The sequence below is a fragment of the Coleofasciculus sp. G1-WW12-02 genome (assembly GCF_040219735.1).
Classification (GTDB): Bacteria; Cyanobacteriota; Cyanobacteriia; order Cyanobacteriales; family Coleofasciculaceae; genus Coleofasciculus.
Window position 1 is genome coordinate 1 of record NZ_JAVJRX010000145.1, and the last position, 115,343, is coordinate 115,343.

Sequence of the window (115,343 nt, forward strand, 5' to 3'; positions counted from 1 at the left end):
AGTGCCTAAAGGAGACGGGCAAGAAAAAGCTTCGAGAGCGGGTACATAAATGCCAGTATTGCGGGTATACCCAAGACCGCGATATAGCCGCTGCTCAAGTAGTCGAGATTAGAGGACTCGTTGCCGTGGGACACACGGTGGGTAGAGACGCGCCATGGCGCGTCTCTACTGAGGGTAAAGGTTCCGTCCACCGAAGACGTTAAACTCTGCCTCCCTGTGACGGAAGAATCCCCCGCGTTTTAACCGGGGGAGTGTCAATATAGATAAAGTATTCCATGTTAGAGGATAAAGAGTTCTGACAAGTTGTGCTACTAAATAGACAGAAACGGGTGATTTACCATTAGCTTTTAATCTTTCGCCATTTCCTACAGGAAACGGAATTCAATCAAACTATCCCTGATTTACTTTGTTTCGACAGCAGCTTGAACTTGGTGTCCCCCAATCAAGGGAGCCAGGGCGCATCGCTATGCGCCCCTACCCTCAATCGGCTCACAGCCAAACAACATGGAGTATTCAATCCCTTGAATAAGCGAGTAAATCTGCTGGATTACTGAAGGACTGACAATGCCAGATTTGTTACCAGTACTATTGTATATTCCCCACGGTCATTGCTACTTATGGCAAACGAATTTAGTCTCCCTACATGTTATTTCTGACGCCTTAATCGCCCTGGCTTATTTTTCAATTCCGATTACTCTGGTTTACTTTGTTAACCAGCGACAGGATATTCCGTTTCCCAAAGTATTTTTCTTATTTGGTGCTTTTATTATTGCCTGTGGGATGACTCATCTCATGGGAGTCTGGACACTTTGGTTTCCACATTATTGGATCTCGGGGTTGATTAAAGCGTTTACGGCTCTGGTTTCCTGTTACACAGCGTTAGTCCTGATTCCGCTGATTCCCCAAGCCTTAGCGCTACCTAGCCCTGCTCAACTCCAAGCCGCAAATCAGGCGCTGGAAATTGAAATCCATGATCGCAAGCAAGCAGAAGCGGCGGTGCGTACCCTAAATGCTCAACTTGAGGAGCGGGTGAATGAGCGCACTCAGGAATTGACACAGGTAAATGAGAAATTAGAACGGGAAATTAAAGAACGTATTCAAGTCGCCGAAGCCCTGTTTGAAGCCGAAGAAAAATATCGCAGTATCTTTGAAAACGCGGGTTGGGGTATCTTCCAAACTACCCCCGATGGATGTTATCTTAGCGCTAACCCGGCTTTAGCTCGGATTTATGGCTATACCTCCCCCTCCGCCCTGATTAGCCGACTCACCGATTGTGAACATCAACTCTACGTCGATCAAAACCAACGCGCTGAATTTAAACGCCTGATTCATCAACAGGGTGCTGTATCCAGTTTCGAGTCTCAAGTGTATCGCCAAGACGGGAGTATTATCTGGATTAGTGAAAATACTCGTGCGGTGCGGGATGGGAATGGTGTGCTGCTGTACTATGAAGGTTCCGTCGAAGACATTAGCGCACGCAAGCAAGCCGCCGAACAGTTACAAGCCAGTGAGCAAAAGCTGCGTCAAATCATTGACCTTGTCCCTCACTTTATTTTCGCCAAAAATCTAGATGGACAGTTTATCTTAGTTAATCAAGCGATCGCAGATGCTTATGGGACGACGGTAGAACACCTGCTCAACCAGAAAGACGAGGACTTTATTCAATCCCCCGAACAACTGCGCCGCATTCGGGAAGAAGAACAGCAAATTATCCAACATGGACAACCCAAACACATCCCAGAGGAAAGGGTTACCGATGCTCAGGGTAACATTCGCATCGTGCAAACCACCCGCATTCCCTTCTATGTCACCGGCTCAGCAACGCCGGCAATTTTAGGCATTGCCATTGATATTACCCAACGCAAGCACATTGAGCAAGAACTGCGAGAAAATGCGGCGACAATTCGCGCCTTATACGAAGTCACAACTGCACAAAATTCTAACTTCGAGCAAAAGCTACAAAACTTACTGGCAATGGGACGCCGCCAGTTTAATCTGGATGTAGGTATCCTCTCTCATGTAGAAAACATTGACACCGAAAATGGGCGTTATGAAATCATCGCCGCCCAAATGCCCAATAATTTGAAATTTACAGGGGTAACTCTTGAGCTAAAACAAACCTACTGCGCCGAAATCTTACACGCCAAAAAGCCCCTGTGTATCCTCTCGGCTAGCACCAGCCAATGGAACAATCACCCCGGTTACAAGATTTTCCAAGTTGAAGCCTATATTGGTGTCCCGGTGGTTGTCGCTGATCAACTTTATGGTACGCTCTGCTTCGCTAGTCTCACATCCCGACAAAAGCCATTCAAGGACATAGAAATTGAACTTTTAAGACTCATGGCGCAGTGGATTGGTGGAGAAATTGAGCGTCAGCAAGCCTCACAAGAATTGGCACAAGCTCGCGACGCAGCTTTAGCCGCGACTCGTGCCAAAAGTGAGTTCCTCGCCACCATGAGTCATGAAATTCGCACGCCGATGAATGGGGTGATTGGGATGACTGGGCTGCTGTTGGATACGCCGTTAACCCATCAGCAGCAGGAATTTGTCACCACAATTCGCAATAGTGGCGATAGCTTACTCACCATTATTAATGATATTCTCGACTTCTCCAAAATTGAATCCGGCAAACTGGAGTTGGAAAAAGCCTCCTTTGATCTGCAAGTTTGTGTTGAAAATTGTCTGGATCTATTAGCAGCTAAAGCCAGTGATAAGAACCTCGAACTAGCCTATCAAATCACGCCCCAAACCCCCAGAATGGTTGTCGGCGATGTGACCCGCTTACGGCAAATTCTGGTTAACCTCTTAAGTAATGCGGTTAAATTTACCCAATCGGGGGAAGTGATTGTTTCACTCAGCGCCGAGAAACTCGACTATGAGCAATGGGAGCATCGGGAAACAAAGACTAGCACTGATTCTCCAACCCTATCCATTAAACCCTCAGCAGCTACCCCCCATTACCGGATTCAATTTGCCGTTAAGGATACCGGAATTGGCATTCCCCCAGAACGATTAAACCGTTTATTCCAACCCTTCAGTCAAGTAGACTCCTCAACCACCCGTAAGTACGGTGGCACAGGGTTGGGACTCGCCATCTGTAAGCAATTATGTGAAATGATGGGCGGCACAATGTGGGTAGAAAGTCAAGATGGAGTGGGTTCAACCTTTTACTTCACCGTTGTGGTTCCGGCTGAACCTAGCACCCAAGTTAATAGTAATCAGGTTTGTCAGTTGGAACTTGACGGTCAACGCCTGCTGATTGTGGATGATAACGAGACGAATCGCAAGATTTTAATGCGACAAGCTCAAGCTTGGGGGATGGAATGCTATGCGGCGCAATCGGGTATTCAAGCCTTAGACTGGCTGCATCAGGGGGAACGGTTTGACCTTGCCATTTTAGACATGCAGATGCCGGAGATGGATGGGGTGACATTGGCTTTGAAAATTCGTAAACTTCCCGGTTGTCAAAGCCTACCTCTGGTGATGCTGTCGTCTCTGGGTGAGTTGCAAGTCGAGGAACCGGATATGAAGCAGAAGTTTGCTGGGTTTCTGACTAAACCGATTAAACAGTCTCAACTGTGTGATGTGCTGATGCAAGCAATGGCAGGGGTACCGATTAAGGTGAAAGTCCACAGCGTCAAAACGTTAGACATTGACGCCAAGATGGGTGAACGTTTACCCCTACGGATTTTACTGGCAGAAGATAATCAGGTGAATCAGCAGGTGGCGTTGCATCTGCTGCAACGGATGGGGTATCGAGCCGATGTGGCGGGGAATGGTTTAGAAGTTCTAGAAGCGCTACGGCGTCAGCCTTATGATGTGGTATTTATGGACGTTCAGATGCCAGAAATGGATGGGTTAGAAGCATCCCGTCGTATTTGTCAAGAGTGGTTGGATTTAAATGGGGATACTCACTCGAAACGTCCTCGAATAATTGCCATGACTGCGAATGCCATGGTAGGCGATCGCGAAATGTGCATTGAGGCTGGTATGGATGATTATATCAGCAAACCTATCCGCATCGAGGAATTGGTGGAAGCGTTAAAAAAAGCCTGTAGAGATGTGAAGGTGGAACGTCTGGAAGATCGTAAAGAGATTCCGGTGAAACATCTTAATGATACAACCCCATCGGATAGCGCTAAGGCGGTGGGATTGGATGTGTCAAATAAACCTGTGTTTGATCCCGTAATTTTTCAACAATTACGTGAGATGCTTAATCAAGAGGACGTATTAGCCGAAGTGATTAAGCGTTATCTAGAGGATGCCCCGAAACTCTTACAAAACCTGTCTGATGCCGTCACTCAAGGACAAACCGAACTGCTCCAACGGACAGCTCATACGTTGAAGTCCAGCAGTGCTATGGTAGGAGCCACCCGTCTGGCTCATTTGTGTCAGGAATTAGAAGCCAAGGCGGAGAGTAACACCGTTGAGGTGAAAGCGGCGCTAGTGTCCCAGATTAACGCTGAATATGAACCCGTGACAAGGGTTTTAGAGCAACAAAGTTCTTAGTCAGGGCTTTAGCCCTAGATTCTGTTGGGTTTCCTAAGGTCAACCCAACCTACAACTATTCCACTATTTTGGTATAGTCATTTTATGACCACAGACTTAACTGATCCGACACTTGATCACGCGATCGCGTCTTTAACCACGCCTTCTACCAAACCCCCTGCACCAGAGGCTGTGGTTGAGATGCTGTTAACCGCAGAAAAGACAGCAAAACAGACGAAAGTGCGCCATAGCTACTCTCAGTTGCTGGGAACATGGCGATTGGGATTTATCACCGGAACCAAACGCTCTCGTCAACGTGCTGGTGTTGTTTTGGGTGCGGGACGGTTTTTGCCGAAATGGGTGAAGATTCAGTTATCCTACTTTCAGTCACAAGCCAATCCAGAGCAAGGAACTGTAGCCAATTCTGTGGAACTTGGATCTGTGCAACTGGTTGTCACGGGACCCACTCAGTTTTTTTCCAATACAAATATCCTCGCTTTTGATTTTACCCGCATGAAAGTGTCTTTATTTGGTTTAAGGTTATATGAAGGATATATTCGCGGTGGTCAAGAGCGAGAGGCTTCTTTTTATGATAAACCTTTAAAAGATAAGGCATTTTTTACCTATTTTCTCGTCGAAAACCGTGCGATCGCGGCGAGAGGACGCGGTGGTGGATTGGCACTGTGGACAGCATTGTAGAGGCGGGTTTTACTGATCTAGACTAGAAAACAGTGCTGTCCAATCAATTTTCGCGGGTCTTGTGCCTTTATTGACTAACTCAAACACCTTTCCCTCTGTCACCGGATTATCGATACATTCAACGCAGGCGGCGGCTACGTCAATTCGACTGGTTTCACCTTCTAGAGTATCGCCTGTTCCTACCACGACGCCTAATTTTCCGTTTGTTTTGGCTTTCACTAGCGTGTTTAAATCATAAGAGGTGTAAGGACCATCGATTAGCCGTGCTGGGCGAATAATTGTGTAGGGTAACCCAGAATTAATAATAGCTGACTCCCCCTTTTCTTTGGCATCCAATACACCGAAAGCATTTAGAATATTGAAGGGAGGTTTATCTTTTCGCAAAACACCGCAGGAGGAGATAAACACAAATCGGTTTAAATCTTTGGGTGCAGCATTGACTAAATGACTGACCCCTTGAGCATCAACTTGTTCAGGACTATTTCGAGCGTGAGTGCGGCGATAGTCGGTATCAAGATAAATTTTACCCCATTCAATTAAATTTCCTAGACCCTCCGCCTGATCCATGGTGTCGAAATCCCATTTGCTAGAGGGTAAGGCTGTTGTGCCAGTACAACAAATAATGTGAGTAATATTCTGGGTAGCGGTGGGAAGAGTGGCTGGCTGACGGATATCGCCAATGGCAATTTCCACCCGGTTATTAAACATAGTCCGAGCTTTTTCAGCGCTGCGGGTGAGTACGCGCACGGGAAAACCCTTCTCTAGGAGTTTGGCAACGGTTAATTGTCCAACTCCGCCTGTGGCTCCGGCGACGAGTACCCGTTCTTGAGTTCTGGCTGCTGATGAAGTCATGATGCTTTATCCTCTTTGGGTACTTTACCTTAGAACAGGGGGATAGAGCAATGCGATCGCGGTTGACTTGAGCCAAATATTGTGTAGGCTGGGTTGAGGAACGAAACCCTCCCAAAGCTGATGTGACCAATGACAAATGACCAATGACCAAGCTACCCTAGGGAAGCGGGATTTGACTGATTTGGGTTTCAGTTATGGCAGGACATAGTAAATGGGCAAATATTAAGCGCCAGAAGGCGAGAGTGGATGCGGTGAAGGGAAAAACCTTTGCCAAACTCTCACGAGAAATCATTGTAGCTGCCCGTAGCGGCGTTCCTGACCCGAATGGGAATTTTCGCTTACGCACCGCGATTGAGAAGGCAAAGGCGGCGGGTATTCCTAATGATAATATTGACCGGGCGATCGCGAAAGGGTCGGGTCAATTTGATAGTGGTAGCGACAACCTAGAAGAGATTCGCTATGAAGGGTATGGTCCTGGAGGTGTGGCGATTCTAATTGAAGCCCTTACCGATAATCGTAACCGCACGGCAGCAGATTTGCGATCAGCATTTACGAAGAATGGCGGGAATCTAGGGGAAACGGGTTGCGTTAGCTGGATGTTTGACCAAAAAGGTGTGGTGACAGTAGCGGGTGAGGTTCCTGAGGATCAGTTATTGGAAGCGTCACTAGCTGGCGGTGCCCAAACCTATGAATGGATTGAGGATGAGGAGGAACCGGGGGCGGATGTCGTAACCGAGGTGACGAATCTGGAACATTTGAATCAAACCTTACAGGATCAAGGCTTTACCGTGCGCGATGCGGAGTTACGCTGGATACCGGGAAATAGCGTCGAAATTACTGATCCAGATGTGGCGCGATCGCTCCTAAAATTAATGGATGCCCTCGATGAGTTGGATGATGTGCAAAACGTCACCGCTAATTTTGAAATGGCAGATGATTTGGTGTCGTTGACAATGGCTTGAAATAGATTCTACGGTTAAATGGGGCGCACATCGGTGCGCCCTACATTTCTGGTCGTTTAAGCCTTTTCATCGCTTGGTGAATGCTGGGATTGAACTTTTTTAACGGTGGTATCTGCCATGATTAATCTCCTTATTTGATTATCTGTTTGCTAAGCTGATGTGCATTTAAAAGTGGACATTTTCCGTTCCCTGTTCCTCGTTCCCTTAAATTGCCTTACATATAACGTTCTCTCCCCCAGCTTCCCCAGCTTCCCCAGCTTCCCCAGCTTCCCCAGCTCCCCCAGCTTCCCCAGCTCTTCCTATCTACTACGGAAAGAGCGCAACTCGGTATTAACGGATTTTCTGGGTTTCTTTGTTCTTTAACCCCTCTTTTTGGTGATCCAGACGCAGTTCACCAGATGGGGGTTGACGCAGGGATTCGGGGGTTTGTTGACCCACGGCGCCTTTAGCAACCGTCACTCCCCCATCCACGAGCCATAGTGCTCCGGTGACATAGCTGGCTTGCTCAGAAGCTAGAAACGCACAAACATTGGCAATTTCCTCTGGTGTACCCCGTCGTCCCATTGGCGCCGCCATGATCAGGGTTTCCTCCATCTGAGCGTCCATCGGACCCGTTTCTTTGTGAGTCCAGGCGGTATCAATGGCACCTGGACAGTAACAGTTCGCCCGCACTCCATATTTGGCTTGTTCAACGGCTACCCCTTTGACAAAAGCGTGCATCCAGCCTTTGGTTCCGCCGTAGGGAGAATTTTGTGCTACTCCATTAAATCCGGCTTCTGAGCCAGCACAAACTATGTTACCCCGACTTTTTTGCAAATGAGGTAGGGCGTACTTAGTCATCAGGAATGCCGATCGCAGGTTCATCTTCAGGGTTTGATCAAATGCCTCAATCGGATAGTCTTCAGTTTGGGCAGTTGCCAGAAACACACCTGCATTATTGACCAAAATATCCAGTGTCCTGTATTGGTTAATCGTCGCTTCCACACAGGCTTGAGCTTGATTGGTTTCTGAGACATCCCCTCGATCCGCGATCGCTTCCCCGCCAAAGTCGTTGATGGCTTTTGCCACCTCCTCAACTGGATCATCCGGTAGTCCATTGACAACCACCTTAGCGCCTTCTTTGGCAAATTTATGCGCGATCGCTTCCCCGATACCTGTTCCCGCACCCGTTACTATGGCGACTTTTCCTTCTAGGAGTCTACTCATGATCCAAACCTCTTCCCACGACTATTTCTACTCTGTTCTTGTTTTCAACTCATCTCAAATCAATTTTTTCTACATCTATCTTTGGGATGATTTTGCTTGGGGATAATTGGGAAAGTGGGCAACAGTATAGCAATCTGTGTTAATTAATGCTATAAATTTAACTTTTTGATAACCAATACTGATAAATAAATTTCTATCCATCGGTAGACTATTCACAAAAATTAGAGTAAGCTTATATTTATAAAGATTTGTAAAGCACTCACTCAGATAAGGCAAATGGATCGGCGTACATTACTCAAGTATTTGTCAATCGGCGTAGCTGGAACCTCCTTAACCGCTGCCGTACAGTCTCTCGTATCAGCATCTGGTGGGGGAGGTGCTGCATGGGGTTATACTGGATCACTTGGACCTGATGAATGGGGAAATCTTGATCCCGCCTATGCGGTTTGTGGAACGGGAACACGACAATCCCCAATCGCTCTCACAAATCCGGTTAATGTCAATTTTGCCAATGACTTTAGCATTAACTACAACTCGTTTTCCCCAACCATTAGGGATACTGGTAAGACTATCCAGGTTGACTGTCCTCCTGGTAGTACTCTGACCTTGGATGGTAAAACATTTAATTTAATCCAATTTCACTTCCACGCTTCCAGTGAACATACTATAAATAACGAAGTTAAGCCGATGGAAGTTCACCTAGTTCATCAACGTACAGATCCACAGGGAAACGTAGAACTAGCGGTCATTGGCAGGCTCATGGAAGTGGGCAGTTCTGGTACAAACTCTGAGATGGCAAAGATTTTGAACAACCTACCCCCATCAGGTGGAACAACATCACCCTCACTAACCATCAATCCTAAATACTTTCTTCCTAGTGATGGTCTGTTAGGCAGTCTACTGACCGCCCCGCCCCAATATTATCGGTATTCTGGTTCTCTCACCACACCGCCTTGTTCAGAAATTGTGAATTGGATTGTATATAAAGATACGATGAGAATTACATCAGGACAACTCAGCAACTTTACAAACCGATATTCCAATAATTTCAGACCGGTGCAAAACCGGAACGGCCGGCTCGTACTCAAAGATTAATTAAATCCACGTTTACAGAAAAGGGAAACGAGAACGAGTTTAGCGGGTTAGCGTATTTCGGCTAACCCCCAAAAATCAATCCTTAACCCCCAACCGCCGCCAAGGTAGTGGGTTCAGCAGGCGTCGCTTCTTGTTCTCCCAGGCGATTGTGATAAAGGTCAGCTAAACGCTGTTCGTATTCTGCCAACTCCTTTTCAATCTGAGTAAACAGTACGGTTGATGTTGGATCTGTGAATTGTTTCCGCAGATTATAAGCATCGACAACACCCGTTTGGATGTCACCCAAGGCATGGCGTAAAATTGATAAACTGTCGCTCGGTTGCAGCCAATTTTGTAAGGCGGCGTAGGCGTCTGTCGCCACTTCCGGAATGGATTCAAACGCCTGAAAATCTCTCAAACGATTCTCCAGCATAATAATATGATGCTGCTTATTTTCGATGATTTCTTGCAGTAGCGATCGCAACTCGACATCAGGCACTTTTTGGGCATAATACTCAAAGGCTTTTCGCCCATATCGTTCCCCAGCTAAAGCCGTATTCAATCCATTAACAATGTCGCTTTTGCTACTACCCCCCCAAGCTTCTGCCAATTGCCACCATTGAGCGGTCGTATCCTTTTCATCGGGTAACGCTTGATCCGGAATCCCTAAACCCAATCGGGTGAGAATGGCGGTAGTAAAGATTGCCAAATCACCGGGTTGACGAGAGGTAATCAGATTACCATCCACCACTAAGGGTTCATCCACATAGTTAGCACCGGCGTTCGTCATATCCTTGCGAATGGAGAGAAATCCGGTAGCATTTTTGCCCTGAAGTAAATCCCCTTCAATTAATACTTGGGGACCATGGCACACCGCCGCGACGAGCTTATTCAACTCCATGGCTCCTTGCACAAATTGTACGGCATTAGGGTTATTTCGCATCGTATCCGGTGCCATCCCTCCGGGGATAACTACGGCGTCGAAACTTTCTGGACGTGCTTCGGTTACTGTACCATCAGGTTTAATCGAAACCTTCCCTTGTTTTCCCTGATAGGTTTCATTCATGCGCGAACCCAGAACCACAACCTGTGCCCCTGCTTGTTGCAGCGCTTGATAAGGGATTTGAAACTCGGAATCTTCAAAATTCTGATCAATCAGAATGGCAACTTTTTTGGCTCTATTATCGGTTATCATCATCAGAATTGTTAACGACTTGATCGGGTAAAATATTGGACTTGTATTCTTTCAGCCACGAATAATACGACGGGCTAAACAGGTATTATGGATTAAGTATTCTCAGCTTATGAACGGTTCCGGAAAAAGTCATCTCTCAAAAGAAAGAAATAGGGTTCGCTCTGGGGTAATAAACCGATTTACCTGGGAAACGCGAAGCTGTTGGGTGGGAGTAGTAACCTACTGCCGTAGTACAGCTAAAATTGTGGAATAGATTGGGTTCGTAGTAGGGGCTTTAGCCCCTGATTTTATGGGTTTTCTGGTTGTAAGGCTAATCTACCAAATTAGCTTTGCCACACCACTACTGCCGTAGCACAGCTAAAATTGAGGAATAGGTTGTAGGTTGGGAAAACGCAAGGAAACCTAACAAAAGATAGGGCTCGCATCCCTTACTACGAACGAACCCAAGCTAATCTATACAAATTAGCTGTGTCACACCACTACTAAGGAGATATGGATGGAACCTGAAAACATAAACCAATCCCAGTCAAACCCGATATCATTAGACGAAAGTCAGGTTAAAGAATCGACAAACCGTATGGCAAGCGGCGAACCCACCACTACCGATATAGATGCTAACCTCTACCAGGCAAAAGTAAGCGGCGACGAAGCGATTGGGGGTTTAGCATCCACACCGGAGCAAAATGTAACCCAGGAGATAGAGCGAGTAGTTGGTGTAGCTGGCGCTCAAAAAGAACCGGCGCAAGTCACGGATAAGCTAAAACGGCGGGATGAGAAGCGTTGGGAATTAGATCCGAAGTCCTCTGAAGATTATCAAGAACACGGACTATAGAATGTTGGTTGGCGTAATAGCAATTAGCGGCAGATAATACCCAATCCGCCTTTATCAATGGATAATTGATAATTGATAATTGACAATTGATTAATTGGGTCTTAACCCGGATTTGGTATAAGAAGTCAAAAGTTACAAGCAATAATTTTGAGTATTGAAGCCTACACTGAGCTGGCGCTACGGTGTGGGTAATTCACGCGCTAATCGTATGAAGCTTGAGCAAGTTCGTTCCGCCTGGGATTTTTGTCGGAATCCCAGCGATAATCAAAATTTTGTCTCCCGCTACCACTAAATTCCGTTTTAATAACTGAGTTTGGGCTTGATTAACTAGCTCTTCAAAAGACTCAACTTCTTGCTCGATTAACAGGGGTTTAACCCCCCAAACTAAATTCAAGTTGTGGTAAACTTCTAAATTAGGAGTTAGAGCAATAACAGGCACTCCTGGACGCTCGGCGGCGGCTAGTTTGGCGGTGTGTCCTGTACTGGTGAAAGCCGCAATACAGCGCAAATCCATAATCTTATCAATCGTGTTGAGCGCTTCACTCAGAGCATTGGCTTCACTGGTTGCGGCTGGGGGATAGTTAACAAACTTAATTTCGGGTTCCACATCCGTGGCAATACGGGCTAGCATTGTCACGGCTTTAAGTGGATATTTACCCACGGCTGACTCCCCGGAAAGCATAACCGCATCGGTGCCATCAATAATTGCATTAGCCACATCGCTGGCTTCAGCACGAGTTGGACGGGGATTATTAATCATACTGTCGAGCATTTGGGTTGCTGTGATTGCCGGAATCCCCTTTTGGTTACAAATCCGAATAATCTTCTTTTGCAAAAACGGCACTTTTTCCGGACTCATTTCTACACCCAAATCTCCCCGTGCTACCATGATACCGTCGCACTCATTAATAATGGCTTCTAAGTTCGCGATCGCTTGAGGTTTTTCGATTTTGGCAATCACTGGTAGGGAGGAGGCATTGTGCTGCTGGAGAAATCCTTTGAGAGTACGAATATCTTCTGCAGAACGAACAAAGCTTAAGGACACCCAGTCAACCCCTTGAGCAATGCCAAATTCCAAATCTTGTTGGTCTTTGTCTGTCATAGAGGGTAGGCGATTTAGGCTCAATCCGGGCAGATTAACACCTTTACGGCTTTTGAGTATACCCCCTTCGACAACTTGACACTTAACAGTATTGCCCTCAATTTCCTCAACCCGCAGCTCTAAGAGCCCATCATCCAGCAGAATCTGCACTCCGGGTTCCGCTTCTTGAGCCAAGTGGGGATAGTCGATAGAAACTGTTTTGGGTTGATGATTGAATTCCGAAATGGGAACTAAGGAAATGGATTCTCCTTGAACCAGATTAATTCCTTCATCGGAGAGTTTACCGACTCGAATTTTCGGTCCTTGTAGGTCTTGGAGTAAAGTAATCGGTGTATCTAATTCCTCTTCAATAGAGCGTAGCAAAGAAATCGTGTGAGCATGGTCATCGTAGCTACCATGGGAGAAGTTTAACCGTGCCACATTCATTCCCACTTGCACCATTTGCTTGAGGATGTCTGGTGAATTACTTGCAGGACCAATGGTAGCAACGATTTTAGTGCGATTGCTTAGAGGTTTCATTATCAATTAATTATTCCTAAATTGTGGTAGGGGCACGGCATTGCCGTGCCCTATTATCTTATTTATCTCGTCCCGTTATCTCTTCCCGTCTATTTACGCTGGTTTCATCGTCACAATACCATAAGCATCCGTTGCCAGATAATCCTGGGCAGCCTGTTGAATCTGGTGAGCATTGACGGCTTGAATGCGAGCCGGATAATTTAATGCCGGGGTTAAATCACCTAATTGGGAGTGATAATAACCATATAGACTGGTGCGATCGCTCGGTTTCTCATTACTGAAAATGAATCGATTCGCCACTTGGGTGCTAATTCTGGCAATGTCCGCCCCATCGACGCATTCCGTTTGTAACCGACGAATATGCTCCGCAATCGCCGCTTCCACAATTTCTAAGTTCTCTGTGGGAAGCTGGGCGGAAATATAAAATATTCCCTGTAGCTGCTGGGTCATATTACTCACCCCAATATGAGTCACCAGTTGACGGTCTTCGCGCAAATCTCGCACCAACCGCGACATCCGCCCCTGTCCTAAAATAGCGGCTAAAACGTCTAATGGATAGGTACTTTCTAACTGTGTTAGTCCCGGTACTCGCCAAACCATGACCAATCGCGCCTGCTGTAATGTCGAGTCTACATACTCTTGGCGCACAATGTCGGTAAACGGCGCTTCTGGCTTATAGGTAAGACGGGATGATTGGGGATTGGGCGAAGCATTCGCGTTGGGATTTTGACCGACAACCGATAAATCTGGGAGCATAAGCTTCGCCCCTACGTGGGCAAATCCTTGGGCTACTGTTTCAATCAACTCCTCCACAGGTAAATTGCCCACCGCTACGGCTGTCATCGTTTTGGGCTGATACCAGGTGCTGTGAAAGTCTCGCATCTGCTGAGAGGTTAAGGTTTCAATCACAGATGTGGGTCCAAGTACCGGGCGACGGTAGGGGAGGTAGTCAAAGCTGGTTTCTAACGCCCGCCGAAAGGTGCGGCGACGGGGACTATCTTCCGAACGCCGAATTTCTTCTAACACTACTAGCCGTTCCCGTTCAAAGGCGTCATCGGGAATGAGGGGATTTAATACCACATCCAGTTGCAAGGGCGCGAGTTGAGCAAAATCCTTGGGTGCTGTGGTGATGTAGTAATGGGTGTAATCATGACTCGTTGCCGCATTAGTCACTGCACCACGTTCTTCAATCAGCCGCTCAAATTCGCCACTGTTCAGGCGTGGTGTTCCCTTAAAGACCATGTGTTCGAGAAAATGTGCCATACCGTTAATCGGGTCAGATTCAACGGCAGAACCCACATTCACCCAGACATTCAGGTTAACCGCATCGACAGGCATCTGTTCTGCCACAATGGTTAGACCATTCGGTAATGTCTCAAGGGTTGGGGCATTTAGAGGTGGAGTTTTGAGCAGAGTTGAGGTCATCTGTTACTCGCTTGCTTTGCAGTTGTGCCATGTTTCTCTATGTTAATGGGTTTGTCAGATTCCCCCGGCATATCCTAGTGCAGCGCGGCAAAAATACTTGAGCAGCTTTGTAGATACGATGAAGCAGGGGGAGCAGAGGGAGCAGAGGGAGCTGTTAACTGCTCAGTTATTTCTGCATTCTTGCACTAGGGAAAGCTGGTCAAGCTACGGCAGAAGGTCACAAAGCCACAGGGTTAAGCTACTACAAAAAGGCAGAAGGCAAAAGGTTCTAACTGCTTTGTTTTGTACTGTTAACGGGTAACAGGACGGTAAAATAAAACCATATTCTCTGAATTTAGACTGAAGGGGGAACATGAAGTTTATTAGTCCTAAAGTCGATTATGCCTTTAAAAAAATATTTGGCTCTGAACAAAGCCAAGCAATTTTAATCAGCTTTCTCAATGCCATAATCTATGGGGGTAATCAGATTATTCAATCCTTAACGATTGTCAATCCCTATAATCCGGGTCAGGCGATGACGTTAAAAGATACTTACCTAGACGTAAAAGCTGTTTTAGAGGACGGATCTATCGTCATTATTGAAATGCAAGTAGCGCGGGTAAGTGCTTTTAGTAAACGGGTTGTTTATAACCTGGGGAAAGCCTATACCAATCAGTTGGGTATAGGAGAAAATTATCTAACACTCACCCCGGTCATTGCTTTGACAATCACCGACTTTATCCTGTTTAACCAGACGACTGATGTGATCAATCAATTTGTTTTTCAGGAAAAGACGAAAAAATTTGAATATCCCGATGCAGAATTACAACTATTTTTTATAGAATTGCCAAAGTTCAAGAAAACCCTATCTGAATTAAGCAGTTTAAGCGATAAGTGGATTTATTTTATTAAAGAAGCGGCAACCTTAGATACAATACCAGATAAATTAGGGGAAGTCAATGAAATAGAACTCGCTTTAACAATTGCTAATCAAGCGGAAATGACTGTAGAAGAGTTAGAATTCGTCGATCGGCGAGCGATGATGTTCCAAGATGAGAAAGGACGGATCACTTATGCTCAAGAAGAAGGGAGAAAAGAAGGCAGAAAAGAAGGGAGAAAAGAAGGACAAATAACGGAAGCGATCGCGTTAATCTTGCGTCAACTCAAAAAGCGCTTTGGCGAGATTCCCAGGGCGATGACTAGCCAAATTGAGGTGTTATCACTTGAAGACTTGGAAAGTTTAGGAGAAGATTTTTTAGACTTCAATCGTTTGGCAGATTTGGAACATTGGCTGGAAGCAAGGGGCGATTGAAATCGCTGCTACACAAACAAAGTCCGCCTGCGCGGACTGGGTTATAACGGGGGTGGATAACCCGGATTTGGTAGGAATTATTATCGCTGCTTTCTGCATTGGCGCAAATAGTATTTGGCGTTGATTCAGGGGAATTTACGGTTAAATTTGATGGCAATTTGTGAGGAATTTTGGCTTATTGGGTATTCTTCCCTAGGATATTGGAATTACTCTAAGTCAGTCGCTTTATAGGTTTTATGGGTACGGCTTTGAGGGTGCGATCGCGCTGATCAACTCTTTGCGCTTTTATTCCTCAATTTTTATTGATTTTTAATTACTATACTCTTTGCCTCAATCGCTTTTTATATCTCTTTTATTTCAAGAATTCAGGCTATTTATTGCTTGACGAATTATTGGACAATCGCTTGGACAATCGGGACGAATAGTCTAATTCCTAACCTTCTGGTTCTATTGCTGGAGGGTTAGGTTTTCTACATAACTCATGTCTCACAGTTCCCTGTGTGCCTACGTTGGCATTCTTTCTGATTGTCTCCCTTGTTACTCTGCTATACATCCCCAACTCTCGCTTCCACGTAAACGATACATTCTCATCATCCACCTCATCCCCTTCCTGACTAATTCGCTGTTTATGTTCCAACTCCATCTGTCGCATATATTGCCTCAAAACACCACCCACAGCTACACCTCTGGTTTGGTGCAGTTGGCGGGTTAACTCCAGAAACCATTCTCGATTCGCCACTAAGTCTGATTCCTTCACCTGATACTTGAGGATTTCTGGGATAATCACCGTTGGGTCATCACTCTTCGCGATCGCACTCACATGGAGGACAGGTGTATAATCGATTCGCAAACACTGTTGCCATAATTGTCCCCACTTGGCTTTGGCAATATAGCCATGACTAAAATAGGATGGTGGCACCATCGCCAACACATGGAAATGGGGATGTGCTGATTCTCCATCTTTACCTTTAGTCACTTCCACCGATTTAACCCATCCCTTAGCGGACCAAGCTTTTAACTCCGTCAACCGCTTAAATCCTCGATTCATCCAATTTAACGTGGTTCGCAATTCCTCCAAACGACAATTCTGAACCGTCAACGTGATAAACAGCCAACGGGATTTAGGATAATCTGCAACAACTTGAGGAATCACCTTATACGCCCTAGCTTTCCACATCAGACTCCGCCGCCACTGACAAATCGGACAGTGACGCACTCGACAAAATCTGGCGTAAGATAGTTTAAATTCGAGCAAATCCTCCGTTGACTCTGGGACTAGGCAAAACTCCAGGAATTTGGCACAATCACGCATCCGATGGGCATAGCGCTTAAAGCTACCTTGACCTTGCCTGTAAAAACCCGAGATAATATCAGCATTGGCTCGATGCTTTTCCCAAGCTTTATGATGGGGAGACAGGTTCGATAAACTTATCTGCGCCATGAGTTAATCTCTGGATATATAATTTTTGAATTAGTTGTCCTTTTTTAGGATTACATATTATCCTTTCCAATTTCTTAACCCCCCTTAATCCCCCGTGCAAAAAAAGCGAAGCATCCTCTGTTCTCCCCCCTTGCAGGGGGGAACGAGGGGGGTAGGGGGGAAACTAAAGACGGTGTGGTTCCCACCCTAACCCTCCCCTTGATAAGGGGAGGGTTAGGGTGGGGTTGTTTAAGACTCGCGCCCGCCCCGACAAACTCTCACAGGCGCTTCTTTCGCCATTCACCCCAGCGTCAACATTCCAGTTGCAAAATTCACCGCCAGTGGTAGCATCTTCAACCACTGTAAACCGAGTAGCGGTTCGGATATACCTGATCCAGCTAATACTGGAATAATATATTCCCTTTCATCCAGAAAAACCCTGCCTTCATATATATCAAAAAAATCCTCCCCTTGTACCATTCGCATCGCACGTTCACCTTCAATCATCGACCAACCCAAGCTTTGGACATCTTGAGCATCAAGCGCTAAATAACCCGTTGTAAAGCCTGTATCTAATAACACATCAATGGGGTATCGTTCTGCATCAGCGCCAACTAAATCAATTTCAAAGATCAATTCACCAATCTCACCAAACTTGCCTGAAATCATATCTTGCCACAAGTTCCGGTTTCGTTAAGGCGCATAATTCCCACCATACCGCTTGGGTATTTTTGACGCGCTTTTTGCATCGCCACGTCTTCATCCGGATCAATAAAATAATCCCCACTGTTTGGTTCAATAATCATAAACCAGTTGTAATGATCTCGGATGAGTTGAGGGCTGACTTGAGCAAAAATCTCTCGATAGCGCTTTATCCGGGCATTTTTTTCCGCTTCCCGTCTGGCTAACTCCTCTGGGGGTATCGTATATTCCGGAAATAGTCTGCCTTGACGACGAGGACGAACGGATTTGGTGCGAGTCATTGGTTTAATTCTTAGAGAGTAGCGAGGATACAATTATTTTACAAGACTTAAACCAGCAGAATTGACACTTCCCGCTTTAGCACAGCTAGTGCATGACGACTTTTTAAGCAGCGTGCAAACTAGGGTGAATGTCACGCTCCTTAAGGCTGGTGGGCAATGCCCACCCTACTTAGCACAGACAGATAGGATAGAACGATTATCATAGAGGATGGTAACAGGATGGATTGATATCGGTTTCCTCCAGTTAGAGTAAATTCTTATGTCAGTTTTCAGTAAAATTATCAGTGTAATTATTGCCGTAATTATTGGCTGTGGCGGTGTGCTTGGCTTCTTTTATGCCATGAATTATCTAGCCAACACCTTACCTCATAAATGGCAATCGCGAATTCTACCTTGGATTTATCTCGCTCCCGCCCTGCTGGTGCTGACGGCATACTTGATTTTACCCACGCTGAACACAATTTACATCAGTTTTCTGGATCGGCGATCGCAAAATTTTGTCGGACTAGAAAATTATAAGTTTGCTTTCACCAGTGAGGCGATGCTGGTGGCGTTTCGCAATAACCTATTGTGGCTGGTTCTGGTGACGGGGTTTAGTGTCGGGTTTGGCTTGATTCTGGCGGTACTCATGGATAAGGTACGGTATGAACCTATCGCCAAGTCCCTCATCTTTTTACCCATGGCGATTTCTTTTGTCGGCGCGAGTGTGATTTGGCGGTTTGTCTATGCCTTTCGTCCAGCTGGATCAGAGCAAATTGGTTTACTCAATGGTATCATCACCAGCCTGGGATTTGAACCCGTGGGTTGGTTAGTGGAACGCTCGATTAACAATTTTGCCCTAATTGCGATTATGATTTGGCTGCAAACCGGCTTCTGTCTGGTGTTGCTTTCCGCAGCGGTTAAAGGGATTCCCAAAGATATTATCGAAGCCGCCCGGATGGATGGGGCGAGTGAGGTACAAATTTTCTGGCGGATTACTATCCCGATGATTCGTTCCACCTTGGCGGTGGTGACAACCACAGTGGTGATTATGGTACTTAAGGTGTTTGATATTGTATTTGTGATGACGGCGGGGAATCAAGGCACAGAAGTGATTGCTTCGCGGATGATTAAAGAAATGTTTAACTATCGCGACTATGGCAGGGGGAGTGCGATCGCGGTTATCTTATTACTAGCAATTGTACCAATTATGGTCGTGAATATCCGCCGCTTCCGTCAGCAAGAGGCAAGTCGATGAAATCTAAACGTCGCCGTAAATCGAATTCTGTGAAACATCTGTCTCATCAGTTGCGAAATGCCTTCAATAGCCTTCCGGTTCATCTGAGTTTAATCGTCATTTCCTTAATTTGGACATTACCCACCGTTGGCTTGTTGATTAGTTCCCTACGCCCGAAGGATGACTTGTTGGAAAGTGGCTGGTGGATGGTGTTTCAACATCCCTTTGATTTCACCCAATATCAGTTAGGGAATTATATCGATGTTTTGACGGCGGAAGGAATGGGACAAGCGTTTCTGAATAGCTTTGCCATTGCCATTCCCGCGACACTTATTCCCATCGCTATCGCCACATTTGCCGCTTATGCTTTTTCTTGGATGACGTTTCCGGGGCGTCAGTTGTTATTTATTTTAGTCGTGGGGTTGTTGGTTGTCCCCTTACAGATGACGCTGATTCCGGTATTGCGATCTTATAATCATTTGGGATTATCGGGTTCGTTTTTAGGCGTGTGGTTAGCCCATACGGGATATGGTATGCCGTTAGGGATTTATTTACTCAGAAATTATATCGGTTCCCTACCCAAGGATTTAATCGAAGCGGCGGCGGTGGATGGGGCGTCGCACTTAACCACGTTTACTCGCTTAATTGTACCCCTTTCTCTCCCCGCGATCGCATCCTTTGCCGTGTTTCAATTTTTATGGGTATGGAATGATTTATTAGTCGCCTTAGTGTATCTAGGCGGAACACCCGATGTCGCCCCCTTAACCATGCGTTTAACTACGTTGGTAGGTTCTCGTGGCGAAGCTTGGCATTTGCTGACAGCCGGGGCTTTTGTCACCATGATTGTACCCCTGATTGTGTTTTTTGCCCTGCAACGGTATTTTGTCCGGGGGATTTTGGCAGGTTCAGTTAAGGGTTAATGTCTTATGTGTAGGAACAGGAAACAGAGGGGAAAGAATACAGGCTTAATAAGTAATAGTACCTAATATAGCTTTTCTTAAAATCTGGGAACTTCCAGTTTCTCATCCCAGTCTCGGTTAATCATCCTCTAGGAAAAAAACATGCCAAAGACATTTGTTGGAGCCACCTTAATCCTGCTGAGCCTGAGCCTTCCTGCAGTCGCCGCCACCAACCAGAAATACCAAGTCAAAGGACAAACGGCTGATGCCTACTTTTATCAATCTGACGAGTGTAATTACACCAGTGTAGGGATTTTTGCCTCTGATAACGTCAGCAAAAGCGCTCCAGGTGCGCCAACCGCACAGAAGGGTGCCTATATCTATTACTCTACCTATAACTGGTGTACTGGAGAAGGTTCCTATGGCGATGGCTTTGCTACAGACGTAAACTTTACTAGTGATAAGTCTCTCAAATCAGCGGCGTTAAATGGCACATTCGCAGTTAATGATTACTCGTCAGGGGCTACCAAAAACGTGGATGTGGCGGTAATGTGGACGGGTACGGGGGATACGTACCGTGGCAACAGCCATTCTCACTATCAAGGACCTGCCTTCACATCGAATTATCGGTATGTTGGCGCCCATAGTGATGCAATGGTTTCAGGAACTATCACCTCAGAGGGCAAAAACCTGGTTGAAAATCTGTCCAGCTTTGGTTCTCTAAGCTCGTCTAACAGCGGGTCTATTGAGATTATTAGAAAGTAGACAGTCGGTAATAGCCTGTCTGGTCAAACTACCCTTATTATAAAATGTCTTAAACTCTTGCTTTTATCGCCTTGCAAGTAAGGGTAATCGTCAGCAGTTGAACAACCACGTAGGGGCACGACATGTCGTGCCCTTACCCTAAGCAGAATTTCTGTTTAAGTTCTAATTTCTTATTTATCAATTGCGATTAATGATAAAAAATCATGCTTCTAGTTGATGTCTAGCTTTCTGCTGTTGGAGTTTTACCCAAAGAGTTTCTCGCCCTGGTTTTGGCGGCATTGTGGCAACACGAGCAGCATGATCACGATTGCGCTCCTGCCAATACTGTCGATTTTCTTCAGCCTGTTTCAGAGCAATTTGATACTCGGCTTCAACATCAGGGCGATTGGGAGCATGTCAGGGAAAGGACAAACTATTCAAGCTAACTCTGATAGAACCCTAAAACGTTCAAGGGAATTTGGTGGAGCAGATGCTTTGTCGTGGGAGAAAGGTTATGCTGAAGTTAGATTTGGCAACTCGGTATGGATTGGACTATCCCACTGCGCTCACAACAAGCGGACTTCATCCAAAGGCTGAAAGCTGGTCATCTATTGCATTGTGAAGCACAAGGACAGCACAGCGAATTAACGGTTATCTCCGGCAATAAGCTAAAACAACTGCGAGACTTTTGCTGGGAAATGGCTGAAAAGTATAAGCAAAATTCCCGTGTCCGTAATGTCTTTATCAATAATCTGAAAGGAAAGTTGGGAGAGGAAGTTATCAAAGCTCGTTTAGGGGACTTTGTTACTGAAGTTGACTATGAACAACGACTCAGTGGTGATGGTAAGGTTGATTTTAGGTTAACATCTGACCCATCCGTTGGTATCCAGGTTAAAGCACGTCACGGTAGTATTGATTCAGTACGATGGTGGATTAGTCAAGAAGAAATCAATAAAAATGCTGTCTTGGTTTGCATTTTGATCCAAGAAGAAATCAGTGAAGCACAAGCTAAATACAACTTAATATTAGCTGGTTTTATACCAACAACAATGCTACATTGCAGTCAAGGAAAAGCCTCTGTAGGAGTAGATAAATTACTGTACTCTGCTGGTTTGCACAGCTACCTAGAGAGCCAAAAACTTTTAATCAACACTGAAGTTAAACCGGAAAATAACCAAGAACAATATATTCAGCAATTATCACCTAAGCAAGGATTTATAACTCCTGATAATGCAGATCAAAAAACATATATACATCGCCAAATTGTAAATTTAGTTATTGACCATTTCGTTATTAGTATTAGTTGCTATAACAGAGGTGAATATCAGGATGCAATAGCCAACTGTAATAGAATTTTACAACTAAATCCAAGCATTGCTGAAGTTTACGGTTTGCGAGGAAATGCTCGTTCGGCTATTGGAGATAAACTAGGTGCAATAGAGGACTATACCCAGGAAATCTGGATTAATCCCATAGCAGCCACAGCCTACAAAGATAGAGCTAATTTACTTTATGAAATAGGAGACATCCCAAGAGCTCTAGAGGATTTAAACCAAGCAATCAAAATTAATCCAGGCTATATTGCAGCGTACTTGGGTCGAGCTTATACCCGTTATTTTATCGAAGATTATCAAGGTGCAATGGAGGATGTCAATTCAATAATTACAATAGATTCAAATAATGCGTCTGCTTATTTTTTAAGAGCTGAAATTTGTTCGGCTATTGGTGACAAAAACAGAGCCATTGAAAACTATACCCAAATAATTAAAGTTGCTCCAGAGAAGGCTGAAAATTCTTATTTATTGCGAGGTAACATTTATTGTTCATTAGCTAAGCCACAAGAGGCTATCGCCGATTATACTCAGGCACTTGCTCTTAATCCTAGCTTTACCAACGCTTACTTAAACCGGGGTATTACCCGTGCTGAGATAGGAGATAAAAAGGGCGCGATTGAAGACTATACCCAAGCCATTAGGATTAACCCTGATGATAGTACTGCTTATGACTACCGAGGTGTCGTCCTTTTAAATATAGGAGATATTAATAAAGCCATTGAAGATTTTACCAAAGCCATTATAATTAATCCGGAAAATTATATTTTTCATAAAAACCGAGGAGTGGCTTACTATTATAAAGGAGAGCTGAATAAAGCAATTGAGGATTTGAATCAGACACTAAGTCTTAATTCGGATGATACAATTTCTCACTCGTTCCGAGGTTTTGCTCGTTATGCATTAGGAAATAAGCAAGGTGCTATTGAGGATTTCAATCAAGCTATAAAAATTGATCCTAATAATTTCAATGCCTTTTTTCGCCGTGGCTGTGTTTGTTATGATTTAGGAGACAAGCAGGGAGCCATGAAGGATATCACTCAGGCACTGAGAATGAATCCTTACTGGGCTGAAGCTTATTTACAGCGGGGAATTGTTTGTTATGATTTAGGAGATGAACAGGGAGCGATTGATGATTTTACCTTGGCAATAACCAATAATCCCAACTTAGCTGATGCATATTTTGAGCGGGGATATCTCTTTTATATGGGGGGACTTAAAGAACAAGCTATTGAGGATTTTACAGAGGTAATTAGGATTAATCCTAACTTAGCCGAAGCATACTATAATCGAGGGGTTGCTCACTATGCCATGGGAAATAGACAGAAAGCAAGCGAAGATTATTATCAGGCGAAAAAACTAAATCCTAATTTGTCTAAACTACCAAAGAGTTGTATGATTCCCGGCAATTTGAGTTATAATTATCTCCTGAATGAAGAATTTATAGAAGAATATTATTACGATGAAGATGAAAGAAAACTTGATTATACCTTAGAGCAAGACTACTTTCTTAAAAGAGCTGATGACAGATCTATGGATTGGGGATATCTATGTGATATAGATGATTGCGATGATTACTTTAGTGGAATTGATTAATTATTAAATAGTAACATTTGTGGAGTTTTAGATCAACAGTAATTTCCCTTTAAAGTATTGGTAATGAACAAATTCTAAATGTCAACTAGCAAAGCTGGACACTTTATCAAGCAAGTATTAATATTTTATAATAGCATACCATTGGGGCATCTACGTCTAAATTCCCAATTCAGGTTCTAAAATGGCTAGTGTTATTTTTGAAGGCGTCAACAAACAATTTGCTGATTTTATCGCGGTCAATGATTTAAATCTGACTATTGACGATGGTGAATTCCTCGTCTTTGTGGGTCCCTCTGGCTGCGGTAAAACTACCTCCCTACGGATGCTGGCGGGACTTGAAGATATAACCCAAGGTAGTATTTATATTGGCGAGCAGCGAGTCAATGATGTTCCGCCCAAAGAGCGGGATATTGCCATGGTTTTCCAGTCTTACGCCCTGTATCCCCACATGTCTGTCTATGAAAATATGGCATTTAGTCTAGAATTACAAGGGAAGCGTAAAAGCGAAATCAAAGCCCGTGTTGAAAGTGCAGCCAAGCAATTAGGAATTGACCATTTACTGTACCGCAAACCCAAAGAACTTTCCGGAGGACAGCGCCAGCGAGTTGCGGTGGGTCGCGCCATTGTGCGGAATCCGGCTGTATTTTTAATGGATGAACCGTTATCCAATTTAGATGCTAAATTACGGGTACAGGCGCGGGCAGAAATTAGTAAACTGCATCATGAATTAGGCACTACATTTATTTATGTCACCCATGACCAAGTGGAAGCAATGACTATGGGAAGTCGCATTGCGGTGATGAATCAGGGAGTTTTACAGCAAGTTGATACCCCAGAAAAGCTGTATAATTATCCGGATAATGTCTTTGTGGCTGGTTTTATTGGGTCTCCAGCCATGAATTTTTTTGATGCTAAGTTAACCAGTAAAGATGAAAAGTTATATGTAAAAGCAGACTCATTTGAACTTCATATTCCTCCAGAAAAAGCCCTATTTTATCAACATTATTCAGGGGAAGAAGTTATCTTTGGGATTCGCCCAGAAAACATCCATGATCCTGACTATATTCCCCCAGGTATTCGTCCCTCCTCTGTTCAAGCCACAGTATCCGTTACGGAAATGATGGGGAATGAAATCATTGTTTATCTGACGACGCCAACAAATCACGAATTCATCGCCAGAGTTGATCCGCGATCACGCATGAGTGTGGGACAATCGGTTAGTGTGGTGTTTGATCGGTCTCAGTTTCACCTGTTTGACAAGCACAGCCAACAAGCCATTACCTGATTTTCTGTTTCCTTGAACATTGTAGAGACTCCTCCGGTGGAACCTCTCCCGGTGGAAGGTCTATCTGACACTCATTCCCCAGGAGGAAACCATGCTTCGAGTTCTGCGATGAGACGATCCCGAGTGAACTCATCAAGAATTGCCTGACGAAAGGCATTCCGAGTCCAGCGTTTGAGATCAGAGATTTTTGCCTGTCGCGGTGTGATCAACCGCGATAATTCATCGGTGAGGTTACAACCAAAGAAGGTTGGATCGTCGGAATTTACTGTAACTGGGACACCTGCTGCATCAAGGGCAAAAATCGGATGGTCTTGATAAGAAGCGACATTTTGCAGTCGTTCATTTGAAGTAGGACACATCTCCACAGTAACACCGCGATCGCGCAATAGTTCTACTACTTTTGGATTTTGAATCGCTGAAGTGCCATGTCCAATCTGGTCAATGCCTAATTTTTCAACGGCAATTTGGATGTTCTGTGCTCCAGTCATTTCACCGGCATGAACTTTGACTCGTTTGCCTACTTCTGTTGCCAAATCAAGCGCGGGTTTGAACATGTCTGGGGGCCAGCCGACTTCGTTCCCTTGTAGATCAAATCCTGTGACGATGGAAACCAACCGAGTTCTCCGCACCCAGTAAATCGCGTCCTCAACTCCCTGATTCCGGAGCAATCCCACAAATATACGAATCCTGCAATCCTTGGCGCGAGCCCGTTCTATTTCTGCTTCGAGTAATCGGAAAACGTCACTAAGGGAAGCTCCGAGTTGTTCTACCAATGCAGCAGCGACATTGATCTCGGCATAGCGGATATTCTGCTTTAATAAGCCTTCTACCACATCGTGAATCAGTTCTGCATAACCGGAGGGAACCCGTAGCCACGGATAAATGTATTGCTCAAACAGAGTCTGAAACTCTCCAAAATCGCTAAACCGGAAGTCAGGTGCATACCAAGGTGGTACTTTGGGTAACTCCGCGCCATAATGCCGTTTATGTGCCATGCGTAAGGTAGACCAGCTTGGCGCTCCCTCTAAATGAAGATGCAGCTCGGCTTTAGGCATTTTGGATAGTTGACGCTCCTCGCCCTAAAAGTGCGAGGATTCTTGGTTCTTAGACACACCTTACAATTATCTATCCTTGCGGCAATCCTTAAACCAAAAGCCCGTAGAAAACTACCAAGCGTCGAGTTTAAGTTAGATAATCCCAGAGGGCTTGTCTCCCCAAGCGTAATGGTACTTTGTCGAGAGTGTCTGATGCATCCGTTTTCTCTCTTTCGGTGTGTTTCTGTCCGCCCGACAGTACACTTGTTTTTAGTCTCACGACTAACGCATTTTGCACTTTTGGAGGTATCGGCACTCATTTAAGTCCATGCGTTTTTTAAGAGGTTTCTCGCGCCTCACGTACTAGCATCTACTTTACGTGATAATTATCGATTTCTCGATTGGCGATACTCACGACTTTCGCCCGTGCTAGACTACTCTTATAGTGTAGCAGATTAACCACTACAATGTCCAGAAATAAAACATTAAAAGTGGCTAGAAACTTCATCAAAGGCTTGTCGAAAAAGTCCCGATGGCAGGGGGAGGCTTGAGACCCAAGTTTTCGGTCAAACATCTATCTGCCGCTCATGGTGTAGGAACTCCACTAAATCTTAAGTCATTATTCACAAATGACCGATATTAAGACTTCCCACTCCCCATCAGATAAAGTAGCGCCATGCGTACCGCAACACCACTGGTTACCTGTTGAGAAATTAAACTGAATTCCGGATCATCCATTAACTCTGAACTAATTTCCACGCCGCGATTGACGGGTCCGGGGTGTAGGACTTTGACTCCAGGGTGGCAAAGTTTCAAGCGATCGCGCGTTATCCCATAACGCTGATGATATTCTCGCAAACTGGGCAACAGATGCGCTGTCATGCGTTCTTTTTGTAGCCGTAAGGTCATGACAAAATCCGCATCTTTGAGCGCCGGTTCAACATCCCAATGCAAGAATAGCCGACGATTGGGGATTGGGGATTGGGGATTGGGGATTGGGGATTGGGGATTGGGCGAAGCATTCGCGTTTGGATTTGAGTAGAAACCCGATAGATCGGGGCGCGAATGCTTCGCCCCTACAGCCCCGACGACCCCTACCTTCCCATGGACATACTCAGCAAACTCCTGGGGTACTAGGGTTGGTGGACCGGCTAAATGAACCTCAGCACCACTCGCCGTCAGACTCCAAATATTAGAACGGGCAACCCGTGAATGTATGATATCCCCGACAATGGCAATTTTTTTGTCTGCCAAGAGTTTCAGACGAGGATACTCAAAATCCAATAGGGATGTAATTGTAAACAAATCCAGCAACGCCTGGGAGGGATGTTCATGCTGACCATCTCCCGCATTTAGGATACCGACATTCGTATCCAGGCGATCCATTTCAGTCGCGATCGCATGAGGAACTCCAGCTTCTCGATGGCGAATTACCATCATATCCGCACCCATTGCTAAATAGGTTTTTGCTGTATCGAGAATGGTTTCTCCCTTGGTCAAAGAAGAGGTTCCCGGTGCAAAATTCAGTGTATCCGCACTCAACCGTTTTGCTGCAAGTTCAAAACTACTGCGGGTGCGAGTTGAGGATTCAAAAAACATATTCGCCACTACCTGACCTTGCAAAGCCGGGACTTTTTTCGTGCGCCGGGAGAGAATTTCCCGACAGCTAGCGGCTGTTTGTAAGAGGGTGTCGTATTCAGCCGACGTAAAATCTTCCAGGGAAAGGACATGGCGGCGAGTCCAAGTGGCAGTAGCCATAAGAATAAGAACGCGAAATGGATAGAGAAGGGCTAACCGTTACTATAGTCTCCATTCCCCTCTCACGACAAATAAATTTGATCAACTAAACCTTTCTTTTGAGGGACGTTAGCCAGCTTGATTATTTCTAATAATGCTATAAGAAAAGAAAATTATAAATTTAGATGAACCCAGCCGTCGTCGTTTCGTTATCCCCAACTACCTTCTGTCGCAGGTAAACCGGGAATTGATCAGGGTATTGAGTCAGTCTTGTCTACGGTTAAGGTTCATCGCCGTGATAAACAAACAGTGAGGTGTTCTGATGGAAACACTAGCCTATACCCATTTGTCGATCGCCCAAGCCGATAACATGACGTCCCACTCCCAGTCGAGTGCTGATGGGTTTTTCTGGGAGTCACAGTTTGATTGGAAACTACCGAGTTTAGCCTGGATTCAGGGATTAGCGTTGGCGATCGCACTGTCTTCATTAAGCTTAACCAGTAGCGCTTGGGCGGCTGTGGTTGATACTAATAGTAATCCCCTAAATGTGCGATCGGGTCCCGGTGTAGGGTATCGCGTAGTTAGCACTCTCGCTGATGGAACCACAATTAATCTCAGTGGTCGTAATGCCGATGGCTGGTCTCAACTGAGCAATGGCAACTGGGTCGCCTCTCGCTGGATAACAGGTGAAGGTGGCGGTAGTACTGTTCCATCCTCCGGTGTCTTGCGTCCCGGTAGTACGGGGGGAGCCGTAACTAATCTGCAAAATCGGTTGCAAGAGCTTGGGGTCTATAATGGACCGGTCACCGGCTATTATGGTCGCCTCACTGAAACCGCTGTGAGAACGGCTCAGGCGTCCCGGGGATTGACACCGGATGGGATTGCTGGACCGACGACGTTAACCGCCTTATATGGTGAGGATGGGGATGGGGGAGGTGGGACTCCCGTGACGAATACAGCCGTTGTCAATACCAATAACAGTCCCCTCAATGTGCGATCGGGTCCGGGTTTAGGGTATCGTGTGGTGGGTACGGTAGCCGATAACCGAACGGTTAGCCTCAGTGGTCTTAATGCCGATGGCTGGTCTCAACTGAGCAATGGCAACTGGGTCGCCTCTCGCTGGATAGCAGGTGAAGGTGGCGGTGGAGCTCCAGGGACAGATACAGCCATGGTGACGACGAATGGGAGCCCTCTGAATGTGCGATCGGGTCCCGGTTTAGGGTATCGGGTTGTTGATACCGTAGCCGATGGCGTCGCGATCGCCACAACGGGTCAGACGGCGGGTAACTGGATACGGCTTGCTAACGGTGGCTGGGTCTTTTCGGGATGGGTGGCGACATAAGTAAGGGTTTGGTAACCAAACCCCTACGGTCGTCAAATGGGGGTCATTCGTCATTCGTTTTCTTTGTTAAAATCCAATCAGTTGCTGGGTTGGATTGCCATGCTTAATCCTGTTTCTCTATTGCTTGAGTTGTGCCGATCGCGTTTGATATTCGTTCTTTTAGCCTTCCTTGTCGCTAGTGGCGTTCCATCTCAAGCGCAATCTGAACCGGATAATCCATCCCCTGCATCCGAGATGCGATCGCCAACGGATGCTGTTACCCAGCAATTAATTGGCGAATGGCTTGCCACTGATCCGGAATCGGGGGAATCCATCCGGTTAATATTTGCCCCCGATAACCAATTATTTTTTATCTTACCGGCTCAAGATGGGTCGGCTGTGGCAATCGAGGTGGGTTACCAAATTCAGACGGCGACTCAACCGATGCACCTGGATATGGCACTCACACCCGATGAAATCGCCTTGACCATTTTTGAGTTAACCCCAGAGGGGAAGCTACGTTTAGAATTTAAAGATGTTACGCCGGGACAACCTCGACCCACGGCGTTTAGTGATGCGGCGTTACTCTTGGCAAAGATGTCGGATAATACCACAGTATCCGAAGATATTTCTGTAATTGAGTTGGAAACCACCGCCAACCGATCCAGCCAAGGGATTCCGATGCAGTACATCAGCCTCTTAAATCGCGCTCAGCAAGTGTATTATCTAGAAAATCGTCAATTTGCCAATACCCTTGAACAGCTAGAAATCGCCACAAACCTAGAAACCGCCTTGTATACCTACGAAATTGTACCCTCAGGCGATCGCGCTCAGGGTGTAGCGATTACAGCACGTCCCAAAGATGAGGGACTTCCTAGTTATATTGGTGCGGTATTTGTCACCACCGTTGATGGGTTTCAAACAACCGTCTCTGGAATTTGTCAGAGTGATCAACCCGCTACCTCACCGCCGCCAATGCCAATTCCACCTTCAGCCGATTCTACAGAGATTCAATGTCCTGCTGGATCTCGTCTTTTACAGTAAGTAGGGGCTGCTGTAGGGAGTCTTGCGGTGTGGATGTGTCATAGGGAATAGGGAATAGGCAATATAATGCGAGCATCTTGCTCGCTACCCATTCCCAATTTAAATGTGTGACAAGCTTATCGCTCACTCCTGCGTGTGATACCAAATCCGGGTTAGCTACCCCTGTTATAAACCAGTCCGCGCAGGCGGACGAAAGGCAAGTGTAGCAGCGATTTCAATCGCCTCCTCTTGCATGGGGTAATAAAGGCGGATTTAGTATGATAGGCTATCACCTTTAAGCAATCCTCTCAGTGTTTCCCCATCTACCCTATGGTTACCGTTGCTGGCTGTCGGATTCTGGCTCAAATCTATGAAAGTCGTAACTCTCTAGTCTATCGGGGTATCCGAGAATCGGATCAGCAGTCGGTGATCCTCAAAGTTCTCAAACAAGATTATCCTACGCCCACAGAAATTAACCGCTATCAACAAGAATATCAAATTACGCGCTCTCTCAATTTTGGTGGTGTGGTTCAAGCCTATAGCTTAGAACCCTATCAAACCACCTTGGTGATTATCTTTGAAGATTTTGGTGGTTCCTCGTTAAAATTCTTACTCCAGGAACGGGGATTTACGCTCAAAGAATTCTTGAGTATCGCCATTCGCAACGCCGAAAGCTTAGGTAGAATTCATGCTGCCCATATTATTCATAAAGATATCAATCCTGCCAATATTGTTTTCAATCCTGAAACCGGACAACTGAAAATCATTGATTTTGGCATTGCCACGGTTTTATCCCAAGAAAACCCAATTCTGAAAAATCCCTCCGTCTTAGAAGGCACATTAGCCTATATGTCACCGGAACAAACGGGGAGAATGAACCGGGCGCTGGATTATCGGACTGATTTTTATTCGTTAGGAATGACGTTCTATGAATTACTCACCCATCGCCTTCCCTTTGAAACCGATGATCCCCTAGAATTAGTTCATGCTCATCTGGCAAAAGAACCCATTCCGCCTCACCAGATTAATCCAGAGATTTCGCCCGCCCTCTCTGCTATTGTCATGAAATTATTGGCAAAAAATGCTGAAGATCGGTATCAAAGTGCCTGGGGACTGAAATCCGATTTAACGGTTTGCCTGATGCAATTACAGATGAAGGGAACAATCGAACTATTTCCCCTAGGGCGCCAGGATATTTCTGAGCAGTTTCAAATCCCCCAAAAACTGTATGGTCGAGAACGGGAAATTGAAATTCTATTGGACACCTTTATTCGGGTTACTGGACGTAGTTTATTAGAAGACCCAACGCCAAACTCAATAAGGGCGGGTTCTGAAGAAAACTTATCGTCAACGGCGACACAAAATTCCCTAAACCCGTCCCTACAGACTCGAAACTCCCCCAAGGAGATGATGGTTGTATCTGGATATTCCGGTATAGGGAAGTCAGCGCTAGTCCAGGAATTATATAAACCCATTACTCAACGGCGGGGCTATTTTATTCGCGGCAAGTTTGACCAATATCAACGGGATATCCCCTACTCAGCCGTGATTCAGGCGTTTCGAGAATTAATCAAACAGTTGTTAACAGAAACTACCCTGCAACTAACCCAGTGGCGCAACCACCTCTTAGCGGCATTGGGGGGGAATGCTCAAATTATTATTGATGTCATTCCTGAAGTTAAACTGATTGTTGGCAAACCTGTTCCAGTTCCCAAGTTACCTCCCACAGAATCACAAAATCGTTTTAAGTTCGTTCTGCACAACTTTATCCAAGTTTTTACCAAACCTGAACATCCATTAGTGATTTTTCTGGATGATTTGCAGTGGGCGGATAGTGCTTCGTTGAAACTGATCGAATCGTTGATGAACTCCTCAGATCAGGGTGAGGCTGAGTTTCATATCGGCGGGATGTTTCTGATTGGTGCTTATCGGGATAATGAAGTGACAGTTTCCCATCCCTTACGATTCACATTCGAGGCAATTCGCGCCAGCGGAACCATTATTCATGAGATGGTTTTAGCGCCCTTGGAATTAATCAGCATTATTCAATTAGTTGCAGAAACGCTCAAATGTTCCCCTGATCATGCCTACACTTTGGCTGAATTAATCCAGCTTAAAACTGGAGGTAATCCGTTTTTTATTAATGAGTTTATCAAATACTTGTATCAAGAAAAGATGCTCACATTTAATTCTAAACAGGGAGTGTGGGACTGGGATTTAGCCCAGATTCAAGCCCAAAACTTTACCGATAATGTTGTTGCTATTTTGGCAGATAAGATTAAAACATTACCGCCCCAGGTGCAACAGGTTTTACGGTTTGCTGCTTGTTTGGGAAATTCCTTTGAACTGAAACCCTTAGCCCTAGTTTTAGGCGAATCTCTATCCGAAACAGCGGTGCAATTATGGCACGCGATCGTGGAAGGGTTAATTGTTCCTTTGGGGGAAGACTATAAGTTAATCAGTCAAGCGGATATGACTCAAACTTTATTGGATCAACATCAAAGAATCGCCTTGAATTCCCTCTTCTCTAAAACACACAGAGACATTCAAACCTTAACCATTCAATACCAATTTGTCCACGACCGAATTCAACAAGCCGCTTATTCTCTGATTCCTGAAGAAGAATGCCAAGCGGTTCATCGGACTGTCGGTCAATTATTACTGAAAAATACGCCAGCCGACCAGGTATCAGACTCTCTGTTTGATATTGTTAACCATCTGAATATCAGTATTGAGTTAATTGAATCCCCTGAAGAACGGCATGAATTAGCTCAATTGAATCTTTGGGCAGGTCAGAAAGCGAAAGCCGCAACTGCTTATGAACCTGCGAGAAAATACTTAACCATCGGTCGCGAACTGCTGCCGTCAGAGAGTTGGCAGGTGCAGTATGAATTGACCCTCAACTTGTTTCTGGAAGCCATCGAAGTTGCCTATTTATTGACCGATTTTGAAGCCGCCCAAATTTTAACCGATGATGTGCTAAATCGGGCGCAAACTCTGATGGATAAAGTCAAGGTTTATGAACTGCAAATTTTATTTGATAGTTCTCAAAATAAAATGCTGTCCGCCATCCAAACCGCACAGCAGGTGTTAAACCTATTGGACATCCCGCTAACTGAAACACCTCCAGTTTATCAAATGGTTGAGGCGTTAGTGGATTTGCCGGAAATGACTGAACCCACTCAATTAGCGGCGTTGCGAATTTTAATGTCTGTGATGGCACCTGCTTATATTGCCAAACCCTCCCTATTACCGTCGCTGATTTTAACCATGGTCAATCTCTGTATTCGCCATGGAAATTCCTCCCTCGCCGCTTACGCCTATAGCGTTTATAGTTTGCTGTTATGTGGTCAACAAGAAACAATTGATCAAGGCTATCGCTTTGGTCAGTTAGCGTTGAAATTATTAGATCGTTTTCCTGCCAAAGACGTACAAGCCAAAGTCTATCAGCAATTTAATGCGTTTGTCCGACCTTGGAAAGAGCCAGCTATAAAAACATTAAATCCATTACTCGATACGATACAAACGGCAATTGAAAATGGTGATATTGAATATGCTTGTCACTGTACAGTAAACTACTGCACTTATTCATTTTTCGTCGGACTGCCCTTAACTGAGGTTGAATCCAAACAAGCTCAACATCTGGAACTGAATCGGCAGTTTAAACAAGATTATCAGATTGGGTATATCACAATTTGGCGGAATTTATCTTTATGCTTAATCAAGGCTGACCATTATCCGACATTAGACTGGACGGTTTTTGATCGCCTCCTTCCTGATTTATTAGCAGCAAAGAATCAGATTTCAATTTTGTCTGTTTATTGGGCGAAGTTATTCCTGGCTTACTTATTTGGTGATGAACAAGAAGCGGAAAGGCTGGTTGGGTTGGCTGATGAGTATAAGGGAAGCGTGAATGGCTTATTAAATAGTGTTTTAACCAACTTCTATTCCTCTTTAGTCCTGTTATCTCTGTGCCATTCAGCCAGTCCCCGTAAACGCAAACGCTATCTCAACACAATAGCCAGACAACAAAAAATAATGCAAACCTGGGCAGACTATGCCCCTTGTAACTTTCAGCATAAATATGACTTAGTGGAGGCGGAACGGGCGGGATTACGCGGAAAAATCTTGCCAGCAATGGAGTATTATGATCGTGCAATTCAAGGTGCTAAAAAACAGGGTTATCTTCAAGACGAAGCCCTAGCTTATGAACGAGCCAGCAATTTCTATCAACGATTAGGTCGGGAAGAAATTGCCCAAACCTATTTACAAAAAGCTCATTACGTTTATACCCGATGGGGGGCAATGGCGAAAGTTAAACAGTTAGAAGCCACCTATTCCCAATGGCTTTTGACTCGTGTGAATAATAATGAGTCTGGGGGGCTATTAAAAAAAAGTTCAACCCTGACCACAACCACCCAAAATGGCAAAAATTCGTCAGAGTATCTTGACTTAAACAGCGTTATGAAAGCGGCGCAAGCGATTTCCGGTGAGATTGTATTGGATAAATTACTGGCGGCGTTGATGAAGATTTTGATTGAAAATGCGGGGGCGCAAAAAGGATTTCTGATTTTAGAGACGAAAGGAAAACTACGAATTGAAGCCGAGGGACAGGTGAATACGCTGACCCAATCCTGTACAGAGTGCAATCAAATTCAGGTCTTTCAATCGACTGACCTAGAAGAGACGCAAGTGGTATCCGTCGCCGTCATTAACTATGTGGCACGAACTCAGGAGATTGTGGTGTTAAATGATGCCCTAAATGAAGGACAATTTAGGCAAGATTCCTATATTCAAACCAATCAGCCGAAGTCAATTCTCTGTGCGCCGTTGATTAATCAAGGAAAATTGAGCGGAATTGTCTATTTAGAAAATAATTTGACAACGGGAGCATTTACAGCTAGCCGATTGGAACTCTTGCGTCTCCTATCCGCGCAAGCGGCTACCTCGATTGAAAATGCCCGTTTCTATAGCAGTTTGGCTGAATTGAATCAGGCGTATGAACGGTTTGTGCCGCGCCAATTTCTCCATTTTTTGAATAAGGACAGTATTGTTGATGTCCAGTTTGGGGATAATGTTCAAAAAGAAATGTCAATTCTGTTTTCTGATATTCGCTCCTTCACAACCCTATCCGAAACGATGACACCGGAGGAGAATTTTAAGTTTATTAATGCCTATTTGTCGCGCATGGAGCCAGCGATTACTGAGCACCATGGCTTTATTGATAAATATATCGGCGATGCGATTATGGCATTGTTTAGTGGTCAGGCTGATGATGCAGTTAAGGCTGGAATTGCGATGCTACACCAACTGAGGATTTATAATCAACATCGACAGAATTCTGGCTATCCTCCTATCCGGATTGGGATTGGGATTAATACGGGAGGGTTAATGCTAGGAACCATTGGTGGAGTCTCCCGCATGGATAGCACAGTGATTAGTGATGCGGTGAATTTAGCCTCTCGCATTGAAGGGTTAACCAAATATTATCAAGTCCCCTTATTAATCTCTCATCATACTTTTTCCCGTTTATCTAATCCGGGGAATTATGCGATTCGTCTGATTGATAAAGTTCAAGTAAAGGGTAAATCGGAATTAGTCACCGTTTATGAAGTGTTTGATGCCGATTTACCTGAGATTAAAGCGGCTAAATTAGCCACGTTACAAACCTTTACTGAAGCTTGGTCATTTTATAACCTGAAGGCGTTTGCTGAGGCGGAAAAACGCTTTGCTGAGGTGCTCCGGGTGAATCCTCAAGATCAAGTGCCCAACATCTATCTCAACCGTTGTCAACAGCAATAATTCGTCATTTGTCAGGGAACAGGGAACAGGGAACAGGGAAAAGGGTAAGGTAGAGTTTTGAGTTAACTCACGACTTCCCCATATTTCTCATCTCCCCCAGCTCACCTTCTCATCGAGTTGATCTGACACTCTACCGTTGGGACATTGCTGCTGTGGCGCGAATTAAAATATTATACGAATGTTGTAATACAAGTCATACGCTAGTATAACATAATGATGGCTTTGAGCGAGAGAGGCTAAAGGACTGAATTCTTCAGTTCTGTCTAGTACCGCTACCTTGAACGTACAGAGGCGATTAGTCTCTGTACAAAAGTCGAAACTGTTTAGCTGTAAAGCTTTCCGGTGAATGGGATAGGTGGGAAACGTTCACGAGGAGGGTCTAGCTAATGCTTTTCAGACTTTTGGCAAAACCATACTAATTTGATAAAAACGTCTTTTTTTGAGTTTTACCCTAAAACTATTCCAATCATTGATCGATTGAATTTATTGGGTGCATCGCTAATTTGGGTTGAACTGAATAAAAAAAGGATTGAATTCTGCTTTAAAAATGTAGGGTTTATTTCCTTGATTTTAGCGATATTCAAGCGACTTTCCCATGTCAATGCGATCTCTCAAGCGCCTGATTGCCAATGGTTTAACCAACGTTCCTCTACGAACGGTATTCGTAGTCCCTTTCCTGGTACAAATTTTTGCCCTAGTAGGAGTGGTTGGCTGGTTATCCTCTCGCCACGGACAGCAGGCGGTGAATGATGTAGCGACTCAATTACGAGATGAAATTACGCATCATATTGAGGATAGGTTAGAGACATATTTAGCTATTCCCCATCAGATTAATCAAAGTAATCAGGATGCGATTCGTCTGGGAAGTTTGACGCTAGAAAATTTACAACCGTGGGAACAGCATTTGTGGCGACAAGTGCAACGATTTGATTTTGTGAGTTATATTGGTGTGGCGAATGAACAGCGAGGATTGATTGCGGCTGGACGACGAAATCGCGATCAACTGGTGATTATCCAAGCCAATCCCGCGACAGAGTTTAACTTCTATACTTATAGCACTCACAGCGAAGGCGATCGCAACACCCTGATCGAAAGTTATACCAACTACGACCCCCGCCTGCGACCCTGGTATAAAGCCGCCTTGCAAGCCGGTAAACCCACCTGGAGTGACATTTACCCCATTTTTGGCGAAGGCGATCGCACGTTGCTAATCAGCGCCATTCAACCCGTCTACGATAGCAATCATCAGCAGGTTCAAGGTGTCTTAAACACAACCCTACGTCTTTCCACCATTAGCGATTTCCTACAAACGCTAAAAGTCGGTAAATCGGGACGGCTGTTTATTATTGAACGTTCTGGACTATTAGTCGCCACATCCACCCCAGAACCCCCCTTTCAAAATAACCTTGATCAAATTACTCGGTTAAAAGCAACCCAAAGTCGCGATCCATTAATTCAAGCTACCGCCACCTATTTAACTAAAAAATTTGGCGATTTCGATGGAATTCAAAAGTCCCAACACCTTGAATTTAAACGTCAGGGACAGCGGCAATTTTTACAGATAATGCCCTTACAAAATAGCTACGGCTTGGACTGGTTAATTGTCGTGGTTGTCCCCGAAGCTGACTTCATGCAGCACATTCATAATAATACGCGATCGACGATTCTGCTCTGTCTCGTCGCCCTAATCATCGCCACGGGAGTCGGTATTTGCACTGCTCAATGGATTATTCACCCCATCCAGCGCTTAAATCAAGCCGCCAACGCCCTTGCTAACGGTGAATGGGAGCAAAAAATTGAGGTTCCTCGGAACACTGAACTGGGCAATCTCAGCGCCGCCTTTAATCAAATGGCTGAACAATTAAAACAATCCTTTGCCACTCTCAAAGACCAGAATCATCAGATGAACATCTTAAATGAAGTATTGGCTAAAAGTGAGAGACAGTTAGCTCAAATTTTAGAAACTATACCCGTTGGTATCGTTGTGGTTGATACTAAGGGCAAATTCTACTATACCAACGATAAAGCGCAAGACTTCATGAACAAAGCGTTCAGCTTAGACGCTTTCACCGATACCTTTTCAAGAATTCATCACTGGTATATTGCCGAGACTGATCAACTTTATCCTACTGAAAACCTACCGATTTTTCGAGCTTTACAGGGAGAACACCACATTGCTCATGATATTGAAATTCACCAAGACGACCGGATTATTCCGATTGAAAGTTGGAGCCAACCCATTGTTGATGAACAGGGTCAAATTCTTTATGCCATTGCCGTTCTCAATGATATTACAGAGCGAAAAAAAGCGGAAGCGGAACAGATGCGTTTTACCCAAGAACTGGAATTCAAAGATCATCAGAATGCCGCTTGGCAGCGCCTAGACAAGCTCAAAGATGAGTTTCTGGCAAATACATCCCACCAACTCCGTACTCCTCTCCAAGGCATTATCGGCATTACTGAATCCCTAATGGATGGTGCTACCGGAAATTTACCCTTACAAACTCGGATTAACTTAGCCACAGTTGTTGCTACTGGGCGGCGCTTATCCAATTTAGTCAATGACATTCTCGATTTTGCCAAACTCAGACACCAAGACATTAAACTTCAGCGACAGCCAGTGGGTGTGCGAGAAATAGCGGAGGTGGTTCTCAGACTCAGTTACCCACTTATTGGTGATAAAGAATTGCAACTGATTAATACCATTTCTCATGATTTACCCATCGCCTATGCGGATGAAAATCGCGTACAGCAGATCTTGCAAAACTTAGTAGAAAATGCGATTAAGTTTACTGATAAAGGAACGGTCAAAATTTCCGCCCAATTCGTGATATTAAGGCAGAAGGTAGAGGGCACAGGCGCAGAGGCGCAGAGGGGCGAGGGGGAGGAGTTAACTCAACACTCACAAAAAAAAATGCTAGCCATTACCGTCGCTGACACAGGGATTGGTATCCCAAAGTCTGAATTAAACAGTATTTTTGAATCCTTTGAACAAGGGGAGGGTTTCCTGGGGCGTCAGTATGGCTGTACAGGGTTAGGATTAGCCCTGACAAAAAAGCTAGTGGAGTTGCATGGGGGAACCATTGAGGTGCAATCAACCTTAGGAGTCGGCTCTCAGTTTACATTTACCTTGCCCATCTTTGAGGGTCAGATTGAACACTTCATGCCAGATACAGGTGAGGCAATGGCGGCAATGTCTCAGACTGCTTTTAGTACTAATTCGTCTAGGATGCCATATCCCAGTGTCGGTAATTCTTGTCCCCTCTTGCTAACATTGGATCAGACTTCCCTAACTATGCACCAACACCAAGATCTCCAGTATGACGAACCCTTGATCAATCCCTTCAAAATCTTAATTGTCGATGATGAACCAGTGCATCGTCAGATATTGGCAAACTATTTATCGTTGGAGAATTATCAACTTACCCAAGCCGCCAATGGTATAGAAGCCTTAGACATCATTAAAAATGGTTTTCAGCCTGACTTGGTTTTACTAGATGCGATGATGCCGCGCATGACTGGGTATGATGTTTGTAAAAAACTGCGTGAATCCTATCCAGCTACTGAACTGCCTGTGTTGATGTTGACGGCGAATGAAAAAGTGAATGACTTAGTGGCAGGATTTAGTGTGGGCGTGAATGATTATTTAACAAAACCAATTGCCAAAAATAAGCTTTTGGTTAGAATTAAAACTCATCTACGCTTATCAACAATTGCTAAAGAAAATGCCAAACTTTACTCAGCCGTGCGTGAAAGTGAGCGGAGATTGACGCAATTTTTAGACGCCGTACCTGTGGGGATTTTTATCCTTGATGCCAAGGGCAAACCCTACTATGCTAATGAAGCGGCTAAGCAGATTTTAGGTCAAGGAATTGTCGAATCTGTCACTATTGAAGAATTAGCCGAGGTTTACCAAGCCTATCGTGCGGGAACGGATCAACTCTACCCCACTCACCAAATGCCCTTAATGCTGGCATTACAGGGTAAACCTGCCACAATTGATGATATGGAAATTCACCGAGGGGATCAGATTATCCCGATTGAGCTTTGGGGAACTCCGATTTATGAGGAACAGGGGGAGGTTGCTTATGCGATTGTCGCCTTTCAAGATATCCGCGATCGCAAAAAAGCGGAAGCGGAACGGGAAGCTTTTACTCGTGAGCTATTTCAACTCAATCAAGCCTACGAACGGTTTGTTCCTGGTCAATTTCTTCAGTTTTTGCAGAAAAAAAGTATTGTGGATGTGCAACTAGGAGATCATGTCCAACGGGAAATGTCTGTTCTTTTTGCCGATATTCGTAACTTTACGGCTCTATCCGAGCAGATGAATCCTCGTGAAAATTTTAATTTTATTAATGCATTCTTGAGTCGCATGGAACCTGCCATTCGGGAAAATAATGGCTTTGTTGATAAATATATTGGCGATGAAATTATGGCACTGTTCAGTGGCAATGCTGATGAAGCACTGCAAGCGGGAATTTCTATGTTTGATCGGTTGGCTTTATATAATCAACATCGGGCTAATTATAACTATGCATCCATTGAGATTGGTATAGGAATTAATACTGGGGAATTGATGCTTGGAACCGTGGGGGGATTTTCCCGTATGGATAGCACGGTGATTAGTGATGCGGTGAATTTAGCAGCTCGCCTGGAAGAATTAACCAAAATCTATCAAGTTCGACTGTTAATCTCGCACCATACGTTCTTGAAGTTGTCGAATTCCGAGGACTATGGGATGCGCCTCATTGATAAGGTGAATGTGAAAGGGAAAGCGAAAAAAGTGACCGTCTATGAAGTCTTTGAGGCTGATCCGCCCCAGATGCGAAGGGCGAAGCGGACGACGAAAACGGTGTTCGAGCAAGGGCTAATGTTATATTATCGCGATCGCCTCTCAGAAGCAGCTCAACAGTTTAGCGAATGTTTGCAGGTTATTCCAGAGGATAAAGTGGCGCAACATTACCTCAAACGCTGTCAGCATCGGATGCGATGATGTTACAGCAGATTTGGTGGTTGATTCGGAATTTAAACCTTACAGTTATCGGTGGGGAGGGCTGGTTTTGTTGTTCATTGATTGGTGACAAGTTGTTTGAGTGGCTAAACCCGCCCCTACATTTATTAATTTTTTCCATCATTAAAATACTAGATATCGGTAAAAAATCGGTTGATTGATACCTCAATTGTGGGAAATGCTAAGGGGAAAATAGTGCCTTGAGTGATCACGAATGTTTCCAAGTATTCCCCTTGCTGAGGCTGTCGAAAGACGTGGACTTGATGAGCTTTGAGATTCACCACCCAGTATTCTGGAATATCTGCCAAGGCATAGGTTTTCCGTTTATCATTGAGATCATAGTCTAACGTAGACTGAGAGATTTCAATCAGCCAAAAAATATCCTGAGGATAGGGATGATGCTGGAGATATCGTTGTCGAGGCGGTTGGACAATGGCGACATCGGGTTGGGGTTCGGAATCAGCCAAAGTAATCGGATGAGCTTCTCGCACCACGGCTAGTCCCTGTAACAGCGAACGTAGATAGTGGACACCCCCTTCGGTTACATAGCTATGGATTGGTCCTTCTGGAGGCATTTCTACCAGTTCTCCTTGCAAAAGTTCGACCCGACGGTTACTGAGAATACCAGTCTCGATCAGGCGATGATAGTCGGCGACTGTCCATTTGACTAAAGTTGTCATGAGTTGTGTCAATTCAGTAACAATAGACCCTTCCGCTTCCATAGTACGATCGCGAATAAATGGAGATGCGGTACGATCTAGCATTTGCTTGTTAAAATTTCTGTTAATTCTCGTTTTAGAGTGTCATGGCTGATACCGTTCTCGACGTTCGCAACCTGCAAGTCAAATTTAAAACCGATGAAAAGGAAGTCCTGGCTGTTGATGGGATTAGTTTTCAAGTGAAACGGGGGCAAACCCTGGGTATTGTCGGCGAGTCGGGTTCGGGGAAGTCAGTCACCTCATTGGCGGTGATGGGGTTAGTGTCAACGCCGGGTAAGATTACTCAGGGGGAGATTTATTTTACAGCCAAAGCCGATGGCGCTCAACCCAAAGACTTGCTGAAGCTGAACGAGGAACAAAAACGCCGGTTTCGGGGTGGTCAAATTTCGATGATCTTTCAGGAACCGATGAGTTCCCTCAACCCCGTCTACACGATTGGGTTTCAGCTTATCGAGGCTATTTTACAGCATCAGAAGATTGACAAACGCAAGATTAACAAACGCGACGCACGGTATCAGGCGATCGCACGGTTGCAAGAAGTCCGTCTGATTCCTCGTGATGAGGAACTTGAGCAGGAGTATAAGCAAGAAAATCCTGATCACGCCGCCGCTACAAATCGAGCGATTAGCCAGTACCTGAATCAGCGTAAACAGGAAATGCTCAAGCGCTATCCTCACGAACTATCGGGGGGTCAATTGCAACGGGTGATGATTGCTATGGCAATTGCCTGTGATCCTGAAATTCTGATTGCGGATGAACCCAGTACCGCCTTAGATGTCACCGTACAGGCGGAAATTCTGGACTTGCTGCGGGAGTTGCGAGATCAGCGAGGAATGTCGATGATTTTTATCACCCACGACTTAGGCGTGATTGCTGAAATTGCTGATAGTGTGGCGGTGATGTATAAGGGAAAAATTGTCGAAAGTGGCGATGTCTGGCAGATTTTTGCTAATCCTAAACATCCTTACACGAAAGGATTATTAGCCTGTCGTCCGACTTTAGAAAAACATCTAAAATACTTACCCACTGTGGCTGACTTCATGGAGGAGGTGACAACAGAGGAGGGGAAGGTAGAAATTCGCGAAAAATATCCGACGATTGATGAAAATGGGGCAAAGGTTCAGCGAGATAATCTCGCCATTGCTGATGCTTCAGCCTCTCCCCTACTTGCGGTTGAAAATCTCCGGGTGGGGTTTCCTGTATCCAACGTATTTGGCAAGACTAAACGCTATATTATGGCGGTCAATGATGTGTCCTTTAAGGTTTACAAAGGAGAAACATTGGGACTGGTGGGGGAATCAGGCTGTGGTAAATCGACCCTTGCTCGGACATTATTGCGTTTAATTGAACCGATGGAGGGTAAGGTTATATTTGACAATAAAGATATCACCCATCTAAAAGGCAAGCGCTTGCGGCAAATGCGGCAAAAAATGCAAATTATTTTCCAAAATCCTTTTAGTTCCCTAGATCCCCGGATGAAGATTGGGGATGCGGTGATGGAACCGTTGGTAATTCATAAATGGGGGGATAACGCCAAAGCACGTCGCGATCGCGCCGCCTATTTGTTTGATCGGGTGGGTTTAAAGCCAGACTGGATGAAGCGCTATCCCCACGAGTTTTCTGGGGGACAACGCCAACGGGTTTGTATCGCCAGGGCGCTAGCACTTGAGCCTAAGTTTATTATCTGCGATGAATCGGTTTCTGCCTTGGATGTGTCGGTACAGGCGCAGGTACTGAATCTGCTGAAGGAGTTACAGAGTGAGTTAAAGGATGAGTTGAATCTGACGTATATCTTTATCTCCCATGACTTGAGCGTGGTCAAATTTATGAGCGATCGGATCATGGTGATGAATAAGGGCAAAATCGAGGAAATTGATGCGGCTCAAAGCATTTACCGGGAACCGAAAACAGAGTACACGCGCCAGCTTATTGCATCTATTCCCACCGGAAGCTTGGATCGGATTCAGCAACAACAAGCAGGGCGAGGATTGATGCCTTGGTCTGATATTAGCGAGTTGTCTGATGGAAACAAACCCTCGGCTAAACTCCAGTATCAGCTTTTTGACATGGTTCAGGGGGATTGGCAAGTGGCTAAGGGGTTACTGAGTCAGGTGAAAAGCATTAATCCGGGGCATTCTGAGGATTGGTATTGGCAAAAAGTCATTGGGGATTTAGAACGCGATCGCTAATAGATTCGGGGTGGGTTTCATACAGCACGATCCGTAGGGGCGGGTTTTACAGATAACTTATAGCAACAAACCGATAACTTAACTAAACCCGCCCGGTTATCAGGGTTTCCCACGCGATCGCGGCGGGTTTATTTACTTATGGGTCAAACCCAAAGGATAGTTGTAAAACCCGCCCCTACAGATGGTTAGGGTTCCGGTTATCAGGGTTTGTGACGCGATCGCGGCGGGTTTATTTACTTATGGGTCAAACCCAAATGATAGTTGTAAAACCCGCCCCTACAGATGGTTAGGGTTCCGGTTGTCGGGGTTTGTGACGCGATCGCGGCGGGTTTATTTACTTATGGGTCAAACCCAAATGATAGTTGTAAAACCCGCCCCTACAGGTGGTTAGGGTTCCGGTTATCAGGGTTTCCCACGCGATCGCGGCGGGTTTATTTACTTATGGGTCAAACCCAAATGATAGTTGTAAAACCCGCCCCTACAGGTGGTTAGGCTTGGTTTTGAATAAAGGTGATTATTATGGCAACTGCTGAATTTAATTTTCTGGCAGAATTGAATTATTTTTTGCCCTCAAACAAACGTCATGTTAGTTTTCCTCATGAGTTTAAAGGGCGAACCTCGATTAAGGATATGATTGAATCGTTGGGGGTTCCTCATCCAGAAGTAGATGCGATTGTGGTTAATGGAGAATCGGTTGATTTTTCCTATATTGTCCAAGATCGCGATCGCGTCACAGTTTGTCCAATTTCGGTGTTAGATGAAATCAATCCCAGTATCCGGGTGAGTCCCCCTGAACCCCAGGAGTATCAGTTTGTCCTGGATATTCATTTAGGTAAATTAGCCAATGCGTTACGGTTGTTGGGGTTTGATACGCTTTATCGCAATGACTACGCTGATCCAGAGTTAGCGAGAGTTTCTGCGGATGAGCAACGGATTCTGTTAACTCGCGATACCCGATTACTGATGCGTTCTCAGGTGAGTTATGGGTATTATGTGCGCTCCAAAAACCCAGATGAACAAATTATTGAAGTTTTGCGCCGCTTCAATTTATTTGATGCTATTTTACCCTTTCATCGGTGTATCCGCTGTAATGGGGTATTAGTACCTGTTGAAAAAGACGCGATCGCGGATCAGTTACCGGAGCAAACGCGGCAATCTATTGATGAGTTTCATCGCTGTCAAACCTGTCAGCAGATTTATTGGCAAGGGTCACATTTTGAACGGATGCAACAGTTTATTAAACAGGTTATGGCGGCACAACCTCAACCTGATGATTCCTGACAACAGATGAAGCTTAAACTATTACCCCATTATAACCCTTTATTACTATGATTTTTATTAATCCTAAAACTGACTTTGCTTTTAAAAAAATATTTGGCTCTGAGCAAAGCAAAGATATTCTAATCAGTTTTTTAAATGCTCTGCTCTACCAAGGACGAGCCGTTATCCAAGATGTAGAAATTCTCAATCCCTATCTGGCTCCCCAAATTCAGGGGATTAAAGATACGTACTTAGATGTGAAGGCTAGGATAACTGGCGATAAAACGGTGATTATTGAAATGCAAGTTTTGAATGTAGAAGGCTTTGAAAAGCGAATTTTATATAACGCGGCGAAAGCCTATTCCATTCAATTACAACCTGGAGCAGATTACACGATACTGAGTCCAGTGATTGCTTTAACTATTACCGACTTTGAAATGTTTGAGCATCTGAATCAGGTCATTTCTAATTTTATTCTCAAAGAAAAGAGACTCTTGACAGATTATCCAATTAATGATTTAGAGTTAGTGTTTGTAGAGTTACCCAAGTTTAGCAAAAGCTTAGAGGAGTTAGAGACATTAACTGAGCAATGGATTTATTTTATCAAAACAGCTAGAACTCTAGAGACTATCCCCGAAAGTATGGCGCAAGTGCCAGAAATTCGCAAAGCCTTTGAAGTGGCGAATCAAGCGAATCTAACTAGGGAAGAATTAGAAGCTTTAGAACAGCGAGAAATATATATCCACGCTCAACGTAATGCGATTCGACGGGCATTGAGACAGGGGAAAGAAGAAACCCGTCGAGAAATTGCCAAGCAACTTCTGGATGTGTTAGATAAGGAAACAATTAGTCGGAAAACGGGGTTAAGTCTGGAAGAAGTGCGACAGTTCAAAATCGATGAATTAAATGATGAATAATAATTGGGTTTGTAGTAAGGGCTTGACGCTGAGATTGTGTTGGGTAAGAAGCATCAACCTAACTTACTGGTGTGGGTTGAAAAATTGAATTACACCCCATTGTCCATTTATTAACCACTGCGGATCATCCTGATTCAATCGCTTAATCTGATCAGGTTTCAATCCGGCGGCGAGTTCAGCTTTGAAGGTGCGTAAGGCGGCTAATGGTGCGGGAAAATAGCAAACAATGTCTTCCCAAGGCGTAGTATAATCCCATTGGCGATCGCCTAGTAAGCGACGATAATTGGCATCTCCTTTGATAATCACAAGTTGGGATTGATTCAATTCACTGCGCCATCGTTCTGGCATTTCCCAAAAGGCGAGGGGGGCTGTCCAATAGGAATCCTCGCAGCAGATGATGTCCCCGTTTTCAATATAATTCTGGAGACGTTTTCCGAGAAATTGTACCTCCTGATTGCTATGTTTACACAGAACGTTGATGGTGTGGTGAACATCCTTAATCATGGCATCAGAAACAAATACCGGATGATGCTTCAGATGTAAGTAAATCGGTTGAGCGATTCCACTGTTTACTAAAAAGTCAGCTAAACACAAATCACAGAACAACTCAAACCCAGCATTATCCACAATTAAATCAATGCGAACTCCCTTAAGGTGAGCAATGTGATCTGCAATTTGGGGTGTATGATCAACTAACAAATTTGCCTGTTCGCGATAGGCTTCAATATTCATCCGCTGACTTTCCCCAGCGTCAGTGGGGAACAGGCTTAAGTCGATGCGATTTCCCCAAAGGGCAAAATAAAATAGGGCGATTAAATCGATGCGCTTCCATTGTCCTTGAGAATCAACAAAGGTGTTAATTTTTCCACTCATTGTCTCAATGGCGGACATTACCTTTGCTAAACTGCTGTGTTTTTGCGGTTCAAAGGGATCGACTCGGTGCCATTTTCCCGGTTGAAAGTAGTGGGTGGCTTCTAAGATGCGACGGTAGAGATAGACTTCTGCGGGATACCAGGGGATATCAATCCAACGCTTTCCCTGGTAGGGTGCTATATAGGTATTCCAAGCCTCTAAATCGGGTTGAGTTTCATCCTCAAGCGATCGCACGGTTCCATAAGGCAATTCCTGACGCAGATTCTCTAGATTCTGAGTAATCGAGGCGGGATAATTGTTAGATGCGATCGCACGTTCAAGAATCGTCACCCAGCGTTGCGTCAATGTCTGGTGAGCAAAGGAACCCTCCTCAGACATCATCAGGGGTGGAGGGATAGGGATACAGGGTTTAGTGGGGGACATAATTGTGCGATCGCTAATTACTGCTCAAAAGTGCTGTAGGGAACGAAGCCGCGAGGCTAACGAGGCTAAACAAACTACGTGCGGCTCTATCCTGCGGCTCCCCTCTCTAAATTACAACACGCGGGAGTCGGTGCTTAAAGCCACAAAGGATTTCCCAGGATATTGTATTTAAAGAGATTGCCCAGTCATCCGCAGAAATTTGCTGATCTCCGTCTCGTCCAATTAAAGTAACTATTTCACCAACCTGTAAATCGGGAATATTACTCACATCCAGCATCAGTTGATCCATGGTAATTGCCCCAATTTGTGACACCCGTTCACCCCGAATTAATCCGATCATTTTATTCGAGAGGTTCCGGGGAACACCATCGGCGTAACCGATACCAACTACAGCCAACTGTAGCGGTTTCTGGGCGATAAATTTATATCCATAACTAACCCCTGTTCCTGGAGGTATTGTTTTCACTTGGGTAACCCGGCTTTTGACTTGCATGACGGGTTTCAGGTTGACTTTTGGGTGTAAATGTGGTGCGGGATAGAGTCCATAAATCGCTAATCCGACTCGTACCCAATCGTAATGCAAGGCAGAATCAGTTAACGTGGCGGCGGAGTTGGCTAAGTGTAAACAGGGTGGTACGATATTCGCGGCATGAAGTTCAGCAATAGCCGATTCAAATCGCTGATGCTGTAGTCTCATGACTGTGGGATCTGGACTGTCTGCTGTGGCTAAATGAGAATAAACACTGGCTATTTCTAAATGAGATAATCGCTGAACTAATCGCACAAACTCTGTAGCTTGTTGCCAAGGCATTCCTAAGCGAGACATTCCTGTATCAACTTTGAGATGAACCGATAAGGGGGTTTGGCTACGACTGAGGGTATCAGAAAAGACCAAAGCCTGTTGGGGTGTACAGATAGTGGGTTGTAAATGCCAATGGGCGATCGCACGCACTTGTTCGGGGGTATTAGTTGCGCCTAAAATCACGATGGGCGCGTCAATTCCCGCTTCTCGCAGTTGAATGCCTTCTTCTACTGTAGCGACACATAATCCATAAGCACCTGTGGCGAGTGCGGTTTGGGCAACCATGGTGGCACCATGTCCATAAGCATCCGCTTTCACCACCGCCATGAGTTGGGTTTTAGCAGACAAAAGCTGCTTTAATTGGTTCAGGTTATGGGAAAGTGCCGCGCGATCGATTTCTACCCAGGCGCGTTCGGTTAATCCGCCAGAGACTTGCCAGATGTTGGGTATTAACCCACTGGTTGGGATGAGTTCTCGCATTTTCGTCCACTCCTCAATATCACTCTAAAATGCCACACAGCTTAGCATACCCATCTCACCCAAAAATTAACCCTACTACATTAGCAACCTAGCTGAAATTTTGGCTGGTGGGCATTGCCCACCCTACAGAAAACCTAAAATCGTCTTATGGAGTAATGAACGGATTTCCGGTGACTTATCGTTTTGAGTTTTATCCTTACCAGCGACAATTTCGACATCCCCTAACGACTCATCATGGCATCTGGAAAGTACGCGAGGGGATTATTCTGCGTCTTTCTGATGAAAAGGGGCGAGTGGGTTGGGGCGAAATTGCCCCACTTCCTTGGTTTGGTTCTGAAACCTTTGAACAAGCCTTAACCTTTTGTCAGCAGTTCCCGTCTCAGATTACATCAACGGATATTTTTTCGATCCCGGCTGAATTCCCCGCCTGTCAGTTTGGCTTTGAGTCAGCCTGGGAAGAATGTAGAGATGTAGCAGGCTATGTCTGGGAAACTGAAAAAATAAGCCCGTCGTTACTTAATTCCTCATTGAACTATAGCTATCTTTTACCCACAGGGGAAGCGGCGTTAACGTCTTGGCAGCAAGGTTGGCAACAGGGCGATCGCACGTTTAAATGGAAAATTGGTGTAACGTCCATGGAGTCGGAACTGAGGTGGTTTGACCAATTGGTTCAAGCCTTACCCCAATCAGCTCAATTACGCTTAGATGCTAATGGTGGACTCACACAAAATCAAGCACAACAGTGGTTGCAGATGGCGGATCAGGCGGGAATTGTCGAGTTTCTGGAACAACCCTTGCCGCCAGAGGAGTTTGCTGCCATGAGGGCAATGTACGACCAGTATAGGACAGCGATCGCTCTTGATGAATCTGTCGCCACGTTGAACCAACTCAAAACCTGTTATCAGCAGGGATGGCGGGGGATTTTTGTGATTAAAGCTGCGATCGCGGGATCTCCGAAACAACTCCGACAATTTTGTCAAACCCACGATGTAGACGTGGTTTTCTCCTCCGTCTTTGAAACTGCGATCGCCAGACAAGCCGTTCTCAACCTAGCCACAGAATTATCTCATCCCCATCGGGCGGTTGGGTTTGGAGTAAATCACTGGTTTGTGGAATAAGTAGGTAGGGACAATAAAAGTTAACTGTAGAGATGTTCTAATCTTCAACAATTTCAATTAATTTTGTTTTAGCCGACAACCCTGATTTAATTTGAACTTGAGACTTAGTAACATTGAACTTTTCTGCCAGTAGCCCAATTAACTCCTTATTTGCTTTGCCATCCACTGGCGGCGACTTCAGATTCACTTTTAATGTCCCATCCGCCATTTCTGCTATCGATTGCGTTTTAGCATTGGGTTTAACTTTCACTGATTTTTTCATACGTTAACCTCGACCCACTTGCATTAATAAACAACACCAATCTACTCATTGGAGTTGAAGCGCCCTCTCTCCAATACCTTGATTTTACCCCTCCCTAACCCTCCCCTTACCAAGGGGAGGGAACTCGAATCATTTTAGTCGGGAGGTTTGTCCTAATTCCAGCTTACGAATTCGGTGTTTGTTCCGGGAACATACATTTATCCGAATCACAACCAGCGGGTCCTGCTTCGATTAATTCACCCGAATCATATTTCTCCAAAGCGGGATAAAATTCAGGCAGTTTTCGTCGCTGTTGCACCTCTTGCATCAATTGCTCGTAGGTCGCTTTATCAATCGGTTCAAAGGGCAAACGCGGGAACGATTGATGGTCATCAAACCGCGCCAATAGCGCCGCTGAAATATACCCGTCATCATTCTGAATCGCTTGATAAATCTGCTCTCCTAACTGTTCAATTTCATTGACGCGCAATTCCCAGGTTGAAGAGGTGTTATGTGTTACATACCAGCGCTGAACTTGCATGGCAAAATCCATTTGTGCCAATGCAGAAAACTGACTGATATCAATTTCATCGGCACCTGGTAAATCTGCCCACGATACAGCCACCGGAATTTCCACTAACCATTCTGAACAGGCTTCAGCAAACGGATCATTCAATAGATTTCCGTTTTCATCTTTATCCGATTGCGATGGGGTGACATTGTAACCGTAATCGATACAAGCCAAAGCTACCGGATCATTCTTTCTAAACGTAATTCGGCGAAGAAATCGCTGTGCTTTGGGTGGATGCCAACCCGGAGATGCCCCCGTGAGTAGAGATTTTGTCCCAGAAGGTTGAACAGTTGTACAACGATTGGGGCGTTTAATCCCATGCTTATCGCAATACTCCCACACCACCCGATGCACAATATCGCGCCACCGGGTTAAATAGGCTTTTTCTTGTTGCTTGAACTGTACGCCTTCGACGGTATCTGGGCGTCCCTCTGTCCACCAGCGTAACCAGTCTACGCCAAAAGCTTTGACAAAGAAATCGAATAATCCGGTGAAGGATACGCCAACAATTGGGTCTAATTCCCGTGATTTTTGATACCGTTCCTCAACAAATTTATGGTTGAGCAAAATGGCAACGGAAAGCGCCCCAGCACTGAATGCCTCCTCTTGTTCTTTCTGGTTATTCGGATCAATTTGATTCAGGTGAATTTCGGCTAAATTACAATGGAATACTGAGCCAATAATTTCACCGCAGGGATTTAAGCCAAACCGCTGCAAGCGATGCTCAATTTCATCGGGTGTCAAATTCGGATACTTTTCCTTTAACCAGTGACTCGCTTTTCCTTGTTCATAAGCTTGCAAAAACTCTGTTTTCAACGCCGGAGTATCTAGCAAATCACAACTTGCCCTCGCCACGGCTTCTCCCGCCCATTGAATCGCACCTTCACCAGAATAATATTGTTTGCGAACTGCTGCAAGACATTCATCTAAAGTCGGTTTATGGTGAAAAACACGGGAATGATTTGCCATCCTCAATGCATCGCGTTCCGGATCAATGCGCCAGTTTCCATGTTCATCCTGTTGCCAAAGGTTATCCTTCGCATTGACAAACTTTTCATCATCACTAACCCCTTGGCGCATACCGGCACTATTAGACACTAGAATCCCTTCGCAGACAAATTCATGGATAGTTGCCACTTCAATGTCATAGGTTGGTGCGTTGCGGACATTAGTTTCTACAGATTTAACCTTGACGGGAATTAACCCCGTAGACTCCGGAACCAATCGCTTTACGGTTGGTGCAATAACTTGCTTTTGACCTGTTCCATAATGATAGCGATAGGTACTGACCAACGGTTTCACCATGTCTAGGGGAAATCCATGATCGTGAAACGATTTGGGGCGTTGTCGTTGTCGTTCACTAAAGGTACTGGAATCAGTAGACATGAAGGTTTGCACCGCTAAATAAGCCGATTCACCCACAGTGACTAACTCACCTTCCCATTTACCTGTGCGTTTACGAATTGAAGCACACAACCGTGTGGCAATTCCTAAAGAGGCATATAGAGTTTGGATTTGTCGCAAAAAGTCGGGATGAACAGAAGCCACTAAAACCCCTTGAGAATGACATCCATCGGCATCCGCTAAACCCGCTAAATAGGCTTCCCGAATAGCTTGAGTTCCCAATAAGATACATTCAGGTACAGACAGTGAGGTAAACGGCTGCTTAAACTGGGAAAGATACTGATTGAGGGCGGCAGAATTGAGTTGCAATTCAAAGGTCTTTGTTTTCCCCTGTTCTGGTGTTCTTAACGTATGAGTTGGCAAGCCAAACTGTTCAGCCACCGCAATCAAGCATTCTAGAATTTGCGGACTATCTTGGTGAATCCGCAAGCGCACCCGCCAACCATCAGAACTGACTGAACCATCTCCTTGTAAATACCCTAAGAAATACGCCACCTCTGAGGTTAACGCTGGCACGGTGATTGGTTTAGCCTGGGAACTTAGTTTTCCTTTAAATTCAGGCAACTCCGTTGGGGTTCCCATAATTTTCTGGGGAACAAAGACTAAGCGATCGCCTGCTTTCAAGTCTTTGGCTTTAACCATTTTATAGTTGCCATAAATGTCGCTGAGTACAGCAACTTTATGATCAGGGGTACAGTCCAAATAACCATCCTCGGTTTTGATCCGACAGAGGGATTGAACGCCTTGATCAAAGAAATTGGTTACGGGATAAAACCCGTTACTGGTTAAAACGCGATCGCCAATGCGAATTTTTTCAATGGCAACTAATCCAGACTCTGTGTGAACCAATGAACCCGCCGGTAAACAGCGTCTGACATTACCCGCGACAACCACGACAGCGGCTTCATCAATTAAAAGACAGCATTCGACTGAATTTAATTGCCGTCCCAAAGCTTTATTTAAAATCGCCGCACATCGCTGATAAAGTTCCGGTAATTTAATCGGATTTGCTACCCCGCCAAAGCCTTTTAGGGATTCTCCAGCGGGACGGATATCACTCACATTAATGGATACCTGAACTTCCCCAGAAAACTGTTCATCTGTGGATAATTCCAACAGACTTTGATAGGACTTAACCCACCCTTGACGGGAGTCCCCGACATAAATTGTCACCTGATTCCCATCAATTTTTACCTCGGTTTTTTCGCGCCGTTCCTCCGATGGCGTTGTGCCAATTTCACCCTCTAAGATTACATTTAGATGATTGCGAATTGGGGGTAACTGGTTAATGTATTGGGGTTCCAAAACTGCCCCTGTGCCGCAGCCCATCATGGCTAGATCCATCATTAAGCCAAAGGCACGCCAGTCTACTACATTTGTAGAGGTACAATTATAAGCGCCAGAGAAATTCTCCGGATTTTCCAGCCAATCGGTGCCGCCGACCCATAACCAGCGTCCTGAGGGTAAACTTTTAATCTGGTGCATCATCCGTTCCAGCAGGGCAGTTTCTGCTGGAGTCAGCTTACCCAGTTTGTTCAATCCTTGAATTGTGCGATCGCAAACCTCCCTCCACGTCTCTCTACCCTTGGCTGTGCGGCGGCTGTAGGTTCTGAAAAATACCGGATTTGCTGTCGGTGCTGTTTCCGGAAAATCACCATTAAGATGTTTTCGCTCAAGCTCTCTTACCATCGTGATAATCTGCTGTTAATTTTCGCTAAACCTTGACTATAGGTTATGTCAGATATAGCGTCAAAGCTTGAAAAATCTCTAAATTTGCGCTAAGTGTAGAGACGTTCCATGGAACGTCTCTACAAACCACGAGTCACCTGATCCAACTGTTCCACCTCTTCAGGGGTTAAACTCCACCCCAACGCCCCAGCGTTTTGTTGGGCTTGCTGGGCAGTTTTCGCCCCCGGAATCGGCACCACACCTTGAGCAATTAACCAATTTAGCGCCACCTGCGCAGGCGTGCGATCGTATCTTTCCCCCAATTGACGCAACAGTTTGATCACAGAGGCAATCTTCTCTAACCCCCCTTTACTAAAACGCGGATCAAGCTGACGCGCCCCTGTGGGTTTCACATCGCTTTCTGGGGTGTACTTCCCGGTTAATAATCCTTGGGCTAAAGGACTATATGCCAAAATCGTCACCCCCAATTCCCGCGCCGTATCCAAAGTGCCATTCTGCTCAATTTTCCGCGCCAGTAGAGAATATTGCACCTGATTCACCGCCAAAGGAATTCCCCTAGCCGCAAGATAACCGTGCGCCTCCCGCATTTGTTCGGCGGAGTAATTACTCACCCCCACCGTGGCAATTCTCCCCCGTTGCACCTCATCCGCTAGGGCATTCATTAAGGTTTCTTGACTCATGAAGAAGCTAAAGGGAGAATGAACCTGATACAGCGCAACTTGCTCAACCTGTAACCGTTTTAAGCTATCCGTTAAAGCGTCAGACACCGACTGTGATGTAAAGCGCCAGGGGACAGGGAAGTATTTTGTGGCTATCTGGGCTGGACGTCCTAATTCTTTCATAAACCGTCCCAACAGCGACTCGGATTCTCCTAATCCGTACACTTCCGCCGTGTCAAAAAAGCTGACTCCTGCATCTAAGGTAGCGGCAAAGGCGTCTCGTACCTGAGATACCCCATAATCGTTGCCGTAGCCCCAGAACAGCTTATCGCCCCACGCCCAAGTGCCAATGCCTACGCTGGTTACGGTGGGACCATTTTCAGCTAAGGTGGTTGTCTGAATTGTCATTCCCTGCGCTCCCAATTCGTTACATTTCTTAATGTTTATTGTATCGGGTTTTGCTGGTGGCGACTCTTACTGGACTGTAGACTAATTCAACAGAGCCGGAAACAAAAAGTCTCGCGATCGCACTAAAGTAGCGGCAAGGTCGGATGCTCAAACAGCCTAAGTAGACCAAGGATTTATGATCGCGACACCCGTTCCGGCAAAGTCGTTTTCGTTGCGGGTAACCAGATGCAGAGAATGTTGAAGGGCGATCACGGCAATCAAAGAATCCATTACAGGTAGAATTCGTCCTTCGGGTTCGAGCCGTCCCACTAATTCACCCCACAATAGCATTGTTGTGATGTCAATGCCTAAAATTCGTCCGGCAAAGCGAGTTGGAAGGGTTTCGTTAAGCCAGATTGTCAGGGCGTCTTTGCGTTGGGATGCGGTAAGTTTATTGATGCCTTTGGCGATTTCACCGATTGTAATCACGCTAAGGTAGAGTATTTCAGGAGGTTGGGCATCAAGCCAGTCTACAACTCGCTGATTGGGCTGTTTAGCAACCAGTTCGGAAATAAGGCAGGTATCAAGGAGATAGGTCATAGGACAAAACGATCGCCTGGAACAGAGCGATCACGACTGAGGTCGAGTTCTCCAGTCGCAGCGACTTCAGCCAAGGGAGAGCAGCGAAAAAACTCGGAAAGCTGGGTGGAGGGTTCTGGGGAAGGGCTACTCCAAAGATCGTTGAGACTCTGGGCAAGCAGTTGGATAAGGCGAAGTTTATCGCTGGGTGGGAGACGGAGAAGTTGTTGTTCAAGTTCTGGAGATAGGTCAAGGATGAGGGGCGCCATAGTCTTTGCCGAGCCAAAATCTACGTTTATTCTATCTTTCTCTATCCTCACTCGTAGGACTATTGTCAACTAAGGTGGTTGTCTGAATTGTCATTCGCCACGCTCTGATTTAGTTACATTTCTTCATATTTGTTGATTTTATCGGGTTTATTGGTTACAGACTCTCAGGAAACGTATAGTTTTATATGGGTCATTAAGAATAAACTCCAGCAAGCGATCGCGTCTGAACGGCTATGGAAACCAGTGATTTTACTCAGTCCCCACCCACTCCCTCATTCCCGGAGAAACCCCTGCCCAGAATTGGGATTTTGACCATGTTCCGCCTGGGTTTATTCCAGATGGGGTTAGGCATTATGGCGATTCTCACCTTGGGTATCCTCAACCGGGTGATGATTAGCGAACTAGGGATTAATCCGGCTTATGCTACGGGGGTTTTAGCCATGCATCAACTGGTTGCCCCTGCTAGAATTTGGTTTGGTCAGCTATCCGATGCTAAACCCCTCTTTGGATATCACCGCAGTGGTTATGTTTGGCTGGGTACCGCCGGATTTACGATCGCGGCTTTTTTGGCGGTCCAGGTGATGTGGCAACTTGGTGAAGCGGTACAAAGGGCGGGAGGCTGGACGTTAAATACAGAGATATTAGGCTGGACAGGGGTATTGGCATTAATTTTTACCCTCTATGGCTTAGCCCTAAGTGCCAGTTCTACCCCATTTACCGCCATGCTGGTGGATGTTTCTGATGAGGACAACCGCTCGAAGTTAATTGGCACAACCTGGTCAATGCTGATGGTGGGTATTATTATTGGCGGGATTACTGGGGGTATCTTGCTCAAAAACCTTGATCCAGCAGAAACCGCCTCACCGATTGGTGCAGAGGTTCTATCCTCGTCATTAGCGACATTACAGACTCCCCTCAACCGCCTGTTTATTATTGTGCCACTAGTCGTTATGGGATTAGCGATCCTGGCAACTCTGGGAATTGAGAAAAAATACTCCCGCTACGCCTCTCGTTCGAGTTTAGTAGAGCGAGAAGACCAAGTTACGTTGGGTAGGGCACTGAAAGTTTTAACCGCGAGTCGCCAAACGGGTTTATTTTTTACCTTTTTATTGGTGATGACGATTAGCCTGTTTATGCAGGAAGGTGTGTTGGAACCTTATGGCGCTGATGTCTTTGGTATGCCCATTGCTGAAACCACGCGGCTCAACGCCTATTGGGGGTTAGGCACATTAATGGGTGTGAGTACCACAGGCTTTTTAGTCGTACCTCATATCGGTAAGCAGAATACAACGAAATTGGGTTGTATTTCAGTGGCAATTAGCTTCTGTCTGATTATTCTATCGGGATTTACCCAACAGGGGGAGATTTTGAAGCTAGCGATGCTGTTATTTGGTCTAGCGGCGGGAATCACCACGACAGGGGGATTAAGTCTGATGCTGGATCTGACGGCGGCGGAAACAGCGGGAACCTTTATTGGGGCGTGGGGATTAGCTCAAGCGATGGCGCGGGGGTTAGCTACCTTTATCGGCGGTTGGGTGTTGTCCATTGGACAAGCTCTGTTTACTGTACCGGTGTTAGCTTATGGCTTGGTGTTTGCCTTGCAAGCCGTGGGGATGATTGTCGCTATATGGTTTTTGGGACGAGTGGACGTGCAAGAATTCCGGGATAATACCAAGCAAGCGATCGCGACGGTTATGGAAAATGATTTAGACGGGTAATATTGTAGGGGCGGGTTTCACCGTTATCGTTTTGGGTTGACCCAGATGTAACTCGCGCCTGCCCTAACTTAATGCCTGAGGGTGACAATTTCTATCCAGGGACTCTGGATGAGGGATTATATAGATTTTTAACCAATGAAGGAATTTTGGGCGTCTGTACTTGACTTTGCCAAAGAGATTACCAACCATGTCGGTGGCAAACTCCTGCCTGATTTTCGCTGCTGTCAGGCGTCGCAAAAAGCGGATGGGAGTTTGGTGACAAAAGCGGATCATTTGGCAGATGAGACGATTCGTCGTGCGATCGCGTCTCGGTTTCCGAGTCATGGAATCTTAAGTGAGGAAGGGGAACATCAGTTCCCTGATACGGAGTGGTGCTGGATTATCGATCCCTTAGATGGTACGACGAACTTTACCCGAGGTATCCCAATTTGGGGGATTTCTCTGGGTTTGCTGTATCAAGGCACACCTGTGTTTGGTTATGTCCATTTTCCTCCCATTGGACAATCCTTTCATGGCTTTTGGGCGGGAGAATCAGGATTACCTGATATTATCCCTGGGGCATTTATGAATGAGTTTTCTATCCACAGTAGTCCGGATGAACTCAGTAGTAATCACTTTTTTAACCTTTGCTCTCGCAGCACCTCACTCTTACAGCAACCCTTCCCCTGTAAAATTCGTATGTTAGGGGTTGCCAGTTATAACTTCATCACCGTTGCGACTGGAGCCGTTCTCGGTGGGATGGAAGCAACGCCTAAGATTTGGGATATAGCGGGGGCTTGGGTGATTGTGAAAGCAGCGGGTGCGGTTTGGGTGTCGTTGGAGTCAGAGCCGATTTTCCCGTTGCAAGCGGGTCAAGATTACGGCGGGCGATCGTTTCCCACGCTGATTGTCAGCCGTTCTGAATTAGTGGATGTGTTTAAATCCTATATCCAACAGCATTAGCTACCTCAGCTCCCAGACGTGCCATAGCATGTCTCTACCTAAAGGTGGGGGTCTGGGGGAGCTATAGTGCTGCGCCCACAATCTTTGATTTTTTAGGAAGCCCTCGGTATAATCTTTGATTTACCGAGGGAGGATGTCACACCAATCCCCCGCAATCTTGGCTTGAACCTTGATGATCGCTGTGCTGAGAGGTCATGATGGAAGCGGCAATACGTTAGACATAGCGATCGATCCTAACCTTATGCCAACTGTACAGATTAATCCGGGTACAGGGAAAAGGCAGATCGTGATCAGTGGTGACATCGGGAAAGTTGAATCTAACCCAAGGGTGCGACCAAACAGTATTCCAGGTAAACGGGAAGCGGCTTCTCAACCAGTACCAGGGTATCAACGTCCCAAGGCTCACTGATATGAGTGTTTTAGGTAAGCCCCCACGATGGCGATTGCCCTCGTTACAAGAAAAGGTAAGGGCGGGCTAAAGCCGCTTAGTCGGGGTCTACACAATCTGTTTTCCCTTCCCGTTCTTAGCCCGGTTTTTTTGAGAGTATTATGGAGCAATAGAGAATTTACCATGTCTTACGAGCAAGAAAAACAGGTAGCTATTGAGGCGGCGCTGACAGCAGCCAAACTGTGTGAGCAAGTTCGCCAAGAACAGGTGCCTGAAGCGATGGAAAAGAGTGATAAGAGTCCGGTAACGGTGGCGGATTTGGGTTCCCAGGCGGTTATCTGTCGAGCGTTAGGGATGGCGTTTCCTGATGATCTCGTGGTGGGCGAAGAAGATGCATCCCAGTTGCGTCAACCGGAAATGGCTGACCAACTGAATCGGGTGAGTCACTATGTCAAGTCTGTTGTTGGTGATGCGACATCGGATCAGATATTGGACTGGATTGATCGCGGCAATAGTGAGATTGGTGGGCGCTATTGGACATTAGACCCCATCGATGGCACAAAAGGCTTTCTGCGTCAAGATCAATATGCTGTGGCTTTAGCACTGGTGGAACTGGGTGAAGTGAAACTCGGTGTTCTGGCTTGTCCCGCCCTACCAATTTCACCCTACGAACCTGATGGAGAAAAGGGTGTCCTATTCGTAGCGGTACGGGGTCAAGGAGCAACCATGGTTCCCATCTCTGGTGGAAAACCTCAGCCGATTCAGGTGACGAAGGCTGATAGTAACGAGGCGATGCGCTTTGTGGAGAGTGTGGAATCCGGTCATGGTGATCACTCACGACAAGATGCTGTTGCCAAGGCGGTAGGAATTACAGCCCCTTCGTTGCGGATGGACTCTCAAGCCAAGTATGGTGCCGTCGCCTCGGGGCGGGCGTCGCTTTACCTGCGTTTGCCATCACCCAAGTCTCCCGACTATCGGGAAAAGATTTGGGATCATGCGGCGGGAACGATTGTAGTTGAGGAAGCTGGGGGACGAGTGAGCGATATGTACGGCAAACCCCTTAACTTTTCTCTGGGTGCCAAACTTTCTGATAATCAGGGGGTAATTGTCAGCAATGGTGTGATTCACGATACCGTGCTGAAAGCCTTGCGGGAAACAGCTAGCGTTTGACCTATTCCTACCCTCAATTGAAGACTATAGCGTAGTTACCAGTAGAGTAGGGGCTTGGTAACCAAGCCCCTACTTCATCGATGCGGGAAAATAATAGCAGTTATTTGTTGCCACACTCATCCTACTATGCCTGAAATACTAACGGAGATTAATCTACCGCCCCAATTTCCTGTTCGCCGAAACCCTTGATCTACCGTAGGGTGGGCACTGCCCACCCCAATTCCCCTTGTCTTTACAATATTAAAACTTAAACCTCGAACCTAAAAGTTTTATTTATATTAACCCCGATAAGAGACAGTTCCTCAACTTGAGATGAATGTCAGCTTTTAGCTCAAAGGTTTGAGCCTCATCTTATCGTTTCAGGTTGAGGATAACTGACTCCAAAGTATCAGCTTGGGTAAAGTTTCCAGCTTTGAGGTTATTGGAATGGCGTTGCAGTAAATCAATATCCTGGGGTTTCCAAGAAACTAGGGAGGTAACTAGGGCTATCTTTTCGGCTAAATCTTGTTGCACTCGTGGCAAATCTTGAGCGTTTTCCCAGACTTGCAGAAACAGTTCCAGTGTTTTTTTGCCCTCTTCATAGTTGAGTTCTGTCGGAGTTGATTTAGGATAGCCTAGCCATTTCAGCAGCATTTTTACTTCCTCAGTACCCCCACTCAATAAATAGGTGGCAAACCGCCATTGTTCAAAATCTGGTTGATTAGGTTCATAGACATTATTTAGAACAAAAACAATCTCATTTAATTCCAGTTTTCGGATATTAATTAATCCAAGAGCTACCCAGTTACGAATGGATGAGTCAACAGTTTCATCCTGAAGGAAGTTAAGAATTTCCGGGATGTATTGAGCGCCAGCTTTCCCCAGTTTACCTAATGCCTCAACCGCCAAAAAGCGACGAACATCATAATCAACGGTTTCATTCTTGAGGAAATTAAAAATTTCAGGAATGTATTGAGCGCTATCTTCCCCCAGTTTGTCTAATACTTCACCCACCAAGAAGCCACTAAGTCTTGGATCAACGGTGTCATCCTGGAGGAAATTAAAAATTTCAGGAATGTATGAAGCGCCAGCTTCCCCCAGTTTAATTAATGCAACAACTGCCAAGCCACGATGATCTGAAGAAACGGTGTCATCCTGGAGGAAGTTAAGAATTTCCGGGATGTATGGAGTGCTAGCTTCCCCCAGATTTCCTAATGCCTGAGCCGCCGATTTACGAATGTAGGAATCAACAGTTTTATCCTGGATAATGTTAAGAATTTTCGGGATGTATACAGCGCCAGCTTTTCCCAGTTTCCCTAATGCCTCAACCGCCGATTTACGAATCAACGAGTCAATGGTTTCATCCTGGAATATTTGGGCAATCTCAGGGGCGTATTCAGCCCCAGCTTTCCCCAGTTCACCTAATGCATAAGCCGACGATTCGCGAACTTGTGAGTCAATGGTTTCATCTTGGAGGATGTTGACAAGTTCAGGGGCGTAGGCAGCGCCAGCTTCCGCCAATTTGCCTAATACCTCAGCCGCCAAGCCACGAACTTTTACATCAGCGGTTTCATCCGTAAGGATGTTGAAAATATTAGGGGCGTAGGCAGCGCCGATTTCCCCCATATCCTTTAATGCATCAGCCGCCGATTCACGAACTTGTAAATCAACGGTTTCATCCTTGAAGATGTTGAGAATCTCTGGGATGTATACAGCGCCAGTCTCGCCCAGTTTACCTAATTTCTCAACTGCCCAGCTACGAACTAATGAATCAACCGTTTCATTCTTGATGACGTTGAAAATCTCAGGGATGTATACCAGCCCAGCTTCTCCCATATTCCTTAATGCATAAGCCAAGGCATAAGCCAAGGCATAAGTCGTCGAGCTTCGATCTAGTGAATCAACGGTTTCATCCTGGAGGAAGTTAAGAATTTCTGGAATGTATACAACCCCAGCTTCTCCCAGTCTGACTAATGCATTAGCCGCCCGACTACGAACTTCTGAATCAGCGGTTTCATCCTTGAGGATGTTGGCAATCTCAGGAGCATATATAGCCCCAGCTTCCCCCAGATTGCCTAATACATCAGCCGCCGAGCCACGAACCCACCCGTCAACGGTTTCATCCTGAACGATGTTGGCAATCTCAGAAGCGTATATAGCGCCCGCTTCTTTGAATCTAACTAATGCATCAACCGCCGAGCCACGAACCCAGCCGTCAACGGTTTCATCCTGGAGAAAGTTGAGAATATCAGGGATATAGTTGACACCCGCTTTCCCCAGTTTGTCTAATGCATCAGCCGCCGAACGACGAACCCATAAGTCAACGGTTTCATCCTGGAGAAAGTTGAGAATATCAGGGATATAGTTGACACCCGCTTCCCCCAGATTGACTAATGTATAAACCATCAGGTGACGATCTAGTGAATCAACAGTTTTATCCTGAAGGATGTTGGCAGCTTTCTCAGCAATATCCTCATCCTCTGGTTTTTCAATGACAGCTTGTAAGTCCTGTGGATCATATCGAGCTAATTGCCAGAATGCATATTCTTTAACTTTGTCATGCCCATCGTCGATGGCAGCGATTATCCCATCAATATGCCAGGGTTGCGGCTTGGGCTTGGGCGGTTCTTGAGCGCTAACCCAAGGAAGGGCAAGTGAGAGCGTCAGGAATAAGGTAAATAGAAATAGGAAAAAGGGATAAAAGGTTTTGGTTTGATTAAATTTATTGTAAGCTATTCTGGTCAACGTTTTCGGCGGCACGTATTGCCACTGCGATCGCACGCTGCACAGCCACCTCTTTTTGCCCGATAATAACCGCCTCTCCCGCTGTTCGCTGGGCAACAACACCACAGACACAAGCCGCCGCAAATCCATACACTCCTGCCATTTTTAATAATGTGCCACATTCCATCTCATAGTTGAGAATATTCAAACGGCGGTATTCTTGAGTGATGCCTTGAAGCTGACGCATTAAATAAGGATTCGCTGAATCGGTGCGTTCTTGCCCTTCATAAAATGTATCCACCGACGCCGTAATCCCCAGATAATGCTCAATCCCTAACTCCTGCGCCGCCTTAACTAATGCCACCGTCAGAAACGGATCAGCCGCCGCCGGATATTCAATTGGGGCAATATCATTGGCTGCACCTTGGCGACATAATGCCGCACGAGTAATCACAATACTACCCACAGGTATATAGTCTTGAATCGATCCACAAGTCCCCACCCGAATAATTGTCTCAATCCCCAGTTGCACTAACTCATTCACCACAATACTCACAGACGGTGCGCCCATCCCACTCGTCGCCGATAAGATGGGGCGATTATTGGACAGTTTGCCCAGATAACTCTTTAATCCCCGATTCTCCGAGAGCAGACGCCCATCCTGTAAATAGTCTTGAGCAATCTGTTCGGCGCGTTGCGGCTCACCGGATAACAGCGCCAGGGTAGGGGGTGGTGAACCGAGGTCATCTTGCCCGAAGCCAAGGTGATACATTGAGGAACTGGTCATAGCTTGAATGCGCGATCGCCAATTTTTCGGCTACCATTGATGGAATTTTACTTCAGGATAAAGTTCCCGTAAAAGTTAGGTTTTTTAGGGAAATAGTTTTGACTAAAAAATATATTGGCTAGCATGACTATGGTATCAATACCCTTAAACGGGTTGACTAAAATAGGTGAGAATAGCCAGAGCGACAAACAGAGTAAGAAGTAACCATCGACGCCGTTTGAGCATTTGGTCTAGATATCTATTCATAGAACTCCTTTTTTTAGCCTAACGATTAAAAGGAAACGAGGTAAATAGAACTATTATAAATGACAAGTAATATAGCTAACCTCAACAGAAGCGAGCATGAGGAGCCTCACCCCTGTCACCCTACTTACCCGAACAGCAGATGCCAACCCACTATTGCGATCGCTAAATCCGCGAGAATGTGGCTGACGTAACTTGACCATAAGGTACGATAGGTGAGATAACACCATGACCATACTGCCCCAGCGATGAATACGCCCAAGGAACCGAGTAGAACTACACCCCAATCGGCAGTATAAGCGGCTAATGCAATAATGTGATGGAGTGTGAATAGCATAGCACACAAAAATACGGCTCTTGTTCCAGATACCAATACCTCACATTTTTTATACACAAACCAACGCCAGATGTACTCTTCAATCAGGGCATTAATGAAGGTAAAATATAAGGCGCCACTCAGATAAACATTGGGGCTAGTAATCCCGGCTTGTTTTGCCTTAGTCCGCACATCTATAACATCAATCCACTGCTGACCAAACAGCCAATAGGCACTGATAATTATACCAAACATCAACAGTCCCAATCCTGCACCCGCTAACAACTCCTTTTTCTTCGGTAGGGATAGTTTAAATTTGCCATGATCCACCCAAATAAACCAGACTAGCGGTAGTGCAAGTAACCAGACTTTGCACAGGGAAAAGATTGTCTGTCCGAAAGAACCCGGAGCAATATATAATGCCATTGTTATCCCGAAGCTGGCAGCAGATACAAGTAATAACAATGCCAAGAGTGCATTTTTGCGGGGATGAGTTGTTAACATTTGACCTTCTGTCGCCCTAGGTTTAAGTTGTATTTAACCCTAAAGGGTTTAAGGGGAGTCACCCGCAAAGATATGTGCCACTTTTAGAAGTTGTCAATGGCTATTGAATTGACTTATCCTCTCACAGAGGCTGTCTAACCCTAGCCAGAACCGAAGATAGCGGTTACTACAAGCCAGCGCGATCGCACTTCGATTTCTGGTTCCGGTGGCTCTTGAAAACCAGACAGTTTGGTAACTGTCACAACGCTCTGCTGATCCTGATCCTGGTTATGATGACGTGAATAACTGCTATAACTCAAAAGCTTCTGGTGGTTATTCGGACTAGACATTAACCGTTATGATACAAAAAACACGCGGCGCGATCGCGGCTGGACATGAGAAAACGGCTGAGGCGGGTAGGGAAATGTTTCGTCTCGGTGGTAATGCGTTTGATGCGGCGGTTGCAGCGATTCTCGCCTCTTTTGTTACTGAACCGGGACTCACCTCAGCGGCGGGGGGTGGTTTCCTCTTAGCCCATACCCCAACGAATGATAATATTCTCTTTGATTTTTTTTGCCAAACCCCACGTCAAAAACGTCCTGAGAAGGACATTGATTTTTATCCCGTTGATGTTAATTTTGGTGGCGCTATCCAAGAGTTTCATATCGGACTGGGTTCTATGGCGGTTCCGGGAAATATGGCTGGCGTGTTTCATGTTCACCAACGATTGGGTAGCTTACCCTTTCATGTCCTAGCTGAACCCGCGATTCACTATGCAAAAAATGGAATTCAATTAAATCGATTTCAATACTATTGTTTAACTTCAATTTTGACGCCAATTATTATGGCGGAGCGCAACAGACAAAACATATTTATTCTTACCGGGGAACCCATTGAACCCAATGGAATAGTAATCATGCCAGCCTTTGCTGATACGTTAGCGTATTTGGCAAAAAAGGGTGTCCAAGAATTTTATCAAGGAGATATTGCTCATCAGTTGGTCAAAGATTGTCAGGTGTTAGGGGGGTATTTAACCTTAGAGGATTTCAATGATTATCGGGTAATAGAACGGCAACCTTTAACGGTTAATTATCGAGGCAATACCTTATTAACTAACCCACTTCCAAGTTCGGGTGGAACTTTGATTGCTTGGGCATTAAAATTATTATCGACCATTGATTTAGCGAATCTGAGTTTTGGGAGTGCGCGTCATCTAGAAATTCTGGCACAGGTTATGCAGTTGACGAATGCAGCCAGACAGCAGGGATTGAATGATTATCTATATCAAGAGGATATTGCCGATCAATTTTTAGCTGATGATTCTATTGCTCAGTATCAACAAGACTTAGCAGAAACAGTGAATAAATGGGGCAGTACTACCCATATTAGTGTCATTGATGAGGCGGGAAATGCGGCTAGTGTTACCACGTCCAACGGGGAAGGATCGGGTTATGTGATTCCCGGTACAGGCATTATGGTAAATAATATGTTAGGAGAGGCAGATTTAAATCCCCAAGGCTTCCATCAGTGGCAAGAAGATGTGCGGATTTCGTCGATGATGTCTCCTTCTATTGTTTTGCAAAAAAATCAGGCAGAAGTTGTTTTAGGCTCAGGGGGTTCTAATCGGATAAGAACGGCTATTTTACAAGTTATTTCTAATATTTTAGATTTTAATATGTCTATTGAGCAAGCCGTCGATAGTCCGAGAACACATGGAGAAAAGGGTAGATTTCATATCGAACCGGGTTTAACTGAAGCTGAAATTATCAATCCCTTGCTGACAAATCAACAGGTTGTGCGTTGGCGAGAAAAAAATTTGTTTTTTGGTGGCGTTCATACGGTGATGAAAACCGCTGAGGGTTTAGTTGTCGGCGCTGGTGACAGCCGTCGGGATGGTGCGGTGGCTAAGTTGTAGGGGGAATTCATCAAGTTAACTGGCGGTTGAAACCGCAGCTACATTCCCGAAGGGTAACCCGCCTGCGCGGATTTTCACATCCGTAGTTATGTAGGATGGGTAAGAATGATAAAGTGACATCCTCCTACACCGAATCAAAGATTACGGTGTAGGCTTCCTTTGTCGTAGTTTTACGGCTACGCTTCTGGCGTTTTATAGTGGGGAATATTCCCAGCCCCACTCTCTTAATATTAATCGCTGCATTCCAGTCTCTATCTAGGATTAACCCACACAAGCACTCGTGTATTCGTATCGATAAATCTTTTTGAACTAGGCGATTACAACAAGAACATATCTGGCTTGTATCATGGGGTGTACGGGCGAAGCATTTACGAATACAAGTTATGCAATTCATTACTACCTTTTCTCCGTAAATGCTTCGCCCCTACCCACCGACTTACCAGCTTTTGCAGCTTTGTAAGTGAGAATTGATAGGAATTGACCCCAGCCAGCGTCATTAATTGATTTATTTAAGCCTGATTTAGCACTTTGTCCATTAGGTAAATAATTTCCATTTTCATCTTGCTTTGGCTTGTTTTTCCGGGATAAATTCCCCTGTTTAATGTCTTCAACAAAGAACACCTGTTCATCGCGGCTCACCAGTCGCGTTGCTGATTCATAATGAAACTGCTTACGCTTGCGCTGCAATTTGGCGTGGTGCTTAGATATCTTTTTTGCCAATTTCCGCCGTGATGCTGATTTGTGCGGCTTTTTGTCCTTACGATTTTGAAGCTTGGCTAGTTTGTCTTCCGACTTGCGGTAGTGTTGTTGGATGGATTCAACCGTTCCATCTGATGCCGTCCAGAATTTCTCTAGACCAACATCAAGTCCTAGGGAGTTATCTTCAGTTGTCTGCATCTCTGGTGGAGCCAGACTGGGAACGGTTTTGTCTTCCAATGTTAAACACACGTACCAACCATCTGCTTTATGAGAAACCCGTGCCGCCTTAATCATAAACCCTTCTGGGATGGGACGATGATAAATAAGCTTAACTTGACCAATTTTGGGTAGGTTGACATAAGCAATATCTCGCCGTGTGTCGCCGTTTTTGCGCCGATGGGGATTAACTTCAACACTTAGACAATCAGGTTTTAGCTGAGGAATAGAAATTGTCCGGTATCTCTTAACAGATTTAAATCGAGGTTTACCACTTCTTTGCCCCTTAAAATCACCTTTTAAAAAGCGATTAAATGTATCCTCTACTCGCTTAATAGCTTCCTGGATGACTTGAGAATGAACACCATCATATAAATGCTTGTGAGATTCTCTTGACCAATGGGTAGCCCGTTTTTGGCTATAGTAACTTGGCTGGTCTTTTAGTTCTGGTAGATGAGTAATAAAAATTGGGCAAGCATTGACTGGGGAGCGATTACAATCCCACCAGTTAAACCGTTCTTCTATCATCAAATTATGTATCCTGCACAAATTGTACAGCCATTCGTTTAGTTGGTTAGACTGCTGTTTATTCGGTACAATTCGATACTGATAATTCAGTTTAAATGTGTCCTTACTTCGCTTCAATTTTCATCACCTCCTTATATAGTATAATACCACACTTATGACAACCATCAGGATGAAAACAAGTTTCCTTTCACTGGCGATTCATCCCACGCTCTAATCTTTGATTGAGCGTGGGGCTTCTCGCCGAATAAGCTAAAATACCGTAATAGTATCGTTTGTTGTTCTTGTCCACCGCAGGGTAACTTGGGATTTACTATATTACCCGTGGTGCAAGATGTGAGTAAAATGTAGGTGTCGCTATTTTCCCTAATAGGCATCGTCATTCAATTAACCCAATGACTTCACTCCCTCCCAACCGCGCTACCACACTAAAAACAGCTTTTCGGGCTTGTGATGTGGGTCCCCTGCTGGGTCCAGATGTTGAACGATATTATGTGGATTTGTCAGCAGTACGGAATACGGAAGCGATTGAAGGAGTTAGCGCCCGTTTAGACTTTCTTGAACCTGCTGAATTTAGCTCAATTTTATTTACCGGACATCGGGGATGTGGTAAAAGTACCGAACTGCGGCGGATTCAGCACCGATGGGACGCGGAATATCGGGTGATTTATTTAGAAGCGGATGCTGAATTGGATATTAATGATGCCGACTATACGGATTTATACCTGATCATTACTAAAAAGGTGGCTGATGAACTCTATAAATTAGGGGCAAAGTTTGATACGCAATTGCTACATAATTTTGAGTCTTGGTTTAAGCAAATTACCCACGATTTTCGATAATTTAGACCGAGTTCCGCCTAAGGTAGGTAATCATTTATTCTTTGATTATGCGGCGCAACTGCAAGGGTTACATTGTACGATTATCTATACTGTGCCGATTTCGGTCGTCTATTCTCCCCAAAATCTGAGTAATGCCTTCGATAGTCCCAATATTATGCCCATGGTCAATATCTATGACTTAGTACGCGATCGCTGGGATTTGGACTATAATCCACTGGGACTCGCTGGAATTGCTAGTATCGTTGAGCAACGGGTAGATACAGAGGCTGTATTTGACTCCCGCGAACAAGTGCTAAATTTAGCGAAAGCCAGTGGGGGTCATGTGCGTCAATTGATGCAAATGACTGCTAAAGCTTGTCTCACTGCGGCGACTCGTGGTCATCAGAAAGTAACCACCGATGATGTTACCTATGCAGTGAAACAGGAACAGTTTAACTTTGAACGAATTATTCCCCAAAACCATTATCCTGTTTTGGCGCAAGTTTGTTTAACTAAGGATATTGAAAAAGATGAAACTGGACAGTTAATGTTATTCAATACCTCAGTATTGGAGTACAACGGCACAAATCGCTGGAATTATATTAATCCTGTATTAAAGCAAAGTAATGCCTTCCAAGATGCCCTTCAACTCGCCCCAAGAAAGTCTAGCACTCCCTAAAGAGATGTCAGAACGAGAGGTCTTTATTGCCCGGAATCAGCAGTCCTTGGCTGAACTGGTGACGTTTGGGGATTTTGCAGATGAAAAATTAACCATTGGCTTTGTTGAGGTTAATTTTGCTAAAGATAGAGATTGTTTAATTGACATTATCACGACTCATCCTCAATGTCAGGATATTCAGTTTGAGGTAGTGAAATTATCTGATCCCAATTTGCGGTTTGTGCGGGATGCGATTGTTGAGGAATTAAAGAAAATCCAAAGAGATGAGGATAAAAAATTAGTTCTAATTATTATTGGTTTAGAGAAATCAATTGGTATGTCGGGGGATTATCCGCCCGTACTGCAAGACCTGAATTTTGTGCGCGATGCTTTTACCGCTAGTGTCCCTCATCCTATTTTGTTCATTTTACCCGATTATGCGATAACTCAACTGGCAAAGTATGCGCCAGATTTTTGGGCGTGGGGGAGAAAAGTGTTTCATTTTGAAACGGGACAATTAACCAGAGAGGAGGCGATTCAGCAAACTATCGGTTCAGATAGAATGATGGGAAGTTTGGAGTTATCGGAAAAGCAAGAACGGATTGATTTACTCCAGCGTTTGTTAATGGAATACTACCCTTCTGGTCAGTCAGACACAGGTACAAATCTTAAGACACGTATTAATATTTTGATTCAGTTAGGAAAAGCTTATTATAGTCAGGGAAAGTTTGCAAAGGCGAGAGAACATCTGGAACAAGCCTTAGAGTTAGCCAATGATCATGATGATTTGGCATCACTCAAGGCAACAGCATTATATGAATTAGGAATAATTCAGCTTAATCAGGAAAGATTTCAGGAAGCGTTTGCTCTTTTTCAGCAGTCGTTAGAACTCCAACGGCGTCTAGGCGATGTGCAAGCCGAAGCTGCAACATTGAATGGTTTAGCAAATATTCACATCCAACAGGATAAAATAGAAAAAGCGATTACTCTTTTTCAGCAATCGTTAAAACTCCAACAGCGCCTAGGCGATGTCCAAGGAGAAGCGGCAACATTAAGCAATTTAGCAGGTACTTACGTTTATAAGGGAGAAATAGAAAAAGCGATCACCCTTTTTCAGCGAGCATTAAAGCTCCAACAGCGCATAGGCAATGTCCAAGGAGAAGCCGCGATATTAAACAATCTGGCGTATATCCACGCCCATCAGGGGGACATCAAAACAGCGATCGCTCTTTATCAACAATCTTTACACCTTACACGGCGTATAGGCAATGTGCAAGAAGAAGCAATAACGTTACATAATCTGGCAGATATCCACACCCAACAGGGGGATATTGAAGAGGCTATCATCCTTTATCAGCAATCTTTAGACTTGACTCAACGCATTGGTGATGTTCAAAATAAAGCCGCAACCTTGGCAATGCTAGGACAGTTATTCGCGGATAAAAAAGGAGAAGTTGAAACCGCCCTCAACTACTTACAGCAAGCCCTAGACATTTTGCAGCGCCTGCAATCTCCTGAAGCTAAAACAGTCTCTAGAATTCTGGATAGAGTAAAGCGTGATAGTTATCCTGTGGTGGGCAAGAACAACGAACGAGAATAAAAGCTTAAATGTTTATAAGACTTGCCCACCCTACATAAAAATCTGGGTCTATAAAATTTTTGTCTAAATCCTCTAACGTCCTCTGCGTCCCTCTGCGCTAACCTCTGCGTACCTCTGCGTTAAAAAAATACTTCCAATGCCAAAGGATATAATATAATCCCCAATCAAACTACAAAACTTGCCGATATCGCCGCGAACGATTGTTCCTGCCATATAAACGATACCATTGTTGAGAACTGCGAATCGCTAGCCACAATAGAATCAGCGCAATTAATCCACCTTGTTGAGGCGCATCAAAGGCAAAGATAACTAACGCCACACATAAAACATCTTGGCTAAAAACCAGCCATAACGGTAAACCTCGCAAGCGAAAAAACCAGCCAACTTGTACCAATTGCAGGACAAATGCTAATAACCCACTAACTATCCCAGCAATCCAAATAATTTCCACAGGGGCGTTAACAAACTGGGCGACAGCAATACCCATAATCGCCCCAACCCCAGGACTAAACAGGAGTTGGACAATTTGCAAGACTCGCTGTCCCACCAGCTTCTTGGAGGCAAATAATTCAAATAACGAGAAGGTGGTCAAAATACCGACTAAAACCGAGGGATGAATAAGAGACAGCAGAGGAATTTGATTCCAGAGGTTGTCGCTTTGCAACAAACCAATCACCAACAAAGGCAAAGCAATCCTCATTCCTACGGCTGCTGCTACCGAAAGTACGGCTAGGAGTTCAATCATTATTACCTAATGCCTGCAATAGAAATCAACATAGTTATCCCCCTGTCCTCAGTTTAACGTTTGTAGACAATCCCACATCCTTTGATGCCCTTTCTCCGATAGGATTAAAACTGACCTAAAAACTGCAAGCCACCTATGCCAACGGCAGCCTTTTTTCAAGGAATTTTGGGCGCGTCTAGTTTAGCCTTGGGCGCCTGTGTCGGAGTCTTTTGGCAACCGAGTCGCCACTTGTCCGCGACGATTATGGCATTTGGGAGTGGTACGCTATTATCTGCGATCGCGTTTGAAATTACCATTCCTGTTTATCGCCACAGTGGTTTTGCACCTCTGTTAATTGGGTTTATGGCAGGGGGAATGTTATTTGCTTTCCTGACATCCTATATCGACCAACATGGCGGATTCCTGCGTAAACCCGCATCTAGTCGCCGCTACCTGGTTGAACATGGTGCTGATCAGGTGAGTGATGTCCTCAATCGCATCGCCCACATTGAGGTGATGCAAAACCTACCACCCAAGGAACGGCAAAGAGTTGCCCTGTTTCTCAATCCAATTTACGCTAACCCTGGAGACGTACTCTGTGAAGATGGAACCCCTGGTGACTATTTTTATATGATTGTCAACGGCGAAGCCGAAGTGCGAAAGGGTCGAAAAGTTCTGGGTACAATGGGACCTGGAGAAGTCTTTGGTGAGATGGCACTCCTGACTGGAGAACCGCGATCTGCCACTGTGGTTGCTCGCACTCCAATGGAATTGTATCAGTTACACCGGGAACATTTCAATAGTATGCTAACCTGGTCGCCCCATCTGGCTTGGTCACTGAGTCGCGCCTTAGCCCGACGCCTGCAAGTGGCAACAGAGTCACGCCTGGTTGTGGAACACCGTTTAGATCGGTGGCGACAGCAGGTCATGGATCAAGTTGAACTGGATCTATTAATGCGGGACGATCAAATGACCCTGGAAAATTTGGTGAAACAGTCCACACCGTTCGCCATTTTAGTTGGTACATTAATCGATAATATCCCAGAATCGGCTGTTATTGGTATGAATTCTGGAAATAGCGATTTGGGTTGGTCTTTTTTATTAGCGGTATTTATTTCTAACTTTCCAGAAGCCTTATCCAGCGCCACGGGAATGAAACAAGCGGGAACGAAAACGAGTCAGATTTTGGGATTATGGATAGGCATCGTTATGCTCAGTGGTTTATGTGCGATCGCGGGTTTTTATTTACGAAACAATACCTCTGAAGTCGTTGTCGCGATCGCCCAGGCTATTTCTGGCGGCGCAATTTTAGCTATGGTTGCTAGTACCATGATGCCGGAAGCTTACGAATTGGCAGGTAATTCCGTAGTTTTCTCGACAATTTTAGGATTCTTGCTGGGGTTTTTTATCTCATCGAGCCATATAGTATAACTGGCAAGCCGCGATCGCACCTCCGTTATTTGCACTTACCACGCTTAAGTTTTTTTGTCAAATAAGCCCCTGAGCGAGTCCGAGAAATTAGGTAATTAAGTATATTTGTAGTATTTGAGTTTTGTTGTTGTAGAACCTAGCTATTGAATTTATGACATGGGTGGGGCGCAAGGATTGCGCCCCTACAGAATATTGTCGGCAATTTCCGAGAAAATTCGAGAAACTAGCGATTATAGGAAACCGTTGCTACCGATGGTTCCTGAATTTGAGGAACTAAAAATCCTTGGGCATAAATCTGGGGCTTGTCTTGAGCGACTTGGAAATAAGCTTCCCGTAGCTGCGTGTTCACCGCTACTGTCTTGGCATCATAAAGCTGGGTGGCGAGTTTAGGATAGAACCCAATACCCAAAATTAACACTAAAAAGCAAGCGGCAATAAACACTTCCCGTGGTTGAGCATCGGTGTAGACGGCATTAGAAGGCAAAACACAATCCGTACCAAAGCAAACCGCGCCTTCTTCTTCCTTATTCTCGAAGTTGGCATTATCAATATCACAGGTTAGGGCAACGCCTGCTCCGTAAAATACTTGTCTGAGTAGAGAGAGGAGATAGATGGGTGTAAGAATCAATCCCAACGCCGATAGGAAGACAGTCACTGTGCGGAAGGTTGAGCTATAAATATCGCTGGTTGTCACACCGACAAAAACAGAAAGTTCACTAGCAAAACCACTCATTCCCGGAAGGGCAATTGATGCCATCGCGGCGGCGGTAAACAGGGCAAATACTTTGGGCATAACCTGACCAATACCACCCATACTATTTAAGGCTAGGGTATGGGTGCGATCATAAGTAACCCCAGCGAGGAAGAATAGCACGGCGGCAATTAAGCCGTGGGAAATCATTTGCAACATCGCGCCACTGATGCCTAAGTCGGTGAACGAGGCTATCCCAAGTAGGACAAACCCCATGTGAGACACAGAGGAAAAAGCAAGGCGCCGCTTCATATTTGGCTGAGCAAAAGAATTCAATCCGCCATAGATGATATTGATAACCCCCAGCATCGCCAAAATTGGGGCAAAGTAAACATGAGCATCGGAGAGTATCTCTAAATTCAGGCGAATTAATCCATATCCGCCCATTTTCAGGAGTACCCCAGCTAAAATCATTGATACAGGTGCAGAGGCTTCACCATGAGCATCAGGAAGCCAGGTGTGTAAGGGGAAGATTGCTAATTTAACACCAAAGGCGATTAACAATCCGGCATACAGTAGGAGTTCTAAAGCTAAGGGGTAATCTTTGATACCCAGTTCAACCATATCAAAGCTGATTGTACCCTCGCCATAGAGTGCCATGGCTAACCCAGCTACCAAAATAAATATAGACGCGGCGGCAGTATAGAGTAAGAATTTGGTCGCGGCGTATTGACGCTTCTGTCCCCCCCAAATCGAGACGAGGAGATAAACGGGAACGAGTTCCAGTTCCCACATAATAAATAGGAGCAGAATGTCTTGGGCGATGAAGACGCCGATTTGTGCCGAATATAGCACCAGCATTAAAAAATAGAAGAGGCGAGGCTTGTGATCGACTTGCCAAGCGGCGAAAATGGAAAGCGTTGTCACTAATCCAGCCAGAAGCACAAGGGGGAGTGACAGTCCATCCACGGAAACTGCCCAACTCAGACCTAATTGAGGTATCCAGTTATACTTTTCGGTGAGTTGAAATGTGGCATTGCTGGCGTCGTAATGCTGCCAAAAGGTGTACAGCATCAATAGAAAGTCTGCGATCGCAACACCGAGGGCATACCATCGCACCGTTTTACCCCCCTTATCTGGCAGCAGGGGAATCGCAAGAGAGGCAACGAGGGGTAGGAGAGCGATCGCACTCAGCCAGGGAAATGAATTTGCTATCATTGGCGATGAGAAAAAATACTTAGTTAACGGATAATGTTATTTTACTAAGCTTTGTAACATTTTTTTCATAAATATTTATCTTAGATCACCATAAAGCATCTCCCCACCATCACCAGGGTAAAGTGAAAGGGGGGAAAGCCAATGTAAAAAATCTAACCGGTTGCTCAAAGAGTTTTGAACGACTAAGTGCATGTCCCACAACCACCATCACGACCACGAATCCTTCAACTACAATCGCGCTTTTGCCATTGGTTTGATTCTCAATGGTGGGTTTGTCATTGTTGAAGCCGCTTCGGGTATCTTCTACAATTCCCTGGCGTTACTGGCGGATGCAGGTCACAATCTCAGTGATGTCTTAGGCTTGATTCTGGCTTGGGGTGCGAGTCTGCTGTCCCAGCGTTCCCCAACCAAGCGCCATACCTACGGCTTCCGTCGTTCCTCGATTTTGGCGGCTCTTTTAAATGCTACCCTTGTCCTCGTGGCGATGGGTGCAGTGGCGTGGGAAGCGATTAGTAAGTTCTTTAATCCTCAATCTGTACCCGGTGGTGTTGTGATTGGGGTTGCCTTTGTTGGGGTGGTGATTAATACCATTACAGCACTCCTGTTCATGTCAGGTCGCAAAGAGGATATGAACATTCGCGGTGCTTTTTTGCACATGGCGGCGGATGCGCTGGTTTCTGTGGGGGTGGTGCTGGCGGGTATTGCGATTTTGATTACGGGTTGGCTGTGGTTCGACCCGGCTGTCAGTTTAATTATTGTTACGGTTGTGGTAGTGAATACTTGGCAACTGTTTCGGGAGTCGCTGAATTTAGCTCTGGATGCGGTTCCCGAAGGGATTGAACCCCTTGCTATTCGCACTTATCTAACTGAACTCCCTGAGGTGGCTCAAGTCCATGATCTGCACATCTGGGCGATGAGTACCACAGAAATAGCGTTAACGGCTCATCTGGTGATACCGAAAGGATATCCGGGTGATGACTTTTTAGTGAGGGTATCCCAGCATCTGCATGACCAGTTTGGCATTGAACATCCGACGATCCAAATCGAAACGGGTGATCCGAGTCAACCTTGCACTCTGGCTCCAGAAAATCGTGTTTAATTGTTATTTGTCATTTGTCATTTGTCATCAAACTAAGATTTTATTAAATCCTTAGCCACAACAACTATCGCAAAGCGGCGATTCCAGCGATCGCGAAGTTCGGTAATATGTTGACAAACTCCGCTAATTGAATAGGGAATTTCCGGAATCAGGATCACATCAGCACCGCCAGCAATGCCTGCATTCAGGGCTAAATGTCCGGCTTCGCGGCCCATCACCTCAACTACCATGACGCGATCGTGACTGGCGGCTGTATAGCAGAGGCGAGATATCCTTTGTGGCTTTAAGCACCGACTCTCGCGCGTTATAGCGCTACGCATTGAGGTTAAGACAAAAAAAATAGGTGAAAAGGCAACAGGCAACAGGCAACAGGCAACAGATAAATGTCCTAACGTATCCCCGTAGTGCTATATAGTTTAGCCTAGCCTCGTAGCCTCCTTCCCAGGCTCTTGTTCCCAGGTCTGAGAAGGGAATGCACTTTGGGAGGCTTTGCCTCCCGTAATAAACAAGACATAATTGCTTCATTTTTTTCTCAAAAAGTTCTCGCTTAGGCTTGAGGTTTAACGTTTGAGTGAACTATATTGTCCTTATACCCAATCCGGGTTGACTACCCCCTTGATAATCCAGTCCGCGCAGGTGGACTGTGTTTGTGTGGTTCCGTGACTTTCAGTCGCCTGGGCAAAAATGAGGTTACTTATCAACCTGGACTATGCCATTTCTATTAAATTCTCAGAATATTTTTGATTATTTAGTTGAGCATCAACTCGCTCCACAGTCAGACAAAGATTTGAGTCAAGTTGCACCCATTGCGGCTAAAAACTTTAACGTATTAGTCACGTTTCCCAATAGTTATAAGCTTCTAGTTAAACAGGAACGGCATAATCAAGAAGGGAAAGCCGCTGGTGAGTTTTTGGGTGAGTGGCACGTTCAAGCGTTCTTACAGCGATTTCCGCAACTGGACTCCCTGCGCCCATTTCTGCCCCAAGTGCTGCATTTTGATCGGGAAAACTCTATTCTTGTCTGCCGTTACCTGGATGATTACCAGGATTTAATGGAGTTCTACACTAAGGAAAATCGCTTTCCTACAGAAATTGCGACGGCAATTGGTACAATCTTGGCAACTCTCCATCGTCAGACATTTAACCAGCAAGATTATCAGAAGTTCTTTGCTCAAAATTCGGATAACTTAACCCGTGATCAAGTGCCGAAATTCATTCGAGGGTTGGAACGGATTAAACCGGAAGTTTTCGGTTTAGTGCCTGCTGATGGGTTGAAGTTTTTTGCCCTTTATCAGCGCTATGATAGTTTGGGGCAAGCGATAGCCGAATTGGGCAATGCGTTTACTCCCGCATGTCTGACGCACAATGACTTGAAATTGAATAATATTCTCCTGTACAACGATTGGCAACAAGATAGTAATATTATTGTTCGACTAATTGATTGGGAACGGGTTGATTGGGGAGATCCAGCCTTTGACTTGGGAACGCCGATTAGCAGTTATGTACAAATCTGGCTGAGTAGTTTGGTAATAAGTAAGTCTTTGAGTATTGAAGAATCTCTGCGTTTAGCCATGACTCCGTTGGAATGGCTTCAGCCTTCAATTGCCCGATTAACCCAAGCTTATTTAGACACATTTCCGGAAATATTAGAACACCGACCTGATTTTCTGAAGCGAGTGGTGCAGTTTGCGGGTTTTGCATTGATTTATCAGATTCAGGGAATGATTCAGTACGAAAAATCTTTTGGTAACACGGGAATTGCTATGCTTCAGGTAGCGAAAAGCTTATTGTGCCGTCCGGAACTATCAATGGCAACAATTTTTGGTACGGCTGCTACTGAATTAACGGGTTCTCGAAGCCGTTCGTAGTTGCAGTGTCTTCGCCTTAAACGCTGAAGCACTTACTACAAACCTGCAAGTCAATAACATTCCTATTTCAGAGAGTTAGTTACAAACCAAACGATTATGCCATTAATTGATTCCCCTCAAACTCAACCAACAACCAAAGCAACGGAACGATTACTAGATGTTCTCAACGATATCGTCAATAACATTGAAATTCAGCCGAATTTCTCCATTCGCCATCCCCACTATCAACCGTTAGAATTACCGACGGAGGCGGTTGCCCGTTTTCAGAAAATGCCGGGGGATATGCAGCAGAAGTATCTGAGTCTGCAACTTCGGAGTTTTCTCTACGGGATTTATTACAACGGTTCGATGCGAACTGCCCTAGCATTAGATGGGGAAGGAAAGGTTTTGCCCCTAGATTTAGAGAATAATACCTTTTTGGGAGTCGATGTAGGATTTTATGAACGATTGCATGAAAGTAATCGGGGAGACGGATATTTTGACGCCGATTGGTTGGTTTTGAGAGAGGAAAGTGATGGAAGTTTAGCGGTGAGTAAAGGGGGGGTGAGGTTACATATTGAGCGAGATAAGCATCTTCAATATGACCATAGAACTGCTGTAATTGGTGATTTGGTAGCTATTCTGATGCCCAAAAATTTGGTACAAAATGGCTTTTATATGGCGGTTGGGAATCAGGGATTAAATCGGGTTGAAGATGCCCAAGTTCAGTCGGTGACGGTGCGAATTTATTTTAATTTGACTCCTGACGGTGCTGTGGCGGTGATGGCTAGTCTGACGCAGCGGTTGAATGAAATGGGGATTCCGTTTAGTTTTAAGGTTTTGTACAATCCGAAGGACTATGGGCGGTATGATTCAGGGGTGTTGTATTTTGATAAAAGAGATTATCAGAAAGTTAGGCAGGTTTTGCTAGATGTGTATGGGGAGAACAAGTCACAGTTTCAGCCGGAGATTCCCCTATTTACGATGCAGCTAGCACCGGGGTTGGGGTTGGCTGAGGAACCGAATCAAAAGTTTGCTTCTCAGGAAAGTTTTGGTATGAATCGCTGCCAGATTGTGGCGAATGGGTTGCTGGAGGCTTGCTATAACGGGGAGCATTCACCAGAAAGTCGGATGAAGAGTATCCTTGGGCAATTTTCTCTACTGGGGATTGACTTGGACTATGTTCACCTCAATGCCAATTCTGAACATATTTACACGCCTGTAGAAGTAGGCAACTGATATTGAATACTGGCGATAAGCTGTTCAGCATCTAAACTGCCTATGAGTAAAATCTCAAGCCCCTAATACCGACTTCTTTGTCTGGTTAACGGCTAAGCTGTTATGCATTTAAATTGGGAATGGGCAGTGACCAAGATGGTTGCACCACAAAGATTTCGTAGTTTATAACATTATGGTTTAAATGCCAGACAGCTTATTACTGCACCGATAATCTAAAAAATTTTTGTCGCTAAGTATTAATACTTAGGAAAAATTCCTTCGTCAGGAACAGAAATTGATGCCAAAATTGTAGTTATTTTGTCTATTTTATTATCTAAAATTGCTAGACTTAATTTAAATGCAGTAACTATAATGCGGACTCATGAGATTATGGATTACTATGGTAATCCGGATAAACCTAGTCCTCGTTGATTGAATCAGACCAATGATCTCAATAAAATGTCATCAGAAGGTTATCCTGATTTAGCTCTTAGATTAAAATTCAACCAATGTTAATTTCTGATCTTACACAGCCATCTGTCGTCCCCTCAGCTAAAGTTGAAAATCTAATCGCTGAATATCCAGAATCTGATTTGCCTTTCTATCGCAAACTAGGGCGAACTGATTTAACCGTTAGCTGTCTGGGATTAGGTGGTGGTGGTGGTATTTCCAGTGATGATACCCTCTACGCCTTTGACCAAGGTATTAACTACTTTTTTTACTCCAGTGATCTGCACCACTATATTTATAGTTCCATGTCTGGAGCCCTGCGTCAGTTATGTGGGCGTGGTTCTTCAGTGCGAGAGAAGGTGGTGCTAGCAACTGTAACTTACATCAAAAGTCCAGAAGCGGCAATGGCTGCTCTTTTGGATCAGTTCGTGGAATTAGGAATTGACTACATTGATGTGTTATTTTGGGGTTGGATTGGTTCTAACGATGGGGAAGCTTTACAAGCTTGTTTGGAGCTTTCCTCTGATTTAAGAGGTACAAATTCCGTCTATCAGCGTACTATTGAAAGAATGTTTGGCACCTCGGAGCGACTGAAAAAAATGGGAGCTGTTCGTTATATAGGCGCTTCTTTCCACGATGTCAAACTTGCTCGACAGTTGTCTAACAGTCCTTGGTTAGATGTGGTGATGGTCAGGCATAATGTTGCCCATCGCTCTGCTCAAGAACAGGTGTTTAATCCACGGGATGCTCAAGACCCGCAACGACCGGGTATAGTTACTTTTAAGTCTACAGGCTCTCATACCGGAGCGCTATGGGATGCCCCTCCGGGTTTGCCAGAAGGGTGTTGGCAACCTTCTGTTCCTGATTTTTATCGCTACTCTTTGAGCCAGAACTGCGTAGATATTTGCTTAACTGGGTTGCGTGCTCGTGAGGAAGTTGATGCGGCGATCGCTGGTGTGCAGCGAGGGAAGTTGAAACCTAGTGAACTAGATTACCTTAACTTGTATGGCGATTTACATCGCAATAGACTTCAAGTTCTAGATCTTCCAACTGAACGATTACTTTACCGCTCCTAGTTACTGTCCCCCTACCATTAATTACTCATCACCCAAAGTGCAATGCAAGAAACTTTAGAAAAATTGGTGTTACTGTCAAAAATTTCGCCAGCAACAGATGAAGAAATCGTTGCTTATCTACGCCGCTCTTACCAAATAGCTGAAATAGCTGCTTCTGCTGAACAGGAAACTTGGATTTTAGGCGTTTGTGAGCAGTTAGGCATTACTGTTACTGACGAGGAGTTACAAACAGCGGGGGATGCCTTTCGCCAAGAGCATAAGTTGCTAGGAGTATCTGAAACTATGGCTTGGCTGGATAAACAGCGGATTACCGTAAAAGACTGGTCGCAAGGAATTCGCTTATCGCTGCTGAAACAGAAGTTGAAAGAGCATCTTTTCGGGGAGGAAGTAGACAATCACTACCTCAACAACCGAAATGATTATAAGCGCATGGCTTTATCTCAAATCCTTGTTCACGAGCTAACAGAGGCTATGAAAATAGCTCAATCGCTTCGAGAAAAGAGTACCTCTTTTTGTGCTTTGGCTCTAGAATACTCTAAAGGTAAGCAGTCTAAGGAAAATGGTGGTTATGTTGGAATTCGCTTCTTGTCAGAGCTGATGCCTGAGATTGCCCAAGCTCTAAGTGAGGCAAAAGAAGGTGAGGTAGTTGGTCCTCTTCAAACAAGACTTGGTTATCACATAATGAGAATTGAAAAGTGGTTTCCTCCTGAATTAGTCAAGACAAGAGAACAAGTTTTAGAATCACTCTTCCAAGTTTTGCTCAATAAAAAAAACAAGTTTGATTTTAATAGTCACTAGTCTTAATAACTCTAATAACAAACCTGCCATCATAGCTTTACCTTTATCAAAATACATGAGCTTGCTAATACCTATAGCTTACCAGGTTTTCAGTAAGCCAAAATTTTCGCTGTTATCCATTAAAAACTATAACTGAAAAAGAGACATAAAACCTGTTTTTATGTCTAAATTAAATAATAAAAATGCTTGCAATATTCAAGAATAAATTATATCTTAGATGAAGTAAGGCAATAAAAAACTTGGGGGTAATTAATCATGGCTGCAATTGCTATCCATGACCTGCGTCCTGTAGGCTATAATTTGTTATTCGACTCTGAAAGCTACATGACAGATCTTACTGACGATGAACTAGGTATTGTAGCTGGAGGAAAATCAAGCAGTAGTGGTCCTGGGGTTACTTTGGTAGTTACTGTCGTTGTAGGTACTATTGCTGCGGGTTTTGCAGCAGCGGCTTTGTTAGACCGCTATTTCTAGATCATTACAAATGCTAAAATTCAACAATCACAAAACTTGAGGAAGATAGCACGATGGCGAAAATTTATATTGCCGATATAGACGTAGAAAATAGAAGCTTAATGGAAGAATTATCTAGCGATGAACTAGAACTTACTATTGGTGGTTTTATCGTTTCAATAGGTGCACTTGCTGTCGCTTCTTTTTCTGCCGGAGTAGCTTTGTATGCCGCAGTTAAAAATTAGTTGCTGAGGAAAAGGAGGAGGGGTGTACCCAGGGGTAACTTGTTGCAAATTCATCCTAATTTTGCAACAAGTAGTGTAGAAATCTTGTCTACCTACTTCTAGTGATGAATTTCTAAAAACGGGCTGTAGCAACTCCCTTCTCCTTAACAACAAGCTAACTTATCGAGTGGTTTTGTACGAGTAATCCCTGTCAACCAATTTTGTCAACATGCAATGCAATCTTAAACTGATAATAATAGGCGCTTGTAGTTTCTTGCTAGGAGCAGTTCTCTACTTTGGATTATTGAGTGAGTATGGAATTTTCAATAAGAAAACAACAAATTCTGCAATTATACCCATACAATTAGGAAAAAATCTCTGATGTCAAGTTCGGTAGTCTCAGTTGTGCATAGTGGGGAATGGGTAAAAGGGTAAGGTTTTTGCCCTAATAATTACAGGTATAGTAGACGAACTATACAGCATGACATGATATCATTTCCATGCCTGAAAATAGTCAATAGCAGCAACATTATGATGGGGTTTAAACGCCGTCATAAGTCTATATTTTTACTTATAGCAGTCGCCAAGGTCATTAGGACATCAGATGAATGCCGCTTATTGTGTCGATGCATGTTTAGTGTCCTAACTGTTGTGGCGGTTGCTATAATATGAACCTGATGAGGGAATTTCAGTTTTCCTTTTAATCGGTAATGTGCAAAATCAGGAACATTATAATTAGCTTGAAATAAAATTCTAACACTCTGGAGTAATTTTTCTAACTACTTCGACTTCATCAACTTGTTGTTCCAGCCATTTTGTAAACAAACCTGATACGAGTGTTTCACGCAGCAAAGTATCCAATTTTGGTTGAACTATTTCCTCTACAAAAATTAGGTGTATTCCCCTAGATGTAATGATGGGCTTAAGAAGCTGAGGAGGTTCAGAAGAATAGATTACAGCAGAAATCTCTGGCTTAAGTTCCTGACGAGGAACGATCCCTTTGTATCCTCCAGATCGTCTTAATTCTGTATCTTCAACATATTGACGAGCAACTTCAAAGAAACTTACTTCGCCTTCAGTGATCGCGTAAAATAGTTCCATTGCTAAATCTTCATCATCCAAAATGACTTCGTACATGACCACACCACTATAATCAAGTTGGTGTTCGTAGAAAAACGGTTCAACTTGATTGGCAAAGAGATGGTGAGCCAACTTAATAGAAACTAAAGAGTTGTAGACTAATTCTTCAAAATCGTCTAAAGACATAACATTCTGGTTCAACCATTTCCAAGTCTCTTCAGCAGTATTGAGTTTGTTGGTCAGCCGCAAGTAATCAGCAAATTTCTGAAGTTCTTCAGTAGTTACTTCGATTCCTGCTTGAACAGCGGCTGTTTTAATGATATTCAGTTGAACAATCTCTTCTGTGATAGAGGTAATTTTGCCCGATAGCTTAACTTGATGCAGAATATCTTTACTAGTAATAGTAATGGATTGTAGCATGATAAACCTCTAATAATTAAAACCATCCAACACAAGGCACTTACAAAAAACTCTATCCCTACTCGGTACGGCTTAAAGGGATTTGCCAATATCCCCATCATCTGACTAAACCCAACAAACTAACCTGGAGTAATCTTTTTCGCCTACAATTTTAACCCACCTTGCTGTAACTTTTTAAATGGATCAAGAATAAAGTCAATAATCCGACGCTGGCGAACAATAACTTCTGCTGTTGCCGTATCTCCTGGGCGTAAAGGAACACATTTATTGGCTGTGGGCATACAATCTTGTTTGAGTTCAATTTCCAGGTCATAACTCGCCACTTGACCCTGTTCCGTTTCCGTCACCTTAGACGTGGGTGAAATCTCCGTTAACGTTCCTTCCACCACGCCATAATCCTGAAACGGATAGGCATCAAACTTCAACTTCACCGCCAAACCTTCCCGCAACGAACCACTCTCATTTGTCGCCATTTGCGCCCGAACAACTAACGCCGAATCCTCTGGAGCAATCTCGGCAATCGTAGTCCCCTGCTGCACCACAGCCCCCGCTCCTGGAATCGGTAATTCAAACAGCGTACCCTTCAATGGCGCTTCAATAATACGTTGCTCCAACTGAAACTTCAAGGATTCAATTTGACGCTTACTCTGAGCAACCTCCGCCTTCAGAGTCGCCCTTTCTGTTTCCAAATTATTGAGCTGTTCCTCTATTTTTAGCACCGCCAGCTTACCCGAATGAGTCAAACTCTGATAACTCCGCTCCTGTTCTTTTAGTCGTAACTCTGCCTGTTCAATATCCGCTTTAACTTGCTGAATCGTCCGCTGATAACTACTCCGTTGCTCTGCTAAACGTAGCTTACCCTGCTCCATATCCGACTTTGCCTGTTCATACAAACCTTGCCGTTCCTGTACCATATCTTCTCGGTCAACCACCTGAATTTCGGAAACAATTCCTGCCTCCATCGCATCCCGATAACGCTCGACTTCCCGCTGAGCATTAGCTAAACGAGTCTCGATAATTTCCGCAGATGTTTGATTCAGCTTCAGATTCTGCTGAGCCTGTTCTACTTGTGCCAACTTTTCCTGTTTTTGTAAGTCAGAGGAATTCCTCAAGGCATCAATATTCTGCTGCGCTTGGTCAATTTGCACTCGCTTTTCTAAAGCCTGAGCTTGATTTTGTTGGTCTTGAGTGGCTAAAGCGACAACTAACTGTTTCTTCAATAAATCCAACTGGGATAGGCGATTGAGTTGACCCTCTAACTTATCCTGCACCTGTTGCAATTCCGCCGTCACTAAGTCTGATTCCAAAACTAATAAACTCTGTCCAGCGGCAACTTTATCCCCTTCATTAACCTTAATTTCCTTTACCGTCCCAGCGACAGCCGCATCGAGTCGGACTGTTTTCCCTTTAGGTTCCAGCCGCCCTTTGGCTGTTCCGGTTTCATCCACTTTAAACAGGATTGCCCAGGGTAAAACAATAGAGACAAATACGACTAAAAAATACAGCAATCCCCTCGTCCACACTTGGGGCAAAGTATCGAGTAATTCCTTCGTCGCAAACGACCAATCATCGGTGGCTATTGCTGGTGTTGAGGCGGTTAATTCCTCCTCCTGTCGTTGAGTTGGCATCTGTCCATTCAATGAATTTGGCATAATTTTGTCATTCGTCAAAACACTGATTTCACGGATTTATTATCCAGATGGAGGTAGGGGGGTGAGAGCTTAGTCACACTGATGACACTCATAGGTTATTAAAAAAAATCACCCCACACCATCCAACTGTTGCTGATTCAGATAAAAATAATGCCCCCGCTTCTTCATCAACTCCTGATGAGTTCCAGTTTCAATCAACACCCCCCGATCCAACACCAAAATCTGATCCGCATTCCTTACCGTAGAAAGACGATGAGCAATCACCAACGTTGTCCTCCCCTTTAAAATCCCATTCAAATTCTGCTGAATAATCCTTTCCGACTCCGCATCTAAATGAGACGTCGCCTCATCCAAAACCAACAACCGAGGATCACCCAATAAAGCCCGCGCGATCGCAATTCGTTGTCGTTGTCCCCCCGATAACATCCCCCCACCTTCCCCAATCTGAGTTTCATACCCCATCGGTAACCGCTTAATAAACTCATCCGCCCCCGCCAACCGCGCCGCCTCCATAATCTCTTCCAACCTAGCCCCAGGATGTCCTAAACTAATATTTTCCCGAATCGTACCGCCAAATAAAAACGTATCTTGGTCAACCACCCCCACCTGTTGACGTAACGAACGCAACGACAAACTGGTAATATCATGCCCATCAATCAACACCTTCCCCTCCGTCGGCGGATATAATCCCAAAACCAACTTAGACACCGTCGTTTTCCCCGAACCACTGCGCCCCACCAACGCCACCATTTGCCCCGACTTCACCTCAAAGGAGAGATTTTCCAACACATTACTATCACTCTCCGGATGATAGCGAAACGTCACATTGTCAAACCGAACATCACCCCGCATCGGCGGTAACGTCGCCCTCGCTTGTTCCTGTAAATCCTCCTCTGGTGTCGCATCCAAAACATCATTAATTCGTTCTACGGCAATTACCACCTCCTGCAACTGATTCCACAACACCGTCAACCGCTGGAACGGCATAATAATATTCCCCAACAACATATTAAATGCCACCAATTGCCCAATCGTTAACTGATTCTGAATCACCAAATGTGCCCCAAACCACAGCAACGCCGTCGTCGCCACCGCTTCAATGGTGTTGCTAAAGATTTGCAGGCGATTGCCAATTACTTGCCCAGAAAACCCCTTCTTAATCTCCTGATTTAATAACTCCTCCCAATGCCAACGCACCATCTGTTCCACCGCCGTGGCTTTCACCGTTCGCACCCCAGAAAGGGCTTCAATTAGATAACTATTCTCCGTGGCATAAGTATTAAAAATCTCCCGGGAAATCCGCCGTAAGAAAGGCGTCGCGATCAACGCCAATAGAAAAAACGGTGGCACGATCGCTAACGCCAGTAGCGCCATCTTCCAGCTATACCAAACCATCAATCCCACATAGATAAACACCGTAAGTAAATCCAGTAGAATCGATAGCGCCTCACCAGAAAGAAACCGTTCAATCTTGCGATTTTCCTGTACCCGTGAGATAATATCCCCCACATAACGGGACTCAAAGAAACCCAACGGCAAGCGAAACGTATGGCGGATAAACCCGACAATCAGCGCCAAGTCTAACTTATTCGCCGTATGGTCTAGCAGATACTGACGCAACCCCAACATTGCCACCCGAAACAGGCTAAACATCAGCAAGCCAATCCCCACCGCCATTAAGGTTAAACCCGATCGCTGTACCACCACCCGGTCTAAAATTAACTGGGTAAATAGGGGCGTCACCAATCCAAATATCTGGATAAATAAGGATGCGACAAATACCTCCAGCATCACCAAGCCATGAGGCTTGATTAACTCAAAGAACTGCCAGAAGGGCGTCGTACTCTCTTTTTCATCCTTAAATAACGCCGTCGGTTGCAGCAGCAGCGCATAGCCCGTCCAATTCTGCTTAAATTCCCAGTGACTTAAGGTTTTCTGACCAATAGCCGGATCAGCGACAACAACCAGCTTCCGAGTAATTTCATAGACAACAATATAGTGCTTCCCTTCCCAGTGAACAATTGCCGGTAATTTCTGCTTTGCCAACTGATCCAGACTCGCTTTTACAGGGCGAGTGGAAAAGCCAATACTTTCCGCCGCCGCCGATAGTCCCCGCAGCGACGCCCCATTGTGGTCAACATTAGCAATATCCCGCAAGCGATTCACACTAAAGCGCTTCCCCCAATAGCGAGACACCATCACCAAACAAGCTGCACCGCAATCCGAGGCACTCTGCTGGGCAAAATAGGGATAGCGGCGAATCACCCGTTGTAATAAATGCCCGACTTGCTGAGTTGGGTTGGGGAAGTAGGCTTTACTTATCTTTTTTGGGGAGGTTGACGCGGGGATAGCGGGGATAGCCGGAGGTGTTGCATTCCCCTGATTGTCCTCAACCCTCTCCGGTTCAACCAGTTGGGAATTCCGCCGCTGCGCCTTATCCCACAACTGCTCTCGGATTTGAGGATAGTTCGCCATCAAGGACAATACTACCTCACCCGGAATCAAGCACAACTGCAAATTCACCGAAGCCCTAGCTGAATACGGCTGAAACCCCGCTTCAGGAAACAAGGTAAATTCGCCAAAGGAGTCACCAACATCCAGAGTGGCAATTAATTCACCCCCTTGGTCGATTAACCTCACCTTACCTTTTGTAACAATATAAAGACCCGCCTCCGCCTCTGTTCCCTGCCAAAACTTGCCCACTTTCGGGGTTCGGGATTTAAATTGAGGGAGATAATCCTGAAACTCGCTGACTGAAAGGGAATACCCCAGGGTATGATTGAGCTGTTCTGGAGAAACTAACTGCGTGGATGAATCTTGCCCCATGACCGTAGATGTCCGTATTTTCCCCTGATTTGGCGACGTGAAGTGACTCTAATGCTTGAGCATCAGCCACAGACGCCGATGGCAAGTCCTGAATGGAAATGCTGGTAACCCGTTGTGGTGTCTGTTCTGGGGTATGGCTAGGTTTTTGTCGTGTGGATAACCCCATTTGTGTGAGTAGTCGGTTAATGTGGCGATCGCTCACTTGAATGCCAAACTCTTGCGCCAGATGCTTGGCAAGCCAGTTCGCTGTCCAACGCTGAAATGAGTAGCCAAATTCACGGGGACTCCGGGAAACCAGTTCTTGCAACCGCTCTAGATAGTCCTCATTCACAGCTTTCGGGCGACCCCGTGGACTATCCTGCCATTGGTGCGCCATCCCACTGTGCGCCATCAAAATCCAATGCCGTGCTGTGGCGGGACAACATCCCAAACGTTTACAGATTTCGGTTTGAGTTTTGCCTTCATCCGCAAGCAGCATAATTTCAATGCGCTGGCGGTAATGTGTGGCTAAATCCCCTTGCAAACTTTTTTGTAGCCGTTTGCGCTGAAACGGTGTAAGATACAAACTTGACGTTTTCAATGCTATCTCTCCTAGTCAATATTCCTAACTTGACCCACACTGATGTCTCCTCATGGGTATTGTGAGGCACTACTGGGATTAGTGATGGATGATCGATAGGTGACTACTGTAGGCGGCAGAAATTAGCCAGCCGTTTCTCTCCTGACGAGTAATTCATCATGTCCTGACCAATTGTATTGGTCGTGAAAAACGTCTGTCGTCTTCCACTAGACAGAAAATGATCTGGAGCCAACTGATTCAGTCATGAGCTAGGCATCATTCACACATTACTGTATGCCGATATACAAATTGCTAGAAACACTGTTGATGCCAATTGGAATGATTAGCTTTGTTTATTATACACTTGCCGAGAAAAAATGGTGCATTCGCTCAAAAAAACTGCCGACTTATTCTCAACCTGCCGCACCGCCGCAGGTGTAATCCTACGGATTTTAAAGGCAATAAGCAACAGCCAATTCAAGAGTCACACCACCTTTAGGGGCACGGCAGTGCCGTACCCCTACGCAACCTGTCTAAATTGAACGATGCACTCTAGGCTGGCGATCGCATTCAAGTTATATCTACCTAAAACTCTCCAATGTAGGTGTCGAGGGCTCTAGCTGTTTCCACTAGGGGGTGATGGCGATCAACTAAAATAGGACTTTTGCTAGTCACCTCATCAATGGGAATGCTGACGACTATTCCATTTTGCCAAGCGACCATTTTTTGATAGTCATCTTTGGCAATTAAGTCTACAGCCGTTTTGCCAAAGGAGGTAGCAAGCAAGCGATCTAAAGCAGAGGGCGCACCACCCCGTTGAACGTGACCTAAAACGGTTACTCGTGCTTCAATCGTGTTCCCGCTACAGTGAGAAATCTGGTCAGCCACATAATCTCCGATACCCCGTAATCGGATCTCACCTAGGGCGTCTGTGTAGTATCGTTCTTGACCCTCAAGGGTTTTCGCCCCCTCAGCCACAACAACGATCGCAAAGCGGCGATTCCAGCGATCGCGAAGTTCGGTAATATGTTGACAAACTCCGCTAATTGAATAGGGAATTTCCGGAATCAGGATCACATCAGCACCGCCAGCAATGCCTGCATTCAGGGCTAAATGTCCGGCTTCACGACCCATCACCTCAACCACCATGACGCGATCGTGACTAGCCGCCGTGTAAGAGAGACGAGATAAGGCATCAACAATGGTATTAACCGCCGTATCGAAACCAACGGCTAGATTCGTGAAAGCCACATCATTATCAATCGTCTTGGGGACTCCCACGATATTCATACCCCCTTGATGGGCAAGCTGATTCATAATCGCCAGACTCCCGTCGCCACCAATGACAATCAGGGCGTCTAGACCTAATTTCTGATAACCAGCGATAATCTGATCGGCTTGAGCCTCAGTATCCCCTTTGTTAATTGAACCGAGGATAGTACCACCAGTACTCAGGAGTGGGTCGATTCCCCGATTGTCAAGACCGTGAACATTCAGTGAGACTGATTTGCCTTCCAATAAACCTTGGGTGGCGTAGGGAATACCTAAAACTTCCCAATCATAACTCAGAGTAGCATGTCTAACGGCAGCGCGAATGACCGCGTTTAATCCGGGACAGTCACCGCCACTGGTGAGTAGACCAATCCGTTTGCGAGTTTCCATAGGTCGATCTCAAGTGTGTATTATTGTGGATGGCTTTAACGAAGGCTATTTGATCATCAAAGACAGGTTTACTCCCCAAACATTCTGACAGCACCCTGACACCACAACTGCGGATTTGCCGTTACTGAATTAGGATCAAGCTGAGTTAGGATTTGGTGCAAGTCTGATTGAGTGGTGCAGTTGTGGCACTCGTCTTAGAGAGTCGTTTGCATCAAAAAAGCTTGATCAGCGGTAAGTCCAGGGTAGTAAGCGTTAACCAATGTTGGCAAACATTGTACAGAATCCCCTCATGGCAAAAAACCTCAACCGTTGCTGGTCTGGTGAACATCTAGTCCAAGATAGCGAATTTTCTTTTATCTGAGAGTATCAAGCAGCACTGCGGTGGGAAAATGGTGATTGAGGAGTCGCGATGGGGCAGATCAATATATTTTCTCGACCCAGACTGGTATCATCATTGGTGATTCTGACGTCAATGCTTTTAAGTCCCTTGTTTTCATGAATGAGCTACGCGGCAAACAAGCATTTATCTGTGATATGGATGGCGTGATTTACCACGGCAACCGCTTACTGCCAGGAGTGGAGGCATTTTTGGACTGGTTGAAGGCGTCGGGGAAGAAATTTCTGTTCCTCACCAATAGTAGCGAGCGATCGCCTCGGGAGTTACGAGAGAAGCTAAAACGGTTAGGCGTCGAAGTCCCCGAAGAACATTTCTACACTAGCGCCTTGGCGACGGCTGCATTTTTGGCTCAACAATGTCCCGGAGGAAGTGCCTTTGTGATTGGGGAAGCGGGGTTGACAAATGCGCTGTATAATGCTGGTTTTTCGATGAATGATACCAACCCAGATTATGTGGTAGTGGGTGAGACGCGCAGTTATAGCTTTGAGAAGTTAGAACATGCGGCGCAGTTGATGATTAAAGGAGCAAAACTAATTGGCACAAATCCTGACTTAACAGGACCGAGTGAGAAAGGAATTGTCCCCGCGACAGGGGCGTTAATTGCACCGTTGGAACTAGCGACGGGGGCGAAAGCCTATTTTGTCGGGAAGCCGAATCCCTTAATGATGCGCCATGCTCTGAAGCAGTTGGGCTGTCGTCGCGAGGATACAGCCATCATTGGCGATCGCATGGATACAGATATTATTGCCGGGATTGAGTCAGAAATCGAGACGGTGTTGGTTTTGTCTGGAGTCACCCGCCAAGAGGATTTAATCCATTTTGCCTATCGTCCCCACTATATTTTGCCAGGAGTCGGGGATTTAGTCCCTTGACTTTTCTGGAAATACCTAGATGTTTGTTACATATTATAAACCTGTTCTAAATGACCATAAAGAGCGTTAAGAGGTTTATTTAACACTCTAGCAAAAGAGAGGCTCTAGGGAGTATTATCTAATTTTAGGCAGATATAAAACCGTGGTTTCACGGGTAAGACTGAGGTTATAGCAGAATGACTAATAAACAAGTGACTGAACCCAAAAAGGTATCGAGTGATACAAAAATCAGAATCACTCGTGCTGAATTAGTCAAAATCATTGCTCAAGCTACCCAAGAGGGAGTATGGCAACTAGATTTATCAGAGAAAGGTATTACAAAAATTCGCGACGAAATTACCAGATTAACTACCCTGAGATATCTAGATTTATCTAAAAATCAGATAACAGAGATACTGGAGAATATTGCTAAATTTCCTAACCTGCAATGGCTGGATGTATCAAATAATCAGATCAGAGAGATACCGCCGTATATTCGCCAACTCACTAACCTGCAAACGCTGTATTTATCAAATAATCAGATAAGAGAGATACCGCTGTATATCCGCCAACTCACTAACCTGAAAACACTGTATTTATCAAATAATCAGATAACAGAGATACCAGAATATATTGCCCACCTCACTAACCTGCAATGGCTGGATATATCGAATAATCACATAAGAGAGATACCGGAATATATTGCCCAACTCACTAATCTGGAAGAACTGGATGTATCAAATAATCAGATAACAGAGATACCGGAACATATTAGCCAACTCCCTAACCTGCAATGGCTGGATGTATCGAATAATCAGATAAGCGAGATACCGGAATGCATGGTTCACCTCACTAGCCGAGGAAGGCTGAATTTAGCGAATAATCAGATAACAGAATTAGATTTATCGAATAAAGGTATCACAGAAATTCCTGACAAAATTATTCAAATAACCAACCTGCGACGCCTGGATTTAAGGAGAAATCAGATAAGAGAGATACCGGAAAATATTGTCCAACTCACTAATATTAAATTGCTGGATTTATCGAATAATCAGATAAGAGAGATACCCGAAACTATTACCCAACTCATTAACCTGCAAACGATGTATTTATCGAATAATCAGATAAGAGAGATACCCGAAACTATTGCCCGAATCACTAATCTGGAAGAGCTGTATTTATCGAATAATCAGATAAGAGAGATACCCGAAACTATTGCCCAACTCACTAACCTGCAATGGCTAGATTTATCGAATAATCAGATAAGAGAGATACCCGAAACTATTACCCAACTCACTAACCTGCAATGGCTGGATTTATCAAATAATCCGATAAGAGAAATACCGGGATGTATTATCCAACTCACTAGCCGAGAAAAACTAAATTTAGCGAATAATCAGATAAGAGAACTAGATTTATCAAATAAAGGCATTACAGAAATACCGGAAATTGTTGTCCAACTCAATAATCTGGAAGAGCTGTATTTATCGAACAATCAGATAACAGAGATACCGGAATGGATTACCCAACTCACTCACCTAAAATTTCTGTACTTATCAAACAATCCGATAACAGAGATACCGGAATGGATTACCCAACTCACTCACCTAGAATGGTTATCTTTATCGAATAATCCGATAACAGAGATACCGGAAAGTATTACCCAACTCACCAACCTACAATGGCTATCTTTATCGAATAATCAGATAACAGAGATACCAAACAGTATTGCCCAACTTACTAACCTGAAATCGCTGGATTTAAGGAGAAATCGGATAAGAGAGATACCGGAAAGCATTGGCAACCTGGCGAATCTTGAACTGCTGTATTTATCGAACAATCAGATAAGAAAGATTCCGGCATATATTGCCCAACTTACTAATTTGGAATCGCTGTATTTATCGAATAATCAGATAAGAGAGATACCGGAAAGTATTACCCAACTCACTAACCTGCAAAAGCTGGATTTGCGGAACAATAAGATAAGAGATATAACGGAAAGTATTATTCAACTAACTGACCTGCAAAAGCTAGATTTATCGGGAAATCCCATAGGAAATGTAGTCTTAGGGACACGCCACCGCGATTTTCCATCCCCTCGCCCTGGAGACGTGGTACTGGGTTCTCAATCTTCTCCTCCCTCGAAAAAATCACAGAAATCATCATCTGAGTAACCGGAAACTTTTCCCATCTCAGCTACATCCCCAATTGACAAACCAACTAATCTCCTATCGCTTCCCTCACCATCCGACGCCTATCATTCACCCCCCAAACCACCCCCACCTGCGGTTCAATCTCAATGGATTCCACCGCACCCAATACCGAGTAAAATCCTCTAAATTCAAGCTTCTCTTAACCAAACAGTATCGTCAAGATCCCCGACTTCTTCAAGAAGTCAGGGATCTTACTTAATTGGATAAACTGTACTTCACCAACCTGAAGAACTGAATCCCATCACCTCAGCGACGGCGGTTGTGGTTGGCTTAATTCCTCGCTGTAACTGGTTGTTGCAGTGTTGAATAGCTGTATCCGGATCTTTTAACCCATTCCCTGTCAACACACAAACCACGGTTGCTCCCGTCGGAACTTGATCTTTCACTTTTAATAACCCCGCCACCGATGCGGCGCTAGCGGGTTCGCAAAATATTCCTTCTTGTGATGCCAAGAGGCGATAGGCTTCGAGAATTTCGTCATCGGTAACGCTATGAAATTCTCCCTGACTGGCATGTTTTACCGCGACAGCTTTCTCCCAACTTGCCGGATTCCCAATCCGAATCGCGGTAGCGATTGTTTCCGGATGCGCCACAGGTTCACCCAGGATCAACGGCGACGCCCCTGCCGCTTGGAATCCCATCATCCGAGGTAAGCGATCGCACAACCCATGTTGATGATACTGGCAAAAGCCCATCCAGTACGCCGTAATATTCCCCGCATTTCCCACCGGAATACACAGCCAATCCGGGGCATTCCCTAAATTATCGACAATTTCAAAAGCGCCAGTTTTTTGACCTTCCAACCGATAGGGATTCACCGAGTTAACCAACGTTACTGGATAATTTGCTGCTAACTCCTGCACAATCTGCAAACAGTCGTCAAAATTGCCCTCAATTGCCAATACCTGCGCCCCATAAACCAATGCCTGCGCCAACTTACCCAGGGCTACATACCCATCCGGAATTAACACAAAAGCTTGCATATCCCCCCGACTGGCGTAAGCCGCCGCTGAGGCAGAGGTATTCCCTGTACTGGCACAAATCACTGCTTTCGCCCCAGCTTCCTTTGCCTTAGAAATCGCCATGGTCATGCCTCGATCTTTAAAGCTACCTGTCGGGTTAAGACCATCATATTTGGCAAATACCTTGACTCCCTTACCCACCGCTTCAGAAAGGGCAGGAGTGGGGATCAGAGGAGTATTTCCCTCTAAAAGAGTCACCACTGGAGTTGATGCGGTGACGGGTAAATAAGACCGATAGGTTTCAATTAGACCTGACCATTGACAAGACTGGGCAAAAGTCTCTTTCGTTTGAGGGGTGTTGGTAGCAGACAGAGTCATGGGTGATTTCTTACTGAATTTTGTTGACACTCTCAGCCCTATAAGGACGGAGATTCTTCTTTCATAGACCCGGCTTGCTTTGACAGGATTTCTCCAATCAAAGTAGAGGTCGAGTCTCCAGAAGCGTTCGGATTTAAAATCCAAGTTCCGACGTGACCCGCCGTACTTAAGGCTATTTTCAGAATATTGATGGCAGCATTCCAATTCCGATCCAAAATACATCCACATCGACAGATATGAGTTCTGGTAGACAAGGATTTTTTAACTACCGTACCGCAGTTGGAGCATTGCTCGGAAGTATAGGCAGGATTAACAGCGATGGTTATCTTACCAAACTTAACCCCAAAATACTCCAGCCATTTTCTGAACTGATACCAACCTGCATCATTGATCGATTTGGCTAAACAATGATTTCTAACTAAATTTTTAATCCTCAAATCTTCATAAGCGACCAAATCATTAGATTGGATTACGCAACGCGCCACTCTCTTGGCGTGTTCTTCACGCTGCCTACTTATTTTGAGGTGAAATCGCCCTAATCGATTAATGGCTTTCTTTCGGTTGGTAGAGCCTTTCTCTGTGCGCGAAATTCGTCTTTGAAGCAAGCTTAGACGTTTCTCGCCTTCTCGATAAAATTGGGGATTTGGCTCTTTGTGACCTAAAGAATCGGTATAGAACTCTTTGATTCCTACATCTAAACCAATGGCTTTTCCTGTCGGCTGACTTTCTACCTTATTCTCAGCGTTAACCAAAAATTGAACATAGTAGCCATCTGCACGACGGACTAACCTCACCCGTTTTATTTGATCAAGTTGATAGAAATTTAAGTCCCACGTTCCTTTGAGCTTAAGCTTGCCGATTCCCTTTTTGTCCGTGAAGGTTATTTGTTTTCGAGTCTCAGAAAGCTTCCAGCCGCTAGTTTTGTATTCAACTGAACGGCAGTTTTTCTTAAACTTTGGATAACCCTTTTTTCCGGGAACAGATTTTTTGCAGTTACTGTAGAATCTGGCAATTGACGAATACGCTCTGTCTACAGCCATTTGGCAAGCATGGCTATTTAAGTCTTTGACAAAGGAAAACTCAGCTCTTAGCGCCGTGTTGTAGCGATACAAGTCTTTTTGTCCAACGTCTCGGTTATCCATCCAGTAACGGATGCATTTGTTGCGGACAAATTGAGCGGTTTGAATCGCTTCATCGATGGCTGAGTATTGAGTTGTCTTTCTTCCTTTAGCCTTGAACTCAAAGACCAGCATTTGACGTGGAACAACTCGACCTCAAAATTATAACATAGAAAAAGTCGTCCTGGAAGGTGTTCCTGATCATGTTGAAGGACGAGGAGCCTGAACCCATTATTTCCGGTCATGACAAATGACCCGAAAAAAGCGTTCATCCCATGACCAAGAGGCGTGGGATGAACTTAATCAATTACCGAGAACGGTTTTGAGTTACCGATTCTTTGGATTTCTTATTACCACGCTTTATCACTTTCGGACGTTCGACCTTGTACTCAACCTCGACAGCAGCTAACTCCGGTTGCGTGTGGTCATAGACCATTTGCAACGCGGCGGCGGCGATCGCGTGGGGGTCGTATTCTTCGCTTAACTCCCGCACGATGGGCAGGAATGATGCCATACGTTCTCCGGCGAGTGCCTCTCGTAACTGATCTTGCAGTTTTTCCAAGCGCCGCGCTTCGATTTGCGATCGCGTGGGAATCCGAGACACTTGTAAGTTCTGCCGGACTTTTCGTTCAATTTGGTGCAGTTTGCGCCGTTCAAAGGGTTGAATCAAGGAAATCGCTATTCCTGTTTTACCCGCACGACCGGTACGACCAATCCGGTGAATATAACTTTCCACCTGATCGGGTAGATCGTAATTAATCACATGGGTAAGATGATCCACATCCAGACCCCGTGCGGCGATATCCGTTGCCACCACCCAGCGCACCTGACTCTGGCGGAATCGGTACAATAAGCGCTCTCGTTGGCTTTGGCTGAGGTCGCCATGATACTCATCAACACTATGACCGGCAGCTTGTAACTGACTGGTCAGTTCTGCTGCTGATCGCCGCGTCCGCACAAAAATTAATGCCGCTTCTGGGTCTTCAAGTGCCAGAATCGGCTGTAGGGCTTTAGCTTTTGAGCAGCCACGGGGGATCATATAAACCCGCTGCTCAATCCGTGCTGGGGTAGCTTTAGGTTGATCAACCGTTACCGTCACCGGAGATTTGAGGAAATTATTGATTAAATCCCGAATTGCCCCAGGCATTGTTGCCGAAAAACAGGCAGTTTGGCGTTCACTGGGGGCTTGCTTGAGGATTTTCTTCACATCATCGATAAAGCCCATGCTCAACATTTCATCGGCTTCATCTAATACCACCCATTTGACTTGATCTAATTTGAGATCTCCCCGATCTAACAAATCGATCACTCGTCCTGGCGTACCTACAACCATTTGTACACCGCGTTGCAACATGCGAATTTGGCGATCAATGGATTGCCCCCCATAGACGGTGAGGATACCGACACGACGAGTACCCGTGAAATCCCGAATGGCATCGGCGACTTGTTGCGCTAATTCCCGCGTCGGCGCAAGAATCAGGGCTTGTACACCTCGGACATGGGGATCTATTTGTTCTAAGATAGGCAGGGAAAAGGCAGCGGTTTTTCCGGTACCCGTTTGAGATTGAGCGACCACATCTCGCCCTGCCAACAGTTCCGGAATGGCTTGAGATTGAATCTCTGTTGGTGTATCAAAACCTAATGTTTCAAGTTGATGGATGCGTTCTTCAGATAAGCCCAGAGTATTGAATGAAAGGGTCATAATGCAAGCGTTTGTTGTGAGTTTTTATTGATGGTTAAGATCAGTGGTCAGTTATCAGGAGTCTAGGTTAGGGATTTAGCAATTGCCATTTTCCCTCACCCTTAATCGACTCAAGTCAAAGGACAACTGACAGTGGACTAGGGACTACAGAACCATAGAGGTCATAGATGCCAGCATCGGTGATTTCTACTTCCACGATGGTCCCCAAGGGGGCTTCGCCTTGGACGTAGACTAATCCATCGACCTCAGGGGCAAATCGAGCGGAGCGACCGATCCGTTCCCCGGTTGAGGGGTTCTCTTGCTCAATCAGAACGTCAACGATCTTGCCCACTTCACCTTGGTTTCGTTTCAACGCAATCGGCTGTTGAGCTGCCATCAGCGTCTGCCGACGCTCCTCCATGACGGCTTTGGGGACTGGATTGGGCAAGTTATAAGCTGGTGTACCCTCTTCCGGAGAAAAAGTAAACACACCAACATGGTCAAACTCATGATGCTGGACAAATTGCAGCAAATGGTTAAATTGCTGCTGTGTCTCACCAGGAAACCCTACGATAAAGGTTGTCCTCAGTACCGCATTCGGCAGGGCGGCTTTAATGCGATCAATAATTTGATCATTCACTCGCCCCTGCCAAGGACGGTTCATGGCACGCAGGATTTCTGGATGGGAATGCTGTAGGGGTAAATCCAAGTAAGGCAGAACATTAGGAGTCTCCTGAATTGCGGCAATTACTGGCTCAGTTAAACCTGTTGGGTAGGCATAGTGCATCCGAATCCAAGGGATGTCCACCTTACCCAATGCCCGTAATAGTTCAGCTAACTTGGGTTCTCCGTACAGATCTACGCCATAGTTGGTCGTGATTTGGGAAATGAGGATTAATTCCTGCACTCCTTGGGATGCCAATTGTTCAGCTTCTGCCACAATCGATTCTATTGTGCGCGATCGCTGGTTTCCCCTCAGATAGGGAATAATGCAGAAGGCGCACCGATAGTTACATCCTTCTGCTACCCGCAGGTAAGCGACTCCTTCTGAGGTTGTCCGATAGCGCGGCGTTGTTTCATCGGCAATATACGTGGGTTCGGCTGAGACGGCTTTGACCCGTTCTCCGGCTTCCACCCGTTCTATCACTTCGACGATGTTCTGATAATCTCCTGTTCCCACTACAGCTACCGCTTCCGGCAATTGCAGCAACAATTCCTCTTGGAAATGTTGTGCCATGCAGCCAGCAATAACAATTTTCTTATCGGCTTCAGCTAGCTCAACTAGGGTGCGAACGGATTCTTTCCGCGCTGCCTCTATGAAGCTACAGGTATTCACGATAACATATTCGGCTAAATCTTCGTTGCTATCGACTGGGTAGCCTGCTTTAACCAGCAGACCCAGGATATGCTCTGTATCAATACGATTTTTTTCACAGCCTAAATGAGAAATGGCAATGGTCGGCTTGTTGCCCATGCGGTTATTACTACAATCTGCACTAGAGGAGTAGAGTTGCGCTCTGTTATAAGCACTTGTATCCGTAAGCACCGAGCCGTGAACAGTTACCTGTCAACTCCCTGGAGAAAATCCATACAGAGTTCAGGTTGATTGAATCCTGCTCACATTTTTACCCAGCGTTACTGGATTGATAGGGGTATAGCCTTAGAGTTTACCCTTGCTCCACTAGTAGTAGTACGGATGTTCTTTGGATGCTCTAGTTTAACCCCGTTACTTATTTATATAAAATTTTATTAATATATGCAATACGCTCGGCTACTTTATCTAACTTGACGCTTGACTAGGGGAAGGGCGACTATTAGCGAGCGTCGGCTTACGTAACCCCATCTAACGGTGGCATCAATGACGCTACGACAAAAACAGCCTCTAATGAGGTCTTAAACTCTCTCCACGTCCGTTTTTAGTCTGGGAATGCCCTGCCGCGATTAACATTATGTATCGCTTCATAGCATCAAACAATACTTTCCTTTGTCTCCAGGTTGGATTAAAACCCGGGTTCCTTCAATCTTTCCTATTGCTGGTTCAGGCTCGGTTTAACACCTTTATCGGTGGTATATCGACGGCAAACTTAGGTGGGGGTTTCAACCACTACAATTATAGGACAAAAGCCATCCTTCTAGGACGGGGCTTAAATCCCATTATTTTTGGTCAAATTCTTGTGAACGGTTTTCAGGTAGATACGTGAACTTACAACAAATTTTCAAGACACCCAATCCAATTATTGGCGTTGTGCATCTGTTGCCCTTGCCGACTTCTCCCCGTTGGGGGGGGAGTTTAAAAGCGGTGATTGATCGAGCCGAACAAGAGGCGACAGCGCTGGCATCAGGGGGAGTCGATGGTGTGATCGTGGAGAACTTTTTTGATGCTCCCTTCACGAAAAACCAGGTTGATCCCGCCGTCGTCAGTGCGATGACCTTAATTGTCGGACGGCTGATGAATTTAGTAACCTTACCGCTGGGGATCAACGTTTTACGCAATGATGCCAAAAGCGCGATCGCGATCGCCAGTTGTGTCCGCGCCCAGTTTATCCGGGTCAATGTTCTCACCGGCGTCATGGCAACGGATCAAGGATTGATCGAAGGACAAGCTTATGAACTGTTGCGGTATCGCCGGGAACTCGGTAGTGATGTGAAAATTTTAGCCGATGTCTTGGTTAAGCATGGACGCCCCTTGGGATCACCGAATTTGACCACAGCCGTACAAGAAACCATTGAACGGGGTTTAGCCGATGGCGTCATCCTCTCCGGATGGGCAACAGGTAGTCCTCCGAGTCTAGAAGACTTAGAATTAGCCTCAGCCGCCGCCAATGGAACTCCTGTTTTTATCGGTAGTGGCGCCAACTGGGAAAATATTCCCACCTTAATGCAAGCCGCAGACGGTGTGATTGTCTCCAGTTCCCTGAAGCGACGGGGGCGTATTGAGCAACCCATTGACCCGATTCGCGTCAGTCAATTTGTGGAAGCGGCACGACGTAGTGTGAACCCTACAGCATCACCGCAACCCATGTCTTCGGTCAAGTTACATTCATAGTAGGAGTGAGTCGTAATTGTCTGGCTTACTTTTGAAATTCCTAGTGTTGATTGACAAATTATGAGACGCCGACGTTCTGCTCCCTGGATTCATCGCCAGTCCCGCCCAATCATTGGTGCGATCGCGATTCTTGGTGCTTTAGATACTGCTTATCTCACCCTAGTGGAAACAGGGGTATTTAAAGAAGCCGTATGTCCCACAGGCGATGTAATCAACTGTCAAGCTGTCTTAAGTAGTAGTTATGCTTGGCTTTTGGGCATACCGCTGAGCTTATTTGGCTTTTTAGCCTATACTGCGATCGCGGTATTTGCCTTTGCGCCCCAACTTGTTAAATCATCGGATAACAAAGATTTTCGCCGACAAGTAGACGATTGGAGTTGGCTGCTGATGTTTGCTGGCTCAACCGCAATGGTTGTTTTCAGCGGCTACCTCGTCTATCTCATGTCCTTTGTAATTAAGGCGTTTTGTATCTATTGCCTCGTATCCGCCTTCTGCTCAATCGCCTTATTCGTGCTGACGATAATTGGGCGTGAGTGGGAAGATGTGGGACAACTGTTTTTCACTGGCATTGTTGTCGGTATGGTAGCGTTGATTGGCACCTTGGGCGTTTATGGCATGAGTAGCCAATCGACAACGGCTGCTGGTGCAGACGGTGGCGTAATTCCCACGGTATCGGGTGCGCCTCAAGCTCCTTACGGCTGGAAAGTAACCACAACCTCTGGCGAAGCGGAAATAGAACTGGCTCGTCATCTGACAGCCGTGGGTGCTAAAGAATATGGTGCCTATACTTGTCCCCATTGCTTTGAGCAAAAGCAGTTGTTTGGCAAGGAAGCCTTTAGCCAAATCGATTATATCGAGTGCCATCCGGCTGGTGAAAATCCTCAGCCTCAAGTTTGCCAAGCAGCGGGAATACAAGGATATCCGACTTGGGAAATCAATGGTCAGTTGTACCCTGGGGTTCAGAGTTTGGAAGAACTGGCAGATTTAACCAACTACCAAGGAAAACGCGACTTTAAGTACCAATTGCCTCGCTGAGAACTGTAGAGACGTTGCCGGCAACGTCTCTACAAGGTTAATACAAATAAAGGATTAATCTGACGATTCAAATAAATCGAGGGGTAGATGACCATACATTTCATTAATACCCCCTTCAAAGGAAGATTGGCAGGATACTAAAACACCGCGATGCTCACCCGTATAGGAATCGATGTAACACAATCCTGAATTGCCGTTATATTTGATATAAACCGCTCCCTCAATCGGAGTCAGGTCAAGATTCGGTTGATATCCTAAAGCTTGAGTATAGGCTTTGAGCGCCGATAAACCCTGAGCCGCTGTATCCGCACAAATACCAAAGATTTGATAATCTGAATGCTCGGCAAGTAACGCTAAGGCTTGCCGCAGTTTCTCTTTTTCGGAATCTGAAACCACAGGTTGAACGGAGATGCAATTGAAGGGGTTGAGGAGTGCTTGAGCGTCTGAGATGGTGAGAGGGGTAGAGTTTTGGGTAGACATAATTCGCGATCGCTTGTGACCTGATCGATGATACCAAGTCGCTGGATGCCGGGAGTGACAAGCTCCTTCATGAACCCTACGCTATAGTACCCAGGGTGTAGGGTGTAGGGAACAATGGAATCCCTCTGTTGCTTCACTATGATAGTGATCACTCAATTTACGTAAAATAAATCACATTTTTTTGGCTTTATTATCACAAGTTGTCAGAGATATTGATCAAGATTTAGTAAAGATTTTTAGGTAAAAATAATATTTATACATAAAAAAACATCAAAAAAAATCTGACAAGATTCATGAATACCTGTCCCTGCTGCTCCCATCCCTTACTACGGCACATTAGCCACCATCGTCTCTACTGGTTCTGCTCGCACTGTAGGCAGGAAATGCCCAACCTCGATCCGACTTGTCGTCAACCTATCCAAGAACTAGAGCGCCTATTTAATCTGCCAACTGTTCCCAGTCAGACTAAGTTGATCAGTTGCCTGTAGTACATTTTTACTGAATTTATGCCCGTATGTGGAGGTAATATGGCGTATTACCGGGAAACATTAAGGGTGTAAATCTCCCCAGAGGAGTTCTGGAATTATGGATTATTTACCCTTATGTTCAGAAATTGCCAAAAATTTAGCGACTTTTTTAGACAAACTCCCCTACCAAAATCAGTCAATAATAGATGGCAAAGCCAAACATGAAATTAATCGCCAAGCTGGTGAAATTATCCGTTCTTGTTTAGCAGACTATCCCATCAACCTTTATCTCGCCGGAGAACACCCTAAGCGAAACCCTCACGCTGGCTACTCTATATTTGTCGATCCGATTGATGGAGCATCAAACTGGCTACGTCAAGTGGGCGATCCGTCTTTCGTTATTGCGATCGCGGCAAAATCATCCGACGTAACCTTAGGGGATCTAGACTTTGCGTATGTACAAGGATTACGTACCGGAGACTGCTACTATGGAACCCAGAACACTGCCTATTTCAGAAGCGCCCACACTCAAGACTATAGTAAAATTTACTGTCACTCTCAAGTTTCCCTAAACGACGCGATCGCATACTTACATCCAGGCTATCATCGTGCTAAAGAAGAATTGAGCGGTAGTTTCCCCTTGTGGTTATACTGTAGGGATATTCGCTCGATCGATAACTCAGCCATGGAGTTTTGTGAAATCGCCCGAGGCGCTGCTGATTTTCTAGTCGAATGTCGTCATGCTTCAAGAAATTATAATTTACTCGCCTATCCAATTTTAAAATCAGCCGGCGGTTATCTGGTTGATTTTCGCGGCACTTCTCTGGAGTCTCTTAGTCTGGAATCTGAATATATTGTTGATTATGTCGCCTGTGGTTCTGGCTATTTATTACGAGAGGTTCTCCAGGCTATTCAACGCTGGGAGCAAAACCACGAAAAAACTTTAGTTTTTTAGCAGAAAGTCAAATTGCTTGAAGAGTCATTTGTCATTTGTCATTAGTTGTCTGACGAAAGTCGGGTGGATGAGTGCTGATGGTTATATAGACAAATCTTGTCCATAGGTGTAGTACAGGCTAAATTAGGAAACTATAATCGAGAACTCCTAATTTTTTATCTAAAATGCTCAAACCCCTTCCCTTGACGACTGTACTATCCCTGACTCTCGTAACCTTTACCGCCGGCTGTTCCCCTCAATCTAATCTCTCCCAACCCTCCGTCAACGAAATCGATAGTGTTTCAGTAGCTGAAAGTCCAGCAGAAGCAGAATTGGCGCAAAAACCAGCTATTCCCTCACTCGCTTCCCCGGATAATCCCGATCCGGCGATCCAAGGGCAAATTGAGCAATACATGAATGGTTTAGCCGCCAAAGGATTTGCCAAGGAAAATCATGGGATCTGGATACAGGCGGGGAATACTCTTCTAGCGAATTATCAAGGTACAGTCCCCTTACCTGCGGCTTCTATCACCAAAGTCGCCACCTCCCTCGCTGCTTTGCAAACCTTTGGTCCTGATCACCAGTTCATCACCCTGATTGGCGCAACAGGGGCGGTGGAAAACGGTGTCCTCCAGGGAGACTTAGTTATCGCAGGCGGAGAAGATCCATTCTTTGTTTGGGAAGAAGCGATCGCGTTGGGAAATCTCTTGAATCAGATGGGTATCCAGCAGGTGGCGGGTAATTTAATCATCACAGGCAAATTTTACATGAACTTTGAGTTTGACCCACTTAAATCAGGGACACTGCTCAAACAAGGGTTAAATGCTCAACTGTGGACTCCTGAAGCCCAAACCCAGTATCAAACCCTACCCCCAGATACTCCTAAACCTCAAGTTGCGATCGCGGGTTCAGTACAAGTTTCCCCCACCCCTCCCAGTAATGTCCAACCCCTGATCCGCCACTCGTCCTTTCCCCTGGCTGAACTGCTCAAAAAAATGAATCAATATAGCAATAATAAAATGGCAGAAATGATCGCCAACTCTGTGGGAGGGGCTAATGTTGTCGCCCAAAAAGCCGCCGCTGCCGCAGGCGTTCCTCAAGCGGAAATTACCTTAGTCAACGGTTCTGGATTAAGCGATCAAAATAAAATTTCTCCCCGTGCGGCTTCCGGTTTATTTCTAGCCATTGCTCGATACCTTCAACCCTATAACATGAGCCTTGGCGATATATTGGCGATTGTCGGACAAGATGAAGGCATTTTAAACGAACGTCCTCTTCCCCCATTCGCCATCGTTAAATCCGGAAGTTTAAATAGTGTCAGCGCTTTAGGGGGAGCTTTACCCACGCAGCAGCAGGAAATTATCTGGTTCTCTACGATGAATATGGGTTATAACCTTGAAGGATTTCGCGCCCAACAAGAAGCACTACTGCAAAATTTTATTAGTCAGTGGGGATCTGTTCAATCATTACCCGAAACCTTACAACCCAATCCCGAACGAACCAGTAAAACCTCTAGTAATGAAATACTCAACCAATTATGAGGAAACAGGGAATGGGAAACAATGACAAATGACGAATCACTAATTCTCAAATTGGTGAGGTAATAGGGAATGTGAATGTGGAGGAAGGGGATTTTTCCACGGGTTGCGATCGCGGGGTGTGAGTTTACTAAATTCAACAGTCGCGCCAAGCTGTTCTAATTCTCCCTGCTGGGCTTGAGACAGTCCAGCATTTTGCTTAAATATTGCTCCCTCAACCTTCACACCACTTAGATTAGCATTGAAAAGATTCGCGCCCGTGAGATTGGCTTGTCTCAAATCCGCATTCGCCAAGTTGACATGACGCAGAAACGTATGACTCAAATCGGCTCCCCTGAGATTTACATGACTTAAATCAGCACGACTAAAATCAGCATGACTCAGATTTGCCCCTTCTAAATTGGCATGAGTAAGGATAGCATGACGCAATCGCACCTCCTTTAAAGTTGCTCCCCTTAACATCGCCTGATTCAGTTGAGCATTATTGAGATTAGCTTGGCTCAAATCGGCTCTGATTAGACTGGCTCCGCTCAAATTCGCCTGTTCTAAAGTTACCCCCTTGAGATTCGCTCGATCCAATTGGCTGCGCTGTAAGTTTGCACCTGTTAAATTAGCCTGACTCAGATTCGCCTCACTCAAGTCAACCTCACTTAAATCCCCTTCCTGGAGGCTGGTTTGTCGTAAATCCGCACTCTTAAGATTGGAACCACACAGAATCGCCTGATTAAGATTCCCATGGCTGAGATTCGCGTGTTCAAGATTGGTATGTCGTAATTTCGCCCCGACCAAAGTGGCACGACGTAGATTAACTTTTTGCAAATTGGAGCGACTCAAATTAGCCTGATTAAGGTTTGCACCATTGAGATTAGCATTATTCAAATCTGTTGCTGTTAAATCAGCTCCCATAAGGATGGCACTACTTAAATTAGCGCTACTGAGTTTAGCCAGACTCAAATTCGCCTCACTCAGATCAGCACTGCTGAGATTCGCTTCCCGCAAATCGGCAGCACTTAAATCACTACTGCGAATGTCAGCCCCCTTGAGATCACTCCCGCGTAGATCAGCGCCTTTCAATTGGCAAAAAATACGGTAAGCTCCCAACTCAGAAACCTCTGATTCGCCCTCCTTAATTTTGACGACATCAAATTGCATATTCTCAGTATAAATAGCAAAGACAACATTAAAAATATCCAAAAAGTTGATAAACCACCGACATTCTGCTTCTGGATATCCTTCGTAATAGCGAATCAGACTAGCAATGCAATTATCTAAATGAGTGCGGACATAATTACACAGTAAAATAACTTTGAGCAAGAGAATGACAATCGTCAGGGGACTGCCTTGGCTGGTTAGGGCAATAAAGAGCGGGGAGGGTTCCTGTCCATTTTCTGTGGTTAAAAATTCTAAGGTACGCCGACAAGTCCGCAGCAATAAATCCATGGTCGTCGTTTCCTCGTGATACGACTCATAGAGCGTCTCTAGTTTTTCGGTCAGCGTCCTTTTGAAAAAATCAATGGACTGCTGAGGACTCGTTGAAGACAGTAAATAGTTAAGAAATTTTTGCTTACAGTCCCAATAATTGAGCGTTTTACTCTGCTGAACAAACAAATCAGCCGCATAGGAATAATTATTAAGAAACTTGCGCGAAATGAGTTGCTTGAGTAGACGAATAATTCCATTGCCCAGTCGAGTTGGATTAGCTGGCGGTTTCTTTCTAAACGTTGGCGAATCACAATGTACTGTATACATTGCCAGTTCAAACTTGAACTTCTCTTTCAAGCGTTTTGCCGTTTTTTTCGCTAACTCCCGCTGCTCAACTGGATTTTGAGAATCTAAATATTGCGGCAATATTAAGTAATAGGCATAACGATGACTCCACCCTCGACGCTCTGTATGGCTTAAGGTAAAGACTTTAAGTTCTTGATAGTCTGGACTCTCAATGAAATTGGCAATCCATGTTCTCAGACGATTCAGGTTTGGAGCTACAGTAGATTTGAGTGGGTGAGCATCGGCAAGGGTTTGAATCAACTCCTCTATAGAGTCTGACCGCCGACTGGCTGACCAATTGTTAATCAAGATATAGCAAGACCGCTTAAGCGTATTTCTAAATTCTTGCTCATCCTTTTGCTCAAGTAGCTCATAAATTGAGCCAGCGACGTCTGGATTGGGTTGACACTCACCGGAGAAAAATAACTGCTTAAATTCATGCAAAACGGTTTCTGGAGGAGAACTCTCCACTCGATCGAGCAAGAATTGATAAATAACCTCCTGAGCTTGCTGAATCCGTTGCTGCTGTGATTCTACATCAGCTAAAGAATCGAATGGCTGATTATCTGGTATGATGCGCCCCTCCATAATAGGCAAAACCTGAGTTAACTAATCCTGGTAATTATCTGCCCTTACTACCTATAGCTTAACCTTTTCCGGAAATATTCCTTATCGAAAATATATATTCTACCCAAAATTAGTAGCATCTGGGGGAATGGGGAATGGGGAATGGGGATTGAGGGGGATATACAGCAGATTTGGTGGTTGATGAGGTACAGTCTTCTAAGCAAGATCCCCGACTTCTTGAAAAAGTCGGGGATAAGTCTTGTGTACCTCACTTACACGCCATCGCGCTGTAAAATGAAAGTGGTCGTCATAACAGTCAATCTATACCGCATTTTGAGCTTAAGTTGACACCCATGAAGGCTTGCGCCCTCACCCCTGTACCTTATCCATTTGAGAAACGCTAAGTAGTCGGACAAAAGAAAACGGTACTGTATTAAGTTTTGTAAATTACCCTCAAACCCTTACTGTTCCCTGTTCCCCGTTAAGAGTTCCCTAATCTCAACCGTTAACTTTAATTGTGTCCACCCACTTATATATGCCCTATAGTCAATTCAAAACTATCGCTCAAGCTAAAGCTGCTTTCCAACTGACTGTCATTGAAGGCAGTCGCTTTTTGCCTGAAATTTCTCCAGTTGCCCCTTCGCCAACTCTCTCAGATTACTTACAGGAAACGTTACCGATTGTGGCTACTTCTGGTAGTGAAAAAGCCCGTTCGGAGGGTATTATCTATCCAGTATTAATCGATGTCAGGAAAGCTCTTAATCGCCAAGTGAGTGTCTTCTCCGGTGAGGAATTTAATGTTGACGAGTCGGTCGGTCTTAATGGCTTGTGCGATTTCCTGTTGACTCGTTCAAAAGAAGTCTTAGAGATTGAAGCACCAGCGGTGATTGTTGTGGAAGCTAAAAAGACTGACCTCAAATTGGGCTTTGGGCAGTGTATTGCCGAAATGGTTGCGGCTCAACGCTTCAATGAGGGACAAGGACAACCTATTTCGACGATTTACGGCAGTATCAGCAATGGCAATCAGTGGCAATTTCTCAAGCTGGAAGGTATGACTCTATTCATCGATTTGGCAGTCTATCCCTTGCCGCCAGTTGAGGATATTCTTGGTAATCTTGTCTGGATGGCTCAAGCCCATTAAGCTGAAGTTACCCCCATACAGATGTACTCCACCCAGGCTAAAGTCTTATATCGTAATTGTTTGAGCGCTCAAGGGTAAGCTTTTGACTTATTCACCCAATAATTGCTCCTTGTTGTTTAAGTTCTTGCTTCATTGGATCAGAGAGTCCAGAATTATTTCCAAATCGAGTCCCCTTAACCTTCACACCAGTGAGATTCGCATTGAACAGGTTGGCACCCCTAAGATTGGCATGGCTGAGATTTGCCCCAGTTAGATTAACGTGACGTAGCAAAGCTTGCCTCATATCACTTCTACTGAGATTACTATTGCTCAAATCTGTGCGGGTTAAGTCCGTTTTCTGAAGATTTGCGTGACACAAACTGGCATAACTCAGGTCAGCTCGATCTAAGTTAGCACCGCTTAAGTCAGCGTGGTGTAGCTGAGTCCAATTGAGTTGAGCGCCTCTAAGATTGGCATTTCTGAGATCCACACCATTGAGATGAGCTTTACTGAGATCGGCATTGCTCAGATTAGCATAGCGAAGATTAGCATTCACTAGATTCGAGGAATTCAAACTAGCATTACTTAAATCAGCACTACTAAGATCGACTTGCTGGAGATTAGCACGGCGCAGTTTAGCACTTTTTAATATGGCACGGCATAAATTTGCTTTTTGCAGGTCGGCACAACGTAGATTAGCGTGACTGAGATTCGCACCGCTTAAATTAGCATTCTGAAGTATGGCACCGCTTAACTCCGTGCGCTCCAGCATAGCACCGCTTAAGTTTGTCTGATTGAGTTTGGCAAGACTCAAGTCGGCTTTGCTCAAATCAGCCCCCGCCAGATCTACCTCCCGTAAATCTGCTGCTCTGAGATCCATATACCGGATATCTGTCCCTCTCAAATCAGCACTCCGCAGATCTGTTCCTTTCAACTGAGAAAAGAGGCGATAGTCATCAAGATCCAACACATAAGCATCTTGCTCATCGTCATTAGCATTGAGTTTAACAATGTTATATTGAATGTCTTCGGTACAAATAGCAAAAACAATATTGAAAACTTCCAGAAAATTAATTAGCCACTGACAATCTTTTTCGGCAGAGTTTTCGTAATATCGAATTAATTGGGCAATACAAACATCAAGATGGGTCTGAGCATATTTGCAAATTAGGATAATTTTGAGCAGGATCACGACTATGGTTAAAGGGTTGCCCCGATTAGTGAGTAAAATAAATAAAATTGAAGGTTTTTGACCATCTTCAGTCGTCAGTAACTCAATAATTCGCCGACATGTCCGCAGGAGCAACTCAAAACTCAGTGGTTTGGTATGATGATTTTCATAAAGACTATCTAATTTAGAAAATAAATATTTATCGAGTATTTCTGAATAAGCTTTGACATTAACTATAAATAATAAATATTGTTTAAATTCTCCTTTAAATTCTTGGTAGCTTTGAGTTTGAGCCTGTTGATTCAAATAATTAGCATAACTCCGGCAATTGACTAATATCTGCCGAGAGCTAAGTTTTTTAATGAGTTGAATAACGTGCTCACCTAAACGAGTCGGATTTGTGATTTTTTTTTCGGAGTTTAAATGAGAAGAATCACAACGAGCCGTATACATTGCTAGCTCGAATTTAAAATCTTTTCTCAGCCGCCTAGACAGATTTTTTGCCGTTTCTCGCTGTTCAATTGGATTGCGGGAGTCAAGATATTGAGGAACTAATAAATAAGACGTATATCGATGACTCCAGTGCCGTTTTTCTTCTGCCTCAGCAATATAGGGAGCAGAAAATAACTTTAGTTCTTGATAATCGTGGCTATCAACAAAATTAGCGATATATCCTTTTAACCGACTCAGATAAGGGGAGAGATTGATCGGCTTAACCGGAAGCTCGCCAACTAATTGAATTAGATTTTCAATGAACTCATAACTTCGCTTTGATGACCAATTATTAATTAGAATATAACAAGAACGTTTTAAGGTATTTCTAAACTCTTGATCATTTTTGCTCTCAATAATTTGTTTAAGTGCTGCTGTCAGATGAGGCTCACTCTGATTTTCCAGAAATAATTTGCGGAACTCTTGTAATACAGTTTCTGGGGGATTGTGATGAACAATTTTGATCAGAAATTGATAAATAACTTCTTGAGCCGACTGAACACTCAAGTCGGTCTCAGAAATGTCCTCCCCTGATAAATTGAACTGTTCGCCCTCTGGTAAGATGCGCCCCGTCATAATCCCCAAAATTTATTGACACAAGTCTACTCTTCATCATACCTTAGTCCAACTCCCTGGGAAGTCATCAAAAAGCGGCTATGCCTTCCACCTCCTTGGCTGGGGTAGTAGGAATAGCCGTTTTATGCGGGAGCATGTCTGTCCGTTGGGTTGAGGTAGGTAGGCTTAACCTTCTTGAAGAGTAACCCAACTCCCTTGGGAAAGCCGGTTGGGTTTCACTTGCTTCGGAACCCAACCTACTTGAGAGTTATGTGCCTTCACGCTCCATGCTCCTATTTTGTACCTTCTTCGTCATTGATGGTTCAAAGTCCATAAACGATGTAGCTGGCTTAGAGGAGAAGGAGTACTATTAACGATGCACGAAACCCTAGGCGTCAAATCTTATAGTCCTGATGAAAACTGTTGCTTGGGCCACTGATAGTTCGTTCTCGACTTGAGTGGTTCAGCTTGACGAGTGGCTGCGACATTTTCCAGGCTGGCTTTTTCTTTGCCCTTACTACTTTGCAACAACTGGTGAGCCATTAACACCATTATGGCTTCAAAAACTGACGTTTTTTCATTGGGATTTATAGCGACCATCGGGGGTCTGCTTTTGTCGTTCATAAAGCCGAGAGCAAAGGCAATATGCTCCTGCCCTAATGCCCCCGGTAAATCCATACAAGTCAAACCAATAATCATCGGGATTTTGACTCTGCTGTTCATAAACGAGAGAATTTCGCGAGCATCATTAAAAGAGCTGGAACGATTGGCTGCTACTAGTAAAATATAGGCATGAGCGCGACGAATCAATAAGTCCCACATAAAATCAAAGCGAGATTGACCAGGAGTCCCATAGATTTGTAGCTCCATATTTCGACCTAAAGTGCGCGTACCGAAATCAAAAGCAACGGTTGTTCGTTTCTTCATTAATGAAGTGCTATCAGTCGCATTGCGTTCCGTATCAATTACTGTTGTTTGGCTAAATGTCCGCACGAAGGTTGACTTACCAGCACCCACTGTTCCTGTGACGACAAGACGTATTGTTTCCATTATATTTTTCTCCGCAGTATTTCACCTAAATTTATGAATGTCAGATCAGTTAAGCGGGTCAGCTATCTACAGCACACCATAAAAATCCAAAATTTTGCTATACCCAAAATTAACTAGCTAACTTTTATTTTTGTCGAACAACTCATACAGAAATAGACCATTATTTCAGCTATAGCTGCTTAAGGAGTCGTAGAACTGTTCTGCTACCTCTAGTGCAATTTATTTTCCCCAATCAGTCAGAAATTTTAACAGGAATTTATCTGTCTCATTGAAACTAATCAGATCTGGCATTTTGGGCAAAAATTCACAAGGATTCAGGCTCATATTTTTCTCTGGTCTGGATTTTAGATGAAACCACCAAGTAGAGTCTTCTATAGTTTTAGCAATTTTTTCCGACTATTGTCTGCTTGTTTTATAAGAAAACCATTAAGTTTTCAATAGAGTCAGGGATTGGTTTTAATTGTCTCGGAATAATTATAAGCAATAATCCCAACCTCACTGAAAAATAAATGATAAGGTTAATGTTCTTCAATATTTTTCCATAATTTGCCCTAAAATCCGGAACATCTAGCAATTTTATGATTCCATCTTTGTATAGTTTTATAACGTTAATCCTTGAACTTGTGTAACTATGTAAATCAGCAAATCACTCGGATATTTCACCCAGTCAGAATAATCATGGACACAATCAAACTAATTATGAGGAAAAATGCGCCTCCCCAATAAAGAATGAGACGCTTCAGCCCCAGGGTTTGAGGGGGAGACGAGGTTTCAACGCTTTGTCCTTTGAGCGACTGTAACCATTCAGCGACTCGTTGAAACTTGGGCAAGTTTGGGTGGAGTTTAGTCAGCGAGTCTTGCCACAACAGAATAGCTTGTGCTGGTTGATGATCTTGAGCATAGAAAATACCCATATTGGCTAACGTCTGACCTTCTCGGTAGCGATCGCCTAATTCCTGGAACATGGACAGACTCTGCTGATAGCAATCCCTTGCGTTCTGGCGCTGCTGCTGCTGAAAGTACACATTACCCAGGTTACTCAACGTCTTCGCCGCCCCAGGGCGATCGCTCAACTCGTTGAAAATGCCCAGACTCTGCTGATAACATTGGTTTGCCTTCTCCCATTGACTGGCTAAAGAATACACATTCCCCAAATTAATCAGCGTCTGCGCCTCTTTGTCGCGATCGCCTAATTCTCGGCTAGCTTCCAAAGCCAATCCATGGGTTCGTTCCCAGTCCCCCCAATACCCATGGGTGTTAAAAAAGTTAACCAAATTCTGAGCCAGCGACACAACCACATCCCAAGCCTCAGCTTGATGCGCCCACTCAACCGAGGCTACTATATTCGGTCGCTCGATTTCAAACCAGTATAAAGCCGCCAAAAGCCAATGACGCTCGGTAGGGGCTTGCTCTTTACCCTTAACCAAAGATTGAACAAACTGGCGACGAGTTTCTGGATTAATCGCCAAATCAAAAATCTCAGCCCTCTCCAGATACCAGCGACTCAGCCGCAATCGAGCCGCTTGTCTGACATCGGCGGGTTCCTGCTGCGCCAATTGCCCTCGGGCAAACCGACGCACCACATCATGGAAACGGTAACGCCCTGGACTTTCTGGGGTCAAAAGCTGCCATGCCACCAAAGTATCAAAGGATTGTTGCGCGATCGCAGATTCCACCTCTAACAACCTTACCGCCACTTCCCCTGTAAAATTGACACCCACTAAAAGTCCCAATAAGCGGAACAAACGAGCCGATGCTTCATCCAGTGACTGATAACTGAGGATAAGGCTAGGGCGCATCGACAAATCATTCAGGTGCATCTGTGCCAGCCGCTGTCGTTCATGCTCAAGCTTGCTCGCATAATCAGCCAATTGCGAGTTAGGGAATTGGCGCAAGAAACCCCCTGTAATCCGCACTGCCAACGGTAGATAATCGCACTGAGCCAGAATCTGTTGAGTCGCGTCTGGTTCAGCCGCCATCACCTGTGCACCAATGAAATTTTCCAGAAGCGATCGCGCTTCGGGTTCACTCATCACAGGCAACTCCACAATTGTCGCCTCTTCTAACCCATTAATCTGGCGGCGAGTCGTAATTAACACTGCACAAGTAGAACATTGCGGCAGCAAAGGACGAATTTGAAACTCGTCGCGGGCGTTGTCAAGGATAATTAATACCCGTTTCCCTGCCATTAGGGAATCATACAGTTGAGAACGCTCACTCAGACTTTGAGGGATTGACCGATCCTCCACACCCAAAACCCGCACAAACCCGGCGAGTACGTCTAAAGCGTCGAGAGGTTGCCCCTCACTCCCGCGCAGATTGACATAAAGCTGAGCATCGGGAAACTCCGGTTGTAACTGATAAGCCGCTTGCACAGCTAAAGCAGATTTGCCCACACCAGCGACACCCGTAACGAGTGCGATCGCAGCCTGGAATTTTTGACCCGATGTTGCCTGTCTTAGCACCCTAGTTATACCTTCGAGTTCCCCTTGGCGACCTGTAAAATTAGCCAATGGCAGCGGTAACTCATAGATCGAAGTCGGTTGAGTCAACGTTTGCTGATAAATTCGTTTCGCTTGACTGGGTTCAACCGTCACCGCATCTTGCACTAAACCATGAAAGTGCAGTTCATACCTTGATTTATTTCCACTCATCGATTGCTCCAATGGTTTATCACCTTGCCGATCATCATCACCTCAGCCTAGTCACCCTAACCTAAGCTGGGAATGGGTTTGGTCTTACGGGTAATACAGACTGACAACCACCTGTTGTCACCTATCGTATCCTCAATTTTTACTCTGAAAAAATATAGATATTCCCTTAAATCTATCCTGACTCAATTTTTTATAAAACGCCAGATATAAGCGTTACATCACTCAAATTTACTTAATTTTTATCTTCAATAAAATGAAATCAGCTTACCTCAGTCCCTGTTCCCTTACAAATGACTTTCCCCATGAAAAAACCCGGTCAAAGCCGGGCCACACTACCATTTGATCGAAAAGTTACGCTGTTATCAAGCTATGTTTACAAATTCTTGCACACCAAGTTGATTGCTACTTTGTAACTTCACAGGTAAGTGGGCAAGCTGCAAAGATTGACTTATGCAGAATATTCTGTTCACCATGTAACCAGCTCAACCAACGGACTTCCTTCGGATTGACGCCCTTAAAGGTTAATACGGCGGCTCCTAATAAAATCCCGAAAACATTCGCACCAATCAAACCAACGGCGACAAGCAAAACAGCACTAATCGGCAAAAGCGATTGCAAGGAAATCGCCA

General features: G+C 45.0%; 81 protein-coding genes and 5 pseudogenes (1 of these 86 running past the window's edge). 44 read left to right on the forward strand and 42 right to left on the reverse strand.

Annotated elements, in window-relative coordinates:
- From RID09_RS23430 to RID09_RS23440, 3 genes and pseudogenes are all read left to right on the forward strand, one after another.
- Positions 1 to 203 (forward strand): annotated as a pseudogene (locus tag RID09_RS23430) (hypothetical protein); the annotation flags it as partial.
- 361 nt (positions 204 to 564) lie between these two features.
- On the forward strand, positions 565 to 4,509 hold the full coding sequence (locus RID09_RS23435) for a response regulator (protein ID WP_446338325.1): 3,945 nt from the start codon (positions 565 to 567) through the stop codon (positions 4,507 to 4,509).
- Between the two features lie 84 nt (positions 4,510 to 4,593).
- Entirely contained in the window at positions 4,594 to 5,187 is a 594-nt protein-coding gene (locus RID09_RS23440) for a hypothetical protein (RefSeq protein ID WP_446338326.1), read from the forward strand.
- 9 nt (positions 5,188 to 5,196) lie between these two features.
- Here the strand turns inward: RID09_RS23440 and RID09_RS23445 are convergent, their stop codons facing one another.
- The gene (locus RID09_RS23445) at positions 5,197 to 6,039 is read right to left on the reverse strand and encodes an SDR family oxidoreductase (protein ID WP_446338327.1); all 843 of its coding nucleotides are present in this window, start codon (positions 6,037 to 6,039) and stop codon (positions 5,197 to 5,199) included.
- A gap of 194 nt (positions 6,040 to 6,233) precedes the next feature.
- Here RID09_RS23445 and RID09_RS23450 point away from each other — a divergent pair, with 194 nt between their 5' ends.
- Positions 6,234 to 7,001: a YebC/PmpR family DNA-binding transcriptional regulator gene (locus RID09_RS23450; protein WP_446338328.1), complete on the forward strand. Its 768-nt coding sequence runs from the start codon at positions 6,234 to 6,236 to the stop codon at positions 6,999 to 7,001.
- 330 nt (positions 7,002 to 7,331) lie between these two features.
- Here RID09_RS23450 and RID09_RS23455 read toward each other — a convergent pair whose 3' ends face one another.
- On the reverse strand, positions 7,332 to 8,207 hold the full coding sequence (locus tag RID09_RS23455) for an SDR family NAD(P)-dependent oxidoreductase (protein WP_446338329.1): 876 nt from the start codon (positions 8,205 to 8,207) through the stop codon (positions 7,332 to 7,334).
- Between the two features lie 276 nt (positions 8,208 to 8,483).
- Between RID09_RS23455 and RID09_RS23460 the strand changes: the two genes are divergently transcribed.
- Entirely contained in the window at positions 8,484 to 9,302 is an 819-nt protein-coding gene (locus RID09_RS23460) for a carbonic anhydrase (protein ID WP_446338330.1), read from the forward strand.
- 82 nt (positions 9,303 to 9,384) lie between these two features.
- Here RID09_RS23460 and RID09_RS23465 read toward each other — a convergent pair whose 3' ends face one another.
- Positions 9,385 to 10,479, reverse strand: a complete 1,095-nt coding sequence (locus RID09_RS23465) for a DJ-1/PfpI/YhbO family deglycase/protease (protein WP_446338331.1) — start codon at positions 10,477 to 10,479, stop codon at positions 9,385 to 9,387.
- A gap of 493 nt (positions 10,480 to 10,972) precedes the next feature.
- On the opposite strand from RID09_RS23465, the gene RID09_RS23470 reads away from it, so the two are divergent.
- The gene (locus RID09_RS23470; protein ID WP_446338332.1) at positions 10,973 to 11,308 is read left to right on the forward strand and encodes a DUF6335 family protein; all 336 of its coding nucleotides are present in this window, start codon (positions 10,973 to 10,975) and stop codon (positions 11,306 to 11,308) included.
- Between the two features lie 193 nt (positions 11,309 to 11,501).
- On the opposite strand, the gene pyk is transcribed toward RID09_RS23470, so the two are convergent.
- Together pyk and RID09_RS23480 are read right to left on the reverse strand one after the other, a co-directional pair.
- Entirely contained in the window at positions 11,502 to 12,929 is a 1,428-nt protein-coding gene (gene pyk / locus RID09_RS23475) for a pyruvate kinase (RefSeq protein WP_446338333.1), read from the reverse strand.
- A 93-nt stretch (positions 12,930 to 13,022) separates the two neighbouring features.
- Positions 13,023 to 14,354 (reverse strand): M16 family metallopeptidase, encoded by a 1,332-nt coding sequence (locus RID09_RS23480; protein WP_446338334.1) that lies wholly within the window; start codon positions 14,352 to 14,354, stop codon positions 13,023 to 13,025.
- A 352-nt stretch (positions 14,355 to 14,706) separates the two neighbouring features.
- On the opposite strand from RID09_RS23480, the gene RID09_RS23485 reads away from it, so the two are divergent.
- The gene (locus RID09_RS23485; protein WP_446338335.1) at positions 14,707 to 15,645 is read left to right on the forward strand and encodes an Rpn family recombination-promoting nuclease/putative transposase; all 939 of its coding nucleotides are present in this window, start codon (positions 14,707 to 14,709) and stop codon (positions 15,643 to 15,645) included.
- Positions 15,646 to 16,078: 433 nt separating this feature from the next.
- On the opposite strand, the gene RID09_RS23490 is transcribed toward RID09_RS23485, so the two are convergent.
- From RID09_RS23490 to RID09_RS23500, 3 genes are all read right to left on the reverse strand, one after another.
- Positions 16,079 to 17,086 carry a protein rep gene (locus tag RID09_RS23490; protein ID WP_446338336.1) on the reverse strand — a complete coding sequence of 336 codons (1,008 nt, stop codon included), beginning with the start codon at positions 17,084 to 17,086 and terminating at the stop codon, positions 16,079 to 16,081.
- 279 nt (positions 17,087 to 17,365) lie between these two features.
- Positions 17,366 to 17,734 (reverse strand): aspartyl protease, encoded by a 369-nt coding sequence (locus RID09_RS23495; protein ID WP_446338435.1) that lies wholly within the window; start codon positions 17,732 to 17,734, stop codon positions 17,366 to 17,368.
- The gene (locus tag RID09_RS23500; protein WP_446338337.1) at positions 17,731 to 18,048 is read right to left on the reverse strand and encodes a hypothetical protein; all 318 of its coding nucleotides are present in this window, start codon (positions 18,046 to 18,048) and stop codon (positions 17,731 to 17,733) included. Before RID09_RS23500 ends, RID09_RS23495 begins: the two co-directional genes overlap by 4 nt.
- A 259-nt stretch (positions 18,049 to 18,307) precedes the next feature.
- Here RID09_RS23500 and RID09_RS23505 point away from each other — a divergent pair, with 259 nt between their 5' ends.
- From RID09_RS23505 to RID09_RS23515, 3 genes are all read left to right on the forward strand, one after another.
- On the forward strand, positions 18,308 to 19,285 hold the full coding sequence (locus RID09_RS23505; RefSeq protein WP_446338338.1) for a carbohydrate ABC transporter permease: 978 nt from the start codon (positions 18,308 to 18,310) through the stop codon (positions 19,283 to 19,285).
- Positions 19,282 to 20,184 carry a carbohydrate ABC transporter permease gene (locus RID09_RS23510; protein ID WP_446338339.1) on the forward strand — a complete coding sequence of 301 codons (903 nt, stop codon included), beginning with the start codon at positions 19,282 to 19,284 and terminating at the stop codon, positions 20,182 to 20,184. The genes RID09_RS23505 and RID09_RS23510 overlap by 4 nt, the downstream gene beginning before the upstream one ends.
- 141 nt (positions 20,185 to 20,325) lie before the next feature.
- A complete protein-coding gene (locus tag RID09_RS23515) occupies positions 20,326 to 20,928 on the forward strand; it encodes a hypothetical protein (protein WP_446338340.1) in 603 nt (200 codons plus the stop codon).
- 201 nt (positions 20,929 to 21,129) lie between these two features.
- Here RID09_RS23515 and RID09_RS23520 read toward each other — a convergent pair.
- Positions 21,130 to 21,315, reverse strand: a pseudogene (locus RID09_RS23520) (DUF433 domain-containing protein); the annotation flags it as partial.
- A 134-nt stretch (positions 21,316 to 21,449) separates the two neighbouring features.
- On the opposite strand from RID09_RS23520, the gene RID09_RS23525 reads away from it, so the two are divergent.
- Both RID09_RS23525 and RID09_RS23530 read left to right on the forward strand, forming a co-directional pair.
- The gene (locus tag RID09_RS23525; RefSeq protein WP_446338341.1) at positions 21,450 to 23,834 is read left to right on the forward strand and encodes a tetratricopeptide repeat protein; all 2,385 of its coding nucleotides are present in this window, start codon (positions 21,450 to 21,452) and stop codon (positions 23,832 to 23,834) included.
- Between the two features lie 181 nt (positions 23,835 to 24,015).
- Positions 24,016 to 25,119: an ABC transporter ATP-binding protein gene (locus RID09_RS23530; protein WP_446338342.1), complete on the forward strand. Its 1,104-nt coding sequence runs from the start codon at positions 24,016 to 24,018 to the stop codon at positions 25,117 to 25,119.
- 71 nt (positions 25,120 to 25,190) lie between these two features.
- Here RID09_RS23530 and RID09_RS23535 read toward each other — a convergent pair whose 3' ends face one another.
- From RID09_RS23535 to RID09_RS23545, 3 genes are all read right to left on the reverse strand, one after another.
- Positions 25,191 to 26,174 carry an adenosine deaminase family protein gene (locus tag RID09_RS23535; RefSeq protein ID WP_446338343.1) on the reverse strand — a complete coding sequence of 328 codons (984 nt, stop codon included), beginning with the start codon at positions 26,172 to 26,174 and terminating at the stop codon, positions 25,191 to 25,193.
- A 349-nt stretch (positions 26,175 to 26,523) separates the two neighbouring features.
- Complete coding sequence (locus RID09_RS23540; protein ID WP_446338344.1) at positions 26,524 to 26,727, reverse strand: hypothetical protein; 204 nt, start codon at positions 26,725 to 26,727, stop codon at positions 26,524 to 26,526.
- Between the two features lie 65 nt (positions 26,728 to 26,792).
- Positions 26,793 to 27,911, reverse strand: coding sequence for an aspartate carbamoyltransferase catalytic subunit (locus RID09_RS23545; protein WP_446338345.1), 1,119 nt, complete (start codon positions 27,909 to 27,911; stop codon positions 26,793 to 26,795).
- A gap of 301 nt (positions 27,912 to 28,212) precedes the next feature.
- Between RID09_RS23545 and RID09_RS23550 the strand changes: the two genes are divergently transcribed.
- The 4 genes from RID09_RS23550 to RID09_RS23565 all read left to right on the forward strand — a co-directional run bounded on the left by RID09_RS23550 (position 28,213) and on the right by RID09_RS23565 (position 41,029).
- Positions 28,213 to 29,232 (forward strand): SH3 domain-containing protein, encoded by a 1,020-nt coding sequence (locus RID09_RS23550; protein ID WP_446338346.1) that lies wholly within the window; start codon positions 28,213 to 28,215, stop codon positions 29,230 to 29,232.
- Between the two features lie 63 nt (positions 29,233 to 29,295).
- Positions 29,296 to 30,255, forward strand: coding sequence for a type IV pilin-like G/H family protein (locus RID09_RS23555; RefSeq protein WP_446338347.1), 960 nt, complete (start codon positions 29,296 to 29,298; stop codon positions 30,253 to 30,255).
- A 309-nt stretch (positions 30,256 to 30,564) separates the two neighbouring features.
- Complete coding sequence (locus RID09_RS23560) at positions 30,565 to 36,036, forward strand: AAA family ATPase (RefSeq protein WP_446338348.1); 5,472 nt, start codon at positions 30,565 to 30,567, stop codon at positions 36,034 to 36,036.
- Between the two features lie 595 nt (positions 36,037 to 36,631).
- The gene (locus RID09_RS23565; protein ID WP_446338349.1) at positions 36,632 to 41,029 is read left to right on the forward strand and encodes a response regulator; all 4,398 of its coding nucleotides are present in this window, start codon (positions 36,632 to 36,634) and stop codon (positions 41,027 to 41,029) included.
- A gap of 149 nt (positions 41,030 to 41,178) precedes the next feature.
- Here the strand turns inward: RID09_RS23565 and RID09_RS23570 are convergent, their stop codons facing one another.
- The gene (locus tag RID09_RS23570; protein WP_446338436.1) at positions 41,179 to 41,727 is read right to left on the reverse strand and encodes a Uma2 family endonuclease; all 549 of its coding nucleotides are present in this window, start codon (positions 41,725 to 41,727) and stop codon (positions 41,179 to 41,181) included.
- 125 nt (positions 41,728 to 41,852) lie between these two features.
- Between RID09_RS23570 and RID09_RS23575 the strand changes: the two genes are divergently transcribed.
- From RID09_RS23575 to RID09_RS23590, 4 genes are all read left to right on the forward strand, one after another.
- A complete protein-coding gene (locus tag RID09_RS23575; protein ID WP_446338350.1) occupies positions 41,853 to 43,955 on the forward strand; it encodes an ABC transporter ATP-binding protein in 2,103 nt (700 codons plus the stop codon).
- 282 nt (positions 43,956 to 44,237) lie between these two features.
- Entirely contained in the window at positions 44,238 to 44,447 is a 210-nt protein-coding gene (locus RID09_RS23580) for a hypothetical protein (RefSeq protein WP_446338351.1), read from the forward strand.
- A gap of 27 nt (positions 44,448 to 44,474) precedes the next feature.
- Entirely contained in the window at positions 44,475 to 45,236 is a 762-nt protein-coding gene (locus tag RID09_RS23585) for a Mut7-C RNAse domain-containing protein (RefSeq protein WP_446338352.1), read from the forward strand.
- A 47-nt stretch (positions 45,237 to 45,283) separates the two neighbouring features.
- Positions 45,284 to 46,132, forward strand: a complete 849-nt coding sequence (locus RID09_RS23590; RefSeq protein WP_446338353.1) for an Rpn family recombination-promoting nuclease/putative transposase — start codon at positions 45,284 to 45,286, stop codon at positions 46,130 to 46,132.
- 63 nt (positions 46,133 to 46,195) lie between these two features.
- Here RID09_RS23590 and RID09_RS23595 read toward each other — a convergent pair whose 3' ends face one another.
- Both RID09_RS23595 and alr read right to left on the reverse strand, forming a co-directional pair.
- The gene (locus RID09_RS23595) at positions 46,196 to 47,428 is read right to left on the reverse strand and encodes a damage-control phosphatase ARMT1 family protein (RefSeq protein WP_446338354.1); all 1,233 of its coding nucleotides are present in this window, start codon (positions 47,426 to 47,428) and stop codon (positions 46,196 to 46,198) included.
- A gap of 106 nt (positions 47,429 to 47,534) precedes the next feature.
- Positions 47,535 to 48,710, reverse strand: a complete 1,176-nt coding sequence (gene alr, locus RID09_RS23600) for an alanine racemase (protein ID WP_446338355.1) — start codon at positions 48,708 to 48,710, stop codon at positions 47,535 to 47,537.
- Between the two features lie 170 nt (positions 48,711 to 48,880).
- Here alr and RID09_RS23605 point away from each other — a divergent pair, with 170 nt between their 5' ends.
- Positions 48,881 to 49,828 (forward strand): o-succinylbenzoate synthase, encoded by a 948-nt coding sequence (locus RID09_RS23605; protein WP_446338356.1) that lies wholly within the window; start codon positions 48,881 to 48,883, stop codon positions 49,826 to 49,828.
- 37 nt (positions 49,829 to 49,865) lie between these two features.
- On the opposite strand, the gene RID09_RS23610 is transcribed toward RID09_RS23605, so the two are convergent.
- From RID09_RS23610 to RID09_RS23630, 5 genes are all read right to left on the reverse strand, one after another.
- A complete protein-coding gene (locus RID09_RS23610) occupies positions 49,866 to 50,090 on the reverse strand; it encodes a DUF167 domain-containing protein (protein ID WP_446338357.1) in 225 nt (74 codons plus the stop codon).
- 163 nt (positions 50,091 to 50,253) lie between these two features.
- Positions 50,254 to 53,733: a ribonucleoside-triphosphate reductase, adenosylcobalamin-dependent gene (nrdJ, locus tag RID09_RS23615; RefSeq protein WP_446338358.1), complete on the reverse strand. Its 3,480-nt coding sequence runs from the start codon at positions 53,731 to 53,733 to the stop codon at positions 50,254 to 50,256.
- A gap of 119 nt (positions 53,734 to 53,852) precedes the next feature.
- Positions 53,853 to 54,800: an aldo/keto reductase gene (locus RID09_RS23620; RefSeq protein WP_446338359.1), complete on the reverse strand. Its 948-nt coding sequence runs from the start codon at positions 54,798 to 54,800 to the stop codon at positions 53,853 to 53,855.
- Positions 54,801 to 54,956: 156 nt separating this feature from the next.
- Entirely contained in the window at positions 54,957 to 55,379 is a 423-nt protein-coding gene (locus tag RID09_RS23625; protein WP_446338360.1) for a PIN domain-containing protein, read from the reverse strand.
- On the reverse strand, positions 55,376 to 55,627 hold the full coding sequence (locus RID09_RS23630; RefSeq protein WP_446338361.1) for a hypothetical protein: 252 nt from the start codon (positions 55,625 to 55,627) through the stop codon (positions 55,376 to 55,378). Before RID09_RS23630 ends, RID09_RS23625 begins: the two co-directional genes overlap by 4 nt.
- A gap of 233 nt (positions 55,628 to 55,860) precedes the next feature.
- Between RID09_RS23630 and RID09_RS23635 the strand changes: the two genes are divergently transcribed.
- The 4 genes from RID09_RS23635 to RID09_RS23650 all read left to right on the forward strand — a co-directional run bounded on the left by RID09_RS23635 (position 55,861) and on the right by RID09_RS23650 (position 59,845).
- Positions 55,861 to 57,345, forward strand: coding sequence for a BCD family MFS transporter (locus tag RID09_RS23635; protein ID WP_446338362.1), 1,485 nt, complete (start codon positions 55,861 to 55,863; stop codon positions 57,343 to 57,345).
- Positions 57,346 to 57,480: 135 nt separating this feature from the next.
- Complete coding sequence (locus RID09_RS23640) at positions 57,481 to 58,287, forward strand: inositol monophosphatase family protein (protein WP_446338363.1); 807 nt, start codon at positions 57,481 to 57,483, stop codon at positions 58,285 to 58,287.
- A gap of 181 nt (positions 58,288 to 58,468) precedes the next feature.
- Positions 58,469 to 58,696, forward strand: coding sequence for a hypothetical protein (locus RID09_RS23645; protein ID WP_446338364.1), 228 nt, complete (start codon positions 58,469 to 58,471; stop codon positions 58,694 to 58,696).
- 162 nt (positions 58,697 to 58,858) lie between these two features.
- A complete protein-coding gene (locus RID09_RS23650) occupies positions 58,859 to 59,845 on the forward strand; it encodes a 3'(2'),5'-bisphosphate nucleotidase (protein WP_446338365.1) in 987 nt (328 codons plus the stop codon).
- 351 nt (positions 59,846 to 60,196) lie between these two features.
- On the opposite strand, the gene RID09_RS23655 is transcribed toward RID09_RS23650, so the two are convergent.
- The 3 genes from RID09_RS23655 to RID09_RS23665 all read right to left on the reverse strand — a co-directional run bounded on the left by RID09_RS23655 (position 60,197) and on the right by RID09_RS23665 (position 64,398).
- Positions 60,197 to 62,569: a HEAT repeat domain-containing protein gene (locus RID09_RS23655; protein ID WP_446338366.1), complete on the reverse strand. Its 2,373-nt coding sequence runs from the start codon at positions 62,567 to 62,569 to the stop codon at positions 60,197 to 60,199.
- Entirely contained in the window at positions 62,547 to 63,335 is a 789-nt protein-coding gene (locus tag RID09_RS23660) for a nucleoside phosphorylase (RefSeq protein WP_446338367.1), read from the reverse strand. The genes RID09_RS23655 and RID09_RS23660 overlap by 23 nt, the downstream gene beginning before the upstream one ends.
- Positions 63,336 to 63,705: 370 nt before the next feature.
- Positions 63,706 to 64,398, reverse strand: coding sequence for a CPBP family intramembrane glutamic endopeptidase (locus RID09_RS23665; RefSeq protein WP_446338368.1), 693 nt, complete (start codon positions 64,396 to 64,398; stop codon positions 63,706 to 63,708).
- A gap of 337 nt (positions 64,399 to 64,735) precedes the next feature.
- Between RID09_RS23665 and ggt the strand changes: the two genes are divergently transcribed.
- On the forward strand, positions 64,736 to 66,292 hold the full coding sequence (ggt, locus tag RID09_RS23670) for a gamma-glutamyltransferase (RefSeq protein WP_446338369.1): 1,557 nt from the start codon (positions 64,736 to 64,738) through the stop codon (positions 66,290 to 66,292).
- Positions 66,293 to 66,470: 178 nt separating this feature from the next.
- Here ggt and RID09_RS23675 read toward each other — a convergent pair.
- Positions 66,471 to 67,852 (reverse strand): annotated as a pseudogene (locus RID09_RS23675) (RNA-guided endonuclease InsQ/TnpB family protein); the annotation flags it as partial.
- Positions 67,853 to 68,127: 275 nt separating this feature from the next.
- Between RID09_RS23675 and RID09_RS23680 the strand changes: the two are divergent.
- A pseudogene (locus RID09_RS23680) lies at positions 68,128 to 69,232 on the forward strand (ATP-binding protein).
- Between the two features lie 4 nt (positions 69,233 to 69,236).
- Positions 69,237 to 70,811, forward strand: coding sequence for a tetratricopeptide repeat protein (locus tag RID09_RS23685; RefSeq protein ID WP_446338370.1), 1,575 nt, complete (start codon positions 69,237 to 69,239; stop codon positions 70,809 to 70,811).
- Positions 70,812 to 70,980: 169 nt separating this feature from the next.
- Here RID09_RS23685 and RID09_RS23690 read toward each other — a convergent pair whose 3' ends face one another.
- Positions 70,981 to 71,556: a DUF4126 domain-containing protein gene (locus tag RID09_RS23690; RefSeq protein WP_446338371.1), complete on the reverse strand. Its 576-nt coding sequence runs from the start codon at positions 71,554 to 71,556 to the stop codon at positions 70,981 to 70,983.
- Positions 71,557 to 71,691: 135 nt separating this feature from the next.
- Here RID09_RS23690 and RID09_RS23695 point away from each other — a divergent pair, with 135 nt between their 5' ends.
- Positions 71,692 to 72,966 carry a cyclic nucleotide-binding domain-containing protein gene (locus RID09_RS23695; protein WP_446338372.1) on the forward strand — a complete coding sequence of 425 codons (1,275 nt, stop codon included), beginning with the start codon at positions 71,692 to 71,694 and terminating at the stop codon, positions 72,964 to 72,966.
- A 223-nt stretch (positions 72,967 to 73,189) separates the two neighbouring features.
- On the opposite strand, the gene RID09_RS23700 is transcribed toward RID09_RS23695, so the two are convergent.
- Positions 73,190 to 74,875, reverse strand: coding sequence for an NAD(P)H-quinone oxidoreductase subunit 4 (locus RID09_RS23700; RefSeq protein ID WP_446338373.1), 1,686 nt, complete (start codon positions 74,873 to 74,875; stop codon positions 73,190 to 73,192).
- Between the two features lie 190 nt (positions 74,876 to 75,065).
- On the opposite strand from RID09_RS23700, the gene RID09_RS23705 reads away from it, so the two are divergent.
- Positions 75,066 to 75,974: a cation diffusion facilitator family transporter gene (locus RID09_RS23705; RefSeq protein WP_446338374.1), complete on the forward strand. Its 909-nt coding sequence runs from the start codon at positions 75,066 to 75,068 to the stop codon at positions 75,972 to 75,974.
- 50 nt (positions 75,975 to 76,024) lie between these two features.
- On the opposite strand, the pseudogene RID09_RS23710 reads toward RID09_RS23705, so the two are convergent.
- Positions 76,025 to 76,246: pseudogene (locus RID09_RS23710) on the reverse strand (6-phosphofructokinase); the annotation flags it as partial.
- Positions 76,247 to 76,683: 437 nt separating this feature from the next.
- Between RID09_RS23710 and RID09_RS23715 the strand changes: the two are divergent.
- The 6 genes from RID09_RS23715 to RID09_RS23740 all read left to right on the forward strand — a co-directional run bounded on the left by RID09_RS23715 (position 76,684) and on the right by RID09_RS23740 (position 82,060).
- Positions 76,684 to 77,841, forward strand: coding sequence for a phosphotransferase (locus RID09_RS23715; RefSeq protein WP_446338375.1), 1,158 nt, complete (start codon positions 76,684 to 76,686; stop codon positions 77,839 to 77,841).
- Positions 77,842 to 77,937: 96 nt separating this feature from the next.
- Complete coding sequence (locus tag RID09_RS23720; protein WP_446338376.1) at positions 77,938 to 79,059, forward strand: T3SS effector HopA1 family protein; 1,122 nt, start codon at positions 77,938 to 77,940, stop codon at positions 79,057 to 79,059.
- A gap of 488 nt (positions 79,060 to 79,547) precedes the next feature.
- Complete coding sequence (locus tag RID09_RS23725) at positions 79,548 to 80,564, forward strand: aldo/keto reductase (protein ID WP_446338377.1); 1,017 nt, start codon at positions 79,548 to 79,550, stop codon at positions 80,562 to 80,564.
- A 42-nt stretch (positions 80,565 to 80,606) separates the two neighbouring features.
- Entirely contained in the window at positions 80,607 to 81,362 is a 756-nt protein-coding gene (locus tag RID09_RS23730) for a peptidylprolyl isomerase (RefSeq protein WP_446338378.1), read from the forward strand.
- Between the two features lie 255 nt (positions 81,363 to 81,617).
- Positions 81,618 to 81,836 carry a hypothetical protein gene (locus tag RID09_RS23735; RefSeq protein ID WP_446338379.1) on the forward strand — a complete coding sequence of 73 codons (219 nt, stop codon included), beginning with the start codon at positions 81,618 to 81,620 and terminating at the stop codon, positions 81,834 to 81,836.
- Between the two features lie 53 nt (positions 81,837 to 81,889).
- The gene (locus RID09_RS23740) at positions 81,890 to 82,060 is read left to right on the forward strand and encodes a hypothetical protein (protein ID WP_446338380.1); all 171 of its coding nucleotides are present in this window, start codon (positions 81,890 to 81,892) and stop codon (positions 82,058 to 82,060) included.
- Positions 82,061 to 82,792: 732 nt separating this feature from the next.
- On the opposite strand, the gene RID09_RS23745 is transcribed toward RID09_RS23740, so the two are convergent.
- The 4 genes from RID09_RS23745 to RID09_RS23760 all read right to left on the reverse strand — a co-directional run bounded on the left by RID09_RS23745 (position 82,793) and on the right by RID09_RS23760 (position 88,597).
- Positions 82,793 to 83,305: a peptidylprolyl isomerase gene (locus RID09_RS23745; RefSeq protein ID WP_446338437.1), complete on the reverse strand. Its 513-nt coding sequence runs from the start codon at positions 83,303 to 83,305 to the stop codon at positions 82,793 to 82,795.
- Positions 83,306 to 83,682: 377 nt separating this feature from the next.
- Positions 83,683 to 85,191, reverse strand: a complete 1,509-nt coding sequence (locus tag RID09_RS23750) for an HlyD family efflux transporter periplasmic adaptor subunit (RefSeq protein ID WP_446338381.1) — start codon at positions 85,189 to 85,191, stop codon at positions 83,683 to 83,685.
- Between the two features lie 108 nt (positions 85,192 to 85,299).
- Positions 85,300 to 88,017, reverse strand: a complete 2,718-nt coding sequence (locus RID09_RS23755; RefSeq protein WP_446338382.1) for an ABC transporter transmembrane domain-containing protein — start codon at positions 88,015 to 88,017, stop codon at positions 85,300 to 85,302.
- Positions 87,911 to 88,597: a helix-turn-helix domain-containing protein gene (locus tag RID09_RS23760; RefSeq protein ID WP_446338383.1), complete on the reverse strand. Its 687-nt coding sequence runs from the start codon at positions 88,595 to 88,597 to the stop codon at positions 87,911 to 87,913. The genes RID09_RS23755 and RID09_RS23760 overlap by 107 nt, the downstream gene beginning before the upstream one ends.
- Positions 88,598 to 88,870: 273 nt before the next feature.
- Between RID09_RS23760 and RID09_RS23765 the strand changes: the two genes are divergently transcribed.
- Positions 88,871 to 89,017 carry a hypothetical protein gene (locus RID09_RS23765; RefSeq protein ID WP_446338384.1) on the forward strand — a complete coding sequence of 49 codons (147 nt, stop codon included), beginning with the start codon at positions 88,871 to 88,873 and terminating at the stop codon, positions 89,015 to 89,017.
- Positions 89,018 to 89,161: 144 nt separating this feature from the next.
- Here the strand turns inward: RID09_RS23765 and RID09_RS23770 are convergent, their stop codons facing one another.
- The gene (locus RID09_RS23770; protein WP_446338385.1) at positions 89,162 to 90,238 is read right to left on the reverse strand and encodes an ATP-dependent 6-phosphofructokinase; all 1,077 of its coding nucleotides are present in this window, start codon (positions 90,236 to 90,238) and stop codon (positions 89,162 to 89,164) included.
- A gap of 495 nt (positions 90,239 to 90,733) precedes the next feature.
- Between RID09_RS23770 and RID09_RS23775 the strand changes: the two genes are divergently transcribed.
- Both RID09_RS23775 and RID09_RS23780 read left to right on the forward strand, forming a co-directional pair.
- Entirely contained in the window at positions 90,734 to 91,507 is a 774-nt protein-coding gene (locus tag RID09_RS23775) for an HAD-IIA family hydrolase (RefSeq protein ID WP_446338386.1), read from the forward strand.
- A 176-nt stretch (positions 91,508 to 91,683) separates the two neighbouring features.
- The gene (locus tag RID09_RS23780; RefSeq protein WP_446338387.1) at positions 91,684 to 93,660 is read left to right on the forward strand and encodes a leucine-rich repeat domain-containing protein; all 1,977 of its coding nucleotides are present in this window, start codon (positions 91,684 to 91,686) and stop codon (positions 93,658 to 93,660) included.
- Between the two features lie 254 nt (positions 93,661 to 93,914).
- Here RID09_RS23780 and thrC read toward each other — a convergent pair whose 3' ends face one another.
- The 4 genes from thrC to rimO form a co-directional block, all read right to left on the reverse strand.
- Entirely contained in the window at positions 93,915 to 95,039 is a 1,125-nt protein-coding gene (gene thrC / locus RID09_RS23785) for a threonine synthase (RefSeq protein ID WP_446338388.1), read from the reverse strand.
- Positions 95,040 to 95,077: 38 nt separating this feature from the next.
- Entirely contained in the window at positions 95,078 to 96,292 is a 1,215-nt protein-coding gene (locus RID09_RS23790; protein WP_446338389.1) for an RNA-guided endonuclease InsQ/TnpB family protein, read from the reverse strand.
- 172 nt (positions 96,293 to 96,464) lie between these two features.
- A complete protein-coding gene (locus RID09_RS23795; protein ID WP_446338390.1) occupies positions 96,465 to 97,859 on the reverse strand; it encodes a DEAD/DEAH box helicase in 1,395 nt (464 codons plus the stop codon).
- A gap of 115 nt (positions 97,860 to 97,974) precedes the next feature.
- Complete coding sequence (gene rimO / locus RID09_RS23800) at positions 97,975 to 99,312, reverse strand: 30S ribosomal protein S12 methylthiotransferase RimO (RefSeq protein WP_446338438.1); 1,338 nt, start codon at positions 99,310 to 99,312, stop codon at positions 97,975 to 97,977.
- Between the two features lie 723 nt (positions 99,313 to 100,035).
- On the opposite strand from rimO, the gene btpA reads away from it, so the two are divergent.
- Entirely contained in the window at positions 100,036 to 100,884 is an 849-nt protein-coding gene (gene btpA / locus RID09_RS23805) for a photosystem I biogenesis protein BtpA (RefSeq protein WP_446338391.1), read from the forward strand.
- A 60-nt stretch (positions 100,885 to 100,944) separates the two neighbouring features.
- A complete protein-coding gene (locus tag RID09_RS23810; protein WP_446338392.1) occupies positions 100,945 to 101,919 on the forward strand; it encodes a vitamin K epoxide reductase family protein in 975 nt (324 codons plus the stop codon).
- A gap of 54 nt (positions 101,920 to 101,973) precedes the next feature.
- On the opposite strand, the gene RID09_RS23815 is transcribed toward RID09_RS23810, so the two are convergent.
- Complete coding sequence (locus RID09_RS23815; RefSeq protein ID WP_446338393.1) at positions 101,974 to 102,399, reverse strand: DUF1824 family protein; 426 nt, start codon at positions 102,397 to 102,399, stop codon at positions 101,974 to 101,976.
- A 585-nt stretch (positions 102,400 to 102,984) separates the two neighbouring features.
- Between RID09_RS23815 and RID09_RS23820 the strand changes: the two genes are divergently transcribed.
- Both RID09_RS23820 and RID09_RS23825 read left to right on the forward strand, forming a co-directional pair.
- Positions 102,985 to 103,821: an inositol monophosphatase family protein gene (locus RID09_RS23820; RefSeq protein ID WP_446338394.1), complete on the forward strand. Its 837-nt coding sequence runs from the start codon at positions 102,985 to 102,987 to the stop codon at positions 103,819 to 103,821.
- Between the two features lie 164 nt (positions 103,822 to 103,985).
- Positions 103,986 to 105,341: a D-alanyl-D-alanine carboxypeptidase gene (locus RID09_RS23825; RefSeq protein ID WP_446338395.1), complete on the forward strand. Its 1,356-nt coding sequence runs from the start codon at positions 103,986 to 103,988 to the stop codon at positions 105,339 to 105,341.
- A 39-nt stretch (positions 105,342 to 105,380) separates the two neighbouring features.
- Here the strand turns inward: RID09_RS23825 and RID09_RS23830 are convergent, their stop codons facing one another.
- Positions 105,381 to 107,693 carry a pentapeptide repeat-containing protein gene (locus RID09_RS23830; protein WP_446338439.1) on the reverse strand — a complete coding sequence of 771 codons (2,313 nt, stop codon included), beginning with the start codon at positions 107,691 to 107,693 and terminating at the stop codon, positions 105,381 to 105,383.
- 514 nt (positions 107,694 to 108,207) lie between these two features.
- Here RID09_RS23830 and RID09_RS23835 point away from each other — a divergent pair.
- Positions 108,208 to 108,813 carry a hypothetical protein gene (locus tag RID09_RS23835; protein WP_446338440.1) on the forward strand — a complete coding sequence of 202 codons (606 nt, stop codon included), beginning with the start codon at positions 108,208 to 108,210 and terminating at the stop codon, positions 108,811 to 108,813.
- Positions 108,814 to 108,904: 91 nt separating this feature from the next.
- Here the strand turns inward: RID09_RS23835 and RID09_RS23840 are convergent, their stop codons facing one another.
- The 4 genes from RID09_RS23840 to RID09_RS23855 all read right to left on the reverse strand — a co-directional run.
- Positions 108,905 to 111,031 (reverse strand): pentapeptide repeat-containing protein, encoded by a 2,127-nt coding sequence (locus RID09_RS23840; RefSeq protein WP_446338396.1) that lies wholly within the window; start codon positions 111,029 to 111,031, stop codon positions 108,905 to 108,907.
- A gap of 381 nt (positions 111,032 to 111,412) precedes the next feature.
- Positions 111,413 to 112,060 (reverse strand): GTP-binding protein, encoded by a 648-nt coding sequence (locus RID09_RS23845; protein ID WP_446338397.1) that lies wholly within the window; start codon positions 112,058 to 112,060, stop codon positions 111,413 to 111,415.
- A 659-nt stretch (positions 112,061 to 112,719) separates the two neighbouring features.
- Positions 112,720 to 114,714 carry a tetratricopeptide repeat protein gene (locus RID09_RS23850; RefSeq protein ID WP_446338398.1) on the reverse strand — a complete coding sequence of 665 codons (1,995 nt, stop codon included), beginning with the start codon at positions 114,712 to 114,714 and terminating at the stop codon, positions 112,720 to 112,722.
- Positions 114,715 to 115,116: 402 nt separating this feature from the next.
- On the reverse strand, positions 115,117 to 115,343 hold the 3' portion of the coding sequence (locus RID09_RS23855) for a hypothetical protein (RefSeq protein ID WP_446338399.1). 151 nt of this gene lie beyond the right edge of the window; only the last 227 of its 378 coding nucleotides appear in the window; the start codon falls outside the window, past its right edge; its stop codon occupies positions 115,117 to 115,119.

Coding starts and splice junctions, on each gene's coding strand:
- RID09_RS23435 (WP_446338325.1), top strand. CDS start 565: ATGCCAGATTTGTTACCAGTACTATTGTATATTCCCCACGGTCATTGC.
- RID09_RS23440 (WP_446338326.1), top strand. CDS start 4,594: ATGACCACAGACTTAACTGATCCGACACTTGATCACGCGATCGCGTCT.
- RID09_RS23445 (WP_446338327.1), bottom strand. CDS start 6,039: ATGACTTCATCAGCAGCCAGAACTCAAGAACGGGTACTCGTCGCCGGA.
- RID09_RS23450 (WP_446338328.1), top strand. CDS start 6,234: ATGGCAGGACATAGTAAATGGGCAAATATTAAGCGCCAGAAGGCGAGA.
- RID09_RS23455 (WP_446338329.1), bottom strand. CDS start 8,207: ATGAGTAGACTCCTAGAAGGAAAAGTCGCCATAGTAACGGGTGCGGGA.
- RID09_RS23460 (WP_446338330.1), top strand. CDS start 8,484: ATGGATCGGCGTACATTACTCAAGTATTTGTCAATCGGCGTAGCTGGA.
- RID09_RS23465 (WP_446338331.1), bottom strand. CDS start 10,479: ATGATGATAACCGATAATAGAGCCAAAAAAGTTGCCATTCTGATTGAT.
- RID09_RS23470 (WP_446338332.1), top strand. CDS start 10,973: ATGGAACCTGAAAACATAAACCAATCCCAGTCAAACCCGATATCATTA.
- pyk (WP_446338333.1), bottom strand. CDS start 12,929: ATGAAACCTCTAAGCAATCGCACTAAAATCGTTGCTACCATTGGTCCT.
- RID09_RS23480 (WP_446338334.1), bottom strand. CDS start 14,354: ATGACCTCAACTCTGCTCAAAACTCCACCTCTAAATGCCCCAACCCTT.
- RID09_RS23485 (WP_446338335.1), top strand. CDS start 14,707: ATGAAGTTTATTAGTCCTAAAGTCGATTATGCCTTTAAAAAAATATTT.
- RID09_RS23490 (WP_446338336.1), bottom strand. CDS start 17,086: ATGGCGCAGATAAGTTTATCGAACCTGTCTCCCCATCATAAAGCTTGG.
- RID09_RS23495 (WP_446338435.1), bottom strand. CDS start 17,734: ATGATTTCAGGCAAGTTTGGTGAGATTGGTGAATTGATCTTTGAAATT.
- RID09_RS23500 (WP_446338337.1), bottom strand. CDS start 18,048: ATGACTCGCACCAAATCCGTTCGTCCTCGTCGTCAAGGCAGACTATTT.
- RID09_RS23505 (WP_446338338.1), top strand. CDS start 18,308: ATGTCAGTTTTCAGTAAAATTATCAGTGTAATTATTGCCGTAATTATT.
- RID09_RS23510 (WP_446338339.1), top strand. CDS start 19,282: ATGAAATCTAAACGTCGCCGTAAATCGAATTCTGTGAAACATCTGTCT.
- RID09_RS23515 (WP_446338340.1), top strand. CDS start 20,326: ATGCCAAAGACATTTGTTGGAGCCACCTTAATCCTGCTGAGCCTGAGC.
- RID09_RS23525 (WP_446338341.1), top strand. CDS start 21,450: ATGGATTGGACTATCCCACTGCGCTCACAACAAGCGGACTTCATCCAA.
- RID09_RS23530 (WP_446338342.1), top strand. CDS start 24,016: ATGGCTAGTGTTATTTTTGAAGGCGTCAACAAACAATTTGCTGATTTT.
- RID09_RS23535 (WP_446338343.1), bottom strand. CDS start 26,174: ATGCCTAAAGCCGAGCTGCATCTTCATTTAGAGGGAGCGCCAAGCTGG.
- RID09_RS23540 (WP_446338344.1), bottom strand. CDS start 26,727: ATGTTTGACCGAAAACTTGGGTCTCAAGCCTCCCCCTGCCATCGGGAC.
- RID09_RS23545 (WP_446338345.1), bottom strand. CDS start 27,911: ATGGCTACTGCCACTTGGACTCGCCGCCATGTCCTTTCCCTGGAAGAT.
- RID09_RS23550 (WP_446338346.1), top strand. CDS start 28,213: ATGGAAACACTAGCCTATACCCATTTGTCGATCGCCCAAGCCGATAAC.
- RID09_RS23560 (WP_446338348.1), top strand. CDS start 30,565: ATGGTTACCGTTGCTGGCTGTCGGATTCTGGCTCAAATCTATGAAAGT.
- RID09_RS23565 (WP_446338349.1), top strand. CDS start 36,632: ATGTCAATGCGATCTCTCAAGCGCCTGATTGCCAATGGTTTAACCAAC.
- RID09_RS23570 (WP_446338436.1), bottom strand. CDS start 41,727: ATGACAACTTTAGTCAAATGGACAGTCGCCGACTATCATCGCCTGATC.
- RID09_RS23575 (WP_446338350.1), top strand. CDS start 41,853: ATGGCTGATACCGTTCTCGACGTTCGCAACCTGCAAGTCAAATTTAAA.
- RID09_RS23580 (WP_446338351.1), top strand. CDS start 44,238: ATGGTTAGGGTTCCGGTTGTCGGGGTTTGTGACGCGATCGCGGCGGGT.
- RID09_RS23585 (WP_446338352.1), top strand. CDS start 44,475: ATGGCAACTGCTGAATTTAATTTTCTGGCAGAATTGAATTATTTTTTG.
- RID09_RS23590 (WP_446338353.1), top strand. CDS start 45,284: ATGATTTTTATTAATCCTAAAACTGACTTTGCTTTTAAAAAAATATTT.
- RID09_RS23595 (WP_446338354.1), bottom strand. CDS start 47,428: ATGTCCCCCACTAAACCCTGTATCCCTATCCCTCCACCCCTGATGATG.
- alr (WP_446338355.1), bottom strand. CDS start 48,710: ATGCGAGAACTCATCCCAACCAGTGGGTTAATACCCAACATCTGGCAA.
- RID09_RS23610 (WP_446338357.1), bottom strand. CDS start 50,090: ATGAAAAAATCAGTGAAAGTTAAACCCAATGCTAAAACGCAATCGATA.
- nrdJ (WP_446338358.1), bottom strand. CDS start 53,733: ATGGTAAGAGAGCTTGAGCGAAAACATCTTAATGGTGATTTTCCGGAA.
- RID09_RS23620 (WP_446338359.1), bottom strand. CDS start 54,800: ATGACAATTCAGACAACCACCTTAGCTGAAAATGGTCCCACCGTAACC.
- RID09_RS23625 (WP_446338360.1), bottom strand. CDS start 55,379: ATGACCTATCTCCTTGATACCTGCCTTATTTCCGAACTGGTTGCTAAA.
- RID09_RS23630 (WP_446338361.1), bottom strand. CDS start 55,627: ATGGCGCCCCTCATCCTTGACCTATCTCCAGAACTTGAACAACAACTT.
- RID09_RS23635 (WP_446338362.1), top strand. CDS start 55,861: ATGGAAACCAGTGATTTTACTCAGTCCCCACCCACTCCCTCATTCCCG.
- RID09_RS23640 (WP_446338363.1), top strand. CDS start 57,481: ATGAAGGAATTTTGGGCGTCTGTACTTGACTTTGCCAAAGAGATTACC.
- RID09_RS23650 (WP_446338365.1), top strand. CDS start 58,859: ATGTCTTACGAGCAAGAAAAACAGGTAGCTATTGAGGCGGCGCTGACA.
- RID09_RS23660 (WP_446338367.1), bottom strand. CDS start 63,335: ATGACCAGTTCCTCAATGTATCACCTTGGCTTCGGGCAAGATGACCTC.
- RID09_RS23665 (WP_446338368.1), bottom strand. CDS start 64,398: ATGTTAACAACTCATCCCCGCAAAAATGCACTCTTGGCATTGTTATTA.
- ggt (WP_446338369.1), top strand. CDS start 64,736: ATGATACAAAAAACACGCGGCGCGATCGCGGCTGGACATGAGAAAACG.
- RID09_RS23685 (WP_446338370.1), top strand. CDS start 69,237: ATGTCAGAACGAGAGGTCTTTATTGCCCGGAATCAGCAGTCCTTGGCT.
- RID09_RS23690 (WP_446338371.1), bottom strand. CDS start 71,556: ATGATTGAACTCCTAGCCGTACTTTCGGTAGCAGCAGCCGTAGGAATG.
- RID09_RS23695 (WP_446338372.1), top strand. CDS start 71,692: ATGCCAACGGCAGCCTTTTTTCAAGGAATTTTGGGCGCGTCTAGTTTA.
- RID09_RS23700 (WP_446338373.1), bottom strand. CDS start 74,875: ATGATAGCAAATTCATTTCCCTGGCTGAGTGCGATCGCTCTCCTACCC.
- RID09_RS23705 (WP_446338374.1), top strand. CDS start 75,066: ATGTCCCACAACCACCATCACGACCACGAATCCTTCAACTACAATCGC.
- RID09_RS23715 (WP_446338375.1), top strand. CDS start 76,684: ATGCCATTTCTATTAAATTCTCAGAATATTTTTGATTATTTAGTTGAG.
- RID09_RS23720 (WP_446338376.1), top strand. CDS start 77,938: ATGCCATTAATTGATTCCCCTCAAACTCAACCAACAACCAAAGCAACG.
- RID09_RS23725 (WP_446338377.1), top strand. CDS start 79,548: ATGTTAATTTCTGATCTTACACAGCCATCTGTCGTCCCCTCAGCTAAA.
- RID09_RS23730 (WP_446338378.1), top strand. CDS start 80,607: ATGCAAGAAACTTTAGAAAAATTGGTGTTACTGTCAAAAATTTCGCCA.
- RID09_RS23735 (WP_446338379.1), top strand. CDS start 81,618: ATGGCTGCAATTGCTATCCATGACCTGCGTCCTGTAGGCTATAATTTG.
- RID09_RS23740 (WP_446338380.1), top strand. CDS start 81,890: ATGGCGAAAATTTATATTGCCGATATAGACGTAGAAAATAGAAGCTTA.
- RID09_RS23745 (WP_446338437.1), bottom strand. CDS start 83,305: ATGTCTTTAGACGATTTTGAAGAATTAGTCTACAACTCTTTAGTTTCT.
- RID09_RS23750 (WP_446338381.1), bottom strand. CDS start 85,191: ATGCCAAATTCATTGAATGGACAGATGCCAACTCAACGACAGGAGGAG.
- RID09_RS23755 (WP_446338382.1), bottom strand. CDS start 88,017: ATGGGGCAAGATTCATCCACGCAGTTAGTTTCTCCAGAACAGCTCAAT.
- RID09_RS23765 (WP_446338384.1), top strand. CDS start 88,871: ATGCCGATATACAAATTGCTAGAAACACTGTTGATGCCAATTGGAATG.
- RID09_RS23770 (WP_446338385.1), bottom strand. CDS start 90,238: ATGGAAACTCGCAAACGGATTGGTCTACTCACCAGTGGCGGTGACTGT.
- RID09_RS23775 (WP_446338386.1), top strand. CDS start 90,734: ATGAATGAGCTACGCGGCAAACAAGCATTTATCTGTGATATGGATGGC.
- RID09_RS23780 (WP_446338387.1), top strand. CDS start 91,684: ATGACTAATAAACAAGTGACTGAACCCAAAAAGGTATCGAGTGATACA.
- thrC (WP_446338388.1), bottom strand. CDS start 95,039: ATGACTCTGTCTGCTACCAACACCCCTCAAACGAAAGAGACTTTTGCC.
- RID09_RS23790 (WP_446338389.1), bottom strand. CDS start 96,292: ATGCTGGTCTTTGAGTTCAAGGCTAAAGGAAGAAAGACAACTCAATAC.
- RID09_RS23795 (WP_446338390.1), bottom strand. CDS start 97,859: ATGACCCTTTCATTCAATACTCTGGGCTTATCTGAAGAACGCATCCAT.
- rimO (WP_446338438.1), bottom strand. CDS start 99,312: ATGGGCAACAAGCCGACCATTGCCATTTCTCATTTAGGCTGTGAAAAA.
- RID09_RS23810 (WP_446338392.1), top strand. CDS start 100,945: ATGAGACGCCGACGTTCTGCTCCCTGGATTCATCGCCAGTCCCGCCCA.
- RID09_RS23815 (WP_446338393.1), bottom strand. CDS start 102,399: ATGTCTACCCAAAACTCTACCCCTCTCACCATCTCAGACGCTCAAGCA.
- RID09_RS23820 (WP_446338394.1), top strand. CDS start 102,985: ATGGATTATTTACCCTTATGTTCAGAAATTGCCAAAAATTTAGCGACT.
- RID09_RS23825 (WP_446338395.1), top strand. CDS start 103,986: ATGCTCAAACCCCTTCCCTTGACGACTGTACTATCCCTGACTCTCGTA.
- RID09_RS23830 (WP_446338439.1), bottom strand. CDS start 107,693: ATGGAGGGGCGCATCATACCAGATAATCAGCCATTCGATTCTTTAGCT.
- RID09_RS23835 (WP_446338440.1), top strand. CDS start 108,208: ATGCCCTATAGTCAATTCAAAACTATCGCTCAAGCTAAAGCTGCTTTC.
- RID09_RS23840 (WP_446338396.1), bottom strand. CDS start 111,031: ATGACGGGGCGCATCTTACCAGAGGGCGAACAGTTCAATTTATCAGGG.
- RID09_RS23845 (WP_446338397.1), bottom strand. CDS start 112,060: ATGGAAACAATACGTCTTGTCGTCACAGGAACAGTGGGTGCTGGTAAG.
- RID09_RS23850 (WP_446338398.1), bottom strand. CDS start 114,714: ATGAGTGGAAATAAATCAAGGTATGAACTGCACTTTCATGGTTTAGTG.